The organism is Elusimicrobiota bacterium, from assembly GCA_041660185.1.
Taxonomy (GTDB): domain Bacteria; phylum Elusimicrobiota; class Elusimicrobia; order 2-01-FULL-59-12; family 2-01-FULL-59-12; genus JBAZWU01.
In genome coordinates, this window is the sequence record JBAZWU010000001.1 from 1 (window position 1) to 115343 (window position 115343).

Below are 115343 nucleotides of genomic sequence, written 5' to 3' on the forward strand. Positions count from 1 at the left end.
CGGGATTGAGCCGGAGGACATGAACCGGTTGTTTAACGCGTATTTCAGCACCAAAGGAACAACCGGGACTGGGATGGGGTTATTTCTGGCGCAGGAAGTGATCAAAGCGCACGGGGGGACCATCCACGTCGAGAGCGAAGTCGGGAAAGGAACCACTTTTACCATCCGTTTGCCGATTCGTTAGGAAAATACCAACCCATTGATTGTTTCAGCCTGACGGGCAGGGGTCCCTTTGGTATAGTTTGATTGCGCTATGCCTCCTGCCAGATTTATTGAAGTTGTTTTCCCTCTACCGCTCAACCGGGCGTTTCATTACCGGGTTCCAGCCAACGGTCCGGCGGATCCCGGCTTGGGCGCGCGCGTGCTGGCGCCGTTTGGGAAAAAGAAGAATCTTGTCGGATACGTTATCGGGAAAACCAATGAAACGCCTCCCTTCCCGACGAAAGAAATACTCACCTGCCTGGATCCGGAACCTTTCATCGATGAAACGCTGATTGAACTGGCGCGCTGGTTGTCCGAGCGTTACCTGTGTTCCCTGGGAGAGGCGCTGGCCTGCCTGGTTCCGCCGCATCTGTCGCCGCCCAAACGGCCGCCACGCGAATCCGCTGCCGATTCCATGCCCGGGCGGCCAGCCGGCCGCCCCTCCGATGCATTTCATCTGAGCGCCGAACAACAGCATGCGCTCAACACGTTGGAAGCCGCGGTGGATTCGAAGCAGTTCCACCCTTTTTTGCTCCGCGGCATCACCGATTCCGGTAAGACCGAGATCTACGTCCGCACGATCGAGCGGGCCTTGAAGCAGGGACGGCAGGCGATTTTCCTTCTGCCGGAGATCGCCTTGACACCGCCTTTTATTGAGAAACTTCAGGCGCGCTTTCCCGGTCAGGGTGTTGCTCTGTGGCACAGCGGGATTACCGCTTCCGAGCGCTACCGGATCTGGTGTGGTGTGCGGCAGGGAGTGGTTCACGTGCTCCTGGGCGCGCGCTCCGCGGTATTTGCTCCCTTCCCGAAGCTGGGGGTGATCGTGATGGACGAGGAGCATGAACCGACCTATAAGCAAGAGGACCGGCCCCGCTATCATACGCGCGAGGTGGCGCTGGAGCGCGCGCGCCGGACGCAATCCGTCCTGATTATGGGCAGCGCCACGCCGAGTTTGGAGTCTTATTGGAGCGCGAAGCAGGGTGTCTATCAGCTGTTGGAGCTCACCTCACGGGTGGAAGAGCGTTCGTTGCCGCCGGTCACACTGATCGATCGGCGAACGGCTCCTGTTGAGCCGGGCAAGTCTCGCCCACGTCGCGGCACTCTGGATTTTTCGATTTTTTCGGAACCCTTAAAGCTGGCCATTGAGCAACGCCTCGCCAAACGCGAACAGGTGATGCTCTTCGTCAACCGCCGGGGGTACACGCCCTTTCTGCGCTGCTCGGTCTGCGGCTGGGTGGCGCGCTGTCCCCGGTGCAGCACGACCTTGGCGCTTCATATCAAAGATGAAAAGTTACAAGTTGCAAGTTCCAAGTTGGATGATGGACTTGAAACTCGCAACTTGAAACAAAGAACTATTGTTCCGGCCGATGGCTTTTTGCAATGCCATTCCTGTTGGCATAAGGAAGCCGTGCCGATCCAGTGCGCTTCCTGCAAAGGCCTGCGCCTGCGGCATTACGGGATCGGGACCCAGCGCGTTGAGCAGGAACTCCGGAAGCTTTTTCCGTTCGTGAAAGTGTCCCGACTGGACCGCGATATCGCCTCCTCCCGCCATGCCTACGAGCGGATCTATCAGAATTTCGCGAAGGGAGAGGTCGATGTCCTTGTCGGGACGCAGATGATCGCCAAGGGGTTTGATTTTCAAAACGTCACGCTTGTCGGTGTGGTGGATGCAGATGTGTCTCTGCATCTGCCGGATTTCCGTTCGGCCGAGCGGACGTTTCAGCTGATTGCCCAGGTGGCCGGTCGCACCGGCCGGGGGGAAGCCGGCGGGAAAGTGTTGGTTCAAACGCACCACCCCGATCACTACGCGCTGCAGGCGGCCCGGGCCCATGATTATTTGACCTTCTATGAGCAGGAAATCAAACACCGCGAGTTGTTGCGCTACCCGCCGTTTTGCCGGCTGATCCATATCCTGATTCGCGGAACCAAGGAGCCGGTGGTTCTGAAAATGGCGGAGAACCTTTATGAGAAATTAGAAGCCATTCGAAACCCATTCGTCGGTGATAAGGCGTCATCCCCGAGTGTCTCTGTCGGGGATCCATCCTGCTACTCGACGACTTGTTTGGATTCCCCGCCAGCAACCGCGGGGAATGACGAGAGAAGAGTCCAAATAGATATATTAGGGCCGGCGCCTGCTCCCTACAGCCGGCTGCGCAACCAATTCCGCTACCAGATCCTCTTGAAAGGAACCGACGAAGCCTTCGCTCCCTATGTGGGTTTCCTGCGCGCCTACCGTTCTCCAAAAGCCTTTGTCAGCGTCGACATCGACCCCGCTGATCTTCTCTGAGGAGTGAGGCGAGGGGGTAACTTGATTTAAGGAGAGAATGATGATAAAAGCAGATAGGATCAATATGAAAAGACGAATGTTTATCGGGTTATTGTTGGGGTTGAGCGGGCTTGTCGCCGGCCTGTGCCCGGATGCTTTTGCGCGTGTGCTGGCGCCGGCGTCTGCGGAGGAAATCATCAGCGCGCTGGGGCCGGACGCGCAGGGGTTGAAGATCTCCCAGGACAAGCTGCCGGATCTTTTTACGCTGACCGCCAGCCGGCTCGAAGAAGATCCCCAACAGTTTATTGTGGAGCAACGATATAAATCCGGCCGCTGGAAAGGCGGGAAAGCGGTCATCGAGTATGCCCGCGATCTGTCGTATACCCGGGTCAGTGTCTATGACAAGCAGGGGAATCGCCAACGGATCTATTCGGTTTCCGCTGTTTATCAGGCTGACGTCCGCCAGCCCGTGAAGGCCGCTTCGTCTGACGAGACCGGCTCGCCGGTTTTTGAGTCCAGGCGTATTGTCGAAAAGACGGTTGGCGCGGTATCGTTTGACGAACCTCCTCCGTCCCGGGAGGTCGCGTCCAAGTCTTTAGGTCAGCAGACAAAGACGGAGAAAGAGCCGGAAACGGAGACGGAGGTTGTTGCACAGGGGCCGTCCGCTTTTGTGTGGGATGATTCCAAAGGAGAATATGTTCCAGTGAAAGGATTGAGAGAGCCGGTGAGCCCTCCATCCGAGGAATCGAAATCCGCTCCGAAGACCGAACGCCGTCAAAAACGCGCGGAACCCGTTGCTGAAAAGGCGCAGGGTGTCGCTCTCGGGGCGTCCGCTCTTGTGTGGGATAACGTCAAAGGGGAATACGTTTCAGTGAAAGGCGTGAGCGAGTCAGCGGCGAAGCCCGAACGCCGTCAAAAACGCGCGGAACCCGCTGCTGAAAAAGCAACGGATGTCGCGCCGGAGTCCAACGCTTTTGTGTGGGATGACGCCAAAGGGGAATATGTTCAGGGTAAAGGCGTGAGCGAGCCGGTGAGCGCTCCGTCCAAGGAATCGAAATCCGCTCCGAAGCAGGAACCTCCTCGCCAGAAGCGCGCGGAACCTGTTGTTGAAAAGGCGCCGGTGGTCGCGGCTCTCCCCACTCCGGCTGTGCCGGTGCCTCCGACAGCACCCCAGAGAGCGACTTTCCCGGAAAGTCTTGCGGCGATTGCGCCGACCGAAGAGGATATCCCGACGACTGAAGAATTACTGGGGGCTCCTGCCGAGCAACCATCCGAAAATCAAGCTCAGAATGAAACGTTGATGAGAAAAATCGCTTTTGCGAAAAAAGTGGAGAAGCCAGCTAAGGTGGTTGTTCCGCCGGTGAATGAGCCGAAGCCGGCACCTTCTGCAAAAGTTCCGGCTACACAAGAATCGTCATACACGGTAGCTCCCTTTTCGTCATCCCCCGCGGGTTCTGGCGGGGGATCCAAGCATACCGATGACGGCAAGATAGATTCCCCCCCAGTGACCGGGGGGAATGACATGAAGGAAGCTCCTGCTGAGGATGCGGCACTGGCCTTAGCTAAGCAAAAGTTTGAGAAACCCGCCAAGTCGCCGGTTGTTCCAGAGCTGTCATCCCCCGCGGTTGGTGGCGGGGGATCCAAGCATACCGTTGACGGCAAGATGGATTCCCCCCCAGTGACCGGGGGGAATGACGGCAAAATAGGTCCGGATACTTCGGAAGGGGATAAATGGGTTCCCAAGGAAGTCCCTAAGCCTGTTGTGAAAGAACCGGAACCTCCCGAGGCGGCCTCAGCCCCCAAGGTGGCGATGATCCCCTCAAAACCCGTTGATAACTCGATTGAAGCCCTTCTGTCGAAGGCGTCGGAAAGCAAGAAGGAAGTGCCGAACGAGGGTGACGCGTGGGTTCCCAAGACAGCCAAAGGGGAAAAACCGGACGCGGCCATTCAGGCCGAGCTGGCCCGTGTACGACAGGAAAAAGTTAAAAAAAGCGCTCCTGTGCCGCCACCCGTCAGGCGCGATATCAACAATCCCGAGGAAGGGGTGCTACCGGTCAGCCAGTTTGAAAAAGTGTCCGGTCCTCGATACGGCCGGCATCGGGAATATGAGCGCCGTTTCTTCGTAAAAAAACGTTTGAAAGCGCCGGTCAAGGATTACGATTTCTATGTGGATGAAGTGGACCGGAAAAAAGAGATCCACAACGTTTATTACTACAAGCGGGACAAAAATGTTCCCAAACTGATAGCCGTTGAACGCCATGAGAACGTGACGTTCTTGAGCAATTATGACGTTGACAAAGAAGATAAGGGGAAGGTCATAACCTATTAGCAACAGGTTGCCGAAACATTCTCCTGATGCCGTCATTGCGGGGAGCGGAGCGACGAAGCAATCTCGTCGTTCGGCGTTTAGCGTCGAGATTGCTTTGGCAATACAGAGTGCCTCGCAATGACGGCTTCTCGTATCCTTTCATCGGTTCTTTTTCTGATGGCCTTCGCGTTTTACCTCAGCGGTCTCTGCGGAACCATCCCTGCCTATCGCGACTCCGGTGATCTGATCGCTTCCATCCATACGCTTGGAATTGCGCATCCTCCGGGGTATGCGTTGTATATCCTTCTCGGGAAATGTCTCAGCGGGCTTATCCCGTTTAGTCAGCCCGCCTATCGAGCGAATCTTCTGAGCGCTTTGGCCGGCGCCGGGGCGGTGGCTCTGGGGGGAGTGGTGATTCTTGTTTTCTACCGGCGGGTCGCGTCAGACGCCAGCCGATGGGGAATCGCCCTTTGCGCCGTAGTCGCCGCGCTTCTTTTTGGCAGTACGCCGGCGATGGTTGAACTGGCCCGCGTGTCGGAGATGTATGCCGTCGTGGCCCTGTTTGCCGCCGGGATTCTGGGCGGCCTCCTGGCGGGCACCCCGGAAGCCTACCGGGTCTCCTGGTTTTTGTTGGGTTTGGGTTTAGCCATCCATCCGGTTCTGATTTTCCTGTTGCCGGTATTCTTTTTACTCCCGGGTACCTTGGCTGTCATTGCGAGGAGCGAAGCGACGAAGCAATCTGTCTTGAGTGACAGATCGCCACGGTCGCCAAAAAACTGGCGACCTCGCGATGACGGCAATGGTCTTTTCCTGTTGAGCCTCCTTGGATTTCTCCTCGGGGCATCGGTTTTTCTTTTCCTGCCCATTCGTTCGGCGCAGTCCCCCTGGATGAATTGGGGCGATCCTTCCACGTGGCGGAATTTCTGGCGCGTTCTCCTGCGGGCGGATTATGGCGGGTTAAAACTGCATCCGGAGCAAAGCATTTTGTCCTGGACACCGGAAACTCTGGCCACGCAGATCCTGTATTTTGTGCGGCTGTTTCGTCAGGAGTGGGGAATCTCCGGTCTTCTTGCCGGGGTTCTGGGAGGACTCGCGGCGCTGCGCCCTTGTCCTGGACGTCGCCCTCTGGCGATGCTTTCTCTGGCCTGGCTGTTGAGCGGGCCCTGTTTCTTTGTCCTGTCGAACCTTCCGGTTCAGGAACCCACCACCCCGGCGATTCTTCAGCCGTATCTCGTCATCCCCAATCTTGTCTGGGCGTTTCTGGTGACCGGCGGATGTCTTGTTTTCCTTCGCCGAAACCGCTGGGTCGCGGCGCTTGCGGTTCTGTGTCTGGTCAGCGAGTCGGCTTTCACGTTAACCCGGGTATCGCACCGCTCTGATTTTTATACCTATGACTATGGCCTGGATGTGATGCGCTCCTTGCCGCTTGGAGCGGTGGTGTTTGATCCGGATGATCCCACGTCGTTTACCCTTCATGCCCTTCAAACCACGGAAGGCCGCCGCCGGGATCTGGTGCTCTTGAATTTTTTCAGGACCCGGTGGGGTTATGAGCAAATCCGCCGGCGATGGCCGGAGCTGCTTCCCGGGGTGCCCATCGACAATGCGCAAGACCTGCAACGCATTTTCTGGGAGTATTCCATCCGTCAACGCCCGTTTTTTGTGGAACTTCCACAAAAACTGGGGGGTCTGCCATACGAGGCACAGGGGCTCGTCTATGCCGTCAAACCCTCGGCCCCTGCGGCGGTTCGCTCACGCGGGGAGGCTCTGCTGCATCTTTACCGTCGTCGCGGGGATTTTAAGACCGTTCATCACCCGGATTTCTATACCCGGCACCTCCTGGGATACTATGCGGCGGCTTACAGTAATCTGGGGATAGCCAATGCCGGGGCCGGGCGTTTGGCTGACGCTGTTGCGCATTACAAGGTTGCCCTCTGGATCGATCCGGAGCTGGCCGCGGCCTACAATAACTGGGCGGTTGTCGCGCATGGCCGCCGGGATTTCGCCCGTGCGATTGACCTCTATCAAAAGGCCATCGAGCTGGAGCCCGCCAACGCTTCCTTCCGCCGCAACCTGGAATTGGTGCCCCGCCAGTCAAATTGACTCGTCGGTAGAAAACTCATTTAATGGGGCATCTCCATGTCTCTCCTCACAATTGTCAAATATGGCGACCCTGTCCTTCGCAAGAAGACGGAGCTTGTTCCTCAGCTGGATGAGAAACTCCGTCAGACCCTTGAAGACATGTTCCGCACCATGTATGTGGCCCCGGGGATTGGTCTGGCCGCCAATCAGGTCGGGATTTCCCGGTGCTTTGCCGTGATCGATCTTCACGCGGATGGCACACACCGGCCTCTGGTGATTATTAACCCCGTGATCGAGGAGCGTTCCGGGACGTTGTGTGAAGAGGAAGGGTGTCTGTCGGTCCCCGGTTTTTCCGCCCGCGTGAAGCGCGCGGCCAAAGTGCGGGTTCGCGCGTTGAACGAGCACGGCCTGCCCGTAGTGATCGAAGGCGAAGGGCTCTTGGCCCGCTGTCTTCAGCATGAGATCGACCACCTTCATGGCAAACTCTATATCGACCACCTGCCGCTGGTTTCGCGGCTCCGCCTCAAACACGCCATCCAAAAACGTTCGAAGCAAGGCCTGTTCTAATCCTTCAAAAGCCTGAATATTTCCCTGACTTTTGACTCTAAGCAGTCAAAGGTGATCCCGCCAGCGGCGGAATCTTAGCACTCTATTGGATCGACAACGGTATATATAACTGTTATATTACTATGCAACCACTCTTTGAGTATGATCTCGATAAAAGCAGGGCGAATGCGGTTCGTCATGGAGTCGATTTTGAACAGGCGCAGGCCCTGTGGGTTGCTCCCCATGTTATCTTTCATGCCCGTCAGGTTTACGGTGAGGGACGTTATCTTATCGTGGGGAAAATAGACGGCCGTATTTATCTGGCCATTTTTACCTATCGGGGGATTGCGGTTCGTTTGATCAGCTGTCACAGGGCTGATACCCGGTGGAAGAGAAGATACGAGAGGTTCTTGCATGAAACAGAAAAAAGTCAAAGCGATTAGTTCGGCGGAATTTGATCAGAAGTTTGATCAGGGGGTGGACATATCCCCTTATGTGGATTTCGATCAGGCCATCATTGTTAAACGGGTTAATGTTGATTTCCCGGATTGGATGATCAAGCGGCTGGACCGGGAAGCGGCGAAACTGAATATCTCCCGGCAAGCGGTGATCAAGATGTGGATCTCCGACCGTCTTTCTCATCCTCCTCGAGCGGCCTGATGAAAACTCTTTTCCTGGGAACGCCAGCGATCGCTGTCCCCTTTCTCGAGAGGCTCCATCAACAGACCTCGATCCAGTCCGTGATCACCAATCCCGATCAGCCGGCCGGGCGCGGCTACGAGGTGAAATCTTCTCCGGTTAAGGAAGCGGCGCTGCGCCTGGGGTTACCGTTGCTTCAGCCGGAGAAAGCCGGAGAGCCTGGATTCCAGAATGCGGTGCGTCAGATGTCCCCTGATTTCGGCCTGGCAGTGGCCTACGGGAAACTCCTGCCGAAAAGCCTGCTGGAAATCCCGAAGCATGGTTTTCTGAACGTCCACTTTTCGCTCCTCCCGGCTTATCGCGGGGCGGCTCCCATCCAGTGGGCGCTGATTAACGGTGAAACCAAAACCGGTGTAACGCTTTTCTGGCTGGATGAAGGAATGGACACCGGGCCGGTTTTTCTTCAGAGGGAACTTCCGATCCTTCCAGAGGACGATGCGGAATCCCTGCGCGAGAAGCTGGTCGCTCTGGGGTTGGACGTTCTCGATGAGGCCATCCGGGAATTAAGCCTGGGCCGCCAAACCGCTGTGCCCCAGGCCGGCCCGGCATCGAAAGCCCCGATGCTCAAAAAAGAGGATGGGCGTATCGATTGGTCTCGCCCGGCTCAGGCGATCCTGAACCAGTTGCGAGGCATGACCCCCTGGCCTGGGATCTATGCGACGGTTGATCAGGGCGGACGTTCGATTCGACTGAAGGTCCTGAAGGGGGAGAGGGTTCAAGCCGGCGAAGAAGGGCCGGTTGGGGCGGTCACCCGCCTTGATAGTGGAGAGGGCTTCGTTATAAAATGTAATGGAGGTTCCTTGAAGGTTTTGCACGTCCAGCCCGAAGGTAAAAAATCAATGTCCGCATGGGATTTCTGGCAGGGCGCGCGTCTAAAAGTCGGCGATCATTTCAGGTGAATTTATGAACGCATTAAAAACATTCTTGTTGTTGAGCGGGCTGATGGCGCTCTTTCTATTCATTGGACAGGCTGTCGGGGGCCGCGCCGGCATGCAGTATGCCTTTCTTCTGGCGTGCGCGATGAATATCTTCTCTTACTGGTTTTCCGACAAGATGGTTCTGGCCATGTATCGCGCCAAGCCGGTGACCGAGACCGAGGCGCCGGAGCTGCTCCGGATTGTCCGGGGATTGGCTCAAAAGGCCAATATCCCGATGCCGCGGGTCTATCTGATCGATTCTCCTGTTCCCAATGCGTTTGCCACGGGGCGCAACCCGGCGCACGCCGCGGTGGCGGCCACGACCGGCATTCTGGAACGGCTGAATGAGCGTGAGCTGGCGGGCGTGATCGGGCATGAGCTCTCCCATGTTTTCCATCGCGATATCCTTATCTCGACGATCGCGGCGACGATCGCCGGCGCCATCATGATGCTGTCGAACATGGTTCGCTGGGGGATGATGTTCGGCGGTTACGGCGGCCGTGACCGTCAAGAGCGCGGGGGCGGACTCGAGATGCTGGTGGTGGTTCTGCTGGCGCCCCTGGCCGCGACGTTGATCCAATTGGCGGTGTCGCGCAGCCGCGAATATGACGCGGACCGCGGGGGAGCTGATCTCACGCAGGACCCCCTCTCCCTGGCCAGCGCCCTGCAGAAAATTGCGTCGGATAACACCAATGCCCGGGTTCCGCTCACCACAAGCCCCGCGACCGCGCATTTGTGGATCGCCAACCCGCTGCGCGGCGGAGGATTGATGTCTCTCTTTTCCACACATCCCCCGACGGCGGAGCGCGTTCGCCGGCTGGAAGCGATGGCGTCAACAGCGTCCTCTCAGAAAGTTCCTCGCGTAATCTATTGAAAACCCCCAAAACGTTTCTGGACGTTCCCTCTGATGATTTCCTGGATTTTCTGAAGAAACATCAGGCGCCTCTCTTTCGCGGGAAGCAGGTGTATGAGTGGTTTTTTAAAAAGCGGGCGGCCAGTTTCCAGGAGATGTCCGACCTGCCCGCGGCCCTGCGCGGCCTTCTTGAAGAGAATTACCGCCTGCATCCCCTGGTTTTACGGCGGAAAGACGAATCGCGGCTGGATGGGACCATCCGTTATTTCTTCCGTGGACACGATGGGGCGGAGATTTCAACGGTTTATCTGCAGGAAAAAGACCGTCTTTCACTTTGTCTTTCCTCGCAGGTGGGATGTTCTTACCGGTGTTCTTTTTGCGCTACCGGGCAGGTCCCATTCAAACGGCAGTTAAGCGCCGCCGAGATCCTTGACCAGATCCTGCTCATTGAACGCGATCAAAACCGGAAACCGACGAATCTGCTGTTCATGGGAATGGGAGAACCGCTGGCTAATTTTGTGCAGGTCGTTCAGGCCATCCGCTGGATCACGTCTCCGGCCGGACTGGCGATGAGTCCTTCCCGTATCACGCTCTCGACGACGGGCCTCGCTCCCCAGATTGTCCGCCTGGCGGATGAAGGGATCAAGGTCCAATTGGCCATTTCCCTGCACGCGGTTCGGGATGATCTGCGCGTCAAGCTGATGCCGATTTCCGGGAAGATCGGGGTGCGCTCCGTGATCAAGGCCGCCAGGTACTATGCGTATAAAACCCGTGCGGATGTGACGTTTGAGTACATTCTCCTGGAGGGGGTCAATGACCGATTGATCGATGCGGTGCGGCTGTCATACCTCACCAAAAAATTTGAAAATAAAGTGAACCTGATCCCCTGCAATCCCGTGCCCGGCCTTCCGTATGAAAAGCCATCGACTGAATCGGTGATGCGGTTCCAAAGCTGGCTTCGCGAGCGGGGGGTTCCTGTTTTTGTCCGCAAGCCCAAGGGGCTCGATGTCGGATCCGCCTGCGGCCAGCTCGGCCCGGCGTCCTGACATTGTTATAATACCCATCGTGTCGTCATCCCCCGCGGGTTCTGGCGGCCCCGACCTCCTGTTGATGACGGGGCCGCACCGACTGTTTAGTTCAACAGGAGGACGGTGCGGGGGATCTAAATGTCGATGATGGATCCCCGACAGAGGCACTCGGGGATGACGGAGAAAAATGTTTAGAGGAATCCTGCAAAGACCGATCGTTAAATTCTTCCTTCCTTGGATGACTCTGGGGTTGGTACTGGGAATGGCCTACATCACGTTTGACTGGGCGGTGGGGGCTGTGATTCATTACCGGCGGGTGGTGATGACGCCGGACCTTTCCGGGAAAAGTGTGATGGAATCGCTGAACCTGCTGGGGCCTTCGCATCTGGGGCTGACCAAGGAAGGCGAACAGTTTGATAAACGCTATCCCGCCGGGACCATTGTCCGGCAAAATCCGCCCCCGGGAACGATGGTGCGCGAAGGGCGCCTGATTCATATCATGCTCAGCCAAGGGGGGGAAACGTTGTTTGTTCCCGATCTCCTTGGACAACCGCTTCGCAACGCGCAGACCACTTTGCAGAATGTGGGCTTGAGTCTTGGCGAAGTCGAACACCGTCCGTCGCTTCGTTTTGAAAAAGACCAGGTCATGTCGTCGGACCCGCCGTCCGGAACCGTCGTCTCCAAGAATGCCCTGGTCAGCTTTGTGGTTTCCGACGGATCTCCAGCCGGGGATGTCCTGTTGATGCCGGATTTTGCGGGGAAAAATGTCGCGGAAGCCCGGCAGTGGGCTTCGGCGAGGCAGATCGGGTTCTCGATGCGGGAAGAGAGCGATTTAGGGCGTGCTCCCGGCGAAATTACGATGCAGGCGCCGGCCGCGGATTCGCCGATTCGTCCCGGGGATACCCTGACTGTTGTGGTGAATTCAGCGACTAGCGCGGTTGGCGCGAACGGGTCTCCGATCTATTTTGAAGTTCCACAGGGTTCCAGCGACCGAGATATCAAAATATTTGTCATCGATGAAACGGGGGAACACGAAGTTTTCCGGCGGGCCCAGGCCCCGGGTTCCCGAATTGACCTGACCGTCCAGCCCCAAGGCCGCGCCAAAGCCCGGATCTTTGTGAACGGGATCATGGTCGAAGAGCAGGAGCTGCATTAATGGCGAAACCGCCCTCATCGCTCCCGTGTCATATCGTCCCATCGGTTCTTTCGGCTGATTTTGCGCATCTGTCCCGGGATGTCCGGAGGATCCAGCAAGCCGGAGCTCAATCCGTGCAAATTGACGTCATGGACGGTCATTTTGTGCCGAACATTACGGTTGGGCCGCTGGTTGTGGAAGCCTTGAAACGGGAAACATCCATTTTCCTGGATGTCCATCTGATGATTGAGAATCCCCTTCAATATATTGGCGTGTTTGCCAAAGCGGGTGCTGATCTTTTGACGGTCCATTGGGAAGCCTGTCCGGAGCCTCGCGACGTGATCCGCGAGATCAAGAAACTGGGTGTCCAGGCGGGCCTGGCGATCCGGCCCAAGACATCCGCCGACGTTCTGGTTCCCTTGCTGAGTGATTTGGATTTAGTCCTGGTCATGACGGTGGAGCCGGGGTTTGGCGGCCAGGTGTTTATGCCGGAGATGCTGGAGAAGGTGCGGCTGCTTCGCCGGTTGATTGGTTTTGACCGTCCCCGCTGCCAGATTCAAGTCGACGGGGGAATCGGGCCGAAGACCGCGCGTTTAGCGGCTGAAGCCGGGGCCACGTCGCTCGTAGCCGGGAACGCCATTTTTGGAGCGTCGGATGCGGCGGTCGCCTTCAAAGAATTGCAGCGCTTGGTTGACTTATCGTCTCAAACGCAGGTAAAATAGCACATTCCAAATCGCGAGAAAAGGTCCGGCGACCTGGTTCGGCGGACCTGTTCTTTTTTATTGTTAAAAACTAAAGTGAGGTCTTATGGTTCGAATACGCTTTCAAAGAGAAGGTAAACCCGGCCAGGCTTATTACCGGCTCGTGGCTGTTGACCGCCGGGCCAAACGGGACGGACGTCCGATCGAGACGATCGGCACTTACAACCCCCGTCTTGAAAAAGACAAACTGACGGTAAATGAAGAACGCTTGAAATATTGGCATCAGAAGGGCGCGTTGCCGAGTGAAACCGTAAAAAATCTTCTGGTGGCGTCGGGGGCCTGGAAGCGTTTATCCGCTTAACGGTCTAACTCCGGGGGACACGTGTCTGTTTTTAAGGTTCAGGATCTGGCCCAGTGTCAGGTCTTTACCATGCAGGGCGAGTGCCTGGGAAGGGTCGTGGATGTCCTGCCCTCGGGCGGCAATGACATTTTTGTGGTGCAGCACGAAACGCGCGAGATTCTAATCCCGGCCCTCAAAAGCGTGGTGCGTGTCGTGGACCTGGACCGCAAGCGGATCGAGGTAGAGTTGCCTGCGGGCTTGCGCGAAATCTATGAAAGCAAAGCAACACCGCCGGCTTGATATTTTGACACTTTTCCCGTCGATGTTTGACGGGCCGCTGACGGAAAGCCTGATGGGACGTGCGCGCGCCAATGGCCTGATCGATTTGAGGATCCATGACCTGCGGGTTTTTTCGACGGACCCGCGCCATTTCAAAGTGGATGATCGGCCTTACGGTGGCGGCGCTGGAATGGTTCTTCAAGCGGAACCTATTTATCGGGCGCTGAAACGTGTTCGAGCTTCCGCCGGCAGAGGCCGCAAGCGTCCAAAGCCCTACGTCGTTTATCTGTCGCCGCAAGGGCGGGTGCTCAACCAGAAAGTGGCGCACGCCTTGAGCCGCCGGTCGTGGATCGTGCTCTTGTGCGGGCATTACGAAGGGGTTGATGAGCGGATCCTGCGCTGGGTTGACGAAGAGATTTCCATCGGCGACTATGTTTTGACCGGCGGCGAGTTGCCCGCCATGGTGCTGGCCGATACCGTTCTCCGGCTTGTTCCCGGGGTAGTCAAAGAACGCGAGTCTATCCAGAAGGATTCTTTTCAGGATGGGTTGTTGGATTACCCGCACTTTACACGACCGGCTCTTTGGAGAGGTCAGAAAGTCCCGGCGGTGTTGCTCTCCGGCCATCATGAGGAGATCCAACGGTGGCGAAAGAAGCAGGCGTTAGCGGTCACGTCGCGCAAGCGGCCCGATTTAGTACCTAAATAATTGAGGACCTGCGGCGGATGAGTTGATCGCCGCAGGTCCCGTCGAAGAGGAATAACGAACGGGAGACGTTTATGAAAATCACGACCGATATGATTGAAGCCGAACAGATCAATAAATCCATCACGCCCTTCCGTGTGGGCGACCAGGTTCGCGTGCTCCTGCGGATTATCGAGGGGGAGTCGGAACGTCTTCAGGCTTTTGAGGGAACGGTGATCCGCCGGCGCGGGCATGGCCTTTCCAGCATGTTTACCGTGCGCAAGATTTCCTTCGGCATCGGAGTGGAACGGACGCTGCCGCTGCATTCCCCGCGTATTGAAAAGATCGAAGTGATGCGCTCGGGACATGTCCGTCGAGCCAAACTGTACTTCCTGCGCGAGCGATCCGGCCGTGCGGCCCGATTGGACGAAAAAGCCGAACGCCAGGATGTCGCTGCGGCTCCGGGCGAGACGGCGCCCGCTCCGAAATAACGGATGGGCAAACGCCGGCGATCGCGGCGTTCCGTTTCGTGGCTTCTCTTTAAATTCGATCGACCCTACCTGCAGCGCTACGGTCTCATCGCTGGTGTGGATGAAGCCGGCCGGGGTCCTCTGGCCGGGCCTGTGGTGGCCGCCGCGGTGATTCTCCCTCCGAACAGCCGGATTCCCTATCTCAACGACAGCAAGCAACTCACCGCTGAAAAGCGTCTGACGTTATACCAGCAGATTCATCAATCCGCTCAAGCGATCGGTGTCGGCATTGTGGAGCATGACGAGATCGACCGGCTGAACATCTACCACGCCAGTTTTGCGGCCATGCGTCAAGCGCTCGATCGCCTGACCGTTCGGCCCCGCCATGTCCTTGTCGATGGCTACCGGATCCCGCGGGGTCCGGAGTCTCAAACCGGCGTCATCGGGGGGGATGCCAAAAGCGCCTGCATCGCGGCCGCGTCCATCATCGCTAAAGTGACGCGCGATCGCCTGATGAAAGCCCTGGACCGCCACTATCCGGGGTATGGATTTAAACAGCACAAAGGGTATGGAACGCCGGCCCATTTGGATTCTCTCAGGGCTTTGGGACCCTGCCCCATCCATCGGCGGACGTTCGCTCCGGTTCGCCGGAGTCTGGCGGGGGTTTCCCGATGAACCCGGAGTCATCCCTCGGCGCGCAGGGGGAGTCGGAAGCGGCCCGCTATCTCGAAAAGAACGGATTGCGGGTCATCAGTCGACACTTCCAAACACGTTGGGGAGAAATCGATCTCATTTGCCGCGACCAGGACCTGCTGGTCTTTGTGGAAGTTAAAACGCGCACCCTGGCTTCCCATCCCTCGGCGGCGGAGGCTATTACCCCCGCCAAACAGAAGCGCTTCCTGAACGCGGCGCTTTCCTATATAAAGAAGCACCGCCTGGAAGGTTGCGCCCTGCGTTTTGATGTGGTCCTCATCGAAGCCGGTCGCGTCGAATGGATCCCCTCCGCCTTCGAAGCCCCCAACTACTACACTCTCTAAACCTTTTTCCCGACCGTCATTCCCCGCAGTCACTGGCGGGGAATCTATTGGCCATCTGCTTTTTCCAGACGAATCTTTGGATCCCCCGCCAACAACCGCGGGGGATGACGATGTGCATGTGTGTGAATATTTTGGACGGTTTTGCCTCTAAAGAGGTAGACCATGATTGCCAAAGTGGATAGCGCTTGTTTGATGGGGCTGGAAGCGGCCCGCATTCAAGTCGAAGTCAATCTCGCCAAAGGCCTGCCGTCGTTTACCATCGTCGGGCTGCCGGATGCGTCGGTCCGCGAGGCCCGGGACCGCGTCATCGCGGCCATCCGCAATACTGGTTTTGATATTCCCTCCCGGCGGGTCACCGTCAACCTGGCTCCGGCGGAACTCCGAAAAGAGGGGGCTGCTTTTGATTTAGCGATCGCGCTTGGCATTCTTCTGGCCGGGGAGTCGATCCTCCCGCCGCAGTGGCCGTGCTGTATCTGGCTGGGGGAGCTGGCGCTGGATGGAACGTTGAGGCCGGTCCGCGGCGCGCTGCCAATGGTGCGTTCGCTGGCGGAGAAAGGGTATCGTCGGTTCGTGATCCCGGAAGCCAACAGCCGGGCGGTTTCCTTTTTGTCGGATGTCGAGATCCTGCCTTTCCAGAATTTAAAAGAAGTCATCGCCTGGTTGAATGGGGAAAGAATGAAGAAACCCATTGTGCCTTCCACTTTCAAGGCGCCTCCGGCCGCGGTCCGCATCGATATGAAGGATATCAAAGGACATGCTTTTGCCAAGCGTGCCCTTGAGGTTGCCGCCTCCGGATTTCACAACATCCTTTTCGTCGGATGCCCGGGCACCGGGAAATCCATGCTGGCCCACGCGCTGCCTTCGATTATGCATGAGTGGTCATCGGAAGAGGCTCTGGAAGCGACCCAGATCCATTCCCTGGTGAGCTTCGGTCCGGAAGGATTAATGTCGGCGCGTCCTTTTCGCCGGCCGCATCATTCCGCGTCATCGGCCGCGCTTGTCGGAGGCGGCGAAACGCCGATGCCCGGTGAAATTTCCCTGGCGCACCGCGGCGTGCTGTTCCTGGACGAGCTGGCGGAGTTCCACCGGGATGCGCTGGAAGCGTTGCGGCAGCCGCTCGAAGAAGGCCGGGTTCATATCCAACGTTGCCGGGGACGCGCCACGTTCCCGGCGGATTTCTTGCTGATTGCGGCGATGAATCCCTGCCCTTGCGGCAACCGGGGCCACCCGGTCAAAGAGTGCGTCTGTACGGAAACCCGCATTCGAAAATATCTGGGCCGCATCTCCGCCCCGCTTCTGGATCGGATTGATCTGCACGTGGATTTACCGATGCTCAAAGTGGATGAGCTCTTCGATGAAAAAGGTCAGGCCGAGCCGTCCGAGCGGGTCCGGGCCCGCGTGGAAGGCGCGCGCCAGAGGCAGCGGGAACGTTTTTCTCCTCGAAGCCTCGTCCCCAATGCGCGGTTGTGCGGCGCGGATCTTCGCCGCTATTGCCGTCTGGACTCGGCGAGCCAGGATTTGCTGAAAGCGTCGGTGGAACGGCTTGGGCTTTCCGCGCGCGCGTTCGATCGCATTCGGCGGGTGGCGCGCACCATCGCCGATATGGCGGGAAGCGAAACGATCCAAGCGTCCCATATTGCCGAGGCCATCCAGTACCGCGGATTGGACCGTCCGATCGCCTGTCTTCCTTAATAAAGGTTGACAAAAAACTATAGATGGATTAAGAATGATGACCGTTGAGCGATTTTTCTGGATCTTTCTCAATCAAGTCCCTTTCTTAGGTCCGTTGCGCTTCCATCGGTTGTTGCATGCGGCGGGTTCTGCGGAAGCCATCCTGGCGATGCCGGCTCAAGGTCTGATGGCTGCCGAAGTTGATGAAGCGCTGGCGGTTCACTGGCAGGAAGCGTTTCGGGATCCTCGCCTCTTGCGACAGGCGGAAGCGGAGCAGCGCCGGGCGGATCAAGGGGATTGTCGGATCGTTACGGAGCTGGATCCGGATTACCCGGCTTCCTTACGCGAGTTGATCGGCCGGCCTCCGGTGATTTATGTGCAGGGCGCATGGCCCTTGCCGGAGGGTTTGGCGCTGGGGATGGTGGGGACCCGCCAATCCACTTCCGAAGGGGAAGCGATTACCGAACGATTCACCGCTCAGTTGGCGGAACGGGGTGTGCTTCTCGTCAGTGGATTGGCCGCCGGAATCGACACGGTTGTTCACCGGACGGCACTGGATGCGCAAGGAAAAACAGCGGCTGTTTTGGGACATGGATTTGAATATGTTTTTCCGCGGGAGAACGCGGCTCTTTATAAAAGGATGAAGGCCAAAGGAACTTTGATTACGGAATTCCCATGGAGTATGCCGCCGCAGGCTTCGAATTTTCCCCGGCGCAACCGGATTATTTCGGGGCTTTCACGAGGGGTGGTTGTCCTGGAGGCGCCCAGGCGTTCCGGGGCTCTGATCACCGCCCGCTATGCGGCCGAGCAGGGCCGGGATGTATTTGCTGTTCCGGGGCCTGTGCGTCAGGGGTTTTCGGCCGGGTGTCACCGGCTGATTCAGCAAGGCGCCAAGCTCGTGGAAACCATTGAGGATATTTTGGACGAATACCCCGGGAGGGCTCCTCAACAGGCAGCGGTTCCCCCAGCGATGCCGTGTCCGCCGAAAAAGGAACCGCATCAATTTGCTGGATTGGAACGAGACGTGATGAATCAACTGTCAAATCAGCCCATTTCCGTCGAGGATCTGGTCGGGAGACTCGCCTGTCCGGTTGACCAGTTGGCAAGCGCCCTGCTATCTTTGGAACTGAAAGGCTGTATTTGTCATTATCCGGGACAACACTATGCCATCAAAAACGACTAAAAAAACGAAGCCGGTCGGCAAAAAACAAAAAGAGGCCCCCTTGAGCCAGCTCGGCAGTAGCGGGCGCTCTCTGGTTATTGTGGAGTCACCTACCAAACAAAAGACCATCGCTAAATTTCTGGGAGACAACTTTACGATTGTGGCGACCCTGGGTCATATCCGCGATCTGCCCTCCCGGACGCTGGGTGTCGATGAGGCCAATAATTTTGAACCGCAGTATGTGATCCTTCCGAAGGCCAAGAAAGTTCTGCCTTCTTTAAGGGAAGCTATTCGGAAGGTTGAGCGCGTTTATCTGGCGACGGACTTTGACCGGGAAGGCGAAGCGATCGCCTGGCATGTGGCGGAAGCGCTGAAAGTGCCGCCGGAGCGGATGGCCCGCATCACGTTTCATGAGATTACGCCTGAGGCGATCAAAGAGTCGCTGGAACATCCCCGTCAGATTGATTTGAAGCTCGTCCACGCCCAGCAGGCGCGGCGCATCCTGGATCGCCTGGTCGGTTATAAGCTCTCTCCTCTGCTCTGGGCCAAGGTTCGCAAAGGCCTGTCCGCTGGACGGGTGCAATCGGTGGCCTTGCGTCTGCTGGTTGAACGGGAAATCGAGATTGAGGCGTTTAGATCGCAGGGTTACTGGACGATCATGGCCGAGCTGCAAAAAGAAGGGGAAACGCCCTTTGAAGCCGCTCTGGTGGAGATCAACGGAAAGAAAATCGAGCAAACCACCGTTCTGAAGCTTTTTGCCGATGATTATCACGTGACGACCACATCCTTGACCGAACAGCCGGCGGTTGACGGTCTTTTGGAGCGCCTCAAGAAGGCCCAGTATCACGTCAGCGAAGTCGTGCGGAAAGAAACGCGGCGTTCTCCGGCGCCGCCGTTTATGACCGCCACGCTGCAGCAGGATGCGTCCCGGCGTCTGGGATTTTCCGCGGTGAAAACGATGGTTGTGGCCCAACAGCTCTACGAAGGTGTCGATCTGGGGTCTTCCGGTATGGTGGGTTTAATCACCTACATGCGTACCGATTCGTTGAATGTCGCGGCCAGCGCCCAAGAGGAAGCGCGTCAATTCATCCAATCCCGTTACGGCGAGGGATTCCTGCCGGAGGCTCCGCGCGTTTACAAGACCAAATCCAAGGCTGCCCAGGAAGCGCATGAGGCAATTCGTCCGACCTCAGTCACTCGGACACCGGAGTCCCTCAAAGAATTCTTATCGCCTGAACAGGGACGGTTGTACGACTTAATCTGGCGGCGATTCATGGCCAGTCAGATGGAAGACGCTGTTTTTGATACCGTCGGAGTGGATATCACCGCCCGGGTGGCGGAGGAGACGACCTCCTTTTTGTTCCACGCGAGCGGCCGGACAATTAAAGCGCCTGGTTATCTGAAAGTGTATACCGAGGTGGAAGATAAAGAGACGGCTGAAAAAATGGAAGGGCAGAAGCTCCCTCTTCTGGCGGAAAAAGACCTTCTCCAACTCGTTAAAATCATTTCGGAAGATCATAAGACGGAGCCGCCTCCCCGCTTCAACGAAGCCAGCCTTATCAAAATGCTGGAACGTCACGGCATCGGCCGGCCTTCGACGTATGCCCCGATTCTGCAGACAATCATCGGACGGGGGTATGCGCGGGAAGAAAACCGCCGGCTTTATCCGGCGGATCTCGGCCGGTACGTGACCGAGCTTCTCAAGGCCCATTTCAAGGAGATCGTTGACCTGAACTTTACCGCCCGGGTGGAAGAGCGCCTGGATGAAATTGCCCAGGGTGATGTCCGCTGGCCCGAGGTCATCAAAGATTTTTACGACCCGTTCATGAACGATCTTCAGGTGGCCCAGACCGCCATCACGACCAAGCCCTATGAGCCGAAGGAGTCCGGGGAGTTATGCGAGAAGTGCGGAGCCCCCATGCTTATTCGCGAAAGCCGTTTCGGACGTTACATGTCTTGCAAAACCTACCCGGTCTGCAAGAATAAAATCTCGCTGGATTCCCAGGGCAAAAAAATCATGCCGGAAGTGACGGATAAAAAATGCGAGAAATGCCAGAAACCGCTCGTGAAACGCTTCGGCCGCCGCGGACCCTTCCTGGCGTGTTCCGGCTACCCCGACTGTAAGACGACCTATTCCATTGATAAGGAAGGCAACATCGTCATCAAGCCGCCCCCTGAGATGACAGACAAGAAATGCGAGAAGTGCGGCAAGCCCATGCTGCGCCGCATCGGAAAGCGGGGGCCCTTCCTGACCTGTTCCGGATTCCCGCGCTGCCGTAATCTGAAAAAAGACGCCTAATTTTCAGGGCTTCGAGGTATAGTAGTGAAGAGCCCTGATGAAAAAATGGATCCAACAGTATCTGCTGTACTTGCGGGCCGAACGAAACGCTTCCCCCCACACGCTTCGCGCGTATCAGCATGATTTAAGCGAGTATCTGGCCTTCCTCCAAACCAAGTACCCCGGGTTGTCGCTTGAGCGCAATCAGCGGTTGGTCATTCGTGATTACCTCTCCGAACTTTACGGCCGGCACCAGCAGCGCGCCACGGTCCTGCGAGCCATGGCGGTTTTGCGCGCTTTCTATAAATACCTTGTCAGGGAAGAAGTCCTGGCGCAGACGCCTTTTGTCGCTTTACCCCTGCCGAAACGGGAGAAACGCCTGCCTCGTTTTCTGACGGAAGAAGACATGCGGAAGCTTCTGGAAATGCCGATGCGGGCCAAACATCCATTTTCTCTCCGGGACACCGCCTTGCTGGAGTTGTTGTATTCCAGCGGGCTCCGAATCCAGGAAGCGTGTCAATTGAACGTCGAAGATGTTGACTTGTTGGGGGGGATGGTGCGGGTTTTTGGAAAGGGGAGCCGCGAACGTTTGATACCGGTCGGGGCGACGGCTCAACGCATGCTGCACGCCTATATCGAAAGCCGGGCCGCGGCAATCCGCCGGGCCGCGCCTCTTTTTTTGAATCGTCACGGAGGACGGCTTTCGGACCGGGGCGTCCGAAACATGGTCACCAAATGGGTGATCGAAACCGCCCTTCATCAGAGCATCTCCCCGCATGCTTTCCGGCATTCCTTTGCCACGCACATGTTGACACGCGGTTGCGACTTGCGGACAGTCCAGGAACTTCTCGGGCACCGGAGTTTAACCACCACGCAGACCTACACGCACGTCACTCCCGACCATTTGAAGAAGGTGTATGAACAGACCCATCCGAGGGCGTAAAAGGGGCGTTTTCCGTATTAGTTAACATTCGTAAAGAAATACTAAAAAGCATTGACAATTCAAAGGGTCCCCGTTAGACTTAGCCCAGCCAAAGGAGGTCGAAAGGCAACCCATGAAGAATCGCATTGTTTTAATTGAAGACGATCCCGCGCTTCGAAAAATGCTCAAAGAAGCTCTTCCTGAGAGCATCTTTACCACCGAAATCGCCGAGACTGGCCATCAGGGTCTGGAGTTGGTGGTCAAACGCAAACCGGATCTGGTGCTTTTGGACTGGAGCTTGCCTGATCTCAATGGGCTGGAGGTGTGTCGGCTCATCAAGCAAAACAAGGATTGCGCGCATATCCCCATTATCATGGTGACGGCTTATGCGGAACTCAACCGCAAAGTGTCGGCACTGGAGGGCGGCGCGGACGATTACGTCACCAAGCCTTTTGAGATTGAAGAACTGATCGCCCGTATCAAAGCGGTGCTGCGTCGGCGCGTCAGCGGCGGGACACCTGAGGAAATTATTCAGAAGGAAGGCATCACCATCAATTTGACGACGTACTCCGTGGATGTCGAGAAGCGTCCTCTGACGTTGACGGCCAAAGAATTTGACCTGCTTTACGTCCTGATGAAAAACGCCGGGCGGATTCTGAACCGCGAGTTTCTTCTGGAGCGCATCTGGGGGTATGCGGTGGACGTGTCGACCCGCACGGTGGATGTGCATATCCGGCGGCTCCGAAAAAAGCTGGGGAACAAATGTGCGCAGCTGATCCAGACCTTCCGGGGCGTAGGTTACAAATTTAAAGAGGACAATCGTCGATAAGTTGGCGGCTCGAACGGTAACCTGATGGACAACGAATCAAAACTCCGCGCGAGTATCCTTGTCGTCGACGATGAAAAGGATATTCTTCGCATGCTGCAGGAAGCGCTCGGCTTGGCTTCGTATGACGTCCGGACCGCCTTCAACGGGGAAGAAGCGATCGAAGAAATCCGGCGCGCGGCTCCGGATCTGGTGCTGATGGATATCCAGATGCCGAAGATCGATGGTTTGGAAGTCTGCCGGCTTGTCAAATCCGATGTTTGTTTGCGCCATATCCCGATTCTCCTGCTGACCGCACAAAATACGACGCGCTCCAAAGTCCGCGGCCTCCAATACGGCGCGGATGACTACCTGACCAAACCGTTTGAAATGGACGAACTGTTGGCCCGTGTCCAGATGCTACTGCGGCGCAGCCGGATTGATCTGGAAGCCAACCCCCTCACCCGGCTTCCGGGGAACATCGCCATTGAAAACGAAATTATGACGCACATCCGCGAGAAAACCCCCTTTGCCGTCCTCTATCTCGATTTGAATGACTTCAAAGCCTTTAACGATGTGTATGGTTTTGTGAAAGGGGATGAGGTCATCCAGGAAACCGCTCAGGTGATCCGGGAGGTGGCGGAAACAGAGAACGCCTTTGTCGGTCATATCGGCGGAGACGATTTCATTGTGATCACAAGACCCGACCGATTTGAAAATATTTGTCGGAAAATTATCGAAGTCTTCGACGAAAAAGTGCCCCAGTTTTACAATCCGAAAGACCGGACTCGCGGTTATATCATGACCAAAGACCGCCGGGGGCAGGAGACCCGCTTCGCGCTGCTTTCTGTTGCGATCGGCGTGGTGACCAACCAGTACCGGAGCCTGAGCTCACTCGGAGAGATCAGTACTATCGGGGCGGAAATGAAGCACTTTGCGAAGGAGAACAAGGGAAAAGGATCCCAATACGCCGTCGACCGCCGGCGCGAATAACTCGATGAAATACAAGATTCTGATCGTTGAAGACGGCAAAGAGGATGCGACGCATCTGACGAATGCCTGCCATCAGGGAGGATACCAGACGTCCCTGGCTGACAGCGGCGAAAAAGCGCTCGAGATGGTGTGGACCTGGAAACCGGACATGCTGCTGCTGGATTTGACGCTGCCCGGGATCGGCGGCAAGGAAGTCTGCCGGATTCTCAGGGAAGATGAGCGCGGTCGCGCGATTCCGGTCCTGATGGTGACGCAGGCCAAAGAGCGTGCCGATATTCTGAATGGTTTTGCCGCCGGAGCGGATGACTACCTGATTAAACCTATTGAGCCGCAGGAGCTGGTGGCCCGCATGAATGCCGTGCTGCGCCGGTATCACAAGAAGAGCGGCGAAAGCGAAGTGCTGCAGGTCGGGAAAGTCATGCTGGACTTCTCCAAGCATCGTGTGGAAGTGGATGGACAGCCCGTGAAATTGACCGGTAAGGAGTTTGGCCTCTTGGAAGTATTGATGAAAAAATCAGGCCGTGTTCTCTCGCGGCAATTCCTCCTCGAATACGTTTGGGGATACGAGGAAGAAGTCCTCACCCGAACGATCGACATGCACATCGCCCGTCTTCGCCAGAAGCTCGGGGATGAAGGCCGCGAACGCATCCAGACCGTTGAACGCTTCGGTTATCGTTTCTCCGACGAGTAATCTAAAACGCATCTACAAATCAACCTGTCTGGATTTACAAATCTTTTACAAGACCATAACACACCTGTGACAGATCCCGGTTACACTCAGTGTGACGGAAGAGTAGAAGTCCGATTTTAAGGAGAGACCATGGATAGACGCCTATTAATGATTGACGACGACATCGCCCTCGGGAAACTCGTTCAGGAGTTCCTGACCAGTGAGGGATGGAGTTGCTACTGGGTGGATAACGGGGAAGAAGGCTATCAGGAAGCGCTGGCTCTCAAGCCGGATGTTATTCTGCTTGATCTCAACCTGCCCGGCATCGGTGGCATGGAACTGTGCCATCGAATGAAAGGGGATCCCCGATTGTCTCACATTCCGATTGTCATTTTGACGGGGGCCTATAAAGAAGTTCGGGACCGGGTGCGGGGGCTTGAGCGTGGGGCGGACGACTACATCTTGAAACCTTTTGATCTGGATATCCTGTTAGCGCGCTTGAATTCCATCTCACGGGTCAAGGGCAAAGTCGCCTAATCAAAAAGATTCCAAAATCAATAAAAACCCTGGGAAACCAGGGTTTTTTATTGCGCAAAAAATAGAATAGTTATTGATATCGAAGTGTTTTCGTAACCTTTCTGTAATAATAAGAGGATACAATTGACTAGTTATATAGGTCGATAGGCCAAACAAAAGCTTGTAAGAACAGAGCATCTTGGATACTCTAAAATTAGGTAGAAAGACCCATGGGCGATAAACAAAACCAGAAGAAACTTCTCCAAGAAAACAAGTGTTTGCGGCGGGATCTTAAGAAAGCCCAGGAAGCCATGGGCCGCTTTGAGTTTCTCAAGGCCCGGATGCTGAAAATCATTTCCCACGATCTTCGCACGCCCTTGTCCTGTATCCGGGGTTATTCCGAACTATTGAGATCCGGCATCAAAGGGCCCATTACCGATGCGCAGAAGAAGATGCTCGACATCACCGTTCAGGAAGCTGACCATTTGAACGGTCTGATCGGGGATGTTCTGGATATGTCTCTTCTGGACGCCGGCCAGCTCAATCTCGATACACAACCGGTTCCGTTTCATGAGCTCATTCAGAAGGCGCTTCCCCGTCTGCAGCTGGCCTCTGAACTGAAGGAAATCCCGTTGGAAAATCGTCTGGATCTCCCGCTCCCCGTGGTTGAGGCGGACGTCACGCGTATGGTGCAGGTCATTGTGAATATCCTGAGAGGGTTGCTCAAATATGCGCCCAAGGGCGGGCGGGTCATTTTAAGTGCGGTACAAACAGGCCGGATGCTGGAATTGCGTCTGTCTCAGGACGGGCGCGGAGTGGCCTCGGAACAGTTGGAAAAACTATTTAAAGCGGCGGAAGCGTCTCCCACGGGGAAAACAGTGCAGGATGGGCTGCAGATTGCTCTGGCGCTGGCGCTGGCGATCGTCAAGCTGCATAACGGAAAAATGGGCATGGAAAGCGGGCGTCAGAGTAACGTGACAACCTTCTGGATCCGACTGCCGATCCTGAAGGAGACGTCCAATACGTGAGGAAATAGCCATGTTATGGAAGCGTTTAAAAGTTCTGTGGTGGGATCATAAATTTTGGTTCGCCGTGGCCCTCGTCGTCGGGGCCCTGGTTTGTTTCAGCATCGTGGGGCTGGGTTCTCTGGATTCATTTTTTCTGCAGCAAATTTTAGGAACCCTGCCGCTCGAGCTGCTCAAAGCCATCGTCTGGTCGATTCTGGGAGCCTATTTCTTTGTTGTTCTGATTTACCGGGTGGGGATGCCGATGAGCGGGAGCAGCGGCTCCACGATCCGGGGTTCCGACAGCCAGGTGAGCTTCAAGGATGTCATCGGCCTGACCGAAGCCAAGCGGGAAGCCATGGAAGTGGTGGCGCTGATTAAGGACCGCGCGAAAGTGCGCAAGATCGGCGGGAAAGTGATTCGGGGGCTTCTGATGGTGGGTCCTCCGGGATGCGGTAAGACCTATCTGGCCAAGGCCATCGCGAATGAGGCCGGCGTGCCCTTTTTTTCCATTGCCGGCAGTGAGTTTGTCGAGGTATTTGTCGGTGTCGGTCCGGGTCGGGTCCGGAAGATTTTTAAGAAGGCCAAATCAGCGGCTTTCCTGCATGGTGCCGCCATCCTGTTTATCGACGAGCTGGATGCGATCGGCCAGGGCCGCAAATTCTCCATGTTCGGCAGCTCCGAGTCCGACAACACGCTCAACCAGCTGCTGGTCAATATGGACGGGCTGGCGCGGGAAGAAGGCGGCAATGTGATTGTGATCGGCGCGACCAATGCGGCCGAAGGCATACTGGATCCCGCGTTGTTGCGCCCCGGGCGTTTTGACCGCCGGATTAATATTTCCAAACCGAACCTCCGGGATCGCGAGGAGCTGTTTCGCTATTACCTCCAGAAGGTCAAGGCGGATGCTTCCATCGACGTGACCCGGCTGGCCCACAAGACCGTTGGAAAGTCGCCGGCGGAAGTGGAAAATGTCGTGAAAGAGGCGGCCTTGATTTCGCTGCGGAACCAGCGGGACTATGTCACGCTCAAGGACATGGCCGAGGCGATCGAGCGGATTGATCTGGGGCTGGAAACGCATCTGGAGCTCACCCCCCGGGAACGCGAGCGCACCGCCTATCATGAGTCCGGTCATCTGCTGGTCCTCTACCGGCAGCATCCCACCGACGATGTTTTTAAAGCCTCCATCAAGACACGCGGAGGCGCGTTAGGCGTGGTCTATCATCATCCGCGCGAAGAGCTTTACACGGAAACACGCGATGAGATTATGGCCGACATCAAAACCGCTCTGGCCGGGTATACCGCGGAAAAGATTAAGTACAAGGAAACGTCCACGGGGGTGTTCAGCGATTTCAAGCACGCCATGGCTCTGGCCCACCGGATGGTCTGGAGTTACGGGATGGGAACCAACGGGTTTGTCGGCGACTTCACCGTGATCCCGGAGAATCAGATCTCCGACGATATGAAAGACCGGCTCAATCAGGAGGTTCAGACCATTCTGCATCAGGCGGCGCAAGAAGTGGAAGCGTTTCTGCGCAGCGAGTGGGCCCTAGTGGACATTTTCGCCAAGGCCCTGTTGGAGAAAAATGAGCTGGATTACGACGATATTGAAACGGTATTTAAAGCGCATGGAAAAGAGCGGGTGTCCCTCTGATGCGTCGCTCCGTTCAAGGATTAATGGCGGCTGGCCTGGCGGCGGGGTTTGTTTTCACCGCCGGTCACTTTCATTGGTTTTCGGGCTGGCATCTGAAGCCCACTTATGCGTCGGCGCAGGTTTCCGAGAGCCTCAAGCGGATGTGCTTAAAAAATTATCACTTGTCTGTGCAGGTCCATCGGCAAGGGGATACCCTTCAGGTTTTTTTCTGGAAAATAGGGCTTCTGAAACCGAAGTCTTTTGAAATGCGGGCGGAGACGGCGGAGTCTCTGGAGAAAGTCCTTTTGTGCGCCACCCGCGTGGCACTGAGCACCGACGCTCCTTTGAAATTTATCGAAGTCAAAGCGGCGGATGTCCTGAGCGGAGCCTCCATTACCCTTTGGCGCTATGTTCCTGATATCCGGGATTCCATGTTTACCCGTTTCGGCGATGAAGAATTTATGAACCGTTTGGTCATGGACATCACGACGGAAAGAGAACGTGACGAAATGGGGGCTGAGCATTCATGGAGGCCTCCCATCACCCTGGCCACGTTTCTGGCCAAACAGGTGATTTTGCGGGCCCGCCGTCAATGCCAGGTCGTGTTTGTGGCTCATGAAGATTTATCCCAGCGCGCGACGCTCGCCGTGGTGGTGGACAACTGGTCAACGATTGCTAAACGCACCCCGCGTGAGAAAGCCGCGTTGACAGATGTGATCGAAAAAACAGCAAAGACGGTTCTGCATGGATACCGGTTCAGCGGTTTTCATGGCGTCGTGCTGAAAGATGGACAGGGAGTTGCTTTAAGAAGCTGGACGCTTTAGTTGGCTCGAATCTGCACACGGGAGGGGGAAGGAGACCGTGTATGGATGCGAATGGAAAAGTTAGGTTGTTGCTGGCCGACGAACATGCTCTGTTCCGGGCTGGTTTAAAAGACCTCCTGAATGGTGCCAGTCGTTTCGTGATTGTTGGAGAGGCCTCTTCCGGGCCGGAAGCCCTGGAGATGGTCGAGAAAAGTAAGCCGGATGTGGTCCTCCTGGATATCGGCTTGCCTGGGATGGACGGCATCGCTTGTACGCGGCAGATCAAACAGAAACATCCAGGGGTGATGGTGTTGGTCCTGTCAACCTACGACGACGAGCTGCATGTCATGGAAGCCCTTGAAGCCGGCGCCAATGGGTACCTGTCCAAACGGTTCTCGGCTCAGGACCTTCTGCAGTCGGTCGAGGCGGTTCACCAGGATTGTTATCTCATCCCGACCAACCTCATGGCCCGGTTAACAGGCGCCGATCATAAGCTGCAAGTGTCAACCCAGGAAGATTCCAGCGGAGCGGTAACCCGGTGCGAAATGCGGGTTCTGTTTTCATTAGCCCATGGATATTCCAATAAGCAGATTGCCGAGGAGATCTTCGTTTCCGAGAAAACGGTGAAAAATCACCTCAATCATCTGTTTAAGAAGCTGGGTGTCAAAAACCGCACCGAAGCAGTTCTTCGGGCGATGGAGCGCGGTTTAGTCGCCATGCTGTAAGAGTTTTTAACAGTCTCCTTCGAATACAAAGGGTATCCGTTCTCTTGCTGAGAGCGGATACCCTTGTTTTATCAAGGACTATCGTCATTCCCCGCGGGTTCTGGCGGGGAATCTATGCCTGAAGACAAGTTAGATCCCCTGCCAGTGGCCGCAGGGGATGACGGCATGGATTTTCAGGGCAAAAAAATGCCCGAAAGCGGGAGGGGGTTGCTTCCGGGCAAATTTTTAAGACTGGAGGGACATCCTCAGGTGGTTCTTGGCACCCTCATTGATTCCCCACTTGAGTGTAGCCCCTGCCTATTTCGACGATATTGCGGTCTTGTTAATTCGGTGTTACGTCGACGGAAAAGAGTTAACGCCGGCGGGAAGGTTTCTTGGAAATTTGCTTGAGCAGATCCCAGTTCGCCAGGACATCCTTGGATGTTTTCAGGGAGCGGCCTTTGAGGTGCTGCCGGTGATCCGCCTGATAACCAAAAACATGCGGATGGCGGAGGGTCAGTTTGCGGATCAGCGTACGGATGACATCGTCCATGGTAAAGCGGCCTTTTTCCTTGGCGATCTGCGCATGGAAAACGACCTGCAGCAGAAGATCCCCGAGTTCTTCTTCCATGTTGGGATAATCCCGTTTCCGGACGGACGCTTTGAACTCGTGGGCTTCTTCAAAGAGGTAGCGGAGCAGGCTTTGGTGGCTCTGTTTCCGGTCCCAGGGACATCCGCCGGGGCCGCGCAAGCGCTCCATGATGTCAAGCAATCGTTGGTAGGGGGTTATTCTCATGGTGGACTGGGCGGGACTTGCCCGACACACAACAGTCGGGCAGGCGCCTGTCGTGTGGCGCCTGAACCCGCAACCCGAAAGCTCGCGATAGTTCGTAATAGGTCTTGGTGAGCGACTATTCTCATGGTGGACTGGGCGGGACTTGAACCCGCAATCCTTTCGGAATACGGTCCTGAGCCGTACGCGTATGCCATTCCGCCACCAGTCCACGATGAGAACACGCAAGAGGACGTTGGCAAGAACACGATTTTATATAATTCCGGCACCGAATGAAAAAAGATAAGGCCAAAGCCCCGCCGCCGGCCATCTCCAACCGTAAGGCCCGTTACGATTATGAGATTCTTGAGACCCTCGAGACCGGCATCGTTCTCCTCGGTCCGGAGGTCAAATCCATCCGGGCCGGGAAGGCCAATCTTCAGGACAGTTTCGCCCGGGTGGAAAAGGACGAAGTTTTTCTGTATCAGATGCACGTCTCCCCTTACGCCTACACCCACCATCAGGATTTAAGCCCGACCCGCACGCGCAAGCTGCTGCTGCACCGGCAGGAAATCCGGAAACTCCTGGGGCGTGTCCAGGAAAAGGGATTGACCCTGGTCCCTCTGGAACTGTTTTTCAACAAGAAGGGGATCGCCAAGCTTGTCCTCGCCGTGGCGAAGGGGAAAAAAGGTCCGGACCGGCGCGAAGACATTAAGAAACGCGACCTTGAGCGGGATGCCCAAAGGGAATTTCGGGTCAAGACGAAGTTTTAAGTAGAATAAGACGACCATTTTGGAGAGGTGACCGAGTGGTTGAAGGTACCGCTCTCGAAAAGCGGCAGGGGTGAAAGCTCCTCGTGGGTTCGAATCCCACCCTCTCCGTATTTTTTATGAAGAAATTCTTTAAAATTCTCGCCGGTCTGCTCGTCATCTTGGTTAGTGTCGCCGTTGTGGGCAGTGTGTTACTCCGCATCTTTCTTCCTCCGGAAAAGGCCAAGGCGCTGGTCCTCAAACAGCTCACGACCCAGCTTCACCGGGAGGTGCGTCTGGGAACGGTGTCGGTCAGCCTGTTGTCGGGTCTTTCCGTTTCGGATCTGAAAGTCTCCGAATATCCGGATTTTTCCAAGGGGACTTTTCTCTCCAGCGACCAGTTTTCGATTCGTCTGTCGCTGCCTCCGCTGCTCTTCCGCAAAATCATCGTCCGGCAGCTGGCGCTCCGCCATCCGGTGATCACGATCGTCCGTTATCCGGACGGTAAAACGTATAACTTTTCCAGTTTGATCAAACCTTCCACCGCGCCGGTTTCCGCGGCCGCCGCTCCTGCCGCGTCCGCTCCAGCCAAAAAGCCCGCGCCCGCCACTCCTGAACCGTCGCTGGCGCTTCTGGTTTCGAACGCGAGCCTTGATAACGGGGTGGTGCATTTCGTGGACCATTCTCGGGCGGCTCAAAGCATGGATATCGACTCCATCAACGTGAAACTCGGTAACGTCAGCCTGGTGTCCCCGATCAGCCTGCAGATGTCTTTGAAAGTGAAAGCCAAACAGAAGACCGACGTGGCCTTGCAGCTGGCCGCCGAAGCCAATGTGTTGAAAGGCTCTCTAAAGATTAAGAACGGTTCGATCACCAGCGCGGGGACCCGGCTGACGCTGGCGGGCCAGGCCACCGCTTTGCGTTCCCCTAAACCGACGGTGGATCTGGTTCTGAATATCCAAGAGTTGAACCTTTCGACATTGAAGCCTTTTGTGGCGTTGCCTCCGGAGTTGCGCGTCGTCGGTCCTTTGACCGGTCAACTCCGTGTTAAAGGGGACCAGACCGCGATGGATTTTGAAACCACAGCGGATCTGTCCAATGCGGGCGTCGGTTATGGCGCGCTATTTCAAAAACCGGCCAAGACCGCGCTGACCGTTGCCGCAAAAGGGAATCTGGTGAATTTTCAGCAAGTGACCGTCAAGGATATGAAAATGTCTTTGGAAACGCTGCAGGTGTCGGGATTCGGGAACGTTCAAGGCCTTGCGGCCGCGCAACCAACGGTGGCTTTCCATCTCGAAACCAATCCTTTCCGAATTGAAGAGGTCTCACGTTATCTGCCGGGTCTTCTGCCGAAAGACGTGAGCCTGAAGGGGCCGACCTGGCTGGCCATGGACCTCTCGGGGACCACGAGCCTGATGCATGTGGCGGCCAAATGGCGCGGAACGGATCTGGCGATCGCGAAGATGAACCAGTTTGATAAACCGGCCGGTGTTCTCCTGGAAGCGTCACTGATCGGCGATCTCGCCAATCAGCAGACCCTGACGATGAGTAGCGTGGTGGCCCGGCTCGCTTCCCTGGAAGCGAAAGGCGATGGGTCCTACCGAATAGCGGGTGCCGGAAGTTTTGTGCTGTCCCTGAAAACAAACGCCTGGAAGATCCAGGATCTGGCCGCTCTGGTTCCGTCGCTGGAGCCTTATCAGGCCGCTGGCGTGGCTTCGGTGGACCTGCGCGCCTCCGGATCCCCCACCGCACCGGCCGTGAACGGAGTGTTGACGCTGCAGAATGTGTCCGCGCGATATGAGCGCAGCGCGTTGACGCATATCGCCGGCTCCATCACGTTTACGCAGCAGGATGCGGCCACGCCGCGGCTCACCGGCCAGCTGAATGGATCGGATTTCACGCTGAAGTTGATAGGGCATCGCTTGACCACTCAGCCGGACCTCAACGTGGACGCCACCGTGTCGGCGCTGGATCTCGATAAGCTCTTGCCGCCGGTCAAGAACACCCCGACTGCTTCAGGCCCCCGTGCCGTCATTGCGAGCGAAGCGAAGCAATCTGTTGTAGCCCCCGAGATGACAGATCGCCACGGCCCCCTCGTCTGTTCATGGGAAAAGGTTGGGGGCCTCGCGATGACGTTTTCGGCATTTGCTTTTGTGGCGCCTGCTTACGCGGCGGCTCCGCCGACATCCGCCTCTGCTCTGGGCCCCATGAAAATTCTCGCGCACCTGGCCGTTGGAAATATCAAGCACGAATTCTATCAGGCCCAGAATTTGGATTTTCACTGCAATCTGACGGATGTCACGCCGGATCTTTCACGGGTGAGCGGGACAGCGGATCTGAAACAGGGGGCGGGAAAACTGCAGAATCTGGAAAAGCTGGCCGCGCTCTCCAAAGGCGCGCGCATCGCCCTTCTGCCGCTGACCACGCTTCAAAAGATCGATAAACAAGGCCTGTTGAAAAGTGTTGGTCTGCCGTCGCTCCAATCGCTTACGTTCAGCGGCATACGGGGGGATTACACGCTTCGATCCGGAACGATGGATGTTCAGAATTTTGAGCTTCTCGGACAGCAGTTGTACCTGCAAGCCAAAGGCACCGTCGGCCTGGCGGGCGCGCAACCGCTGGCGATGCGCGTCACCATGAAACTGGTCGCGGGTTTGATCGGCGGGAGTCTGGGGCAAATCATGCGGGACGAAAGCGGCCGCGCCACGCTCGATTACTCGGTCACCGGTTCGGTTTCCGATCCGCATGTCCGCCTGGAGATGCAGGACGTGGGCCGCCGGGCGGTCCAGCAGCTCGGAAGCGAACTGCTCAAAGGGCTCGGCGTCGGTCGGCCTCAACAGCCCTCCAATGCCAACCCCCAGCCGGACAATGCCGCGCCTCCTCCGCCGGCTCCCAACCCGATCAGCGATCTCCAGAATCAACTGAAAAATATCTTCCATTAACTTATAATCATTCGGCCATCGGTTTGTCTCACCGCCGGAGGGATGCAAGAGTGGTTGAATTGGCTTCCCTGGAAAGGAAGTAGGGGCGCAAGCTCCTCGTGGGTTCGAATCCCACTCCCTCCGGTGGTGAGATAATAGATCGGACGGTGCTGGTAAGAGAGCAGGGGCGCAAGCTCCTCGTGGGCCTGCGCACTACGTTGAGCGCAGGTCCCATTCCCTCCGCCAACAAGCCTGTTTTTCCCTTCCCCGTGTTACATGGAATTAACATCCGCGTAATCTAGATGCGATTTGGCCTTGTTATAACCAAGATATGACTCACCGAATGATCTCAGGTGTCTTGTTGATGGCGGCTTGTCTGTTGGCAGCCCCGGTTTGGGGGGAGACGGGTCACCTGGAACAAGCGCGCGAGTTGATGGCCAAGAAGCAGTGGTCTCAAGCGTTAGACCATCTTAAGGCGGCTACAACGCAGTCCCCTGAATCCGTTGAAGCCTGGGACAGAACCCTGGAATGCGCGGGCCGGCTGAGCCGGTCATTCGATCAGATGGAAGCAGCGCAGAAGCTCCTCCAATGGCGGCCAGCGGATATCGTCCTCTATAACACGATTCATGCCCTCTATGGCCGGCAAGGCCAGCTTGAGCGCGGGCTCTGGTACGGCGAGCAGGCCGTTCGCATCGCCCCGAAACAGGCGGAGCTGCACTACAATCTGGGTGTGACCTATAGTCGGTTAGAACGCAACTCCAAAGCCATCGCCGCTTACCAGGAAGCGGTTCGTCTGGATACTGAATACCTTGAGGCCCGTTTAAATCTCGCTGATTTGTATAGGAAAATTGGTCATTCGGACGAAGCATTGGCGACAATTGAACGAGTTCTTGGGCTGAATCCTGACCATTATACGGCCCGGTTGAGCCGTGGAGCGATTTTGGAAGATCTTCATCGTTTCTCGGAGGCGGTGGCCGATTATCAGGTCGCTATCCAAAGCCGTCCTGATCAGGCTGATGGTTACCGCTTTTTGGGGTTGGCCTATCATGTCTGGGGCCGTAACGAGGACGCGTTGAGCGCCTGCCAGGATGGCTTGACACGCTTTCCGAAAGACATCCGCCTTCACGCCTGCGTGGCGGTGGTCCACCAGAGCCTGGGCAACCGGCAAACAGCGGAATCCGAGGTAGCCACCATTCGCAAACTGGATCCAGCCTTCGCCGCACGGTTCACGACGTCTTCCCGCCGCGATAGTTCCATTCGTTAAGACAACAAAAAACCCACGATGGTCATTCGTGGGTTCTGTTTGAATTACTGGAGGTGACCGGGATCCCCGCCACACCCCGGGCGGGCCCGCCTGACGTGTGGCGGGGAACCGGCGACCTGTCGCCAGCCGTCTGGTGACCGCTCTCTTATAAAGGGAGCGCGTTGCTGGAGGTGACCGGGATCGAACCGGCGACCTCATCGTTGCGAACGATGCGCTCTCCCAGCTGAGCTACACCCCCAGCAACGCGCCTGCCTAAACCAGCTGAGCTACACCCCCAAATCGACGGTATTATAACATGTATAATCTTTTTCAAGTCGTCATCCCCCGCGGTTGTTGGCGGGGGATCTAAATATTGATGATGGATCCCCGGCCAGTGGCTGCCGGGGATGACAGAGGTAAAAATGAGTTACCAAGTTCTCGCCCGGAAGTATCGCCCCCAGCTATTTGAAGAGATCGTCGGACAAGAGCATGTCGCGACGACGCTCATGAACGCCCTTCGCCAGAAGAAAGTGGCGCACGCGTACCTTTTTTCCGGACCGCGCGGGGTGGGAAAAACAACCACCGCCCGCATCCTGGCCAAGGCGCTCAACTGTGAAAAAGGCCCGACGCCGACGCCCTGCAACACCTGCGATTCCTGCCAGCGGATTGCGCAAGGCCAGGAGATGGTGGATGTGCTGGAAATCGACGCGGCCTCGAATCGCGGGATCGAGGAGATCCGGGAATTGCGCGACAATGTGCGTTACGCCCCGGCCCGCGGCCGTTACAAAATTTATATTGTCGACGAAGCGCACCAGATCACCCATGATGCCTTCAATGCCTTTCTGAAAACGCTTGAAGAACCGCCGGAACACGCAATTTTCGTACTGGCCACAACCGAGCACCAGAAAATTCCGGCCACCATCCTTTCCCGTTGTCAATTGTTTCGTTTCCGCCGTGTTTCTTCGGAAAACATCGCGACTCAGCTTAAGAAAATTCTTAAACAAGAGAAACTGGAAGTCGAACCCGAAGCGCTGCAGCGCCTGGCGCGCGCGGCCGGCGGATCGGTTCGTGATGCCTTGAGTTTGATGGACCAGGCCCTGGCCTATACCACAGGGACATTGACCTCTAGACAAGTGGAGCTTCTCCTGGGTTTCCTGCCGGATGAATTCCTGCAGGGATTCGCCTCGGCGCTCCTGGAGCGGAAACCCGAGGGGGTTTTGCAGTGGATCCGGCAGTTGGCTGAAGAGGGATGGGATTTGCCCCAGTTCGTGCGTGATTTCCGGGAATTCCTGCGCCAGACCCTGAGCGAGCAGGTTACGGCCGGTGTCAAAACAGAAGCCTTGATCATCGCCGGCCGCAAAACATCTCTTCCGGAAGTGCTGCACATGATTAAGGTCATGGGGCTATGTCTCGACGAGATGCGGTGGAATGATAGCCCCCAGTTGGTTTTGGAACTCTACAGCCTGCGCTTAACGCAGCCCTTCGTGGATGCCGGGGCCTTGCTCAAACGAATTGAGGAGCTTGAAAAAACGCCCGGCGGGCCCCCCAGCACCGTCCCCGTTTTTAAGCCGCAGCCTCTCGCTCATAAACCGTCGACCCCCGGGGAGACTCCTCTGTCATCCTCGGCAAGTTCCCCTTCGTCATCCCCGGGGGTTGTTTTACCGTCATTCCCCGCGGCCACAGGCGGGGAATCCATCGTGCCGTCATCAAAATGTTTGGATCCCCGGCCAGTGGCTGCCGGGGATGACAAAGGAGGACCTGCGGGGAATGACGAAAAAACTCCGCCCTCCGGCGAAGCGCGGGAACAGCTGACCGTGCAGTGGAAACGCCTGATCACGGAACTTTGGAAAAAACCGGCGGTGGCCTCCCATATGGAGCGAGCCCGTCTGAAAAGCGCGACCGAATCCGAATGGGTGATCGCGCTGGGGGATAAATTTGCGTTGGACTCGATCCAGCGTTCGATCAGCTTGGTCGCCGATACATTGGCTGGAATTCTGGGCCGTTCCGTCTCCGTACGGCTTGTCCAGGAAACCTCAGTTCCCGATGAAGAGGGGGCGAATGTGATGGTCCGGCCGGAGCAGGAAGAGCGTCTGGCGGCGGTTGTCAAAGACGTGAAAGTGAAGAAGATCCTGGATATGTTTAACGGAAGAATCCGGACCCCCGAGGAAAATCCGTGATCGCCCAGGCCCCCTCCCTCGAGCAGCTTCGTCAGAGGATGGCACTCCTGCCCGGGGTGGGCCCGAAAATGGCCGAACGGCTGGCCCTGCATATGCTCCGTATTCCGGAACATGAAGCGCAGAACCTGATCCGGGCGATCGAAGACGCCCGCCGCCAGGTGATGTACTGCCCCATCTGTTTTATGCTCACCGAAGAGACTCCCTGTCGTATTTGTGCGGATGCCGCGCGCGATCCGAAGCTGATCTGTGTCGTGGAGAACCCGCCGGACGTCGATGCGATCGAACGGACAAAGGTTTTCCGCGGTCGTTATCATGTGCTGCACGGTTCGCTGTCCCCTCTGGACGGCATCGGCCCGCAGGAGCTGAAGGTTTCGGAGCTTCTCACGCGTGTTCAGGAGGACCATATCCGAGAAGTCATTATTTCGACGGACCCCACCTTGGCGGGAGAGACGACCGCGACGTATCTGGCGGAAAAGCTTCATGCCTTCGGTGTTCGTGTCACCCGGATCGGTTATGGAATCCCCATGGGCGGCGACATCGAATATACGGATGAACTGACGTTAACGCGCGCTCTGGAGGGACGTCGGGAAATTTAGGCGGGTGTTAGATTCGCTGGATGAAGCCGTCTGCAACGGTCACCGGCGTCAGCTTTGGAGGTTGTTCAGCGTTGATGGGAGTGTTCCGCGGTACCGCGGCCAGGTCAGCCCCTCCGAAACGAATCACCGAAACTTGAGGCCACCCCAGCGTCGCACGATTTTTTGTTTCCAACCCCAAATCCAGGATTTCGCCTTTTTCAAAGGTCATCAATCCCCGGTCTTCTGAATCAAATTGATACCCCTGTGTCTGGAGGTAGTTCCAATCCTGATGGGTCGCTCCCATGCCATGAAGAATTTCATGCATCAGGGTCATGGGCTGGAATTTGCTGGCGGACAAAAAGATGATCCCGTCTCCCATATAAGAGGCTTCGCCGGTAGATTGTTCCCGGTAGTCGACCAGGATGACAAACGCTTCACCGGACAGACGATAGAGTTCCGGGATCGAGTGGGCATAGACGCGGGAGGTCAGGAGATGCCCGCCCGATGCGGTGGGGTCCATGTCCCCTTCCCGGACATACAAGGTGCGCAATCCGCCAAAGGAAAGGGAAAATTCGCCGCCGCTTAAGTAGTCGAAACCGCGGTTCATCTCGGACACTTTATCTTCGAAGAAAGAATCAATTTCATGGCGGCCGGGAAGCACAGGTTCATACATTTGCCCCGCGGGATGAGCCGGGATCAACTTGACAAAATAGATCGGAATGTTGCGCTGATGGCTCCACTGTTGATGGCTGTCCGGAACAGACGCTGTAAAAAGCGCTTTCCCGGTTTGCCCATTGAGCCGTTCGAGTGTTTTTAAGTGGCGGTGCAAATACTGAATGCTGCGAACGTCGCCTTCAAAACGGCTGCCTTCAATACCGTCCGCCGCGTATAGAGACAGCCAATTCTCGACGTTTTCCCGGGCGTTGCCGTATTGCCCGGTCGCCAGCAAAGCCTGGACACGCAGTTCCAGAAGACGTTTATCCCGCAGAAAATCGCGAACGGGGTTTAGGGCTACGGCTGTATTCTGAAGCACTTCGTTGTAGCGACCAGTCTTGAGAAGGCACTCCAACAAGGTAAAATCTATAGGAGCGGATGTATCGGGTGCCGGGGCATATTGACGGTATTCCAGCAAAGCCTCCTCATACCGATTGCTGCCGGCGAGTAAGGAGACCAGATGGTCTCTGGCGATTTTGGCCAGTTCGTCCGAAGGGAAGGCCTGAATCAGTTGTTTCAGGTAAGTGATTTTGTCATTGATGGAAATCTGGGTTTTTGCTGTTTCCAGCAGGTGCTGCGGGATATTGGTGCTGCTGTTGCTATAGGGAGAAAGGCCCAGGAAGGCGGCGGCATATAAACATCGGAATTGGGAGCGTTTCATCGTGCACAGGGTTTAACCCCCTCCGACGGTGAACTCAAGTAACTTCCTTGTAAATTTAAAAGCAGCCGATTTATAGATGTAAATATCAGGCGATGTCCGACGGGAAGAGCATATGGTTCCATCCATACGAATTTGGGCTGATATTTTTGAGCATGATCGTTCGATTTGCCGTTTTACAGTCGATCGGTCCGTGCATAAGGGTTTTGCCCGTTTCTCTTCAAAGGAGGCGGCCCTCGGATCTCCATTGATCGAGCGCCTCTATGCCATCGAGGGGGTTACGGCGGTTCTGGTGCGGAACCAGGAAGTGACCGTGACCAAAACGCCGCCGGTGGATTGGCAAGCCACTGGCCCGATCATCGGTGCAGCCATCCGGGCCCATATCCAGTCAGGCAAACCCGCCATTTCGCCGGAGGCGGCCCTTCAACTGTCTCCGGAAGATCAGTTGCGTCAGAAGGTACAGGACATTCTGGACACACAGATTAACCCGGCCATCGCCTCTCATGGCGGCTATATAGGGCTTCTGGATGTTAAAGGTACGACACTCCTTATTCAGATGGGCGGAGGCTGCCAGGGATGCGGTATGGCCAATGCTACGCTTCGAGACGGGGTGGAAAAGGTGCTTCGCCAGCAAATCCCTGAAATAACCGCGGTTTATGATGTAACCGATCACGCCGGTGGCGAAAATCCATATTGCAAATAATCGATAACACATCTAAATGTAGGCAAATATTAAATCTTGATAGAATTAGTCATGTATTGATATAATTACCCTGTGTCAAACGAAATAATTCGAGATCTAACCAAACAGGACTACAAATGGGGTTTTACTTCCCCCATTGATGCGGATACCTTTCCGCCTGGTCTAAATGAAGAAGTCATTCGGGCGATTTCGGCAAAGAAACAAGAGCCGGAATGGCTGCTGGAGTGGCGGCTCAAGGCGTATCGTCACTGGGTTGAACTTGTCGAGCCCCATTGGGCGAATGTCGTTTATCCTCCCATCGATTACCAGGCGATTCGCTATTACTCGGCGCCGAAAGCCAAACCCAAACTCAAAAGCCTGGATGAGGTGGATCCGGAGATTCGGAAAACGTTCGATAAGCTCGGTATTTCACTCCAGGAGCAGGAGCGCCTTTCGGGAGTGGCTGTTGATGCGGTGCTGGACAGCGTATCAGTCGCCACTACTTTTAAGGAAAAACTCAAGGAACTTGGAATTATTTTCGGCTCCTTCTCGGAAGCCGTCCGGGAACATCCGGATCTGGTCCGGACGTATCTGGGGACGGTGGTCCCTCCCGGGGATAATTTTTTTGCGGCACTGAACTCGGCGGTTTTCAGCGACGGCTCCTTCTGTTTTATTCCGAAGGGGGTTCGCTGCCCGATGGAGCTATCCACCTATTTTCGGATTAACGCGTCCATGACGGGCCAGTTCGAGCGCACCCTCATCGTGGCTGAGGAAGGCGCTTCCGTGAGCTACCTGGAAGGCTGCACCGCTCCCATGCGCGATGAAAACCAGCTGCATGCCGCGGTGGTGGAGTTGATCGCGCTCGATCACGCGCAGATCAAATACTCGACGATTCAGAACTGGTATCCGGGTGACAAGGACGGCAAGGGCGGCATCTACAATTTCGTTACCAAACGCGGGTTGTGCAAAGGCGCCCACTCGAAGATTTCCTGGACCCAGGTGGAAACCGGTTCGGCCATCACGTGGAAGTATCCCAGCTGCATCTTGCAGGGGGATGATTCGGTGGGCGAGTTCTACTCAGTGGCCCTGACCAATCATTATCAGCAGGCGGACACCGGCACCAAGATGATCCATGTGGGGAAGAATACCCGCAGCACGATCATCTCCAAGGGGATTTCCGCTGGCCACGGGCAGAATAGCTACCGCGGCATGGTCCGGATCTTGTCCGGGGCCAGCCATGCGCGGAATTATTCCCAATGCGACTCGTTGCTCATGAGCGAGACCTGCGGTGCGCATACCTTCCCCAGCATCGAAGTCAAAGAACCGAATGCCCAGATGGAGCATGAGGCCACCACGTCCAAAATCAGCGAGGACCAGCTTTTTTACTGCCGGCAGCGCGGCATCTCCGCCGAGGAAGCGGTCGGGATGATTGTCAACGGTTTCTGCCGGCAGGTCTTCCAGGAACTGCCGATGGAGTTCGCGGTGGAAGCCCGGAAGCTGCTCACGATGAGCCTCGAAGGAACTGTCGGGTAGCGCCAAGCCGTCATTGCGAGGAGGTCGCCAGACGTCTAGCGACCGACGTGGCAATCTTGCAGTGACCAGCGTCTACAACAGATTGCCACGCGCGGAATTCTAGTGGATCAGCGGATTCCGCGCTCGCAATGACAGCACGGAGGAGTTTGAAATGCTTGAAATTAAGAATCTTCATGCCGGTGTCGGAGAAAAACCTATTTTGAGGGGGATTAACCTGACCGTCAAAAAAGGCGAAGTTCACGCCATCATGGGCCCGAACGGCTCCGGCAAAAGCACGCTGGCTAATGTGCTTGCCGGGCGGGACGGTTACGTTTTGACGGAGGGCTCGGTCTCCTACGAGGGGAAAAGCCTGCTGGCGATGCTCCCCGAGCAACGGGCCGCGGAAGGCCTTTTCCTGGCTTTTCAGTACCCCGTCGAGATCCCGGGCGTGACCAACAACTACTTTTTAAAGACGGCGCTCAATGCCATTCGGAAAGTCCGGGGTGAACAAGAGCTGGATGCGATGGATTTTCTGAAACTGATCAAAGAGAAGGCGAAGTTGGTCGAAATGGATTCAGCGCTCCTGTCGCGTTTTGTGAATGACGGATTTTCAGGCGGGGAGAAAAAACGCAATGAAATCCTGCAGATGGCGGTGCTTGAGCCGCGCCTGGCGATCCTGGATGAAACGGACTCGGGGCTCGACATTGACGCGCTCCAGATCGTTGCGAGCGGAATTAACGCGCTTCGTAGCCCGGAGCGGTCCATGATCGTGGTGACCCACTACCAGCGGCTCTTGAATTACATTACGCCGGATTATGTGCACGTGTTGGCCGGCGGCCGCATCCTGAAATCCGGCGGCAAGGAACTGGCGTTGGAGCTGGAGAAAAAGGGATATGGCTGGATCGAAGACACGACACCAGGAGCGGCCACGGCGCGATGACAACCTCGACAGAAACGCTTCAGTTATCCGTTCTTCCGACCGATGCGCCGGTTCAAATCCATCGGGAGGGGAAAGAGATCCGTATTCAGGTTCCGCCGGACTGTCAGGCGGCTCTGTTCGAGAACTACGAGAGTCAGCAGGCGGAAGCCTATTACACGGAGACGACGCTGCGGGCGACGCTCGAGGAGAACGCGCGGTTGACGCATTACAAGGTCGTGCAAGAAGGGGTTCAGTCGGATCATCACTCTTTTCTGGAGGTTCTGGTCGGAAGGTCCGCGTCCTTCCAGTCGCATGTATTCCTCCTGGGAGGGAGCCGGATCAGCCAAACCATTCAGGTCCGGATAAATGGAGAGGGGGCGGAGTGTATTTTGAACGGCCTTTATCTCGGCACCGGCGAACAGGTTCTGGAAACGCATACATTGATTGACCATCTCCAGTCGCACGGGACTAGCCGTGAGCTTTATAAAGGCATTCTGGATCAAAAGTCGCAGGGGCTTTTCGACGGGCTGATCATCGTCCAAAAGAATGCTCAGAAAACGGATTCCATTCAAACGAATAAAAATCTTCTTCTGTCATCGACCGCCCGGGCGAAATCCAACCCGGAGCTCAAGATTCTGGCGAACGACGTCAAGTGCAAACACGGCTCCACGATCGGACAGATTGATCCCGCGCAGCTCTTTTACCTGCAATCGCGCGGGATCGGGCAGAGCGAAGCGCGCCGCCTGCTGATCTATGCTTTTGCCGGGGAGATGATCGCGCGGGTGGAGTGGGCGCCCTTGCGCGAGAAGCTGGACACGTTGCTCTTATCTCAATTCCATTCCTAGGATCTGACTATGTCTGAACTGAGCGATTTATATCAGGACGTCATCCTCGACCACAGCCGCCATCCGCATAACTACCACGCGATGCCGGACGCCACGCAAAAAGCGGAAGGATTCAACCCTCTCTGCGGCGATCGCGTGACCCTCTACCTGAAGCTGAAGGGCGATGTTGTGGAAGATATTAGCTTTGAAGGGAATGGGTGCGCGATCTCGAAATCCTCCACCTCTATTATGACGGATGTGCTCAAAGGAAAGACCAGGGCTGAGGTCAAAGCGTTGTTTGACCGCTTCCATCATCTCGTCACGGAAGGCGGCGCGATTGAGGAAAACGATAAATTGGCTGTATTCTCCGGCGTCTCCGCGTTCCCTATGCGCGTCAAATGTGCGGTGCTGGCCTGGCACACGCTTCGGTCCGCGCTGGAGGGAAAACCGGATCGGGTGTCAACGGAGTAACCATGCAAATCGGCGAATCCACCTCATTGGTTCGTGACTGCGACGTGGTGCAGATTCCGGAAGGGTTTCAAGTCCGGCTGGCCCGCGGAACGAATGTCCGGCTGCTCCAGGCGCTGGGGGACACCTTCTCGGTGATGACGGAGTACGGCACGCTGGTTCGTATTCTCGGAAAAGATGCCGACGCCATCGGGATGCCGCCGCCGGTTGAAGGGGATGCGGTTGCGCCAACAGCGATCCCCTCCACCGCTGAGGAGTTAAAGGAGCGCGTCTGGACAGCCCTCCGGTACGTCTATGACCCCGAGATTCCGATCAATGTGGTCGAGCTGGGCTTGATTTATAAAAATGAGGTCACCCCGCTGGCGAGCGGATATAAGGTGGAGGTGGATATGACACTGACCGCCCCGGGTTGCGGCATGGGGCAGGTGTTGAAAGAAGATGCCGAGCGCCGCATTCGTATCCTTCCTGGTGTTCAGACGGTCAGCGTCCAGATTATCTTCGACCCGCCCTGGGATCAAACCCGGATGTCCGAAGCCGCCAAACTCGAGTTAGGCCTGGCCTAGTTAGGGGGTAGCCGTTTCGTTTAGTGGGGAAGCGTTTTTAGAGCAGTCTGGACAGCGTCCACCAGTTCATTCGGGATGATGGGTTTGTGGACAAACCCGACTCCGGTCTTAAGGAACTCTTCGATTCGGGCGGGATTGGATTCACAGGAGGCAAAAATGAACGCGGTCCGGGCGATGGCGGGGTTCTTTCGAACCTGTTCCAGAAGGTCCAAGCCGTTCATCCCCGGCATTCCAATGTCGACAATGGCCAGATCCAGCCCGCCACCCTCCAGCAAGCGTAGTGCGGCTTTCCCATCTTCCGCCTCCTGGAAAGACTCAATCGGCAGTCCGGCCATTTTCAAGTAACGCATAATGAGCGCCCGCATCGCCGCGCTGTCATCCGCAATTAGTACATGAGCACCCATCGCACAATCCTCCTATGAAAACGATTCCGAAGTTTACTTCCCATTTTCATCCATTTCAAGTCTTTCGCGTTCCCATATTCCGGAAATAATCATCCATATACTCTTGGGCCCGTTTAAATTGCGCCCGGATTTCGACAAGCAAAGCGTCAGAACCCGTCAGATCTTTAGCCTTGGCTCGTTTCTCGATCCCGCGCAAAAGCGGAACAACCGCGCTGACCCCATAGCTGGCGCTGGTGCCGATTAGACCGTGAGCCACCGCAGCCGCCGCAGTTGCATCAGCGCTTCTGAGGGTAGACTCCAACCCCTGGAGCCTTTCCGTTATTTCGTCCCAAAAAATGCGGAAGAGCGTTTGCAGCTCGGCCGGATTATTCCCCATGCTTTCCAGCAGGTCCGCCAGGTCCACCCATTTTTCGGGCGGCTCCTCCGTAATCTTATCCTGTTTACAGGAGCGATCCGGAGACAACCAGCGCTTAACCAGTTCCTTTAGATCGTTAAACCGAACGGGCTTGGCTAGGTAGTCGTCCATTCCGACTTGACGACAGTTCTGCTCCTCTCCCCCCAAAGCATTGGCCGTAATCGCAACAATCGGAGTATGCCGGCCTTGCGCTGTTTCCCGACGGCGGATCTCCGCGGTGGTCTGATAGCCGTTAAGCCCGGGCATCTGACAATCCATCAAAACCAGATCATAGGGGTGCTTTGCCATGGCTTCCAAAGCCTGATGGCCGTCAGAGACGATGTCCGCACGGAAACCCAGATTCTTCAACTGACAAGAAAACAATACTTGGTTGGCTGCATTATCTTCGACGACCAGGATTTGGACGGGGTGCGTTTCCCCCTTTGAAGCAGTAATCGGTATGAGCACCTCCGGTGTTCCCGGTGCAAAATGCTTGGACGGAGCCGGGGGGACGTGTCCAGGATCAAAGGAAAGGGCGGCCACCAGGCCTTCATATAAGTGGGTTTTTAAAATGGGCTTGTATACACAACTTTCCAACCCTCTTCGTCGCATCTCATCGAAGTCCAGCCGATGGTTCGGGGGAGATAAGAGCACCACACGGGTGGCGGCCAGGCGCGAATCCTGCCTGAGGTGGTCCAAGAGGGACAACCCATCGAAATCCGGAGTGCCGTGGTCCAGTAAGACAACGTTCCAGGGCGTTCCTTCAAAAAGACCTAGCCGTAACCAGGCCAAAGCCTCTCGGCTGTCTTTAACCGCATCGGACTTCAGCCCCCAGTCAATCAACTGCTGTCTTAAAATCCGCCTCAGGTTATCCGCCGGACTGACGATCAAAACGGACATTCCTTTAAAAGCGTTCACATCAAAAGAAGCTTCAGAGGTGGTTTCGGATCCTTTCTGAAGCTGGACTCTGAACCAGAAGGTGGAGCCATGCCCCGGTGTGCTCTGAAATCCGATGGCGCCGCCCATCAACTCCACCACCTGCTTCGAAATAGCCAATCCCAATCCTGTCCCGCCGAACTTCCTCGTTATAGAAGAATCCGCTTGTGTAAAGGGATGGAACAACTGCTGTTGGTGTTCCGGGTTGATGCCAATACCGGTGTCCGTCACAATGAAGCACAAGCTGAGGGAAGCCTCGGTTTCTGTTTCCTTGAAGATGCGGAAAAACACTTCGCCCTTTTGGGTAAATTTAACGGCATTGCCCAACAGGTTTGTCACCACTTGTCGTATACGTCCGGGATCGCCGCGCAGGTGTCGGGGGATGTCGTCAGGAATCTCCACAATCAGTTCGAGGCCCTTGGTATAGGCTGGATACGAAAGCACTGCAAACACGTTATCGATCATCCCATGCAGATTAAAATCGATCGTTTCAAGGATCAGGTTTCCTGACTCGATCTTCGAGAAATCGAGAACATCGTTGATCAATTCCAAGAGTTGGTTCGCGGAAGACAGGAGGGTGTTGGTGTATGTCTGCTGATCCAAGGTGAGGGGGGTCTGTAGCAGCAATTCGGTCATGCCGATGACGGTATTCATCGGAGTCCGAATTTCGTGGCTCATATTGGCGGTAAATTCGGATTTGAATCGGACCATTTCCAGAGCCATGACGTTCGCTTTTTTCAGCTCTTTTTCCATCATCTTCCGTTCGGTAATATCATGGACCGACTCGATGGCGCCAATCCGCTGACCTTTGGAGTTATACAGCGGCGCGGCCACGGCCACGACGTACGCCTCCCCGCGCCGGGCATTGTGTACGAACGTTTCTCCGACGACCGTTTCGCCCTCCATGGAGAACTGAACGTAGGATTCCTGGATCTTCTCTGATGGATGAAGCACCCTGTCGATCAGGATGGGACGGCGTTGCCCATAAAAAGGAAGGCTGTACTCATAGTTTCCCTTGCCCAGCATGTCCGCTGCTTTCAGGCCTGTAAATTCCTCTGCGGTTCTGTTCCAGATTAATAGGCGTCCCTCATTGTCCGTCACAAAGGTTGCGACAGGAATCGCATTGAGGATGGATTCGTAAAGCACTTTGGCGTCCCGGATAGCTTCTTCAGCTTTCTGGATTTCGGTGATATCCTGGTTAACTCCCCGATACCCAAGAAGAGATCCTTGCACGCTCAGTATCGGGGTGCCGCTGGCGGAAATCCAGCGCACGCTGCCGTCCTTGTGCAGATAGCAGCTGACAAAACGATTGGCGGGTGACTTTTGAGAGAACGCTTTCAGCGCCCCCTGCCTCAACGCGTCACGTTCCGTTGGAGAAAAGAAATCGAAGAAATGCTTTTTCCCGATCACTTCGTCCAGCGAGTACCCCAGAACCTTTTCGATAATCGGGCTCGCATAGGTGCACAGGCCTTTGGCGTCGGTTTCCCAGACCCACTCTCCGGCGTTCTCCACTACCTGCTGAAATCGTTCTTCGCTCTCTTTCAGGGCGGCTTCAGCCCACTGACGTTCCCTGAGATCCTTGGCCACCAGAATAGCTCCAGCGGGGGTTCCATCAGGATTTCGAAAATCAGAACCCGACAAAAGGACGGGGATTTTTTCTTTTTGATGATTCGAGAGAACCGTCTCCTGATTTACGAGAGGAGTCCCTTTCAATATCTGTTCGACTCCTGCGATCCATCTTTCGGATGACGCTTCGCCCTGGAGCTCGGTCACGGACCGTCCCAGAAGGTCCTCATCGGTATAACCCAGAAGATCACAGGTCGAACGGTTCACCATTCGAATAAGACTTGCCGAGTCAATCACGACCAGGGCATCCGGCATCTGAGTAACCACCCCCATCACAAAGTCCTTCGACACCGTGGTTTTGGCCAGATCCCGGCTCATTTCATTAAAGCTTCGGGAAAGGTTCCCCAATTCGTCCGAGGAGCCTTCCGGAACATTAATCCCCAACTCCCCATGCCGCATGCGATCCGTGGCTAGCAGGAGTTGGTGGATCGGAGCGAAGAGCCTGTGCAGTCCCAAAAGAATAAAAGAGACCATCAAGCCGGCAAATCCCAAGAGGATAACCCCTACGGTTTGGGAGATTTGTCGGGCGGTCCTGAGAATATTCTCGAGTGGCAGAGCCAGGCGCAGGGTTCCGAGACGGCGCTGGCGAGAGTTGGGTTGGGGTTCGCCCCAGAACACGCTGTCAGATTGTTTTTCTACCTCGCTATACCAGATGGGATAGAACACCTCGACAATTCGCCGGCCTTGATAGGTTCCCGGTTGGGATTGGGGGTGGCTTGTCTGAAGAGCGGCCCGTGTAAATGGATCCCGGTAAATTCGGCCTCGTTCCATGACGTTGGTGTGGGCCAACACACGTCCGTCCGGATCCAAGACGAACGCATACGGCATATTATCGCGATCCGCCAGAGAGCGGAGGATCGAAAGAAAAGCGGTTTCACCCCGGGTTTGAAACGCATTTGAAAGCGCCGCCGTTTGTTCTTTGACTTCCGCCATCTTCGAGGAAACCGCTTTATCGGTCATGATCTGGCGGACGGTTTTCTCCGTCAGGTACAACACCCCAATTGTGGACAACGTCGCGAAGGGCAAGAGCAGCACCAGCATTTGGTTTTGAAGCTTCACGGAAGGACCTGTTCAGCACCGCGCAAGACATTCTCCGGGATCTCCAATCCTGAGCGCTCCGCCACGCTTCGGTTCACAACAAAACTCGTTTTCTCAGGATAAATGATGGCTGGCAGGGACTCTCCCTCCAGTGCCTGCTTGGCGACCCATGCGGTCGTGCGCCCGATTTCTGCATAGGAACAGGAGACGACAGCAGCCGCTCCTTTCCCTACCAAACCCGCTGTGGGTAAATACAGCGGCAGTTTATTCTGTTCCGAAAAATTCTTTAGGGTAAACAGTGTTTCATTTGTAATGAAGAAAGGATCCGGAGGAATCCACAGAGCGTCAACCCGGCCGGGAAGTGAACGAAGCGTTGACGGCAAATCCGTTAGATGCTTCTGTGGGAGTGACACAATGGTTATTCCCAGAGAGGCCGACGCCGATTTTAAGTCGTCAATATACCGTTCGATCGGCTGAGATAACCCCAGGATAGCCAGCCGGCGCAGAGAAGGCTGAAGAACTTTCAGATTGACCAAAAGCGCCGAAGCAGAAGGCACCATGGCAATTTGCGTCACCGCCGCCGGGGGTCGAGCCGAATCGATACGAATGCCGGGGGCCATGGCGCAAATCAATATGGTTCCGGCGGGATAGTGTGCCAGAGCCGCCTTACTGCCAAAAGCAACGACGATTTGAACGTCTTTGGGCACCTCCATTGAGTTAGGGGTCAAGTGTAGGACGGAAATGGGTTCCGTGAAATGAGTCCGGAAGGAATCGAAGGCTTGTCGATAGGGAGCCAGATCGGAACTCAGGACAACGGCCACGCGAGCTCCTGATGCCGCCTGAGCGTTGGTCGCAGCCACCCCCATGGCGAACAGGATCCCGCCAAGCGCGAACCGGATGCGGTGGCTTAGGTGGAGTTTAGCGACGCGGCGCACCGAAGGCGACCTCCAATCCGAGCGTGAAATTGCGGCCATTTTGCTCAAGGGCATCCTGGCGATGCTCTTCAGCTCCGGAGACGCTGTAGCGTGCGTCCAGCACGTTGTAGACCCCGGCATACACCCGAGCCTGTTTTGTGAGTTTCAGTGACGTGATCAGATTGACGGTGGCATAGGCCGGTAGCATCGTATTTTGAAGTGTTCGGGTGGGGCTGACAACCACCATATCGGCGGCCACTGAAATTCTTTCGTGGATAGACCCTCGCAGACCGACCGTCCCAATTTGAGCCGGTGAGTTGGTTAGTGTTCCCAAACCTGATTCATAACTTTTCTGTACAAGGTACCCCAAGCGGCCGGACAGGTTTCTGGAAAAGGCGCTCTTGGCGGTGATTTCAAGACCCTGAGAGATGACCTTTTCTTTATTCTGATATTGAATGAGTCCGTCGTCCGGATCAGTCACCTGGCTGATCAAGTCGGAAATCGTATTGTGGTAAAGACTGACACTCAAAGAATTGGGCCTTCCAAATTCTTGCAGCCACACGAGTTCGCTGGAACGAATCTTCTCCGGACGAAGTAAGGGGTTGGATTTGTTGCCGATGACGTTATAGAACATCTCAAAGGCAGAGGGTGAACGGAAGGCCGATCCATACATGAGTTTAAATACGCTGGATTCTAGGGGTCGATAGACGAGAGCCAGGCGTGGGTTGAGCGTATTTCCAAAGGACTCGTAGTGATCTAGGCGCAAGCCCAGAGTGAACTGAAGCTGGGTGAAGGGCGCATACTCCTGTTGGAGAAAAAATGCCCACCGACTGAGTCGTTGGTCGTTATCCAGCAGCAACTCATAGGGGTCCTCGTTGAAGTTTTTCTGATGGGTCTTCAAGTTTTTCTCGAATTCTTGACCGAGTATGAGGGTGTTGGGTTTTCCCCAAGGTGTCAGGAGGAGCCTGTTCTCTTCCCCATACCAATTCGCCTTGGCGTAATCCCGGTTAAGGACGGCAGGGGTCTGTGGTGGGTCCTCCTGGGCGTAGCGGGCGTCGTATTCATACCAGTCGTAGTAGAGCCGGGCTGTCCAGTGGATGAAATCGGTCCAGTCCTTCTCCACTTGAGTTTCAATGAAATCCCTGGAATCCGTTGTTTCGGTGTGAGAATCATTGAAGCGTGCATCGAAGGCTCCCGTGGGGACCCGCTTGGTACGCTGGCCAGAGGCCCCTTGGAAAGAGAAGAGGGATCCCATGTAACGGGTATAAGCGTTGTAGCTTCGTTCGCGGTCAGAGTTTGTAGCGATTCCTTCGTTGATCGAGGCGTATTCCTTGTAGAACAGGTCCTGTCCTCCCATGGAACGGTAGGATCCCGAAGCGTACCAGCCGTTCTTCTCCTGAGAGACTCCGCTGGCGGAAACAAAAGCCTTGCCGGTTTGGTAACTGCCGTATTCGATTGCCGTTTCGACGGGTGCGGTTTCGGCAGGGGTCTTGGTGAGAACGTTGATCACCGCAAAAAACGCGCTATCTCCGTATAATGCCGATCCCGGTCCTTTGATGACTTCGATCTGTTGGATAGACTTAATATCGACAGGCAGTTCATTGGCAACATAGGCTGCCCCATACACATTCTCATTAATGCGGTGGCCGTTGATCAGGAGCAGGACCCGGGTGTTGTAATCCCCAGGACGGCCAAAACCCCGAACGCCAACGTAGTTGTAATTTCGGTCGTCACTGATATAGAAACCCGGGACCTGCTGTAACGCTTCAGCGAGAGTCCGGTAACCGTATTGCTCGATCTCGGCCGCGGAAATGACATAGGCGGACGCCGGCGCCCAGGAGGTGGACTGGGCATGTTTGGTCGCAGCATGGACGATTTCGGCTTCCTGGGCAAAGAACAGGACGTCCTCATTGTCCGCCCCCTCCGCAGAGGACGCTGGTGCCCCCAGCAACGACGCAACAAAAAGAAATAAGAAAATCTTTCGAGAAATCATAAATACGGTCTCTCCTTAAATAGGTAGATACAAGTTTTAACACTCCAAAGGGGTGTCACACTTTGACCTGTTCTGCAAGTAAATTAGATGTAAAAAGACTAATGACTCTAGCTGACTTGGTTGACGGTTGGGGGTGGGGAAAAGGTAAGCTCTGTTCGTGATCCGACGTTTGATTCGCAAGTTATCCGCCATCCCGGAATCGCCCCAGCGCATCGCCCTGGCGTTTGCAGCGGGGGTTTTTCTGGGAGTGATGCCCGGGGTGGGCCCGGCCGCCGCGCTTCTGGTTGCATTTCTTTTTCATCTCAGCAAAGTCGCCACAGTGCTGGGTGTCCTGGCGACCAACAGCTGGACTACAGCACTTCTCTATACCCTGAGCTACCGGTTCGGCCTTTGGTCCGGGCAACTTGAAAAACCCCTTGAGTGGCGACTGGTGCTCTCCTTTGAAGAAGGTTGGCACGAAGAACTGGCGCGTGTCGCCCCAACGGTGATTTTCGGGGGCATGCTGGCGGCCCTGGTGCTGGCGGGGGTGTCCTATCTGGTAGCCCGCGTGGCGGTGACTCATTACAAAGAGATCCGGCTCCACCGTCAGAAGTAAGCGAGCGCCACGCTCGAAGGAGTAATATCTATTCATGATAAGGTCCATAATTCGTCATCCCCGGCGGTCGCTGGCCGCGCTCTGGCTGGCCAATCATTCTCTGAACATGATGAGTATGATCGGGATCCTTCTCTTGATGGGTATCGTGAAGAAAAACTCGATTCTGCTGGTCGACTTTACCAACGCCCGCCGGCTCGCCGGGCTGAAGACGCACGAGGCGCTTTTAGAAGCCTGCCCTCTGCGCCTGCGGCCCATCCTGATGACGTCGCTCGCCATTATCGCCGGAGCCATTCCCAGCGCGCTGACGCTGGGCCCGGGATCCGAACTCCGCGCTCCGATGGGAACAGCGGTTATCGGCGGAACCCTGGTGTCAACGCTGCTGACCCTCTTCGTTGTTCCATGCGCCTACAGTCTCATGGCCCGTTTCGAATCCAAGCTCAAGGGAGCGCACATGGCCGAGGTGATGCAAACCCTCGGCGAATCCCCGAAATAATCATTGTGGGCGCACAGCGGTGCGCCCCTACAAATCCAACGTTACCCAACCGATAGGTACCGCACCCGAATGGACCGTCATTCCGGATCATTTTTGTGCGATACGGTTCGTTCATGCCATGTGAGCTGTATGACCACCCTGGTGTCAGTCACCGGGGAAGCTGATCTAATTCAATCCGCAGGACGTGTCGTTTTTGTTGAGGTATGTATCTTTGACCTGATTTACGAAATTCAATTCATCCGGCGCAATCCCTCTTTTGGATTTACTTAAACCGGGTCCACCTCGAGCAACTCGATCGAAACCCTTCTACAGATAAGCTGAAATCATTGCCCTCAGTCGGTGACTGTCACCAAGGTGTTAAAGATTATTCTCCAGTATCCTGCGTCATGCCGCGGCGGCCGCCGCCCATGCCCTGGCGTCCCTGAACGGGCGTGGCGCCATGGGCCTTGAGTAGAGCAATAATCTCGGAGTTCTGTCTGGACATGGCCATCATCATGGGCGTAACACCCTTATCCGTCTGTGCATTGGCATCCGCCCCATGCTCGAGAAGTATTTTTGCAGTCTCAATATGGCCGGGTTTTCGTCCTTTAAACGAAGCAAAATGCAAAGGGGTCGAGCCGTTTTTGGTCCGCGCGTCAACGGTGAACCCACGAGCAATGAGTATTTTGGCGGCCTCTGGCTGCGCCTGAGAAGCGGCGACATGCAAAGGGGTGCCTTCATTGTCATTCCGGACGTCGACCTTGACGTGATACTCATCAAGGAGCACTTTCATGGCCGCTATCTGTCCTCTGCCGACGGTCCAATGCAAGGGGGTCTTCCCCACTTCATCCTTGGAGTATAAGAGCGCCGGATCCTTATCGAGAAGACTTTTTAGTTTGACGATGTCGCCGCTTTTGGCGGCCTCGTGAATCTCTCCCGCAAAGACGGGTAGCGTCAGGAAACACATCGCCGCGAATAAACATAATAGTCCTGAGATTTTCTTGATCATAAATATCCTTTCAGTTTAGAAGGTTGCAGAAACAACACTTTTATAGAAAATTAGGTTAAGAATTCATACAGAATAAACACCCTGGTGTCAGTCACCGAGTCCAATGATCAAATTCAATTTGCATGGGCGTGTCGTTTTTGTTGAGGTGTGTATTTCTGTCCCGATTTACGAAGCCTAATCCATTCGGCGCACTTCCTTCTGAGATTCATATAAACCGGGTCCACTTTGAGTAACTCAATCGAAACCCCTCTGCCAACAAGCTAAAGTCACTGCCCCTGCTCGGTGACTGTCACCAAGGTGTAAAAGGGCGGTTGACAGTCGACGAACGCTACTGTAGAATCTTGTCCATGGTCCTCGATACAGAACACTCCCAGGAACGCCGGCTCCTCAAACGCGTCACCATCAAGCTTCCCGTCAAAGTCGAAGGCATCGGCATTACGCCTTTTACTTGCGAGACGCTGAATCTGCATGAGCAGGGCATGGCCGCCACCTCCACCACCTTTTTGACGGAGGGAACGAAAGTCTCGGTGACCATCGCTTTTCCCCGCTCCGCAATTACCATCGATGCCATGGTGGCCTGGTCAACGGCCTTGAATATCATGGCGCTCAAACCGACGCGCTGCGCCCTTGGATTCAAGTTCGGCCACACGTCTTCCAAGGACATCTCCGCGATCAAGCGGTTTGTCCGCAATCACCGCGATTAATCGGCTCTCCCATTCTTTCCGTTTAGCTGTTTCGGTTGTTGCCCTGGCAGGGTGCCATCGTGCGCCTGAGCCGGCGGATGCCCCTGTCGTGACCTTCCTTTGCTACCACACCTTTGACAGCGCCAAACCCTCTCCTTACACGGTGGACAGCCGGCAGTTTGAGGAGCAAATGCGTTTTCTGGCGGTTCAGCACATTCCGGTGATCCCGTTGTCCGATTATCTCTCGCATTTAGAGCATCAGACGCCGCTCCCGCCCCGATCGGTCGTGATCACGATGGACGATGGTTATCGCGCGGTCCGCACAAAAGCCTGGCCGGTGCTCAAACGGCATGGTTTTCCTTTCACGTTGTTTGTCTACCCGCAGGCGATCGGTCGGCATGCGTCGGCCTTGACGTGGCCGGAACTCCGCAGGATGTCCCGGGCCGGAGTGGATATTCAGAGCCATTCGCTGACGCATCCGTTGTTGACGCATCCTCCCCAGGCCATGAGTCCCGAGGAGTATCGCGACTGGGTGGATAACGAGTTGCGCCAATCGAAGGAGGAGATCGAAACGCAGCTCCATAAGCCGGTCACGGCATTGGCCTATCCTTTTGGCGGCTATGATGAGTTTATCGTCGAGCGGGTCCGTGCGGCGGGATATCGAATGGCGCTCACCTGCGACGACGGAGATGTGAGCCGCCGCTCGGACCCCTGGCACCTCCACCGCCGGCTGGTTTACCGGCGGAACAGCGTCAAACGCTATGTGAAGTTCTTTATGGGAAAACCGCTGGTCCTGGCAGATCTTTCTCCGCGCGATGGCGAACGGATTAGAGGGCCGGTTCGCGAGATTCAAGCGCGTGTCGTCAATGTAAAAGAAATTCTCCCGGAAACGGCCAAAATCATTGTTGATAAACTGGGAAATAGCCCTCAGCCGGCTCCGATCGATGCCAAAACAGGCCAACTGCGCTTCCCTCTTCCAGTAGAGACCAAGCGCGGCTACTATTTTGTTAGTCTAATGGCCAGGGATCGCGCTTCCCCTGATCTTTGGAGAGAGACATCGTGGCTTTTTATCATTAGTAGAAACACATCTAAAAATAGATGATATCAATATAGTTGATCGAATAGGTCATATATGGTAGGCTAGGGCTATCCAATGATGCAAGTAAGCTCAAAAACGGAATACGGGATTCGCTGTCTGCTCCATCTGGCCAAGCAGGGGGAAAAGGCTGTTTCCATTTCTCAAATTGCTGCGCAGGAGCAGATCCCACGGCATTTTGCTCACCAGATTTTTCTTCAACTGCGGCGCGCGGGAATCGTGAAAAGCCTTCGCGGCACGCAAGGCGGCTTCGCCCTGGCTTCCGAGCCTTCGAAAATCTCTGTTGGGTCAATTGTCCGCCTCTTGGAAGGGGTTCCGCTTCAGGACACCTGCGACCACTTTAACCGGCGCACATCCTGCGGCCATCTGGGGGGCTGCAGCATCCGTCCGATTTGGCAATCGATCAGCCAACGGTTGTGGGAGGCGCTGGACCGGATCAATCTCCAGCATCTGTTGACCGATGAAAAAAGCGTCGGGCATACCCTGGCGGTCGAACTTCCCATATTGACGGCTCCGATTGTGACCATCGTCCCGCCTCCGACCTTATAAGGAGTTGATTATGTTTGATTCCAATGTGATCCGCCGAGATTTCCCCATCCTGCAGCGGGAGGTGCATGGGAAGCCGCTGGTTTATCTCGATAATGCGGCCACCACGCAGAAACCCCTCTCCGTCATTGAAGCGGAGTCGGCGTACTACCGCCAAAGCAATGCCAATATTCATCGCGGGATTCACACCCTCAGCGAAGAAGCCACGGCTCAGTATGAAGCGGTTCGTGAGAAAGTGGCCAAATTGATCGGTTCCGGGACACCGGAATGCGTTATTTTTACCCGCAACGCCACCGAGGCCATCAATCTGGTGTCTTACAGCTGGGCCCGTAAGAATCTGAAAGAAGGGGATGAGATTCTATTAACGACGGTGGAACATCATTCCAACCTGATTCCCTGGCAGATGGCGGCAGAAGCAACAGGAGCCAAACTTCGTTTTATCCCATTAACGCCAGGAGGCGAACTGGATTTAACCTCTTTGGACACTCTTTTGAACAAAAAGACGAAGCTGGTGGCGATGACCCAAATGTCCAACGTTCTGGGGACGATCATGCCGGTGCGTGAAATCGCCAAAAAGGCGCATCGGCATGGCGCCAAAATCCTTGTCGATGGGGCTCAGTCGGTGCCGCACATGCCGGTCAAAGTGTCGGATCTTCTGTGCGATTTTCTGGTTTTTTCCGCTCACAAAATGCTGGGGCCTACCGGCATCGGCGTTCTGTGGGGAAAACCGGATTTGCTTCAGGCCATGGATCCTTTTTTAGGCGGTGGTGACATGATCCTGGAAGTCTGGCTGGACCGGGCCACCTGGAACGAGCTGCCCTGGAAATTCGAAGCCGGAACCCCGAATATCGCCGGGGTGATGGCTTTTGGCGCGGCCATCGATTATCTGAACAAGCTAGGCATGGACGCCATTCGTCAGCATGAGAAAGAGCTGACCGCTTACGCCTTGGAACAGCTCAAGACCATTCCTCAGATTAAGATCTATGGCCCCCTCGATGTGGAAAAACGCGGCGGGGTGATTTCGTTCAACTTCGGGGATGTCCATCCGCATGATATCGGCACACTCCTCGACCAGGAGGGAGTGGCCATCCGCGCCGGACATCACTGTTGCCAGCCGCTCATGCGCGACTATGACATCAGCGGGACCGCCCGTGCCAGTTTCTACATTTACAACACCCGCGAGGATGTTGATGTGCTGGTGAAAGCGCTGGGCAAGGCGGCCACCCTTTTTGCGAACGTTTCAGCCTGAGGGTCGTTCGATGATGAAAGAAAAAACCATCTCCGTCTGGGTGGGAGGCGCGGCAGGCGATGGGATCGCTTCCGTGGGCGAATCCCTGGCGAAGATCTTCGCCCGTAACGGCCTGCAGGTTTACGCCTACAACAGCTATCAATCCGTGATCCGCGGCGGGCACGTCTGGTGGCAGATGACCGCGGGAGCGGAGAAAGTCTACACTCAGTCGGAAACGTGCCACCTGTTGATCGCGCTCAATCAGGAGTCGATCGACCGGCACGCGGACCGGGTCGACAAAAGCGGCGGCATTCTCTTCAATTCGGACCGCCTGCAGGTGCGGGCGGAGCACTTGCGCAACGGGGCGCAGTCGTTCGGGCTTCCCGTCGCCAAACTGGCCAAGCTTCCCATCGTGCAGAACACCGTGGCCACCGGCGCTTTTGTTTATCTGACGGATCTCCCTCTGGAATCGTACGAAAAGGCTCTCCGGGAACGCTTCGCCAAAAAGAAGGCGGATGTGGTGCAGGCCAATATTGACGCGGCGCGAGCCGGTTACGCCTACGCCAAAGAGAATTGGAAATCGCTGGGCCTTGGCTTGGAGCTTTCCAATCAGCAGCGTCTGGTGATGACGGGGAATCAGGCGATCGCCGTCGGGGCTCTGGCCGCCAACTGCCGGTTTTATTCCGCTTATCCGATGACACCGGCGTCCAGTATCATGCATTTTCTGGCATCCCACGGCCCGGCGAACGGCCTTTGCTTCAAACAGTGTGAAGACGAAATCGCGGCCATCAATATGGCGATCGGCGCCAGCCAGACCGGGGCGCGCGCGATGACGGGCACATCGGGGGGCGGATTTTCGCTGATGACGGAAGCGGTGGGGCTGGCGGGCATGCTGGAGACGCCGGTGGTCATTGCCAATGTCCAGCGTGGAGGGCCTTCGACGGGTCTGCCCACCAAAACCGAACAAGGCGATCTCTTCCAGGTTCTGGGGGCCAGTCAGGGGGAGTATCCCCGCATTATTCTGGCTCCGCATACGATCCCGGATGCGTTCCGCGTGACAACGGAAGCGTTTAACCTGGCCGACAAATACCAGTGCCCGGTCCTCCTGATTTCCGATTTATTGCTTTCCGAACACACGGAGACGGTGGAGTCGCTCGATCTCAAGATCCGGTTCGACCGCGGCGAGACCCTCACCGAATGGAAGGGCGACGGGTACCTGCGGTACCGGGACACTCCGAGCGGTATTTCGCCTCGCGTGCTGCCCGGGACCCCCGGTGTGCTTTATGTCAGCGCGAGCGACGAACACAATGAAAAAGGTGACGTGATCTCGGACGTCTTCACGGATCCGTTGACCCGGAAGAAAATGGTTGAGAAGCGCATGCGGAAGATGGTTCTGGCGAAACAGGAGCTGGCCAAGCTCTTTCCGGTCGCGCTCGAAGGGCCGGCGGCTGCCGATGTGACGCTCGTTGGCTGGGGGTCCACCTACAATGTGATTCAAGCGCTGATCCGGCGTCTGGAAGAGGACGGAATCAAGGCCAATGTTCTGATGATCAAGGTCGTGGCGCCTTTCTTGTCAGAGGGTGTCACTTCGGTTCTGTCCAAGTGCAAGCGCCTGGTCATGATTGAGAATAACTTTTCCTCGCAGATGGCCCGGTTGATCCGTATGGAGACCGGGATCCACATCACGGATCGCATTTTGAAATATGACGGCGAACCCTTTCTGCTGAGTGACGTGTATGAGCCGCTTAAGAAAATACTGGGGAAATCCAATGGCTGAGACGGTCACTTTTAAATCGGACGTTAAACCGGATTGGTGCCCCGGGTGCGGGGATTACGGCGTCCTGAGCGCACTCGAGAAGGCCTGCGCCGACCTCCATCTGGATCCCAAAGATATTATGGTGGTCTCCGGGATCGGATGCTCCTCCAACTTGCCCGGTTTCTTTCGTTCCTACGGGATGCATACGCTGCATGGCCGCGGGGTAGCAGTGGCCAACGGGGTGAAGCTGGGAAACCACGATTTGACGGTGATCGCGGTGGGGGGTGACGGGGATGGCTATGGGATCGGCGTCGGCCACTTTATCCATTCGCTGCGCCGCAATCTGGATATCACGTACATCGTCATGGACAATCAAATTTATGGGCTGACGACCGGACAGACGTCGCCGACCACGGAAATGAGCGTCAAAACCAAGTCCGCGCCGGAGGGAAACATCGAGCAACCGGTTAACCCGATCGCGCTGGCCCTGGCCGGCGGCGCGTCGTTCGTGGCCCGCGGATTCTCCGGCGAGCCGGCCCAGCTGGCGGAGTTGTACAAAAAGGCGATCACCCATAAAGGGTTTGCGCTGGTGGATGTGTTCAGCCCGTGCGTGACCTTTAACAAGATCAACACCTATCCGTGGTTCAAGGAGCGCGTTTATAAATTGGAAGACGAAAAACACGACGTGACGAATTTTGAAACGGCGATGAAGAAAGTGCAGGAATGGGGGCCTCGGATCCCCCTCGGCGTCTTTTATGCCAAAGAGCGGCCGACCTATGAAACCATGGAGCCGGCGCTCCGGAACGGCCCCCTGGCCAAACAGCCCTTCAAACCGTTGGACCCCGCAATCTTGCTGGAATTCGTGTAAAATTTATTACAGGAACAAACCGGATGATTACATTGACGGCTGAAGCTGTTTTGGAAATTAAGCGGTTGCTGGCACAGGAAAACAAACCGGAGTTGTGTCTTCGGATCGGCCTGCGCGGTGACGGCGGCTGCGGGGGGGCTCATCAGCTCGGTTTTGATACCGCGCGTCCGGAGGATACGGCCCAGGACGTCGAAGGGATCAAAATCCTGATCGATCCCCGAAGTGCGCTGTATCTGGATGGGGCCCGCTTGGAGTATGTCGATTCTCCGCAGGGACGGGGATTCATGTTTCAGTCCGCCAAGCCGTTGCCGTGCCCCGGCGCGGATTCATTTGAAGTCTAAAGAGGATTGGCATGATTAGTGAACAGGATGTTCTGAATGCGTTGAGCAAAGTCCAGGAACCGGAACTTCATCAGGATCTGGCGGCGCTCCATATGATCCGTGACATTGCGATCGACGGAGATCATGTTCGGTTCACCATCATGCTAACGACGCCCGCCTGCCCGCTCAAAGGCCGGATCGAAGAGGAAGCGCGCCAGGCTGTCCTGGCTCTCCCAGGGGTGAAGGATGTTCAGATCAAACTGGATGCCGAGGTGAACAAGGACGCGCGGCTTGTGGAGAATAAGGTCCTTCCGGCGGGCATCAAAAATGTTATCGCCGTGGCCAGCGGCAAGGGCGGGGTCGGCAAAAGTACGACGGCGGTCAATCTGGCGGTGGCCCTGCAGCGCGACGGCGCCAAAGTGGGATTATTGGACGCGGATATCTACGGTCCAAATATCCCCATGATGATGGGAATCGCGGAAAGCGAGCGGCCTGTGGTAACGGCCGATCAGCGCATGACTCCCCTGGAAGGGCATGGGGTGAAAGTCATTTCCATCGGTTTTCTGGTGGACAAAGACAAAGCCCTGATCTGGCGGGGGCCCATGCTCAATGGGGTCATTCGCCAGTTTCTGATGAGCGTGGAGTGGGGGGATCTCGATTACCTGGTCGTGGACCTGCCGCCGGGGACCGGGGATGCGTCCTTGACGCTCGTGCAGAGCGTGCCGCTGACCGGTGTGGTCATCGTGACAACGCCGCAGCAGGTGGCGCTGTCGGACGTGCGCCGTTCCATCGCCATGTTCAATGAGGTCCGCGTGCCGATTTTGGGGATTATTGAAAATATGAGCGGACTGGAGTGTCCGCACTGCCGGCACGCCATCCAGCTTTTTGAAGGGCACGGAGGAGAGGCCTTGAGCCGGGAGTTCGACATTCCTCTGGTCGGCCAGATCCCGTTTGATCCGGCGGTGGGAGAAACGGGCGATCACGGGGTTCCGGTGGTGATCGCGAAGCCGGAGTCCGTGCAGGCCAAGGTGTTTCAGAAGGCCGCCGAACTCGTGGCCGCGCGAATCAGCGTTTTTCAGAGAGAGGTTTTATGACGCAACGTGAGTCAGCCCGACAGGGACAAATTACCCCCGAGATGAAGCGGGTGGCGGAGAAGGAACACGTGACGCCGGAACTGATTCGCGACGAGCTCGCGGCCGGCCGGCTGATCATCCCGGCGAACGTGAACCATCTGGCGCACCGGCTCGATCCCATCGGCATCGGGATCGCGGTGAGCTGCAAAATCAACGCCAATATCGGGAACTCTGCGACCACGTCCAATGTCGAGCAGGAGCTGGAAAAACTCCACCTGGCGGTTCATTACGGCTCCGATACGGTGATGGATCTTTCGACCGGCGGGGATCTCGACCAGATCCGCACCGCCATGATTCAGGCCAGCACCGTTCCCATCGGAACCGTTCCCATCTATGAAGCGCTGAAACAGGTGGACAAAATCGAAGACCTTTCCTGGCTGCTCCTGCGCGACGTCCTTGAAAAACAGGCCAAACAGGGGGTCGATTACTTTACGATCCACGCCGGTCTGCGCCAGGCGCATATCCCCTTGACCCGGAACCGGATTACCGGGATTGTCAGCCGCGGTGGGGCCATCCTGGCGGAGTGGTGTCTGGTCCATAATGAAGAGAATTTCCTGTATACCCACTTTGACGAGATGTCCGAGATCCTGCGCGCCTATGACGTCAGCTACAGCCTGGGCGATGGCCTGCGTCCGGGTTGCTTGTCGGACGCGTCGGATACCGCGCAGTTCGCGGAGCTCGATACGCTGGGCGACTTAACGCAACGGGCCTGGAAGTCGGGTGTTCAAGTCATGGTGGAAGGCCCAGGCCATGTTCCCATGCATCAGGTGGCGATGAACGTGGAACGCCAGCAGAAGGTGTGCCAGGGCGCGCCCTTTTATGTGCTGGGGCCGCTCGTGACGGATATCGCTCCAGGTTATGACCATATCACCTCAGCGATCGGCGCAGCGCTGGCCGGGTGGGCAGGGGCTTCGCTCTTGTGCTATGTGACGCCGGCCGAACATTTGTCCCTGCCGAACATGGAAGACGTCCGCCAGGGTGTGATCGCTTATAAAATAGCGGCGCACGCGGCCGATATCGCGAGGCAGCGGGTCGGCGCGCGGGACCGCGATGACGAGTTGTCCCGGGCCCGTTTCAATTTTGACTGGAACCGTCAGTTTGCCTTGTCCATGGATCCGGAAGCCGCGCGGGCCAAGCACGATTCCACGCTGCCTCAGGAGAATTTTAAAGAGACGCCCTACTGTTCGATGTGCGGCCCGAAGTTCTGCGCGATGAAAATCACCCAGGATGTCCGCTGCCTCGAAGCCAAAAAACTGACGGAAACTCCCGCTGTCCGGTGACTTCAATGCCGATGACTCCTGCTGAGACCTTGCGAGATCGTATCCAGACGCTCAAAAAAGAGCGCCGCGCTGTTATTCTGGCGCACAACTACCAGCTCCCGGAAGTCCAGGACATCGCCGACTATGTTGGGGATTCGCTGGGGCTTTCCCAGCAGGCGGCCAAGACGCCGGCGGACGTCATTGTTTTCTGCGGGGTGCACTTCATGGCGGAAACCGCCAGCATCCTCTCCCCGGAGAAGACCATCCTGCTCCCGGATCTGGAAGCCGGTTGTTCGATGGCCGACATGATTACCGCTGAAGCTCTTCGAAAATGGAAAGCCGAACACCCCAGGGCGGTCGTGGTATCCTATGTGAATACGACGGCCGCGGTGAAGGCGGAAAGCGATTACTGCTGTACATCCTCGAATGCGGTGAAGGTGGTAGAATCAATTCCGGCGGACCGGGAGATCCTGTTTGTCCCGGATATGTATCTGGGCCGGTATGTTCGAGAGAAAACAGGCCGGACGATTCACACCTGGCCGGGGTACTGCGGAGTTCATTCCAGTATCACCCCCTCACAGGTGCTTCAGGCCAAACAAGCGCATCCGCAGGCGGAATTTCTGATTCATCCCGAGTGCGGATGCACGACGCCCCAGATGATGCAGGCGGATCAGATCCTGTCGACGGAAGGAATGATGAACCGCCCGGCGGTGTCACCGGCTAAAGAGTTTATCGTGGTCACGGAAACCGGAATCCTGCACCGGATGCGAAAGCAGTACCCTGACCGGAAATTCATCCCGATTTCCGAAGACGCGATCTGCGGCTACATGAAGCATATCTCGTTAGAAAAAGTACTATGGTCGTTGGAAGAAATGAAGTTCGAGGTGAAGGTCCCGGTTGAAATCGCGGCGCGAGCCAAACAGGCCATCGACCGCATGATGACGGTGGTATAAACCTATGAAAATTACCGTTTCGAATTGGAAAAACTGGAAAGACTCCAGCGCTACGCTGGCGGTTCTGGCTTTTCAGGAAGAGACGCCCAGACTGCTGGGGCTTGGGAAAGAGGCTTCGTCCATTGCGTTGCTCGCTAAAGCGGACGGCTTCAAGGCCAAGGAACGTGAAACGTTCCTCCTTCATCCCGTGGGTTCTCTGCCCGCCGCACGAGTCCTGCTGATCGGGCTCGGGAAGAAGACGGATTTCAATAACGAGGTGTTGCGGCAGACGGTGCCCCAGGTCCTTCGCCGGGTGGAAGACCTCGGACTCAAGCAGATCGCGCTTCGCGCCCCGCAAGTGTCGCGCACTCCCAAAGGGATGGACGCCGAACTTCAGACGATTGCCGAAGGGTTGTGGCTGGCGTCGTATCGTTTTGATAAGCATCGCAAGGTGGAAGAGCCGCCGGTCCCCGTCGAAGACGTGACCTTGTGGCTGGACAGCACCAATGCCGTTGCTCAAAAGGCGGTGGAACGCGGTCGTCTCTATGCGCAGGCTACGATGCGGGCGCGCGATTTGATTAATGAGCCGCCCAGCCGGATGAACCCGGAGCGTCTGGCCGAAGAAGCTTTGTTGCTGAACAAAGCGCCGGTTTCCGTTCGCGTCTTTGATAAGAAGGAACTTGAGAAAATGGGAATGGGCGCACTCCTCGGGGTCGGTGCCGGCGGAGCGGTTCCTCCGCGGCTGGTCGAGATGATTTACAAGCCGGCGAAGAAAGCGCGGAAAATTGTGGCGCTTGTCGGCAAAGGGATTACCTTTGATTCCGGCGGTCTGTCCTTGAAGCCGGCGCAGTCCATGGAAACCATGAAGGATGACATGTCCGGAGCGGCTGCGGTGCTCGGTGTGTTCAATGCTTTGGCGGAACTCAAACCATCGGTGGAGGTTCGCGGCTACCTGGCGCTGGCCGAAAATATGCCGGGCGGACGGGCGCTGAAGCCGGGCGATGTCCTGAAAACGCATAAGGGAAAGACCATCGAAGTGCTCAATACCGACGCGGAAGGGCGTCTTGTGCTGGCGGACGCGCTGTCGTATGCCAGCGCACAGAAACCGGACATCCTGATCGATATCGCGACCCTGACCGGTGCTTGCACGGTCGCCCTGGGTCATCGGATCTCCGCGATCATGACCGAAACCCCTGCTTTGGCGCGTTCACTGGCTTCCGCAGGCACGGCCGCCGGCGAGAAGTTCTGGGAACTGCCGCTTGAGAAGGAATACAAGAAGGATATTAAAAGCAAAATCGCGGATGTGAAAAACATCGGCTCGCGGCGCGGGGAAGCCGGGACGATTATCGGCGGCCTCTTCCTGCAGGAGTTTGTTGAGTGTCCCTCATGGGCGCACATCGATATCGCGGGCCCTTCGTGGACCGATAGCGATCAGCCGTATTGCCCGACCGGAGGCACCGGCCATCCGGTGCGGACGTTGCTGCACTATTTAGAAAATATCTAATACCAAAATTAGAAAGGAAATGACCATGACCGAAATGACAGGCGCTCAAATCGTGTGCGAAGTCCTCAAACGCGAGGGCGTCGAGGTTGTATTCGGTATCCCTGGGGGATCGAATCTCCCGCTCAACGATGCGTTGGGCTTGTCGGGACTTCGTTTTGTGTTGACCCGTCATGAGCAGGGGGCTTCCCATATGGCGGATGGTTATGCCCGTGCCACCGGCAAAGTGGGGGTGTGTTTTGCGACGTCCGGTCCGGGGGCGACGAACTTGGTGACGGGACTCGCCACGGCCAATATGGATTCCATCCCGATGGTCGCGATTACAGGCCAGGTCCGCACGGACGTCATCGGTTCGGATGCCTTTCAGGAGGCCGATATCACCGGCATCACCCGGCCGATTACCAAGCACAACTTTCTGGTCAAGGACGTCCGGCACCTGCGCCGGGCGCTGCAGGAAGCGTTCCTGATCGCCCGCACGGGCCGTCCAGGTCCCGTGCTCGTGGATATTCCGGCGGACATTCAGCGCGCCAAGACTGAGTTTGACTGGGAAGACAAAATCGAAATCCGCTCGTATAAGCCGACAACGAAAGGACACGCCCTTCAGATCCAGAAAGCGGTGGAGCTGATCAAAGGCGCCAAGCGGCCCCTGCTGTATATCGGAGGCGGTATCCTCCGTGCGGCCGCGTGGGACGAGCTGTTCGCTTTGGCGGAGAAAGCCCACATCCCGGTGACGTGGACGCTGATGGCCAACGGCGCTTTTCCGCCGGACCACGTGCTGGCTATGGGCCCGTTGGGGATGCACGGCAAGTACAGCACGAACATCGCGATGCAGAAGTGCGACCTGCTGATCGCCGCGGGTTCGCGCTTTGATGACCGGGTGACGGGGAAGCTGGATGCTTTTTCGCCTCACTCCAAGAAGATTCATATTGATATCGATCCGTCGAACATTTCCAAAACCGTGTATGCCCATTGCCCGGTGGTCGGAGATCTTAAGAACGTCCTGGGCGAAATTGCCGGAGCCGTCCCGAAACTGGACCACAGCGAATGGTTGAAGGAAATCCAGGCGTTGGACAAACAAAATCCGTTGTCGTACAAGCAGGACGGAAACGGGATTCGTCCCCAATACCTGATTCAGGAGATTCACCGGTTGACCAAAGGGGAAGCCATCGTGGCCACCGGGGTCGGCCAGCATCAGATGTGGGCCATGCAGTGGTATCCCTGCGCCAAGCCGCGCCACTTCCTGTCGTCCGGCGGGTTGGGAACGATGGGGTATGGGTTCCCGGCGGCGCTCGGCGCGAAGTTCGCTTGTCCGGACCAGACGGTGGTTTGTATCGAGGGAGACGGCTCCTTCCAGATGACCGCTTGTGAATTGACGACCTCCACTTTGGAGAAGCAGCCGGTCCTGGTGCTGGTCCTCAATAATTATTTCCTGGGAATGGTCCGTCAATGGCAGGAGCTTTTCTACGAGAAGCGCTTCGCGGCGACCTGCCTAGTGACCCCGGGAGGGAAGGTCAAGCTGGAAGACTTTCCGGATCAGTCGAAGGTTCCATATATCCCGGATTTCATTAAACTCGCGGAAGCGCACGGAGCCATCGGGATGCGGATTACGACCAAGGATCAGGTGACACCCGCCCTGGAGCAGGCGCTGAAGGACGTGAAGCACCGCACGGTGGTCATGGATATCGTCATTGATCCGCTCGAGAAGGTTTTCCCGATGGTGCCGGTCGGCAAAAGCCTGGACGACATTATCATCGACATGGCATAACACCCTGGTGACAGTCACCGAAAATAAATGTTGTTTTCCGCTTGTCTGTGGAAGGTGTTTTGATTGTGTTAAGTAAAATGGACCTAATTCCAGAAGAAGACAATGCGGAAAGTTGGTCGAAAATGTTATGAGCAAGAAAAATGATTTGTCTAATATGATGAATTTAAGTGTCAGTTTCGGTGACTGTCACCAGGGTGTTTTGTGATGGAAAACGTTTACGACATCGTTATCGTCGGAGCCGGGCCGGGCGGACTGACAGCCGGTCTGTATGGCTCCCGAGCCAAACTGAAAGTGGTTATTCTGGAAAAAGAGCTGCCGGGCGGCCAGATCAATAAAACGGGGATTATCGAGGATTACCCGGGTTTCATCAGCATCGATGCCCGGGAGCTGGCCCAGAAAATGACGGATCATGCCAAGGCGTTCGGAGCGGAAATCCGTTCCATAACCGCCAGCGCTGTGCGTAAAAGCAACGATCTTTTCCATGTGGAAACGCCGGAAGGCGTTCTGAAGGGCAAAAGCGTGATTCTGGCCACCGGCGGCAGCCCCAACGCGCTCGGCTGCAAAGGGGAAAAAGAATTCCTGAACAAGGGTGTCAGCTACTGCGCCATCTGCGACGGCCCGCTGCCGATTTTCCGGAACAAGCCGATGGTGGTGATCGGCGGCGGCGACTCCGCTGTCGAAGAGGGCCTTTACCTGACGAAATTCGCCTCCCGCGTTTTTCTGGTCCACCGCCGCAACGAACTTCGCGCGTCCCAGATCGTGCAGGCCTGCGCCAAAGCGGATCCCAAAATGGAGCTGGTGCTGGAGTCTGTTGTGGAGGAAATCGGGGGCAAGGATCTGGTCGAGTGGGTCAAAATCAAGAACGTCAAGACGAATCAATCCCGGACGATTCCGGCCGCCGGTGTGTTTATTTACGTCGGGTTTTCGCCGAATAACGGCATCGTCAAAGATCCGGTCCGGAAAGACGGCCAGGGATATCTCCTCACCAATCCAAACATGGAAACCTCGATTCCCGGGCTTTTTGCGATCGGGGATGTCCGCCAGCAGCTGACCCGGCAAATCACCACCGCTGTCGGGGATGGGACCACCGCCGCGGTGGCGGCGGAAAAGTTTATCCAGGGGATTTTGAAACGGTGAAAGATATTCTGGTTCGCATCGGCGGCGACGGCGGCGAAGGCATCATCAGCAGCGGTGATCTGCTCACCATGGCGCTGGCCCGCTCCAATTATGAAGTTTTCACGTTCCGCACGTTTCCGGCGGAGATTAAGGGCGGGCCCGCGATGTTCCAGGTCCGCTTCGGAGACCAGACCATCCTGTCTCAAGGCCATCAGGCCGATATCCTCGTCACGCTGAACGAAGAAGCTTTTCGATTGCACCACGCCGCCCTGAAGCCGGACGGTCTGCTGGTGTATGAGCCGGCGCATTACAAACCGGAAGGATCCTTCGAAGCGTACGCGGTGCCGCTGGACGAGATCGCTTCGCACGGCGTGAAATCCGCGATCACGAAAAACATGGTAGCGCTGGGGGTTGTGGCCCGGGTCCTGGACCTGTCCTTCGAGACGCTCGAGCAGCTGATCCGCGAACGTTTTGGTAAAAAAGGCGATGCGGTGGTCGCTAAAAATCTGGAAGCGTTGAAAGCCGGCTCCGAATTTGTCGCGCAGCACCCCGTCAAGAAACAGCTGCCCGTTTTCGCTCCTCTGGAGTCCTCCCATAAGCATGTCGTCATGTCAGGGAATGAGGCGCTCACCGTAGGAGCCATTTCAGCCGGGTGCCGCTACTTCGGCGGTTACCCGATCACCCCGGCTTCCGATATCCTTGAATTGATGGAACGGGAATTGCCGAAGTTCGGCGGCGCGGTGGTCCAGACGGAGGATGAGATCGCCGCGATCGCCTCGGTCATCGGCGCTTCATTCGCCGGCAAAAAGGCGATGACCGCCACCTCCGGCCCCGGCCTGGCGCTGATGGTGGAGGAGCTGGGGCTGGCGACGATGGCCGAGATCCCCTGCGTGGTGGTGGATGCCCAGCGCGGCGGGCCCAGCACCGGGTTGCCGACCAAGATGGAACAGGGGGATCTGAACCTGGCGGTTTACGGCGCGCACGGTGACGCCCCACGGATCGTCCTGGCCCCCGGTGACGTCGAAGAGTGCCTTTATTACATGATTCAGGCGTTCAATCTGGCGGAAAAATACCAGACGCCCGTCATTTTTCTCACCGATCAATCCCTGGCGCACCGGACCCAGACGTATGTGTGGCCTGACTTCAGCCGGGTGCCGGTGATCAACCGGCTCCTGCCGTCGGAAGCGGAGCTGAAGGAGTATGACCGCTACAAAATCACGCCGGACGGGATTTCGCCGATGGCGATTCCCGGGATGAAAGGCGGTTGTTACGCGGCGACAGGCCTGGAGCACACGGAAGAGGGATTCCCGAGTTTCGTGCCGAAAACCCATACGATCATGTCGGCCAAGCGCGCCCAGAAAATCGAAGAAGTTTCCCGGGAGAAAGGTTTCACGGCCCGCTTCGGGGAGAAACAGGCGAAAATCGGCGTGATCGGGTGGGGGTCGACGCAAGGCGCCATTCGTGAAGCGGTGGAAATGGCCATTCAGCAGGGCCTGTCGGTGGCGCAGCTGCAGCTGAAGATGGTTTACCCGCTTCCGGAAGCCGACCTCCTGGAGTTCCTCCAGTCCGTGGAGCAGGTCCTGATCGCGGAACTCAACTATATGGGGCAGTTGAATCAGCTTTTCCAGTCCAAATTTCTCATCCCGACACAAACACTGACCAAGTGCGAGGGACTGCCCTTTTTTGCGGAGGAGATCCTGGCTAAATTGAAAGAAATGAGCGGCAGCGCCAAAGCAGCGGCCCAGGGAGAACGTCTTGCCACGCACAACCGCTGAATATAAGTCCGAGGTGAAGCCGACCTGGTGTCCCGGGTGCGGGGATTTCGCGGTTCTCAACGCCCTCTACCAGGCGTTGGCGGCGCTGGATCTGGATCCGAAGAACGTGGTGGTTGTCTCCGGGATCGGTTGTTCCGGGCGGTTACCCATTTTTGTAAACTCCTACGGATTTCACGGGGTACACGGGCGGGTGTTGCCGACGGCTATGGGCGTTAAGATCGGCAATCCCAAACTGACGGTGATCGCGGTGGGAGGGGACGGCGACGGGCTGGCCATCGGCGGCGGGCACTTTCCGCATGCGGCGCGGCGCAACATCGATATCACGTACATCATGCTCGACAACAATATTTATGGTTTGACGAAAGGCCAGGCTTCCCCGACCACCCTGCAGAGCTTTCAGGGGAAATCGAGCCCCTACGGCGTGGCGGAAGAAAACCTGAATCCCATCGCGCTGGCCCTGGCCTACGACGTGTCCTTTGTCGCGCGCGGCTATGCGGGCCAGATCAAACATTTGACGGATCTGATGATTGAAGGCATTAATCACAAGGGCTTTTCGTTTATCCATGCCCTGTCGCCTTGCGTGGTTTTCAATGACACCTACCCCTATTACGGAAAGAAAGTGACCCCCATCGCTCCTTACGAAAATCCCTCCAACAAAATGCGCGCCCTTGAACTGTGGCAGGATAAACATCACATTTTTCTGGGGACTTTTTATAAGGATGAGACGCGGCAGACGTTTAATGAACGGATCCGCGACATTATCGGGCAGTTTCCCCGGGATGATGAAAAATACTTCAAAGAACTTCTAAACAGGTACGCCTAATGAGAACTTTATCCATCCGTTTTATGCGGTGCATGATCCTGATGTTTTTGGCCGGGTTGCTGCCGGCCCGCCCGGCCGTCGCGGCTTCCGACCGAGCCGTCATTATCCTGGCTCAGGGAGGATCTCCCCTGTGGACCCGCGCGGTCAAACGGGTGGTGAAAGCGGCCAAACTCCCCTGTCCCCACGTGATCTTCTTCGGCCTGGGCGACACGATGGTGGAGCGGACGGAACTTCAGGAAGACGTCCTCGCGATGGAGGGAAAAGGCGCCCACACGATCATCGTGGTCCCGCTCCTCGTCTCCCCGTTTTCCAAGGCGGCCCGGCAGTGGAAGTATCTTTTTGGTGTGGATGTTCAACCCGGATTCATCAATATCCCGCTTTTCCCTCTGGAGAAACATGCGACCATCCAGTTCTCCGATCCGCTGAATGACTCGGCGGCGGCGATGGAGATCCTTCTCGACAGGGCCCATGAAATCAGTTCTCAGCCCGCCAAGGAGTCGGTGGTGATTGTGGCCAATGGACCGAATGATGAGTCGGATAACCGGCGCTGGGGCCGTATCCTGCAAAGTCTTTCGGAAGGGGTCCAGAAACGCGGCGGATACGCGACGGTGGAAGGAGTGACCCTGCGCGAGGATGCCCCTTCAGTGATTCGACGCCAATCGATCCAGGCCCTGCGCGATCGGGTCGAGGCGATTGACCGTGAAGGGCGGCAGACGCTGATCGTGCTCAATACGCTGACCAGCGACGGCCTTGAGAATCGGGTGGATCTGGAGCTGCGGGGCCTTAATTTTGCGCTCAATACCAAGGCGCTCATGCCTGATTCCAGGCTTTCCGAATGGATCCGGAGCCAGGTGCCCTGATGACCGGGTATTTCCGATCGGTCTGGGCGAACTCCGTCAACCTGTTGAAAGGATTGGCGCTGACCTTCCGTTATCTGTTTGAGCGGAAAGTCACCCTCCAGTATCCGAAGGAAAAGGCCGCCCTCCCGGAGCGGTTCCGGGGGATGCTGACCTTTCATATTGAGGAATGCATCGCCTGCGATTTGTGCGTGCGGGCATGCCCTTCCGCCTGCATTTCACTGAAGAGCGAACGCAACGCAGCAGGCAAAAAGATCATCCAGACCTACACCATCGATTTTGGCAAGTGTAACTGGTGTCGTCTCTGTGAAGAAGCCTGTCCCACCAACCCCAAATCCGTTCATCACACCCTGGAGTACGAGCGGATGTTTCATTCGCGGGATGATTTCAAGATCACTTGGAACAAAGTTTAGGTAGGCTAGGGGACGCTGTTTAGTTTTGTAGTTGTTTGTCGCGTACGTCTTCGATCCGTTTGAGCATCACTAAGTCCACTATCTCCCTGGAAAATTTCACATTCTGACAAACAACTACAAAACTAAACAACGTCCCCTCTTTTCTCTTGGGGATAGCCGTCAATCTTGACACGTCTGTGTGAATACGGTACAACTTGGGTCGACGTGGCACTTGCGTCCATGGAGGCTCTTGATGGATGATTCTTCCAGCCCCGCGCCTTCGCTTCATCTCGGCACCATACAATCTCTCTCCCTTCACGCGATTTATACGTCTCCCCATCAGATGCGCCGGCAGTTTGATGATGCTTCGTTGAGCCATTTGGCGCAATCCATGAAACAGGAAGGCTTGATTCAGCCCATCACCGTGCGGCCGGTCGGTAATGCTTATGAGCTGGTCGCCGGCGAACGGCGCCTGCGGGCGGCGGAGTTGCTGGGATGGGAAACCATTCTGGCGCGGGTGATTGAGGTCAATGATGAGGATGCGGCTTTCAAAGGGCTGATCGAAAACCTCCAACGGACCAATCTGAACCCTCTGGAGGAAGCCAGGGGATTCAAGCAGCTGATAGAGCCTCCTTATAATCTGACTCAGGAGACCATCGCCGAGCGTGTGGGCAAAAGTCAGGGAACCGTGGCGCGCTGTCTGGCTCTTCTGGAGCTGCCGGTTGAAATACAAGAACTGATTCCCGCCGGCCAGGTGACCGAGAGCCATACCCGCGTTTTGCGCAAAATCACCGACATCGTGCAGCAAATCGCCATGGCCCGGCAGATCCACCAAGAGGGATTAAGCGTGAAAGAGACGGAGCGCTTGGTACGGGAGTGGCTTAAGCAGGCCGGGCAACTGGAAGGCCGCACCGGCAACGACCGCCGCAAGTCCGCTTCACGCCGGCTGGCTGATGGTAAGAAAGTGGATCCTCTGGAAGACCTCTGGCCGCAGCTTTCATTCTCTCCGAACGGGGGCCCTCCCGGCAGCTGGAACGTTCGTTACGAGGGAAAAGGCCAATGGACCTTTGAGGTCCAGACCGAGGGGAAAGATCCCAAGGCGACCCTGGGTGATTTCTTTATTCGTCTTGGGAACGCGTTAAACGATCAAAAACCCGGCGACTCTCTGGGTTAGGGGACGCTGTTTAGTTTTGTAGTTGTTTGCCGCGTACGTATTCGATTCATTTGAGCATCACTACCCCCATTATCTCCCTAGAACATTCCACATTCCGACAAACAACTACAAAACTAAACAGCGTCCCCTGCCCCCTCTCGCCAGGCGAGCCAATGTCCGGAGGGCTGTTCGAAGAACCGCTGGTTTCTCCATCCCGCTCAAAACGAAGTAACTTCCTTCCAATTCGTAGAAAAACCCCGGATGAATCAATAACCCATGCCGGTGAAGCGCTTCATAAGCGAAGCGTTCATCGTCCAGGCCGTTCGTGAGCCGGACCGCCAGGTAAAAGCCGCCTTCCGGCGGGATCACGTCGAAGACCGGGTAACGCGAGAGTTCCCGTGTTGCCAGGCGCATGCGGCGGCGCACCTCCGTTTGAAAACGGTTTAAGAAGGGACGGCCCCTTTGAAAGAGGAGCGGTACAGCGGCTTGTGCCGCCTCGTGAACCGGCAGGAAGGTATCGGAGATCATCTCGAGTGTTTTCAGTGCCTGCTGAACACGCGGCGCCGGTCCGGTGACAGCCATCCAGCCGATTTTAGAACCCGGCAGGGCGAACATCTTAGAGAATCCATTCAGCGTCAGGACCAGGGGGGTGGCGTGCGACGCCGGTCTCGGCAGGGGTCCCTTCGCGAAAACGAACGGGCTGAAGACTTCATCCGAAATAATCGCCAGGTCTTTCTCAGCGGCCAAGTGGCATAAACGATCGACTTCTTCCGGAGAGGCGACCGCTCCGGTGGGGTTGTGGGGAGAAATCAAGACAATGGCCCGGCTCCGGTCCGTTATAGCGGCGGAGAGGCCCTCCCAATCAATGACCCAGCGGCGTCCTTCGGGACGCAACGGATAGGGCCTCAGCTGAATATCCGCCAGGGTGGCGATCGAGTCAAACAGCGGGTAAGTGGGACGCGGGCAGAGAAACTCGTCGCCGGGATTGCCGAGCAGTTTGAAAGCATAAAGGTAAGAGAGACTCGTGCCCGGGGTCAGGATCAGCTGTTCCGGAGGGATGGATAGCCCTTCGGTGCGGTAGAAGCGGCTGATGCCTTCACGGGCTTTCTTCTGTCCCCGCGGGTCAGGCCGGTAGGATCGCGATAACCGGAGCCCGGTGTCCATCGCTTTCCGGAGAGAATCGGCGGGAAAGTGAATCCCTTGGTCATGGACATTCCCGGAGACCAGGTCTAGGACTGGTAGTCCGGAAGCCCTCCGCCGCTCCCGTTCCTGATACAGGCGGTTCTGCGGCTGGTCGAAATGCTGGCCGATCGAAGAAAACACGACCTATTCTACCATCGGTAACGTAGGGGCGGACCGCTGTCCGCCCGGGCACCGCGTGCCGGTGGTTGTCCGTTCACTCCGGTGCGGTCTCCGGGCGCTCGGCGGTCCGTCTTCTCGGCCCTCCAAAACAGCGGTCGGGACCTCGAGGGCGAGCCGTCCCGCCTCGCTGAGCCCACAGGTCGTTCACGTGCCAACCACCGGCACGCAATGCAATTGGAAATGTAGGCACGGGCGGCTGCCCACCCTAGAATCCTCGTAACCCGTTCAATATAGGTTAACAGGGAACATTTTTGCGTTGTCATTTGCCCCCACGAATTTGTAGCATACAAATCAGTAGAAGTCAGACCTCACATGGAGGTGTAATATGTTGAACCTACCACGTTTTCGCAACAGCCTTACCAATCTGCTCCAGAAACAAGATCAAGACCGCGTTAAACCACTGAGGGCTCTTCTGAGTGCTCTGATGATTACGTTGGGGTTAGCACCCGTTGCTCAGGCAATAATTTCAGATAATACTGACAAGGCTGAGAGGATGTCTCCGTCTGTAAGCATACAACCCGCAACTAGCATCCGGCCTGATCGGTTTAGTCGGATGATTTTTAACCGAATGGGTAATGCTGTCAAGCTTGCTTTGAATCATTATTCTCACTATTCACATGGTTCACATGGCTCACATGGTTCACATGGCTCGCATTATTCCCATTACTCGAGTCGTTACTAAGTTACCCACAATACCATCACTTCGGAAATAAACATGCCTCCAACGAGTAGGCCGGAAGGTGTTGTCACCGACATCGGTGATAAGGTCTTCCGGTTTTTTATTGATCCCTCTCTATATTTAGAACAAGTTGTTTTTAAGACATGCTATGTCTTCATTGATCGCTGTTATATTCATTTAGCCCATGACGAACGAGGGCAGATACTCGTAACTATCCAACTGAAGGATGTGAACCACCGAGACTCAGATGTCGCCGGGGAGTTCCTTAACGAGTTGATAAATCAGCGTCTGAGGAGAGATATCAATAGCGAAGTGGGAGTTGTAAGGCAATTGCTGGTGGCCGCCGCATTTGATGAAGGAAATCTTGGGGATAACTCGAGCCAAGAGGCCGATTATCTGAAAGACCCTGTGGGGATCAATGCTACGAAAACCTCAACCCAACCAGAATGAGTTTTTTTAATGGTGAGACATTCCTTCTGGATGATTTGATATATCAAGAAAAGGCCTTAAAAGAAGCGTCTGATTTATTCTTCTCATTCTGTCACGTAGACTTCTTCCACCGGGGAAAATCCTACCACGTAACTATTGTTGTCAAGAATCAGCATTTAGCGGATAGCCAGCAGGTGAAAGGCGAGTTTCTAAACCTGGCCCTTGGGCAGTCCCTGAAAATGCTTGAGGATAAATAGCTAATGATGCCTGCAAATACTCTTTATGCAACCGCGTATAAAGGTAATGGTCATCCATATAAACTGCTGCCTTTTCGTTTCGTAGAAATGCCCAATCAGGAAATATGTCTAGTAAATGAGGTGGGCGAGTACAGCTTTATAACGAAAGGTGATCTTGCTTCGCTTGTGAGCCATGCGATGCCCGTAGAGTCAGACATATATAAAGATCTCCGATCGATGCATTTTGTCGTAGACAATGTTACTCAGCATTTGCTCCCAGCTCTTGTTACGAAATATAGGACCAAAAAAAGTTTTATTTTTGGGTTTACCAAGCTCCACATGGTGGTCCCAACACTACGATGCAACCATTCCTGCCAGTATTGTCAGGTCTCACGTGTTGGAGAAGGAGAGAAGTCCTATGACATGACAAGAGATACTGCTACGAAAGTCGTGGATGTGATTATGGCGGGGCCCGCACCATCAATCACAATAGAATTTCAGGGGGGTGAACCTCTCCTAAACTACCCTGTTGTCGAGTACATTGTGGAATACGCAAGCAATAAAGCCGCTGGAATAGGGAAGTCTATCGATTTTGTGGTGGCAACAAATCTGTCTGTTATCACTGATGGTCAATTGGAGTTCTTCAGGAAATATAAAGTCAATATATCTACTTCCTTAGACGGGCCGGAGTGGTTGCATAATGAAAATCGACCAATCCGCGGGGGAAATGGCTACAGGAACCTTATAAACAATCTGGCGCGAGTGAGATCCTCTCTGGGGATTGGACGCGTCTCCGCATTGCTTACCATCACGAATAAAAGTCTTGGATTCGCACGAGAGATAGTTGATGAGTATTTGAAATGTGGCTTCCGAAATGTATTTCTGCGGCCATTAAACCCATATGGCTACGCTCTCAAGGCGCGAGATAAGATCGGATACCACCCTGCGCAATTTATGGAGTTCTATCAAAAATGTTTGGAATACATTATCAGCATCAATTTAGAGGGAACATTCTTCTCTGAATCATATGCATGCATGATCCTTACACGGATACTTACACCCTTCCCAATCGGCTTCGTTGATTTGCAATCCCCGGCTGGAGCCGGTATTGCGGGAGTAATTTACAACCACAACGGCAATGTGTATCCAGCAGATGAAGCGCGAATGCTAGCAGAGCAAGGAGATGATGCGTTTCTCATGGGAAATGTAAACCTCAATACGTACCAGCAGATATTTGGAGGCGAGGTGATGCGCTTACTGGGCACCGCCTCATGCCTGGAAGCGTTGCCCGGTTGCGCAGATTGTGCATTCCAGCCTTACTGCGGTGCGGACCCCATTAACAACTACGCTACGCAGGGCAATATTTTCGGGCAGCAACCCACATCCGAACGATGCAAAATTAAATTTGCAATGATCCAACACCTCATGGGATTGCTCAGGAGTGGGGGTGATCGAACTCAAAAGGTATTGTGGTCTTGGATCAATGAGCGAGATGAAGCACCGTGTTCCGATGAGGATAAATCTTGAGGCTATCTACTATTGGAAAGCCTATTAACTTTGATACATCGATAATGGCGAGATGTACCAAGAATCTCGGCCATCCAGTGGATGATCGTTCGAAATATTTATATGTGTGCGATACGCTAGCGGACATGAATGATGTCGATGGATTTTTGGGTGTAATTACGCGCTCATGCCTGGATGAGTATGTGCGAGATAATGATGCTCGAACAATACCAATTGTTCACTCTGTTGGTCATGTGGATCATTTGGTGGATGATGACATCGTTGCGATAAATTCTCGGTCGGGCATGGTCAGAACACTATTTAGGCCCCAATCTAACAATAACGCACTGTTCTTGACTGAGCGATGTAACAATAATTGTCTGATGTGTTCTCAGCCCCCACGAAACGATCGCGATGAGGAGTTTCTCGGTATGGCTCTCAGGTTGGTCGGAATGATCCCGCAAGATACCGCGAACATAGCCATTACTGGTGGAGAACCCACTCTCCTTGGGAATGGGTTGTTGGATGTCATTAGTGACTGCAAAACTCAGTTGCCAAATACAAATATTACGATCCTTACAAACGGAAGAATGTTTTATTACAGATCGTATGTGAAGCGACTGAGCGATATTGAACATCCCCATTTAATGTTAGCGATCCCCCTCTATTCGGATGTTCCAGAACAACACAATCAGATAGTCCGATCAGAAGAGGCATTTCAACAGTCGGTTCTCGGTATTTATAACTTGGGAGCGCATAATCAAGATATTGAGGTGCGAATCGTCTTGCATGCCTTGAACTTTAAACGTCTCCCTCATCTCTGTGAATTCATCTATCGCAACCTGCCTTTTATCTCGCATGTGGCTATTATGGGGATGGAGGTTACTGGATATGCCAGAAAGAACCTTGGCCAGTTGTGGATCGAACCATATGACTATTCTGGGCAGTTGGTCGAAGGTGTTGAGTTCCTGGCTACGAGGGGAATGAACGTGTCCATTTACAATACGCCGCTCTGCATATTGCCAGAGCCTGTATGGAAATATGCGCGCCAGTCAATATCGGATTGGAAAACAATATATCTAGAGGAATGTAGTAAATGCCAAGTCAAAGACAAGTGCGGTGGGCTGTTTCAGACGTCAGGCCAAAAGTATAGTCAACATATCCACGCTGTTCTATCTTAAGAAGTACGCGGCGAAAAGGAGATTGACCCTAGCAGTGCGTTATATTTGTTCGTTGGCCACACCCCTGACCGCCAACGGGGGGAAGGTCATGGGTAAGAAGGGGGGCAAAGGGGGAGCAACGTTGCGCAAACAGCAATGAAAACGAATATTCGATTCCCAAGGTTTAGCCAAAAATATAGTCAGCCACAGAAACGACTATCACCTCTTTACAGATTAGTGCCCTTGCGTAGCTTTGACCGTTCGATATTCACTGATAAAGATCCTCCGATGCAGGAGGTATGCAATTTTGTTTTGGCTTTAGCTCTCTTTTACAACGACTTTAAAGACATCATTTATGCATTCATCCTGCACCAAGACCAACGGGAGAAGGTTGTTCAAGGGATCAATCCGGATTGGGGCCAGTGGTCCGGCATTCGAGAACATCAAGTACGCATCCTATTGGGAACTTTATGGGAATTCCTAGAACTTGTGAGAGTAAATCGACCAGCTTGGAAACACCCATATTTTTCAGATTTTATCCCAAGATTGCCTGATGAAGCCTTTCGTGCATGGTCTGAAATTCAGGATGTAGTGGATAATGGTTCTACGAAGCATGCAATTTGGAGAAAAGTAATGTTGTTTCGTCAAAATGTAGCATTCCATTATGCAACCAAATGCATTGCCCAGGGATACGATCATCATTTTTATAAATCGGGGAAGGATAACTCAGTCCCGTATTGGTCTGAAGGGTCATCTATGGAGGAAAATCGGTTTTACTTCGCAGATGCTGCAGCTCAATCATTTGTTGAGAAGGAGTTGGGAAGTAAAACTAAGGAATTTTGGATCGAAGTCGACCGATTTTATAAACAACTTAATTCTGCTGTTGGGAACATCGTGCGGCAATTTATAAGGAAGCGTGGAGGGTAAGTCGCGGAAAAGGGTTCTGGCTGACGCTTTCTGAGAGAACGCGAGAATGACGGAGGTTAACACATGAGCACTGTCCCACCCACACCGAACACAATGCCGAGCGCGGGAGCGATGGCGGCTCTAGCTCAATTGAACGCCGGGCGGGTGCTGCGGCCGCTGGTCAACCTGTTTACCGCTGTAGCGTTTTACTTCCATCTGCGGCAATTCCTCTCGACCACGTTCGTGCTTCGCTACGATCCGAATATCGCATATATTGCGCTCTTGACCGCGTACGCGGGGCACCGGGAACTGCGGCGCTGGGTGGCGGATCCGGAGATCATTTCGGAGCGGGCGCGGCGGGGGGAACTTTTCGTTGTTTTCTGGTGGGCTTTCTACATCGTGGCGTTAACGGCAGCCAATCATATCGCTTCCTGCCGGGTGCCGGAGGGGCTCCTGTCCCTGTGCATGCAGATCACCGCCATCTTCTTCGGGACGTTGACCTCTCAGCAGTTTTTTAAGCGCAAGACCGTTTCAGCGATGAGTGCCGTAGATAAGGTTTCGCTTCAAGAGCGCATTTTGAAAACCCTGGGTGAAGCCCAGTCGCCGATGAGCACGGGCGACCTGGCTCTTGCGCTGGGAGCGTCCAAAGCCACTGTCTGGAGGGCGGTCAAGGGTCTTGAGGACCAGAGCAAGGTGGAATGGTCCGGCCGCTCCGACAGCGATCCGGATGGCGGCATTCGTCTCAAAAAATAGAACCGTTTCAAATGAAACAGTTTCAAAATATTGAAACGGTCGTGAAACGGCTAAATGAAACGGTTCCTCTGGGTTGTTCCTTCCGGTGTTGGCCTCTGCGATGCAACTAATGTATAACCTGCGTAATGGTGAATAAAGAGCGGATACTTTTGGAGACTTCCGATGATTGATAAGGAAATGATGCCACCGGCTATTCGTAAGTCGTGGGTGGCCGGGTTTTATGTCTCGTATGTATTGTTGGTCCACGTCCTTCTTTGGATGTTCCTGATCATAAAGGGAGTCCCGAGCTTGGTTCAGGGGCATCCTCTCTTGTTTGTCGGCTGGGTCATTGAAACCACCTGGCTGGCGGCACTCATCGGCGGGGGGCTCTTAATGGGGGTGACCATTTTCCTGGTGCGCTGCACGAACTGTTTTCACCATCCGTATGATTTTGGGCGTTGTTTCTCTCTGGGAGCGATCGTCGGATCACTGGCCCAGGCACTCGGGATTACGCTTCAATTTCTTCTCCAGTTCCACCAACTTCCTACTGGATTTCGCGTTGGGGGTGCGTTTTTGTCAGGTTGTCTGGCCGGAGGATTGGTTGTCGCCTTTTTCCTGTGGCGGCTGTCCTTGAAGAAGGATTGAAATTGCATGGGATCTAAAACAGAGCGGCTGCTTTCTTTGGATGTTTTTCGTGGAATCACCATCGCGGGGATGGTTTTGGTCAACAGCCCCGGCAATGAGACGGCTTACGCGCCGCTGGATCATTCCGCCTGGAATGGCTGTACGCCGACAGACCTCGTTTTCCCTTTCTTTATTTTTATCGTCGGTCTTTCGCTGGTTTATTCGTTTTCCAGCCGGCTGGCCCAGGGCAAGTCCCGATCGGAGTTGCTCGCCCAGGTCCTGCGGCGGACGGTGATCCTTTTCGCGTTGGGACTTCTGATGAATGGGTTTCCCCATTACAACCTGTCCTTGATTCGAATTCCGGGGGTCCTGCAGCGCATCGCGCTCTGTTATTTCTTCGCCTCACTGGCCTTCCTCTACACGTCGACCGTTTTTGAAATTGTCGGGATCGTCGCGGCATTAACCGGCTACTGGTGGATGATGACCCACGTTGGCGTACCGGGATTTGGCGCCGGCAACCTGACGCCGGAGGGGAATTTGGCGGCCTGCGTTGACCGGATGCTCCTGGGAAAACACCTCTACCGGCCGGTGTATGACCCGGAGGGAATCTTGAGCACGATCCCGGCGGTTGCCACCGCCCTTCTCGGGAATCTGGCCGGAAGATGGTTGCGTTCCGTGGGGGCTCAGGCCCATAAGATCACCGGTCTTCTCGAAGCGGGCGGTGTCCTGTTATTGATCGGCTGGAAGTGGGACAGGATTTTCCCGATCAACAAAGCTCTCTGGACCAGTTCCTATGTTTGCTGGACAGCCGGTTGGGCGCTGCTGCTTCTGGCGTTCTGCTACTGGGCGCTGGAAATGAAGGGTTGGCGCCGCTGGTCCAGGCCTTTTGAAGTTTTTGGGGTCAATGCCATCGCCGTTTATGTTCTGCATATTTTCTTCCTGAAACTCCAGAATCTCTGGCACATCCCCCAACTCGATGGCAGCCCCGGTAACCTCCGGATCTTTATTTCGGAACACCTCTTCGGCTGGATGTCCCGCCTCGATCCGTCGGCCGCCTATGCGGCGAGTTATACCCTGCTCTGGATGGCCTTTGCGTGGGTCCTCTGGCGGAAAAAGATCTTCATCAAGATATGAGAGCGTCCCTGGATTTTCTGCAGGTCAAGAAGGGCCGGATTGTTGATCAACAGGACCGGCCGGTCGCCTTGCGCGGGGTGAATCTGGGAAGTTGGCTCTTGATTGAGGGCTATATTCTCGGCGGACCCAATAAGCCGGAGCAAACCATCCGGCGGAGCCTGGTTGGAACCATCGGCCGGACACGCGCTCGAGCCTTTTTCAACCGCTATCAGGATGTTTTCGTTCAAGCCGCTGATCTGCGCCGGATACGGGAGTGGGGATTCAATCTGGTGCGCGTGCCGTTTAATTACCGCCTGTTTCTCCCGTCGCCGCAGGGAAATCTCTACGAACGCAACGGTTTTGAGCGCCTGGATTGGCTGGTGCGCCAGTGCCGGAGCCTGGGCCTGTACTGCGTGCTGGACCTGCATGCCGCCCCCGGTTCACAGAATGCGGATTGGCACTCCGACAGCTCGGGCCAGGCCGGACTCTGGACCTCTAAATCGAACCAGGAGGCCACCGTGCGCCTCTGGCGAACGATCGCGGAACACTTCCGCGATGAGCCGGTGGTCGCCGGGTATGATTTGCTTAATGAACCGAATACGGATAATAAACCCCTGCTTCAGGCGCTCTACTGCCGTTGTGTGGAGGCGATCCGGTCTGCGGGCGACCGGCATATTGTCTTTCTTGAAGGGACCGTCTGGTCCAGCGGCTTCGATCGGATCGATCATTTAACGGATGACCAGATCGCGTACGCCCCGCACTTCTATAACCCGTTTCAGTATGTGTTCAATCTGGAACTCGGCGCGTGCTACCCGGGTGTGGTCAACGGGAAGCGCTGGACAAAGGACAGCCTACGGCGCGATCTGCGGCGTTATGCGGCTTGGGCTGCCCGGAAGAAACGCCCGGTGCTGATCGGCGAATTCGGCGTGAACAGCCGTTGCCCAAGCTGTCACGCGGAAGCCCGGTGGGTCCGGGATGCGGTTGACCTTTTCAAATCGTTCGGGTTTCACTGGACCTACTGGACGTACAAGACATTGGCCGGGCACCTCTTCCCCAACGGCCTGCTCCAGTTCCCGCCCAATCCAACCTGGCTCCGCCGTGAGGGGCCGCTGCTCGGCTGGGAAAACTGGCCGACTCACCCGCAAAAAGAGATCCTGCGCGCCTTGGATTCCCGTCACTTCAGGCCTGATCTCTCGATCCTTCGCGAGCTGCAGCGCGGCCTGACTAAAACAATCTAGATTATCCGCCCGGGGACCCCCCCATGAGAATGCACTTGAAAGAAAAAAAATCTCATTCAATACTTGTTACATGACGGGAAGGAACATCATCGGGTTCACGCTGTTGTTTTTGGCGATGAGCTGTGCCGCGGAAGAAACCCCAAACCAGATCCGAAAGCGATTAGGGATCCCGCTGGGAGAACCCATTCCTGAAGAGGCGCTGCGGCCGAAGGCCACGACGGCTCCAGCCAAGGCGCATCCTGTGCGGCGTCGAAAAAAATCGGACAAAGAATTGGATGCGGCGGTCTCCCTGGTTTTGTCTTTTTTCCGACATTACAACAAGGGAGAGGCGGAGGACGCCTGGAAGTTACTTTCCCCCGAAATTCGGAAACGAAAAGATTATCAGGAATTCTGCAAGCGAAGCCTCAGCCGTTACGTGGCGGTACAGTCATCCAAGGAAGAGCCGTCGGCTGATGTGGCGGCGGTGGTCGGGCCAAAAAGCAGCCGTGTGATTGAGGGAAAGCTTCCAGAGGACAAGATTGAAGCCATGCAACAATGGAACTGGCTTAATCATTCGGTCATGGTTTATATCAATCCAATCAAGCCGGTCTCTGCAACTGAGCCTGAGATGTTTGTCGTTAAGTCGATCGATGACCAGCTGAAAATCGTCAGCCTTCCAAACTACTAACCCGAGCCGTCATCCCCCCCTGCAGTAATCCGATGGAGACAAAACCCTCACCCGCGGCTCTCCCTTTGGTCGGCCTTGCCCTTTCCCTCAGCAGGGAGAGGGGAGAATGTTCCCATTCGGGAATATAAATCTCCCTCCCCCTGATGAGGGGGAGGGTTGGGGTGAGGGTCTAGTCTGATGACTAATTGAAAATGGAATGGTTCTGACTGGTGGCGGCGAGCATCGCCGGTTCGGGCAGCCGTTCGAGGGTCGTGCCGGGATAGTAATGGTCTAATATTTCTTGATAGGTGTAACCTTCGCGTGCCATTTCAATGGCCCCCCACTGGCAGAGTCCCACCCCATGGCCCCAGCCCCGCCCGTTAAACTCGTAGCCATCCTTGGTTTTGGAGATCGTAAAAAAGGTGCTTTTCAACACTTCCCCATGAAAGTGCCGGTTGATGACCTGGCGGAATTCTTTGGCTGGGACCCAGCGGGGTTGGTTGGACTGAATCAGAACCTGATGAGCGCGGTGCGACGAGTTCCTGCGGATGACGCGCAGGGTATCCAAAGCGTCCAATCCCACGATCCAGCCGGCGCGGAGGAAACACATCCGGAGCTGTTGCCCCGGAGCTTCGAAATGCCACTCGGCTCGCGGCGCGCTCTGGCAGAAAGTATCCGTTCCGTTCGTGTCGGAGACGCTCTGGAGATAAGGGACGGTCGGACATTTCCAGACATCTTGTACCGCGGCGGTGATTCCGCCGCAGTTATCATGATAGAACGCGGCGATCGGTTTTCCTTTGTAGGACAAATACTGCCCGCGTGAAATCTGCATCGCGAGTTTAAAATTCGACCGGATGGACGACGTGCCTCCGAAGGCCTGGCAATGCGGGGTGTCGCAGAAATTGTACCCCTCCTTGCGGTGACGCCATCGGGAAGCCAGGACGTAGCTCCGGCTGGCGACGATTTGGGCTTTGAGGCTTTCCGGATTAAAATCGAGAGATCCCAGCTCGGCTTCCGTAATGCCGAGGACATAGGTTTCGAGCGGCAGGACGTTGATGATTTGCAGCTTGCCGTTGCGCGCGCTGATCTGCAGCCATCCGACGGTGCGGCGCGGCGCTTTTTTCGGCCGTTGGATTTCGATCCATCGGCCCGCCCGGGAGGCCAGATTCGCGACCGGTTGAATGATTTTGGGCCCATGGGCATCGCGGATATCCAACTGGTTGTCGCAGGCCGTCACAACGACTTCATCCTTGGCGCGTTCAGCGGATATGCGCAGCCCGCCGTAGGCTTGAAGCGTAATCTGGGAAATCGTTTCGTTGGCCAGTAGACGAACCCGGACCGTGGAAATCGCGGTATCTTGGGCGCAAACCCTACTAATTAGGACGGTGGAGGCCACCGCCATCCAGGTGAAGAGAGTTGAACGTCTGATAAACTAAATCCTTAAAATTTTATTTACGATGCAACCGTTTGCTGTAAACAACAAATCAGTTGTGTTTAAATACCAAATTGCATGTCACCTGACAAGAACTATTTGTAATGGTCCTTCGATAAATGGGCGACGGCCAGGGTGTGATAAAATGAAATCGTATGACACTGACATCTGAAGAAGTAATTCGGTACGCCCGGCATCTGATTTTGCCGGAGGTGGGTGTTGAAGGGCAGGAAAAACTCAAACGGGCGAGCCTGTTGCTGGTCGGCTGCGGCGGTTTAGGCTCGCCGCTCGGGATGTATCTGGCGGCCGCCGGTGTCGGCCGGCTGGGGCTGGTGGATTTTGACCGGGCGGAGGCGTCTAACCTTCAGCGCCAGGTGGCCTTCGGTACGCCGGATATCGGGCGGCCCAAAGTCGAAGCCGCCCGTGACCGCGTCCTTTCCATTAATCCGAACGTGCAGGTCTCCCTGTATCCGGTCAAACTCACCGCTGGCAATGTCATGGACCTTTTCCGGGGCTATGACCTGATCCTGGATGGGACCGACAACTTCCCGACCCGCTACCTGATCAATGACACCTGCGTTCTTCTGCGCAAGCCGAATGTTTACGGCAGTATTTTCCGATTTGAAGGGCAGGCCTCTATCTTTGGCACCGTCCAGGGGCCCTGTTACCGGTGTCTTTTCCCGGAACCGCCGCCTCCCGGTACGGTTCCCTCCTGCGCGGAAGCGGGTGTGCTGGGCATCCTGCCGGGGGTCATCGGGCTGATCCAGGCGACCGAGGCGGTTAAGCTGATTCTTGGAAAAGGAAAGCCGCTCATCGGGAGACTCCTTCTTTATAACGCGTTGGATATGAAATTCCGCGAGGTCCCGATCCAGAAGGATCCGGAGTGCCTGGTTTGTGGAACAAAATAGGTGATATGATGCAGCGAGAAAGAGTTTGAGAGAATGATAATCAAAAAACATTTCACGCCACGCGATATCGAGCAACTGATCCCGAAGCTCGAAAAGATTTTTGAACACATCGATTCCTGCCGCCGCCGCGTGGGGATTTTGGTGACTCCGGTCGAACCCTTGAAGGCTCCCGCGGACCCGGTCGAAAGGGTGTCCCCCCCGTTGATCCGTTCACAGGTGGAGTTTCTGTTGGAGGCTGTCCAGGACAACGTGGATCACATTTCGACTCTGGGGGGTATCGCCAAAGACCTGGATACCGGGTTGGTGGATTTTCCGGGGCGGGTTGAAGGGGAAGAGGTGTGGTTGAGCTGGAAAAGAGGCGAGAAAAAAGTCCGCTACTGGCATCTCCAGGATCAGGGCATTGAAGAGTTGCAGACGCTCCCTCAGAGCAGTTCAACGATGTCTCATTAAGTTTTTCCGAAGAGTCTCTTTCCCGAAGGGCACTCATGCTCACGTTATATAGAGTCCTTAAATTTATATTTCGATACCTGATTCCCGATTCCCTGCGGTACGTCTTCGCTCGGACGATTGCCTGGGGGATTTGTTTTTTTAACGCGCCCAGGCGCGGGGTGATTATTTCCAACCTGACGCCGCTGGTCGGGGAGGTTCGGGCGAAGGCGATGGCGCCGAAGCTGATGGGCAACTTCCTGATGACCGCCGTTGATTTTTTCTGCGCGCACCGCGATTTGGCGGCCTCCATCCCGTTTGAGAACTGGTCAGCGGTGGATAAGGCTTACCGAAAAACCAAACGGGTGATCCTGGTGACCGCGCATCTGGGGCATTGGGAAGTAGGGATCAGCTGTCTGGTGGAGAAAGGGTTTTCCATGGCCGGGGTTTACGCGCCGTACCGGGAGGACGCCATTGTGCAGTGGATTCTGCGTCATCGGCAATCGGAAGCGGAATGGATCCCCGCCTCACGCGGCGCGGCCCTGGCCTGCATCAACGCTCTGGAGCGCGGTCGTGTGCTCGGCATGGTGGCGGATATTCCGTTTGGCGAGAAGGGACGCCGCGTTAAAATTGCCGGGGCCTACGCCCACCTCCCCCTAGGTCCCTGGGCGATTGCGGTATGGGCGAAAGCAACGGTTATCCCGGTCTTTATTATCCGCGAGTCTCCCGGCCGGTATCGCGGCGTCATGCTGGATCCCATCACGCCTCCGGAAGGTTCTTTCCGTCATCAGATGGAGGCGATGCAGGACGTTTACCGGGCCCACCTCGAATCCTATCTGCAGCGCTATCCCGAACAGTGGGGCGTGCTGCAGCGCTTCTGGGATCCCAAACAAGCCGCCCAATGAAACGGATCAAGCGACCAAAGCACCTCCTGGCCGCCATCATCATTTTCTTCGCGGTGGCGCTGATCCTCTCTTCAGCTGTCCTGATCTATCAAGGCCAGCGGACGCTGACGATCCTGTCCCACCCCCAGGGTGTTCGTTCCCTGACGATTTACAGCCGTTGGCTGATTCTGGATCCCGTTCGCTATTCCTCTTCGACGGGACCTGCGGCGATGAACTCATCCGCCGCAGGTCCTGCCGGGAACATCACCCGTTCCCAGGTGCAGGCCTGGCTGGCAGCGCTGTCTTACGAATCAACGCTTTTTCCTCCGGAGAAGCCGGGCCAATACCAGGAGACCGCTGACCTGGTCATCCTGGCGCGTCCCTTTCAATATCCGGATCAAACCCTTCCCTTACAGCCCATCCGTTTGCGGTTCAGCGGGGATCGCCTGCAATCGATCGAAGGATCGAACGGCCAGGCACTCGCGCAGTGGCGGTTGGAACCCAGGGTGCTGGCGCAATGGGTGTCCGAACGAGGTTTTGAGCGGCCGCAGGTTCGTTTGGAAGAGCTGCCGCCGCATGTGCCGGCCGCCATTCTGGCGGTGGAAGACAAGCGCTTCTATCGGCACGGGGCTTTTGACCCGGTAGGGATCGCCCGTGCGCTCTGGGTCGATATTCGCCATGCCCAGTGGCGGCAGGGGGCGAGCACCATCAGCCAGCAGCTGGCCCGCTCGATTTTTCTGGATGTTAACCGCAGTTGGCGTCGCAAAGTCCTGGAAGCGACCTTGGCTTTTTATCTCGAACTGCGCTACCGAAAGCCGCAGCTTCTCGAAATGTACCTGAATCAGGTCTATTGGGGGCAGGACGGATCCGAAGCGCTGCTCGGGATTGAATCCTCCAGCCGTTCTTATTTTGGGAAACCGGCGGCTCAGCTGACGGTTGCTGAGAGCGCTCTCCTGGCTGGTATCCTGCAGTCTCCGAACCGGCTGTCGCCACGTACCGCGCCCGAGCCGGCGCTGGATCGAAGGAACCGTGTCCTTCAGCTGATGTCTGAGCAGGGACTGATCTCCTCGGATGTTTATGCTCTGGCGGTTCAGGAACCGTTACGTTTGGCGCCTGCCGTGCACAAGGCGAATGATTCAGCGTATTTCCTAGCCATGCTCAGGGACCAGTTGTCTGATCGTTACTCCCTGCCGCTTTTAATGAGCCAGGGCTGGAAAGTTTTCACCACGCTCGATCCAACGCTGCAGCCCTTGGCCATGCAGGCGGTTCGCACTCTCGTGTTGAAGGCTTCGGAGCATCCGGAAGGGGCTTTGATCGCGCTTGTTCCTCAAACCGGAGCGGTGCTGGCCTGGGTGGGGGGAACGAATTTTGCCACGAGCCCTTTCGACCGTGCTGTTCTGGCGCGCCGCCAGCCGGGTTCGGCTTTTAAACCCTTTGTGATGCTGGCGGCGCTGGAAAGCCGCCGGGTGACCACCGCCACGCTGTTGGACGATAAGCCGCTGACCATTAAGAATGCTACCGGAAACTGGGTCCCTCGGAACTATGACCGCCGGTTCAGGGGGCGGGTATCCGTTTGGGATGCGCTCGTGCATTCCTTGAACGTTCCGACGGTGCGCTTGGCGATGCTGGCGGGATTGCCGCAAGTGGTTGAGGCGGCCCATCGCGCCGGGATCGGGAGCGCTTTGCAGCCGGTTCCTTCCATCGCTCTGGGGACATCCGAGGTGTCCGCCCTGGAGTTAACCAGCGCCTACGGCACGTTGGCCAACGAAGGAGTTTATGTCTCGCCCTACACGATCGAGGGCATTTTGAACGGTCAGGGGGACGTGGTGGAAACGCATCGCACGGAAACAAGGCGTGCTTTCGAGCCGGAACCGGCTTATCTGGTTACGCAGATGCTTCAGGCGGTATTCCTGGATGGAACCGCGCGCCAGGCGCGTGAGTTGGGGTTCCACTGGGCGGCCGCCGGTAAAACAGGAACTTCCGAAAACTACCGGGACGCGTGGTTCCTCGGCTACTCGCCGGATCTGGTGTGCGGCGTCTGGGTGGGGTACGATCGCCCACGCAACCTGGGTCATGCCGCGGCCGGCATCGCACTACCCGTCTGGATACGGTTTATGGATAAAGCCTTGGCCATAGAAGGGGCCCGAAGTTTCGCTGCGCCTAAGAACATCATCTGGAAGACCATTGATACGGACACCGGGCTTCTGGTTCGGACCGGCTGCGTCCATCGCCGCAACGCCGCTTTCCTGAGCGGCACCGAACCCGCTAAATTTTGCGATCTCCATCCTGGCGGCCTGGTCGGTTTTTTCCGCCGCCTGAGAAGTTCCAAGGAATGATGTTCATTCGTCCGTTCCCTTCGCGTTTAGCCGGGATGTTTCTTGTGGCCGGCATTCTGGGATATGCGCCGGTGGAGTCGGATGCCAAAGAAACGGCAATCAAACCATTGTACAACGTTGGTTATCAGGTGATCGATTTCAGGTACCGGAAGGATGGGCAGGATCAGCTGCTCACGGTGGCCGTCTGGTACCCAACGGCGGCTCAGCCGAAGCCGTACAACTACGGAGGGCCGACAAGCGGCAACGTTGCCGTCGATGCCGCACCCCTTGCCGAAGGCGGACCGTATCCTTTGATGGTTTTTTCGCACGGGTATGGAGGCGGCGGACTCAGCGCGGTGTTTTTTACTGAAGCCTTGGCCGCGCGCGGCTGGGTCGTAGCCTGTCCGGACCATCATGACAAGTATTCGGTCGTCCGCATACGCACCGGCCAGACGAAGCACTTCGACCATCGTGGTTTTCTGCGGGATGCCCATGGGATAGCTGCTTCCGATCCCGGCGACCGAGACAAGTACCTTTACCGGCTGGATGAGACGCGGCTCGTGCTGGACGACATGCTGGTTTCAGGTCCCTTTGGGAAATTAATCGACGCCGATCGCATCGCCGTCGGAGGGCACTCTCTTGGAGGATTCACGGCGCTGGGGCTCTGCGGGCCTGTCAAGGAGCGCCGGGATCCCCGTATCAAGGCGGTGTTGTTGTTTTCGACCGGGGCCGGCGGTTATCTGTTCAGGGAAGATGAGCTTGCCGCCGTGCGAATCCCGACCATGCTGTTCGTGGGGGAACGGGAAGAAGACCAGTTGCGCGGGTCCCAAACGATGGCGGAACTTTCGGCCAAGATTTACCGAAACGTATCAGCGCTCAAGTATTTCCTGGAGGTCAAAAGGGCCGGCCATTTTTCGTTCAACAACCGTTTCACGGACAATTTCATGTCGTGGTTATTGAGCGGTGACGAGAAGCAATTTGAGCTTGTTCGACGCTACTCGATCGCTTTTCTGGAGAAGTCCGTTGCGGGAAAGAAAGACTCCGAGCGCGTCCTGGAGCGGAGGGATCCGCTGCTGAAGCGCTATGTCATGGAACCGCTCCCGGACAGGCCATCCGAGCCAGAACATCCCCGCTAATGACGGCTGGTGTAGAAGTAGATCGTTAAACCCGTTGCCGCGGCAAAACTCGCGGAGTAGCCGTATGTCATGTCTCGGGAAGCAAAAGCCGCTCCGGCCGCGATCAGAACCACAGCGATCGGGAGTTCCCAGGAGTTGCGTTTATCCAGCCGGCGGTCTTCTTCGTCCCATTGTTTAAGACGTTCTTGATCCCGTAGCGTGCGTTCCCTGATCGGGTCGTTCGACGAAGGGGGTTCCTGAGCGCTGAGCCTGTTGAGCGGAAGGCTGGTTAGAAGACTCAGCAGAATGAGAAGACGCAAGCGCTGCATATCCATATTATAATCCGAACAAGGGCCATGCACCGCCGATACTTTTTCGTTGGACTTCTGTTCGCTCTGGCGTTTCCCTGCACGCTCACGCCTTCTTCCGGAGCGGAAGAAACAGGGAGCTTGCGGCAGCAGATCATTGAACACATTCGTCAATCCCGGCAATCCGTCGATATCGTGGTTTATCAGGTGGGTTCGACGGAAGTCTCCGATGCCTTGATCGAAGCCCATCAGCGGGGAATCCGTGTCCGGGTCATTGTCGACGATTGGCGATCCAGCGCGTCGTCCCCGTCGCAACAGGCGATGGAAGATGACGACATTCCCATCCGCTGGATCCGCGGTCGGTCAACGGAAATGATGCACGACAAGTTTGTTATTTTTGATCGGGCCATTGCGCTGACGCCAAGTTATAACAGGTCCAAACGGTCTTTGCAGGGTGCCGGCAACAATGCTTTCAGCGATGATCCTGGGTTAGTTAAGGAGTTGCAGGCGGAGTTTGAAAATCTCTGGAAGCGTTCCCAGACCCAGAAGGAATGATCCCCTCACTCCTGCCTGTCGGCAGGCCCTCCCCCTCCGCAGGGGGAGGGAACGTTAGACTTTTTGCAGATATCACCCCCTCTCCCTGCTGAGGGAGACCACGAGGCTTCCGCAATTTCCTATAGCGCCTCGAGTCCCGCGTCGTGGCGGGAGGGTTAGGGTGAGGGTAATAAATTAATCCCCGGACTTGAAGGCGTTGGCCAGGTAACGGCGGGCTTCTGGGTGGGATCCCCAGAAGTTCGGGCGCGAGCCCACCTGACGATAATCCTGAAGCGCTTCCTCGCGTTGCCCGCGGAGATCGAAAATCTGGCCGCGGCGCAAAAGAGCAAACGTGACCCACCGGCTGGAATCCATTCCCTGAGCCAGAATCTCATTAAAGCACCGGAGCGCGCCGTCGAGGTCGTTTTTGCCCCACAGCAATCCCACCCCGATACAGTAAAGGGCCGGCTGGACTCCCTGGCGCTGGTACCAGGGCGTTTCGGTCTCTGATTTTTTAAGATAGTCCTTCGCCTCTTGCGTCATCGGTCCCCAGCGCTTCATCTCGTAGAGAACCATGATTTTGGCCAGGTGCATCGCCGGGCTTGCAGGAAACTCCTGGTAAAGGGCTTGGGCTAAAGACAACGCCTGCTCCGACTGGTTCTCTTCGGTGTAGATCTCCATCAGGAAAAACATGGCTTCGACGCGGGCGTGCCGGCTTTTGTCGATGGCCAGTTGGAGCTCCCGCATGCCCCGTGTCTTATCCCCGTGAATGAGAAGCGCCGAAAGCGCGCCGACAAGCCCGCCGAATGTATCCGTGTAGTAATCGTAAATTCCGAGACCCAGATAGGCGTCATAGAGGGTCGGATCGTAAGCCAGGGATCGTTTCAGAAGCGAAGCCCCGTGTTTGCCGGAAAAATAAGCTTTCACCCATTGTTTTTGGGTCACCTGCCAGCGGCCTTTCAGGCCTTCAGCGCCGCCCCAATAAAGGCAGGCGTATCCTTTTTCAGCGGGGGTCCTGGCTGTTTCCAGGTAGGCGCGGCTCACGCGGGCCGTGTCCTGATAATCGTCTTCCAGACGGCGCTCGATTTCCGGAAGCTTGTAATCGAATTGTTGGGCCAGCTGCCACCAATCCGTGGCTGTTTTGTAGAAGTAGCCGGCAGGATCCTGTGGATACGTTCTGCAATAGCCGTCAAAGAGTTGGCGGGCTCGTTCGTACTGGAGTTGATAGAGCCACCAGAGCCCTTGTGAAAGGGGATCGCCCGGTGGAGGAGCGGTTTGAGAAGACCCGTTCAACGGAGACAGAGGAGCATCGGAGAGGGCCTGAAGCGGAAAGACGATCAGAATTGCTAAAGCGGTGCCCAACCATTGTCTCATAGGTAGAGTTTACTGAAACTATTTTTATTCTCGCAACTGATTGGCCGGTGTCCCATGCCTTTTTCGCCTTTTTCGTCAGCTTGACGGAAATGTTGTAAACAAGGATAATACTACACGAATCGCTAAGGCTTCTTGCTTTAGCGTTCTTTTTTGCCCCTATTTTTAAAGAGGAGTCTCATGTGATTCACGAGGTAACCCTTATTCCGGGCGATGGCACAGGGCCGGAGCTTTGTGAAGTCGTCAAAAAGGTCTTAGCCGCGACCGGGGTCCAGATCAAGTGGGATCAGGTCGAGGCGGGTGTCGATGCCATGAAGAAGACCGGCACCCCTCTGCCGGACAATGTGTTGGTGTCCTGCCGGCGAACCAACGTCGCCCTAAAAGGGCCCATCACGACGCCGGTTGGAACGGGTTTTCGCAGCGTCAATGTGACGCTTCGTAAGGAATTGGATCTTTACGCCTGCATCCGGCCTTGCCGCACCTATCCCGGCATCAAGTCCCGTTATTCTAACGTGGATCTCGTCTTGGTTCGGGAAAACACCGAGGACCTCTATGCCGGGGTGGAATTCCCGGCTGATTCCGAAGAGTCCAAACGCATTATTGAAATGGCTCAAGGGAAAATCCGGCCCGATGCCGCGATTTCCATCAAGCCCATTTCCCGTACCGCAACCGAACGGATTGTTCAGCGCGCTTTTAGCTATGCGGTAGAGCATAGACGCAAAAAGGTGACAGCGGTCAGCAAGGCCAATATCATGAAGTTTACCGACGGTCTCTTCTTGACGGTGGCCCGTGAAGTCGCCAAGCGTTATGAGGGCCGGATTGACTATGAAGAGCGTCTAGTTGATAACATGTGTATGCAGCTGGTGCAGAAGCCCGAGATTTACGATGTTCTCGTTCTTCCAAACCTGTACGGCGATATCCTCTCTGATTTGTGCGCCGGCCTTGTCGGCGGCCTGGGTGTGGCGCCGGGAGCTAACCTGGGCGACCAGGGGGCTCTCTTTGAAGCGGTTCACGGATCCGCGCCGAAATATGCGGGTCTTAACAAGGTCAACCCGACCGCCCTTCTCTTGTCTGCGAAGCTCATGCTGGAGCATCTGAAAGAGACGGACGCGGCTCGCCGGATGGAACAGGCGATCATCGATGTCATCCGCGAGGGGAAAACGGTCACGTACGATCTGGGCGGAAACGCCGGGACACGCGAAATGGGTGATGCGATCGTCGGAAAACTGGCGAAGCCGGCGGTGTCCCGGTAATGGAGCGAACCCTTGTACTGGTCAAACCCGACGGCGTTTGCAAGAATTTGATCGGAACGGTCACGCCTCGTTTTGAACAGGTGGGGTTGAAACTGGTTGGTTTGAAGATGTTACGCTTAGAGAGGCCCCAGGCGGCTGATTTTTACAAGGAGCATCAAGGACAGCTTTTTTACGAGCCGCTGTTGTCTTTTATGACGTCGGCGCCGATTCTGGCGATGGTCTGGGAGGGTGAGGACGCCATCAAAACAGCGCGTTCGTTGATGGGATCGACCGATTCCCGAGAGGCTCAGCCCGGGACGCTTCGGCGGCAGTACGGGACCGACAACCGCCGGAACCTGACGCACGGATCGGATTCGCCCGCGTCAGCGGAACGCGAGATCGCTTTCTTTTTCAAGCCGGACGAGTTGTTTTCCTATGGTGCAAGCGACTGGGATTTGGAAGGGACGCGGGCCCCTGGCGCCTGAACAACGCCACTTTAATAAACAGGGCCTGGGGTAATTAACCCGGGCCACAAAAGGAATTCTGCCATGGCTAATCCAAAGAAACATCATACCGCTGCGCGCCGCGATAAACGGCGCGCGAACTGGAAACGTCTGACCCTGCCGGGAATGTCCAAATGCCCGCAGTGCGGCACGTCGCACGTTCCGCATCGCGTCTGCCCGGGTTGCGGTTTTTACAACGGACAACTCGTGGTCGCCAAGAAGGAAAAGAAGACCGAAGAGGGAAAAGGATAAGCCCTTGGCGGGAAAAGCTCGCATCGCCATTGACGCCATGGGGGGAGATTTCGGAGCGCTTCCCAACGTGGAAGGCGCGATCCAGGCCGTTCAGCGGTTCAACTGCGAGATCACGCTCGTCGGGAACTCGGCGCTGTTGACGCACGAAATCGAGCGGTTGGGGGCCACGCGCCTGCCGTTGCGCGTCGAACACAGCGAGACGGTTGTTGAAATGCACGAGAGTCCCGCCCAGGCCTGCCGCCAGAAACCCCGCTCTTCCATTATGGTGGCCGCTCAATGCGTGGCTGAAAACCGGGCGGATGCCGTCGTGTCCGCCGGCAACTCCGGCGCCACCATGGCCGCGGCGCTCTGGCACATGCGGCGGCTCCCGGGCGTTTCCCGGCCGGCCATTACCACCCTTCTTCCGACGCTCAAAGGAGTTGTATCGCTCACCGACGCCGGCGCCAACGTCGATTGTAAACCCAAACACCTTCTGCAGTTTGCCATTATGGGAAGCCAATATATTAAGCATGTATTTAACCGTCCAAACCCGAAGGTCGGTTTGCTTTCCATCGGGGAAGAAGAGACCAAAGGAAATGAGCTGACCCTGGCGGCCGCCGAACTTTTCAAGCGGTATGTCCCGAATTTTATCGGCAATGTGGAAGGCGGGGACATCCCGAAAGGAGAGGTGGATGTCGTGATCTGCGACGGGTTTGTCGGGAATATCGTTTTAAAATTTGCGGAAGGCCTTTCGGAGGCGTTGGTTTCCCTTATCAAGGAGCAAGTTCACGCCCATCCGATTACGAAACTGGCAGGGTTATTTTTGCGCCCCTCTTTCCGGGAAGTTAAAAAGAAGACCGACTACGCGGAATACGGCGGGGCGCCGTTGTTGGGGGTCAATGGGGTCTGCATCATCTGCCACGGAAAATCCAACTCCAAGGCGATTTACAACGCGGTCCGGCAAGCGGTGGAGTCGATTCAGACTCAGACCAACCAGAAGATCCGGGAAGAACTTCACAGGCTGCAGATCGCCAGCGAATCCCCTGAGCCTCCCCGGAAAATGCCTCTGATCGCCTAAGCCTCCCATGCTAACCAACAAACAACATGTCCATATTATAGGGACGGGTGCTTATGTCCCGGCGCACGTTCTGACCAACCATGATCTGGAACGGATGGTGGATACCTCCGATGAATGGATCACGACACGGACCGGGATCAAGGAGCGTCATATTGCCGGTAAACATGAGGCCTCCTCGGATCTGGCGGTCAAAGCGGCGGAGCGGGCGCTGAAGGACGCGGGGCTTAAAGCCGACGCCATCGATTTGATCGTGGTCGCCACCTCAACGCCGGATATGTTCTTTCCTTCCACCGCTTGTTTTGTGCAAAAAAAACTGGGGATTAAAGAGACGGTCAGTTTTGACGTCTCCGCCGCCTGCAGCGGGTTTCTTTACGCTCTGGAAAGCGCGCGGGCCCTGCTCGAAAGCGGTCTTTACAAGACAGCGCTCGTGATCGGCGCCGAGAAGTTTTCTTCCATTATGAATTGGCAGGACCGGTCCACCTGTGTTCTTTTTGGCGACGGGGCGGGAGCCGCTGTTCTGCAATGCCGGCCGGGGCCGGGCGGGATTTTATCAACCTATCTTCGTTCAGATGCCTCCTACACGGATATTCTGAGCGTTCCCGCGGGCGGTTCGCGCCATCCGGCGGATGAGGACGTCGTGAAGAGAAAACTGAATACCATTCACATGGAAGGGAAGGAAGTCTTTAAGCTGGCCGTCCATAAAATGATTTCAGCGGCCCATGCGGCGCTGAAGCTGGCCAACAAGAAGGAAAAAGATTTAGCGCTGTTGATTCCTCACCAGGCCAACCTTCGGATTATCGAAGCCATCGCCCAACGGGTCGACATCCCGCGCGAGCGGGTTTATGTCAATGTGGATAAATACGGTAATATGTCCGCGGCCACGACAATCGTTGCGCTGGATGATGCGCGCCGGGAGGGACGGGTACGCAAAGGGGATCTGGTCGAACTGATCGCTTTTGGCGCCGGATTGACGTGGGGTGCCGCGGTGATTCAATTTTAATGGAGTCGATTGCTTTTATCTTCCCGGGGCAGGGATCCCAGACCCCCGGCATGGGAAGCGCGGTGGCGGAGCGCTATCCGGAGGCCCGCCGTTGTTTTGAAGAGGCCTCTGAACTCCTGGGCTGGGACCTTCTGCAGGCCTGCCAACAGGGCCCGGAGGAACGATTACGGCAGACCGATGTGGCTCAGCCCGCGTTGTATGTGACCGGGTATGCCGCGGCAACAGTGCTTCGGTCTCTGGCGGTTGAGCCGGGTGCGGTGGCGGGGCACAGTATCGGCGAATATGCGGCCCTGGCTTTCGCGGGTGTATTCGATTTTAAGGAAGGGCTCCGCTTGGTCCGCGAACGAGGACGTCTGATGCAGGAAGCGGGCCAGGCCCATCCCGGCGCGATGGCCGCGATTCTGGGGCTGGCTGTTGAGAAACTTCAGGCTTGTTGTGAGGCGGCCCGGGGGGAGGGCATTTGTGTGCCGGTGAACTTCAACAGCCCGGAACAGATTGTTATTGCCGGTGAAAAATCCGCCGTCGAAAAGGTTTCTTTGCTGGCTTCCGAGCAGGGGGCCAAGCGGGTCATCGCTTTAAACGTTTCCGGGGCTTTCCATTCTCCTTTAATGACGGAGGCGGCCCAGGCGATGCGGTTTCTTTTGCAAAAAGTCGCTTTCCGAGATGCCGCCGTGCCTCTGGTGATGAATGCGGACGGTCAATCCCATCAGCGGGCGGACGAAATTCGGGAAACACTGGCTCGCCAGTTGGACAATGCCGTACAATGGGTAAAAACAATGGAAACGATGCGCCAGGAAGGAAACACCCGTTTTGTAGAATGTGGTTCCGGACGGGTCCTGAGCGGGCTTGTCAAGAAATTCGACCGGCAACTGCAGGCCTATTCAACCGAAACAACGGAGGCTCTTGCGCAAGCCGCAGAAGCGCTGGGCGCCGCGAGGAAGGGGATCCCATGAAGCTGAAAGATAAGGTGGCTGTCATTACGGGTGGCGCGCAAGGGATCGGGCGTTCGATCGCTCTTCTGTTGGCTGGTGAAGGGGCGGCTCTGGTGCTTTGTGATGTGGATGAGGTCAAGGTTCTGGCCACCGCGGCTGAAATCGCACAGGAAAAGAAGGTTCAAGTCTTTGGTGTTAAAGGGAATGTCGCGCAAATTTCCGACTGCGAAAAGCTCGTCGAAGCCTCGCTTGACAAGTTTGGACGAATTGATATACTCATCAACAACGCGGGAATTACGCGCGATAATTTAGTGATGCGCATGAGCGATGACGAGTGGGATGCAGTCATCGCTGTTAATTTGAAAGGCGTCTTTAACTGCACCAAGGCGGCCATCCGTCCCATGATGAAGCAGCGTCAGGGATGTATTGTGAATATCGCTTCGGTTGTGGGACAGATGGGGAATGCGGGCCAGGCCAACTACGCCGCTTCCAAAGGCGGCGTGATCGCCCTGACCAAAACCTGCGCCCGGGAGTTCTCCTCACGAAATATCCGGGTCAATGCGGTGGCTCCTGGTTTTATCCGGACGCGCATGACGGACGCGCTAACGGAAGAGCAGAAGAAAAAATTGCTGGATTTGATCCCGCTGGGTCGTCTCGGAGAGGCGGAGGATGTCGCGAAAGTGGTTCTTTTTCTGAGTTCAGATGAGTCTTCCTATATTACGGGGCAAGTTATTCCGGTCAATGGCGGGATGTATATTTAGAACCTATTGAAGGAGGCTAGCAATGGCACAAACACAAGATGTGGAACAGCGCGTTAAAGAGATTATTGTTGAGCAGTTGGGCGTGGATGCATCCGAAGTGACGCCGCAGGCGTCTTTTGTGAACGATTTGGGTGCCGATTCGCTCGACACGGTAGAGCTCGTCATGGCTCTGGAAGAGGAATTCGATATTGAGATTCCCGACGAGGAAGCTGAGAAAATCCAGTCGGTCAGCCAGGCGGTTGACTATATCAAAGCCCACATGAAGAAGTAAGCCGTTTTAACCCCCTTCACCTCACTTCTTAGGGTCACTTGGGATATCCGAACGGCAGGATATCCCGTCCCATAGTGGAATATAAATTGATGAAACGTCGCGTGGTGATAACCGGTTTGGGAGTCGTTACTCCCATCGGCATTGGTAAAAATGATTTCTGGGACTCTCTTCGGAACGGTCGTTCCGGAGCGAGTCGTTTGACGTCTTTTGATGCCAGCCAGTACACCAGTCAGATCGCGGCCGAGATCAAAAACTTCCAGCCGGAAGACTTTATCGAAAAGAAAAACATCAAGCGGATGGACCGTTTTACCCAGTTCGCCTGCGCCGCGGCCGATCTGGCCATCCGGGATGCCGGATTGGATAAGGCGAAACTCGATATGGACCGCGTGGGGTCTATCGTCGGGTCAGGGATTGGCGGGATTGCCACCATCGAGGAAGAATATACCGTGTTGCGCGAGCGGGGTCCCCGCCGAGTGAGTCCTTTTCTGATTCCACGGCTGATCATCAATATGGCTCCTGGTGAAATAGCCATCCGCTGGGGGTTTACGGGTCCGAATTATGCTGTTTCGAGCGCCTGCGCGTCCGCCAGTCATGCTATCGGTGATGCCATGCGTCTTTTGCGTTACGGAGATGCCGATGTAATGGTTGCCGGCGGTTCGGAAGCCTCCGTGACTCCTTTGAGTTTTGCCGGTTTCTGCTCGGCCCGGGCGCTCTCCACCCGGAATGATGCGCCGGAGAAAGCCTCTCGACCTTTTGACAAGGACCGGGACGGTTTTGTGATGGGAGAAGGTTCCGGTATTGTGGTGCTCGAAACGCTGGAACATGCCCAGGCTCGGGGTGCTCATGTTTATGCTGAACTCGTCGGGTACGGCGCCACCGATGATGCCTATCACATCACCTCCCCGGATCCGGAAGGCACGTCGGCGGTCAAGGCCATGCGACTGGCGCTCCAGGATGCGGAAACGCCGCTGACGGATGTGCAATACGTGAATGCGCATGGCACGTCAACCTCTTTGAACGATAAGACGGAGACCAAAGCCTTGAAAGCGCTTTTCGGAGATCATGCCCGCAAACTGGCCATTTCGTCCACCAAATCCATGACCGGGCACTTGTTGGGAGCCGCCGGTGCCGTCGAACTGGCCGCCACGGTTCTCAGTATTCAAAATAAACTCATTCACCCGACGGTCAATTATGAAACGCCTGATCCGGAGTGCGATCTGGATTACGTTCCGAACAAAGCACGTCCCATGGACCTTCGCTGTGCCCTTTCCAATTCTCTTGGGTTTGGGGGACACAATGCGGCCCTGGTGGTGAAGAGATATGCGGCGTGAAGCGACCTCGTCGCCTCCCGGAACCGGTTCTTCTACAGTAAAATTAGAACGAGTCCTTGGGCTGCGCTTTAAGAATAGAGCTCTTTTAGAAGAAGCCCTGACGCACAAGTCCTATGCGATGGAGCGCGGCGGAGGCCTTCCCTTTAACGAGCGCCTGGAGTTTCTGGGAGACAGCGTTCTGTCGGCGGCTGTGGCTCATTATTTGTTCAGCCGTTACCCGGATGTGGACGAGGGGCGCCTGTCGCAACTGAAGTCGATGCTAGTGTCGCGGCCCAGCCTGACGGTCTGGGGAAGAAGCCTGGCGATCGGCCAATTCCTGCGTTTGAGCGAAGGGGAAAATGCGACCGGCGGCCGGGAACGGGACTCCATCGTCGGCAACGCCATGGAGGCCCTCATCGGGGCGATGTATCTGGAAGGCGGTTTCGACGTCGCCAAGACGTTTATCGATAAAATATTGGTTAAGCGAAAGCGCTTGGTGACGGTGGATTATAAAAGCCGTTTGCAGGAGTGGGCTCAACGGAAGTACAAGGTTCCGCCGGATTATATCGTGCGGCGCAGTTTTGGCCCAGATCATGCCAAGATGTTTGAAATTGAAGTCGCTGTCACCCATGAGCTATTGGGTTCTGGGACGGGCAAAAGTAAAAAGGAAGCCGAGCAGGCCGCTGCGCGAGACGCGTTGAGGCGGATTAAAGGCGCCTGAATCGGCGAGTCACTCACGGAGGAACGCTATGGATTACAACTTAACAGAAGAACAACAGGCAATTGTCGAGACCGCCCGGGAAATCGCCCAGAAAAAAATTAAGAAAGTCCGTGAGCATTACGATAAAACCGAGGAATATCCTTGGGAAATCGTCGAGGAAATGCGTAAAGCCGATCTCTTCGGGGTCTACATTCCTCAGGAGTACGGTGGGCTCGGCGGCGGTGTTTTTGAGTTGGTTCTGGCCATGGAAGAAATTTCAAAGGCCTGCGCCGGAATGGCGCTGGCCATCGCGGGCACCGCGTTAGGGACCTACCCCATCATGCTTTATGGTAACGACGCGCAGAAGAAGAAATATCTGCCGGATCTGGCCAGCGGCAAGCGCATGGGTGCTTTTACCATTACGGAACCGGATGCCGGGAGCGACGCGACCGCAACGAAAGCCACCGCCCGTTTGGAAGGAAATCATTATGTGTTGAATGGCACCAAAGTCTTCTGCACCAACGGAAAAGCGGCTGAGATTTATGCCCTGTTTTTCTCCACGAACCCGGCGCGCGGCGCTCGCGGTATTTCGGCGTTTATCGTTGAGAAGGGGACCCCTGGATTTGAATTTGGTCGCAAAGAAGAAAAGATGGGGATTCGTGCTTCTCCCACGTATGCCCTTGAGTTTAATAACTGCAAAATCCCGAAAGAAAATCTGTTGGGTCGGGAAGGCGGCGGTCTCATGGTGGCCCAGGCCACATTTGACGTATCGCGTCCCGGTGTCGCGGCGCAGGCGTTGGGCATCGCACAAGGCGCCATGGATGAAGCCTTTGCCTATGCGCGCCAGCGTCGTCAGTTCGGCCAGCCCGTCATCAGTTTCCAGGCCATGCAGCACAAGCTGGCCAATATGGCGATGGAGATCGAAGCCGCTCGAGCGCTTCTGTATCAAGTGGCCCGCGCCATCGATAAAGGCGGAGATAAACGCTTCACCAAAGAATCGGCTATGGTGAAGTGTTTTTGTTCAGACGTGGCGATGCGTGTGTCGATTGAAGCGGTGCAGATGTGCGGCGGCATCGGGTATATGCGGGACTTTCCGGTTGAGAAGTACATGCGGGACGCCAAAATCACGCAGATCTATGAAGGAACCAACGAAATCCAGCGCAACGAGATCGCTATGATGATGATCAAGGAAGCGGCTCGCGAAGGTCTCGGAAAGAAATAAAATATAGCGAGAGGCTTTTCATGCACATTATTGTCTGTATTAAACAAACGCCGGCCACAACGAATGTTCAAATCAACCCCAAGACGGGTACGCTCAATCGGGAGGGGATGGCGGCCGCCATTAATCCTTTCGATGAGTTTGCCATTGAAGAAGCGGTCCGCATCAAGGAGCGCATTCCCGGATCCACCGTCTCGGTGGTGACGATGGGACCTCCTCAAGCCGAAGAGGCGCTTCGCGATGCCATTGCCCGCGGCTGCGATGACGCCTACCATGTGACCGACAGGGCCTTTGCTGGAGCGGATACGTGGGCGACGTCTTATACGTTGCAAATGGCGATTCGTAAATTCGGTGAAATCAAAAAACCATACGACCTGATTATTTGCGGCAAGCAAACCAACGATGGGGATACCGGCCATGTCGGACCCGGGATTGCCGCCTGGTTGGGGATTCCCAATGCGGCGTACATCGGCAAAGTGGAAGACGTGATGGAAGGCGGTCCGATTCGTGTCCGACGCATGATGGAAGACGGCTACGATGTTCTCGAGATGTCCTTTCCTTGTTTAATCGCGGTGGTGAAAGAAATTAATACCCCGCGGGTGGCTTCCCTTAAAGGGAAGCTGGCGGCCAAGAAGGCCGTTATCCCGAAGTGGGATGCGGCCGCGATCAACGCGGACAAAGCAAAGATCGGTCTGGGGGGATCGCCGACCATTGTTTCCAAGAGTTTTAATCCGCCACCGCGTAAGGGAGGCGATAAAATCCTCGGCACCACATCCGAGGAGAAAGCCAGGAATCTGGTGTTGAAGTTGAAAGAACTGAAGTTAATTTAAAAAGATATCCCAAGGGTAATTATCATGCCGAATCGTATTTCTGTCATCCAGGATAAATGCACAGGTTGTACGGCCTGTGTCAAAGTCTGCCCGGTCAACTGCATCGACATGATCCCTCGTCCGGAAGAAGACAAAGCCAAAGGGGTCAAGTGGCCCAAGCTGGCGGTTATCGATGAGGTGAAATGCGTCTTCTGTGGGGCTTGTGTGGATATCTGCAATCAAATGGGAGAGCGGGCCAAAAAGACGGATATCTTTTATGCCATCGTGATGGAAAAAGAGATCGTTGCCGGAGCTGGTCCCGCTCTGGATCCGACCGCCTATAAGGGTGTTTGGTGTTATGCGGAACAGCGTCATGGACAAATTCAGCCGACGATTTACGAACTCCTGCACGTGGGCCGCCAGCTGGCCGCGACGTTAAAGGAAGATCTCTGCGCTGTTCTGATCGGGCACAATGTTGAAAGTGCGGCTCAGGATCTCATCGACCATGGGGCGGATCGGGTCTATGTTCTGGATGATCCGATGTTTGCCCAATTCGTCGATGAAAGGTATTCGGAAGCCCTAACGCAACTGATTAAACAGGAAAAACCGAACAAGCTCCTTTTGCCGGCTTCCACGATCGGGCGTTCATTCGCCTCCCGCGTCGCCATCATGGCCAATACGGGTATTACGGCGGACGCCACGGGATTGGAGATTGATCCGAAGACAGGGCTGCTTCATGCCACCCGGCCGTCTTTCGGCGGAAACCTGATGGCCACGATTCTCTGTGAAAAACATCGGCCTGAAATGGTGACGGTTCGTCCCATGTCTTTCCCGCGAGCTCCCCGTGTCGCGGGCCGGCAGGGCCAAGTGATTAAAGCGAAGGTGGATTCCTCCAAATGGGCTATTCGGACCAAATTCGTGGAGTATGTTCCGGAAGAGTCCAAGCAACAGGACATCACCGCCGCTGAACTCATTGTCTCTGGCGGCAACGGCCTGGGTAAGGCCGAAGGTTTTAAGCTCATTGAAGAGCTGGCCAAGTTATTAAATGGCGCGGTTGGCGCGAGCCGAGCGGTCGTTGACAAAGGCTGGATTTCTTACCGCCATCAGGTGGGGCTAACGGGACGAACCGTTCGACCGAAGCTGTATCTGGCCTGCGGCATTTCCGGGGCAATTCAGCACCTGGCCGGCATGGGTTCCTCTGAATTTATCGTGGCCATCAATAAGGATCCGCAAGCCCCGATGATGCAATTGGCCAATCTGGCCGTGGAAGGCGATGTCTATGAAATCCTTCCGGCTGTGATTAAAGAAATTCAAACCCTTAAAAATTAACCCTCCCCATTTCTGGCTGACTTGTTTTGCAGAGGAAGCCGGATTCTGAAGGTCGTTCCCTGATCGATCTCGCTTTCAAAGGAGATCGCTCCCCCGTGTTTTTTCACGATCTCGTAAACGATACTGAGCCCGAGTCCAGTCCCCTTGCCGACATCCTTGGTTGTGAAAAAAGGATCAAAGATATGATTACGCGCCGCCAGGGGAATTCCCATCCCGGTATCCGTGATACCGATTTCGGCTGAGTCACCCTCCAGCTTCAAACGGATCAGGAGTGTCCCGCCTTTGGGCATCGCATCCAGGGCGTTGGTACAGAGGTTCATGATCACTTGCTGGATCTGCTGGCGATCGAGGTAAATCCGTGGTACGTTGTCATCGAAATGACGTTTCATCGCAACATTTCGAAGACGAGCCTGTGGTTCGACCAACGAGAGGGATCCCTCAATGGTTTCAGCGAGGTCTTCCGTGATCAGTTTGGAATTTTTCTGACGAGAAAACACTAATAAATTCTGGACGAGATTACGGCACCGGAGGGCTTCCCGCTCGATGGATTTCAGAGGATGGAAATCCGAATCCCCTGCCGGTTTCCGGTCCAGCAGGCTTTGCGAAAACCCTAGAATCACCGCCAGGGGATTGTTGAGTTCATGGGCAATCCCGGCGGCCAGCCGCCCAACAGCCGCAATTTTTTCGGATTGATAGTAGGCGTCCTCCAAATTCTTGCGTTCCGTAATATCCCGCAACATCATAAGGACTCCGACAGTTTCTCCTCTGAAATTGAGATGAGGGCTATAAATCGATGTCACCCACACGGTTTTCCCTGACGGAGGAACGTATGGAAAATCACCCGAATTCACGGGTTCTCCTGCGAGCGCTCGATCTAAAAGCTTGTCGATCCCTTGTTTTTTTAGATGGGGAAAAAGATCCACTGCTTTCTGGCCGATCACGTCCGAGGCCAGGCGTTCGGTGAGACGTTCCATAAAGGGATTCCAAGCCACATACCGGAGGTCTTGGTCATAAACCACAATGCCGATCGGGGCGCTGGAGAAAATTTCTTGGTAAAGCAAGTTGTTTTGGGAGTTTTCCCTTTGGGCTTGTCGTACAGTTGTTATGTCAGTGGCCAGACAACACGTTCTCAAAAATCGTCCTTCGGCATCCTTCACCGGCATCGAAATCACAGAGAGATCGGCGACGTGCCCGTCCTTGCAGATGACCCGGAATTCCTGTTGGAATCCCGTGGAACTGGTCATGATTTTGGACAGATTCTGGACGACTTGAGGCAGGTCCTCCGGATGGACGAATCGGCTCATGGATTGGCCGATCAGTTCCTTCCGGGTGTAGCCGGTGGCTTCTAGTAACCGATGATTGCAGTCGACAATAATTCCATTCGCATTAACTGAATTAATCAGGCAGGGAGCGGAGTCCAAAAAGGTGCGTAAATCCGTCACTTCTTTGGAGAGAGAGTCAATCGTTTTGATGGGGGTGGCCATAACGGGGTCTATAAACAATTAGAGCACAGCTGAATGCTAGCTCTTGGGGAGGATCCCTACAAGGAAAATATTTAGGATTTTACGTTGACAAAAACGTCGAGACAATCATAATAGAGGGCCATGGCGGAAATCCTGGTGATTGATGATTCGGTTGTGATTCGGAATGCCTTGCGCGCGGAGCTGATTCGTGCCGGGCACGTGGTCCATGAAGCGGTGGATGGAGTAGAAGGGATTCGTCAGGCGCAGAATCTCAAACCCGATCTCATTATTTTGGACGTGGTGATGCCCGCCATGGACGGCATGAAAGTTCATGCGCAACTGCGGCGTTCATCCCAGACACTTCCCATCGTGTTTCTGTCAGCCATGGCGTCGCAGACATATAAGAACCCTGAATTTTGCCCGAGTCCCGATGTCTTCCTACCGAAACCCCCGGATATGGATCGTTTGCTCAAGGTCATCACTCTCCTCCTGAAACAGTATCCTCAACCGAAGCGGTAGCTCCCAGGCTGGGGGGCTCAACCCGTTGTACCCGATCAGGCAAAACCGCTATATATGGTGGTTTAATTTGCATTTTTTTTAATGAATTGATAGGCTACTCCCGATAAAGGGGGGCTTGTGCGACTAAAACGTCTGGAGATGGTTGGGTTTAAGTCGTTCGCCGATAAAACCCGCGTGGAGTTTGAGCCCGGTATTACCGCCATTGTCGGTCCGAACGGCTGCGGCAAATCCAATATTGCCGATGCCATTCGCTGGTCGTTGGGTGAAATGTCTGCCAAAACCCTGCGAAGCCAGCAGATGATGGATGTCATTTTTAACGGCACGGCGAACCGTCCCTCGCAAGGCTTGTCGGAAGTGGCGCTGACGTTTGATAACGCCTCCCACCAGATCCCGCTGGACTACTCCGAAGTGACCGTGGCCCGCCGGTTGTTCCGTTCCGGCGAATCCGAATACTCCATCAATAAAACGCAATGCCGTCTCCGTGACGTGCGCGAACTTTTTCTGGATACCGGCATCGGCAACGAAGGCTACTACGTCATGGCGCAGGGCAAGATCGAATTTATTCTCAGTTCAAGGCCGGAGGAACGCCGCGAGCTTTTTGAAGAAGCGGCCGGGGTGGCCAAGTACAAGGCCCGGCGGGACGAGGCGCTGCGCAAGCTGAATAAGGTCGAGCAGGACATGCTCCGGCTGAACGATTCACTGGCGATTTATAAGCAGCAGATGGACAGCTTGGAGTCGGCCGTCCGCAAAGCGCGCCAGCATCAAAAACTCCAGGAAGAGCTGCGCACGCTGGAGATCTCTTCGTTCGTGCACGGATTTCAAAAGGCGCAGACGGATTGGGAGAGTGTCCACACCCGTCAGCAGGAAGAGCAGGAGCGCTTGAGCCGGCTTCAGGAGGATGTGACGGTCCGCGAGACGCGTCTGTCTGAGGCGCGCACGCTTTCCGAGCAGCTCGAACTCGACGTGCTCGAACGTCAGAAAACCGTGGCCCAGATGGAAAGCGACTGGGCGAAGACCGAAGCCGAGCGTCACGCCGCGCAGGAGCGTCAGGGGGAGTTGGAGCAGGCGCAGAAGCGTCTGGAACAGGAAAGCGTCCAGCTTCAGTCTTCCGTCGAGGAATGGCGTCAGACCCAGGCCGCTCTCCAGCAGGACGTGGCGGCTTTGCGGGGCCAGTTTCACGAACGGAACGAAAAATTTAAACATGAAAATGAACGTGGCCGGGTCGAGCAGCAGGGCGCTCACCAGAAGCAGAAGGAACTGGAACAGACCAAAGCCCGCCTGCTGGAACTGGCGCGCCTCGTCGGGCACCACCGCAATGAAACCGTCCGCTTAACCTCGCTGTCCATCCGGCACGAGGAATCCTCCAAAGCCAAACAACGCGAGCTCGAAAAAGTGCAGACGCGCCGTTCTGGGTTAGAGGAGCAGCTGCAGCAGCAGGGACAACTGGCCCAATCCACCCAGGACCGTCTGAGGAGTGCGCAGAGCCGGCTCTCGGAACTGGACGCGCAGCAGCAGAAGGACCGGGACGCGCTGGCGGACGTTGAGAAAAATATTCAAGAATTGCGGGAACGTCTGGCGCGCCTCGGCGCCGAGAAAATCGCTCTGGAGCGGTGGCTCCAACAGGATCCCGTGGCGTTGGCCGCGTCCGCTCTCCGCCAGGCCTCCTTGCCGGGGATTCATGGTCCGGTGTCGGACCTGCTGCGCACCTCCAATCCCTATCAGCGGCTTCTGGACCGCGCGCTCGGCGACCGTGCCCATTATTTTGTCGCCGAATCCCTGAATGACGCTCAGGCCGCCGTCCGTTTCCTTTCCGACGAGCATAAGGGCTGGGCGACCTTTCTGATCCTGGACCGTTTGATGCAGAGCCAGGACCTGCCGCCCCTCGATGAGCATTTCGGCAGCCGTTCCCTGGCGGTCCAGGTGGATTGTGACCTGATGTTTAATCCTGTCAAACAATTTCTCTTGAGCAAAACCTACTACGTGGGCGTCACGCTTTTTGAGGAGAGCATTCTTCAGGGCGGCGCCGACCCCGAGGGCGTCAGCTTTCAGGCCACTCCCGCGGATCTCAGCCGGCTGCAGCAGGAGCTGACGCAGGATCAACAGTCGCTGGGGCAGTTCGAAACGCAGCGGCAGGGGCTGCACGAAGCGGTTTCTCAGCGCGAGACGGAACGCGGCCCCATCCAGGCGGAGCTCAGCCAGATCCAGGTCGTCGTCCAGGTCCAGCAGGAGACGCTGAACCGTCTTCGGGAAGACCTGCAGATGATCGGCACGGAAGAGCGGCTGCTCGAGCGCGAGCGCCAGGAAGCCCTGCAGGCCATCGCGCAGGCCCAGAAGGCGCTGCAGCAGGAAGAGATTTTACTGACGACGCTGGAAGAAGAGGATAAAACCCTCCAGCAGACCCTTCAGAGCCAGGACAGCGCGCTTCACGAACTGCGGCAGAAGATTCAATCCCAGCAATCCGCCATCGCGCAGCTTCGCGTGGAAGCCGAAACCATGCGGGAGCGTTTGCTCGGCAAGGAAAAGGAAGAAGAAAACGCCCGCGGGCGTCTGGGGACGGTGGAGCACCGGATCGGGCAGATTCAGGAGGAGCAGGCCCAGAATGCCGAACGGTTAAGCCAGGTGATCGCGACCCAGACGGAAAAAACCCAGGCGCTAGAATCGCTGCAAACGGTCCGTCAGTCGCAAGGCGCTTCACTGACGGAACTTCTGTCCCAGCGGGAAGGCCTTCAGGGCCAGCTCCATCAGCAGGAACAGGATCTCTCCGCCGCCCGTCAGGCGCTGGCCCAAGCCCAGACCCAGGCGCAGGAAGCCGAGTTCCAGGTCCGCACCCTCGATCAAGAGCGCACCCGTTTGGAGCAGATCCTCAGAGACACCTATCAGCTCTCATTAGAAGAGGCCAGGTCCTCCCATGGCGAGATCCAGCCTAATCCAGAGGAACTGACGCGCATTCGCCGCCGTTTGGAAAGCCTTGGCGCGGTGAATCTCGCGGCGCCGGAAGAACACGCTCAGTTGGAGGAGCGCTATCATTTTCTGCTCACGCAGCAGCAGGATCTCTTGAAAGCCAAGGAAGATCTGCATCAGGCCATCTCCAAAATTAACGCCACGACCCGGGAGCATTTCCGGACAACCTTCGACCAGGTCCGGGCCCATTTCCAGACCCTTTACCAGACGCTTTTCCAGGGCGGGGAAGCCGATCTGATCCTCACCGACGAGCACAACCTGCTCGAAACCGGAATTGAGATCATGGCCCAGCCGCCGGGGAAGAAACTACAGAATATCACGCTGCTCTCCGGCGGCGAGAAAGCGCTGACCGCTATCGCTCTTTTATTCGCCTTCTTCATGGTCAAACCGAGCCCCTTCTGTCTCCTGGACGAAGTCGATGCGCCTCTGGATGAAGCCAACGTGGGCCGCTTCCTGCGCATGGTCAAGTCCTTCTCGGAAAAGACCCAGTTTATTGTCATCACCCACAATAAGCGGACCATGGAAATGGCCGATGTCCTCTATGGCGTCACCATGGCCGAGCTGGGAGTCTCCAGCCTCATCTCCGTTAAACTGCAAGAGCGAAAGCCCGCCGACGTTGTGGCCGCTTAGGGCTCGACCGGCGTCCTTCCACATCCTCGGTTCGCGCGTGGACCGGGTCGGTTTTTCCGACGCTCTCAACATCATGCTGTCTCTGGTTGAAGAACCTTCCTTTCATCAGGTCGTGACGGTCAATACCTTGATGCTTCTAGCCGCTGAGCAGGATCCTGTGCTTCGCCAGTTGTTGTCAGACGCGGCATTGGCGGTACCGGAATCCTGGGGGATCGGCTGGGCCGGTCGCCGGCTCCGAGTGCCTCTTCCCCATTTTGTCCCCGGCATTGATTTGATGGAAGCGCTTTGCGAACAGGCCGGTCGCCGCGGACAAAGCATTTTTCTTCTAGGTTCCCGGCCCGGGGTTGCCGAAGCCGCGGTGCAAGCGCTGGTCCGGCGTTACCCTGGCCTTCGCGTCGCCGGGACTCACCACGGTTACTTCTCCAGGGCGCAGGAACCCGAAATCATTGAGGCCATCCGGGCGGCAGCCCCCACCTATCTGTTTGTGGGCCTGTCGATGCCGGATCAGGAGAAATGGATTTACCGGTACCGGGCTTCGCTGGCCGCACGCGTGGCCATGGGCGTGGGCGGAAGTTTTGATGTCTTGTCCGGACAGCTTCACCGCGCGCCGTTTTGGATGCGCCGCCTGGGAATCGAATGGGTGTACCGGTTGATGCAGGAGCCGTGGCGCTGGCGGCGGATCGCGCAGCTGCCGGTGTTTATGCGGAAGGTTTGGCTAAGCCGCTAGTTGGTCGACGGCAGGGGAAACCGGAACCTCGGCTGTCATCCGGGCGGCTGGCAGCCGGATCACGAACGTTGTCCCCTTATTCAACTCGGATTGGACCTCGATCAGCCCGTGGTAATTTCGGACGATGTCTCTGACAATACTGAGTCCGAGGCCGGTCCCTTTACCGGACGGCTTGGTCGTGAAGAAGGGGTCAAAGATTTTTTTGCGAAGATCTTCCGGGATGCCGATGCCGGTGTCCCGCACTTCCACCACCATCCAGTCCTGACTGCCGAACAGTTGACGGCGCGTCCGTACCGTGACGGTTCCGCCGGCCGGCAGCGCGTCCATGGCATTGCTGCAGAGGTTTAAAACGATCTGCTGGATTTCTCCCGGCCGTCCGACCATCCAAAGATCGCACTGAAATTCCGTCAAAATCTGAACCCCCAGCGCTTTCTTCCCGATTCGAACCAGCTCGAGAGCATCGGTGACGACACTGTTCAGCTGGAACCGTTCTTCGCCTTGAGGCAGGCGGGAGAACCGCAGGAGATTTTCCACGAGTTCGTTGCAGCGGTTGGCGCACCGCTCGACGATCGCCAGGAATTTTTGCGCCGGCTCCGCTTCCGGCAGCAGCGTGCGCAATTCACTGACGTAACCAATGATCACGCACAGCGGGTTCCGGATCTCATGGGCCAGGGCTCCGGCCATATGGCCCATGGCGGATAATTTCTCCGCCTGGACCAGCTGCGCTTGTTTGCGGTCCAGCTCCCGCATGACCGAGTCCCGTTCTTTTTCGAGCTCATGGATCCGCCGGCGGCTTTTTTCAGTCTCTTCGGAAAGGTATGTGGAGAAGAAGGCCAGAATAAAGAAGAACGGAAACCGCAGCAAGATATGCGGGTCCAGGAGGTCGATGTCAGGTTTTTGATGAATGAGAAGAGCCGAATAAATCATCCCGGCGACGACGGCCAGCGGGATCGCATCCTTGATGCGGCGGCTTAAGGAAGCCAGATAGACGATCAAAAAACAAATCAGGTAGAGATCGGCATCCAACCCTGCCGACGAATAGAGCGCGGACCCGATCAGGCCAACGTCCATGAGGAATAGAACCGACGGGCCCCGTCCGGAAAGCAGCGGCGAGTTTTTCCAGAATCCGAGAGCCACATTGGACGTTCCGTAGAGCAGGCAGATCGAAAGGGGCAGCCAGGCGTACGTGAGAGATTTCCCTTCCGTACAGTTGTAGGCGGACAACAGCAAAAGGCCCAGGAAAACCAGCCACCGCAGGACCACCAGAGTGCCCTGGTCCGACAGGTGGAATTGGCGTTTTTGCCACGAGGTGCCGTCTTTAAAGATGTGTGCAAGGAGTTTCATCATTTTAAAATTAAGTCAAGGGACGCTCCGCCGCAAGGAAACAAAATGTTGCCGCGGCTTCTTTGGATTTGTTAAGGGGCCCGTCAGCGCGGACCGTCGGGAATTTGGGAAAATGATTTACAATTACGGGAAGGTTCGGGTGCCATTCTGAAATCTCTTCATTTAAACATCGTTTCAGGGGTCGTCTTGCTGGGGTTTTTGAGCGCGCCGGCGTTTGCCTTTAATTCATCCTTGAAGCTCAAGGTCTATGAGCGCCGCTCCGGCGATGAGCCTGACCGAGTTTTGGGATTTACCCCGGCGCGCACGGACAAACCCATCTCTGTGCCGCCGGAACGGATCTGGTACGTCCGGCCGATCGGAGCCTTGACCGAGCCAGCGCTTCAGCAATTGGCCCGGGAGATCCAGCAGAAGCACATCCCAGGGCTGGATTTATCGGATCACTGGGAACTCGCCGACAAGGGATTTTCTCACTTTGACAACTTGACCGTCTTGCGGTTTCTGGATATTTCCCGGACGCGCTTGACGGATGCCAGCATGCCGGTGGTGCATTCGTTGACGTGCTTGACCATCCTGATGCTGCCTCCGAAAGTTACGGATCAGGGATTGGCGGCCGTGCAGGGGCTCTCCCAGCTGACCGAGTTGACGCTGGACCGGTCGGAGGTCAGCTCCGCCGGGTTAAAGAGCCTGGCGGCTTTTTCGCATCTTGGGAGCCTGGACATCAGCGACACGATGCTCCGGGATTCCGATCTGGCTGAACTCCGCAATCTTCCGCGGCTGCGCCGGATCGTTTTGAACGGTTTGATCACGGATGCCGGCGCGGTTCAGCTTGCCCAGATTCAGACGCTTGAGGAGATTGATCTCAGCCAGTCGCAGATCGGCGATCAGGGCATCCCGGCGCTGGCCGGGCTGCCGCATCTGAGAGTGCTTTATGCCAATAAAAAAATGGATGATGCCGGGCTCCGGTCGCTGGCCAAAAACCGTTCGTTGCAGAGCCTGGATTTATCTGGCGCCTCCGTGACGGACAAAGGCATGGAATCCCTGTCGACGATGAACTCATTGAAAGAACTGGCGCTCAGCCAGACCGCGGTGGGAAACAAAAGCCTTCCCTTCCTGGCGCAGCTGCCGCAGTTGAGAGTTCTTGAATTAAGTGATACGCAGGTGAGCCGGGCCGGGTTGGCCCCGCTCGTGAGGGCCAGGTCTTTGAAGGTTCTTTCACTCTCCTGGGACACGTTGTCCCGGGAGGATCTCGCGGGCATGGCGAAGCTGGTTCAGTTAAGGACCATCATCCTGAACGGAGTTCCGCTGTCGGAAACGACGATGGCCAAACTTCGCCAGCTGAATCGCGAGGTCTGGGCGCCGGTCAATAGTATTGAAGGGGCACGTCTCAAACTGGTCCTTGCGGAAGACTCCATCGAGGCGCGCGCGCTGGCTGCCCCCGTGGCCTCGCCTCGAGCCGGCATCCCAACGGTGCGCGCGATCCCTGAAGCGCCGGCCGGCTACACCTCACCCAAAGTTCTCTCTGAATCTTTGCCGGCGCATCCGCTGGTTTCAGGCGAGACCCAGACCCCGCTGAAGATCGCCTCTATCCCCAAAACAGGACTTCCCATCCAGCGGCCTGTTGCAGGACCGGCGGACAACCTGAGTTTGCAGACCCAGCCGCTGGAACGCGCGAAGGTTGAACGGGTGTTGCCCTCAACGTCTTCGGTTCTTCACGTCAAACCGCTTCAGCCGGCGAAATCAAAAGCGCGCGGGCTGGAAACGCCGGGAGTTCCATCGTCCAATCAACCGGTGGAAGGAAGCGTCCGCAAACCCGTGCTTCCCGCTGATCTGAAACAGACGGAAGATGATTTATTGAAAGTGATTGCGCTCAAGTCGCGTCCGTCCCGCCGGAGTTTTTCCGGCCTGGCGGAGATGCGCGAGCTGTGTGATGCGAAGGGAGACGCTCTCTCCGATATCGCCCTGGAAAAAGAACAGGGCGCGATCAAGATGCGCGAAGACCGGCCTGAAAACTCTTTGGGAGAAATCGAGATCAATGCGACGAGCAGCCGGTCCCGGAGCCGTCGCGGTAATCGGAAATGAACTCAGCGGAGAAATTCATGAAGAGCGCGCTGGCTCTGGCGGTCCGGGGGCGCGGACGCGTGCACCCGAACCCGATGGTGGGCGCGGTTCTGGTCCGGAACAACCGTGAAGTCGGCGCCGGCTTTCACCGGTTTTTTGGCGGACCGCATGCGGAAGCGGAAGCGCTTCGAGCGGCCGGAGCGCGCGCCAGAGGCGCTACGCTGTATATCAATCTGGAGCCCTGTTCCCACTGGGGCAAAACGCCTCCGTGTGCGGAAGCGCTTGCGGCCGCGGGGGTCCGTGAAGTGGTGGCCGCCATGCGCGACCCGAATCCTCTGGTCGCCGGCCGCGGGTTTGCCTTTCTTCGCCGGCACGGCATCCGGGTGAAAACCGGTGTCCTGGAGGCCAGCGCTCAGCGGTTGAATCGAGCATTTGTCAGCTGGGTGGTCCGGAAAAAACCCTATGTGACGTTGAAAGTGGCCTCCTCTCTGGATGGCCGGATCGCTACCGCCGGCGGAGAGTCGCGGTGGATCACATCCGCGGCCGCGCGATCCTCCGGTCACCATCTGCGGGCCGAGGCGGATGCGATCGCGGTCGGTATTCATACTGTTTTAAGAGATAATCCGTCCCTTCTGGCGCATGGACGCGGCCGCGATCCGCAGAGCGTGATTTTTGACAGCCGTCTGAGAATCTCCCCGTGCGCGAAAGTGCTTCAGGGCCCGTCCCCGGCATGGATTCTCTCTACCGTGCGCGCTCCCCGGCGGAAACGAGCGATTCTGGAAGCCCAAGGCGTTCACGTGGAGATCCTCCCTTCCAGTCTGGGTGGACGTGTGAATGTGAAAGCCGCGCTGGTCTGGCTGGCGAAAAAAGGCATCGCGCATCTGCTGGTCGAAGGCGGCGGTGAACTGCACGCGTCATTTTTAGAAGAGAAGGCTGCTGACGAAGTCATCTGGTTTATAGCACCTAAAATTCTCGGGGGACTTCAGGCCAAACCCGCCATCGGGGGTCGGGGAGTCCGGCGATTAAAAGACGCATGGCCGCTCAAAGGCATGTCCATGACGTCTGTTGGAAAGGACTGGTGCATCCGAGGGAATCTGAGGGATTAAGGCTATGTTTACCGGAATCATTGAGACGATTGGAAAAGTAGTAAAATACGAACGAAATGCTGCGTGGATACAGCTCCCGTTCCGCCGCCTGTCGCTGGGTGAAAGTGTCTGTGTGGACGGGGTCTGTCTGACCGCTTCTTCCATTCGAGGATCAACGGCTCGTTTCGATATCGGTCCTGAAACCGCCCGCATCACCACGTTAGGCTCCCTGAAGCCCGGTTCCTGCGTTAATCTGGAACGGGCGCTAAGGATCGGCGACCGGCTGGGCGGGCATTGGGTTACGGGTCACGTCGAAGACCGCGGACGGATCGTCAAGATTGAAGACGCCGGAGACAGCTGCTTTCTGTCGTTGAAAGTCCCCGCGGCGCTGACGCGCTACATTATCGCCAAGGGAAGCCTGACCATCGACGGGATCAGCCTCACGATCGTTTCCCGGCGAAAGCGCCAAGTTAAAATTATGCTGATTCCGCACACGCTGTCACACACCACGCTGGGCCACAAGCGACCGGGCGATTGGGTGAATCTGGAAACGGACATTCTGGCGAAGTACGCCCAAGCGACCTCTTAAAATTATGTCTTTTTCCTCTATCCCTGATGCTATCCGTGATATCCGAAACGGCCGGATGATTATCGTTGTCGATGACCCTTCCAGGGAAAACGAAGGCGATCTCGTCTGCGCGGCCTCGAAAGCCACGCCTGAGTTGATTAATTTCATGGCGAAGTTCGGACGGGGATTGGTCTGCCTTCCCATTCTAGGCGAGCGTCTGGACCAGCTGCGGATCGCTCCCATGGTCGAGCATAACCAGGAGCTGCGCGACGCCGCGTTCACCGTTTCCGTGGATGCCCGCCAGGGCGTGACCACCGGTATTTCCGCAGGGGACCGCTCACGGACCGTCCGGGCGATTCTGGCGCCCAAAACCAAACCGGAAGATCTGTCGCGGCCTGGCCATATTTTCCCGCTTCGCTACCGCGAAGGAGGCGTGCTGGTGCGCGCCGGTCATACCGAAGCCGCGGTGGATCTGGCGAAGATGGCCCGGCTTTATCCCGCCGGCGTCATCTGCGAAATTATGAATGAAGACGGTACCATGGCGCGGATGCCTGAGCTCAAGCGCTTTGCCCGCCGGCATCATCTCAGAATGATTACGATCGAAGAGCTCATTGAATACCGGCGCA

Annotated in this window: 108 protein-coding genes, 4 tRNA genes and 1 pseudogene (1 of these 113 running past the window's edge); 98 read left to right on the plus strand and 15 right to left on the minus strand. The window is 56.0% G+C overall.

The features are described 5' to 3' along the window. The 29 genes from WC859_00005 to WC859_00145 all read left to right on the plus strand — a co-directional run. Positions 1–184 (plus strand): ATP-binding protein (locus tag WC859_00005; protein ID MFA5974536.1); only part of this gene is annotated, 184 nt, incomplete at its 5' end. 69 nt (positions 185–253) lie between these two features. After that, the gene (gene priA, locus WC859_00010; protein ID MFA5974537.1) at positions 254–2488 is read left to right on the plus strand and encodes a primosomal protein N'; all 2235 of its coding nucleotides are present in this window, start codon (positions 254–256) and stop codon (positions 2486–2488) included. Between the two features lie 64 nt (positions 2489–2552). Beyond that, complete coding sequence (locus tag WC859_00015) at positions 2553–4796, plus strand: hypothetical protein (protein MFA5974538.1); 2244 nt, start codon at positions 2553–2555, stop codon at positions 4794–4796. A gap of 117 nt (positions 4797–4913) precedes the next feature. Continuing rightward, positions 4914–6875: a DUF2723 domain-containing protein gene (locus tag WC859_00020; GenBank protein MFA5974539.1), complete on the plus strand. Its 1962-nt coding sequence runs from the start codon at positions 4914–4916 to the stop codon at positions 6873–6875. A gap of 36 nt (positions 6876–6911) precedes the next feature. Then, positions 6912–7421: a peptide deformylase gene (gene def, locus WC859_00025; GenBank protein ID MFA5974540.1), complete on the plus strand. Its 510-nt coding sequence runs from the start codon at positions 6912–6914 to the stop codon at positions 7419–7421. Between the two features lie 393 nt (positions 7422–7814). Continuing rightward, positions 7815–8060 (plus strand): CopG family transcriptional regulator, encoded by a 246-nt coding sequence (locus WC859_00030; protein ID MFA5974541.1) that lies wholly within the window; start codon positions 7815–7817, stop codon positions 8058–8060. Continuing rightward, the gene (gene fmt / locus WC859_00035) at positions 8060–8998 is read left to right on the plus strand and encodes a methionyl-tRNA formyltransferase (protein MFA5974542.1); all 939 of its coding nucleotides are present in this window, start codon (positions 8060–8062) and stop codon (positions 8996–8998) included. The genes WC859_00030 and fmt overlap by 1 nt, the downstream gene beginning before the upstream one ends. Positions 8999–9002: 4 nt before the next feature. Continuing rightward, a complete protein-coding gene (htpX, locus tag WC859_00040; protein MFA5974543.1) occupies positions 9003–9890 on the plus strand; it encodes a zinc metalloprotease HtpX in 888 nt (295 codons plus the stop codon). Next, on the plus strand, positions 9887–10915 hold the full coding sequence (rlmN, locus tag WC859_00045) for a 23S rRNA (adenine(2503)-C(2))-methyltransferase RlmN (protein ID MFA5974544.1): 1029 nt from the start codon (positions 9887–9889) through the stop codon (positions 10913–10915). The genes htpX and rlmN overlap by 4 nt, the downstream gene beginning before the upstream one ends. 169 nt (positions 10916–11084) lie before the next feature. Then, the gene (locus WC859_00050) at positions 11085–12053 is read left to right on the plus strand and encodes a PASTA domain-containing protein (GenBank protein ID MFA5974545.1); all 969 of its coding nucleotides are present in this window, start codon (positions 11085–11087) and stop codon (positions 12051–12053) included. After that, entirely contained in the window at positions 12053–12754 is a 702-nt protein-coding gene (gene rpe, locus WC859_00055; protein ID MFA5974546.1) for a ribulose-phosphate 3-epimerase, read from the plus strand. Before WC859_00050 ends, rpe begins: the two co-directional genes overlap by 1 nt. Positions 12755–12839: 85 nt before the next feature. Continuing rightward, complete coding sequence (gene rpsP, locus WC859_00060; protein ID MFA5974547.1) at positions 12840–13094, plus strand: 30S ribosomal protein S16; 255 nt, start codon at positions 12840–12842, stop codon at positions 13092–13094. 21 nt (positions 13095–13115) lie between these two features. Then, on the plus strand, positions 13116–13373 hold the full coding sequence (locus WC859_00065; GenBank protein MFA5974548.1) for a PRC-barrel domain-containing protein: 258 nt from the start codon (positions 13116–13118) through the stop codon (positions 13371–13373). Further along, complete coding sequence (gene trmD, locus WC859_00070; GenBank protein MFA5974549.1) at positions 13345–14058, plus strand: tRNA (guanosine(37)-N1)-methyltransferase TrmD; 714 nt, start codon at positions 13345–13347, stop codon at positions 14056–14058. The genes WC859_00065 and trmD overlap by 29 nt, the downstream gene beginning before the upstream one ends. A 71-nt stretch (positions 14059–14129) precedes the next feature. Then, on the plus strand, positions 14130–14525 hold the full coding sequence (gene rplS, locus WC859_00075; protein MFA5974550.1) for a 50S ribosomal protein L19: 396 nt from the start codon (positions 14130–14132) through the stop codon (positions 14523–14525). A 3-nt stretch (positions 14526–14528) separates the two neighbouring features. Further along, positions 14529–15179 carry a ribonuclease HII gene (locus tag WC859_00080; GenBank protein ID MFA5974551.1) on the plus strand — a complete coding sequence of 217 codons (651 nt, stop codon included), beginning with the start codon at positions 14529–14531 and terminating at the stop codon, positions 15177–15179. Further along, a complete protein-coding gene (locus tag WC859_00085) occupies positions 15176–15541 on the plus strand; it encodes a YraN family protein (GenBank protein ID MFA5974552.1) in 366 nt (121 codons plus the stop codon). Before WC859_00080 ends, WC859_00085 begins: the two co-directional genes overlap by 4 nt. A gap of 162 nt (positions 15542–15703) precedes the next feature. Next, positions 15704–17233, plus strand: coding sequence for a YifB family Mg chelatase-like AAA ATPase (locus WC859_00090; GenBank protein ID MFA5974553.1), 1530 nt, complete (start codon positions 15704–15706; stop codon positions 17231–17233). Positions 17234–17267: 34 nt separating this feature from the next. Next, positions 17268–18395 carry a DNA-processing protein DprA gene (dprA, locus tag WC859_00095; GenBank protein ID MFA5974554.1) on the plus strand — a complete coding sequence of 376 codons (1128 nt, stop codon included), beginning with the start codon at positions 17268–17270 and terminating at the stop codon, positions 18393–18395. After that, a complete protein-coding gene (topA, locus tag WC859_00100) occupies positions 18376–20673 on the plus strand; it encodes a type I DNA topoisomerase (GenBank protein MFA5974555.1) in 2298 nt (765 codons plus the stop codon). Before dprA ends, topA begins: the two co-directional genes overlap by 20 nt. Positions 20674–20710: 37 nt before the next feature. Continuing rightward, positions 20711–21595: a tyrosine recombinase XerC gene (gene xerC / locus WC859_00105; protein MFA5974556.1), complete on the plus strand. Its 885-nt coding sequence runs from the start codon at positions 20711–20713 to the stop codon at positions 21593–21595. Between the two features lie 112 nt (positions 21596–21707). After that, positions 21708–22403 (plus strand): response regulator transcription factor, encoded by a 696-nt coding sequence (locus WC859_00110; GenBank protein MFA5974557.1) that lies wholly within the window; start codon positions 21708–21710, stop codon positions 22401–22403. 24 nt (positions 22404–22427) lie between these two features. After that, positions 22428–23372 (plus strand): response regulator, encoded by a 945-nt coding sequence (locus WC859_00115; protein ID MFA5974558.1) that lies wholly within the window; start codon positions 22428–22430, stop codon positions 23370–23372. Between the two features lie 4 nt (positions 23373–23376). Continuing rightward, complete coding sequence (locus WC859_00120; GenBank protein ID MFA5974559.1) at positions 23377–24063, plus strand: response regulator transcription factor; 687 nt, start codon at positions 23377–23379, stop codon at positions 24061–24063. A 129-nt stretch (positions 24064–24192) separates the two neighbouring features. Further along, the gene (locus WC859_00125) at positions 24193–24579 is read left to right on the plus strand and encodes a response regulator (GenBank protein MFA5974560.1); all 387 of its coding nucleotides are present in this window, start codon (positions 24193–24195) and stop codon (positions 24577–24579) included. Between the two features lie 209 nt (positions 24580–24788). After that, positions 24789–25586, plus strand: coding sequence for a HAMP domain-containing sensor histidine kinase (locus tag WC859_00130; protein MFA5974561.1), 798 nt, complete (start codon positions 24789–24791; stop codon positions 25584–25586). A gap of 10 nt (positions 25587–25596) precedes the next feature. Beyond that, positions 25597–27216: an AAA family ATPase gene (locus tag WC859_00135; GenBank protein ID MFA5974562.1), complete on the plus strand. Its 1620-nt coding sequence runs from the start codon at positions 25597–25599 to the stop codon at positions 27214–27216. Beyond that, positions 27216–28019, plus strand: a complete 804-nt coding sequence (locus WC859_00140) for a hypothetical protein (GenBank protein ID MFA5974563.1) — start codon at positions 27216–27218, stop codon at positions 28017–28019. The genes WC859_00135 and WC859_00140 overlap by 1 nt, the downstream gene beginning before the upstream one ends. 41 nt (positions 28020–28060) lie before the next feature. Further along, positions 28061–28723 carry a response regulator transcription factor gene (locus WC859_00145; protein ID MFA5974564.1) on the plus strand — a complete coding sequence of 221 codons (663 nt, stop codon included), beginning with the start codon at positions 28061–28063 and terminating at the stop codon, positions 28721–28723. Positions 28724–29075: 352 nt separating this feature from the next. Here WC859_00145 and WC859_00150 read toward each other — a convergent pair whose 3' ends face one another. Both WC859_00150 and WC859_00155 read right to left on the minus strand, forming a co-directional pair. Further along, positions 29076–29498 carry a MazG nucleotide pyrophosphohydrolase domain-containing protein gene (locus tag WC859_00150; GenBank protein MFA5974565.1) on the minus strand — a complete coding sequence of 141 codons (423 nt, stop codon included), beginning with the start codon at positions 29496–29498 and terminating at the stop codon, positions 29076–29078. Positions 29499–29622: 124 nt separating this feature from the next. Beyond that, positions 29623–29706 (minus strand) — tRNA-Leu (locus WC859_00155). A 61-nt stretch (positions 29707–29767) separates the two neighbouring features. On the opposite strand from WC859_00155, the gene smpB reads away from it, so the two are divergent. From smpB to WC859_00180, 5 genes are all read left to right on the plus strand, one after another. Continuing rightward, entirely contained in the window at positions 29768–30247 is a 480-nt protein-coding gene (smpB, locus tag WC859_00160) for an SsrA-binding protein SmpB (GenBank protein MFA5974566.1), read from the plus strand. A gap of 21 nt (positions 30248–30268) precedes the next feature. After that, positions 30269–30355 (plus strand) — tRNA-Ser (locus tag WC859_00165). After that, on the plus strand, positions 30331–33165 hold the full coding sequence (locus tag WC859_00170; GenBank protein MFA5974567.1) for an AsmA-like C-terminal region-containing protein: 2835 nt from the start codon (positions 30331–30333) through the stop codon (positions 33163–33165). The genes WC859_00165 and WC859_00170 overlap by 25 nt, the downstream gene beginning before the upstream one ends. A gap of 36 nt (positions 33166–33201) precedes the next feature. Next, a tRNA-Ser gene (locus WC859_00175) sits at positions 33202–33288 on the plus strand. Between the two features lie 199 nt (positions 33289–33487). Beyond that, complete coding sequence (locus WC859_00180) at positions 33488–34408, plus strand: tetratricopeptide repeat protein (GenBank protein ID MFA5974568.1); 921 nt, start codon at positions 33488–33490, stop codon at positions 34406–34408. Positions 34409–34573: 165 nt separating this feature from the next. Here WC859_00180 and WC859_00185 read toward each other — a convergent pair. Then, positions 34574–34646: transfer RNA gene (locus WC859_00185), tRNA-Ala, on the minus strand. A gap of 163 nt (positions 34647–34809) precedes the next feature. Here WC859_00185 and dnaX point away from each other — a divergent pair. Further along, positions 34810–36564, plus strand: a complete 1755-nt coding sequence (gene dnaX / locus WC859_00190) for a DNA polymerase III subunit gamma/tau (GenBank protein ID MFA5974569.1) — start codon at positions 34810–34812, stop codon at positions 36562–36564. Beyond that, positions 36564–37160 (plus strand): recombination mediator RecR, encoded by a 597-nt coding sequence (gene recR / locus WC859_00195; protein MFA5974570.1) that lies wholly within the window; start codon positions 36564–36566, stop codon positions 37158–37160. The genes dnaX and recR overlap by 1 nt, the downstream gene beginning before the upstream one ends. 7 nt (positions 37161–37167) lie before the next feature. Here the strand turns inward: recR and WC859_00200 are convergent, their stop codons facing one another. After that, positions 37168–38514, minus strand: coding sequence for a hypothetical protein (locus tag WC859_00200; protein MFA5974571.1), 1347 nt, complete (start codon positions 38512–38514; stop codon positions 37168–37170). Between the two features lie 112 nt (positions 38515–38626). On the opposite strand from WC859_00200, the gene WC859_00205 reads away from it, so the two are divergent. The 6 genes from WC859_00205 to sufT all read left to right on the plus strand — a co-directional run bounded on the left by WC859_00205 (position 38627) and on the right by sufT (position 43479). After that, entirely contained in the window at positions 38627–39214 is a 588-nt protein-coding gene (locus WC859_00205) for a NifU family protein (protein MFA5974572.1), read from the plus strand. Positions 39215–39286: 72 nt separating this feature from the next. After that, positions 39287–40726 (plus strand): Fe-S cluster assembly protein SufB, encoded by a 1440-nt coding sequence (sufB, locus tag WC859_00210; GenBank protein ID MFA5974573.1) that lies wholly within the window; start codon positions 39287–39289, stop codon positions 40724–40726. 151 nt (positions 40727–40877) lie between these two features. Beyond that, a complete protein-coding gene (gene sufC, locus WC859_00215; protein MFA5974574.1) occupies positions 40878–41645 on the plus strand; it encodes a Fe-S cluster assembly ATPase SufC in 768 nt (255 codons plus the stop codon). Next, positions 41642–42469 (plus strand): Fe-S cluster assembly protein SufD, encoded by an 828-nt coding sequence (gene sufD, locus WC859_00220; protein ID MFA5974575.1) that lies wholly within the window; start codon positions 41642–41644, stop codon positions 42467–42469. The genes sufC and sufD overlap by 4 nt, the downstream gene beginning before the upstream one ends. 9 nt (positions 42470–42478) lie before the next feature. Then, the gene (locus WC859_00225; protein ID MFA5974576.1) at positions 42479–42919 is read left to right on the plus strand and encodes an SUF system NifU family Fe-S cluster assembly protein; all 441 of its coding nucleotides are present in this window, start codon (positions 42479–42481) and stop codon (positions 42917–42919) included. Positions 42920–42921: 2 nt separating this feature from the next. Continuing rightward, the gene (gene sufT, locus WC859_00230; GenBank protein ID MFA5974577.1) at positions 42922–43479 is read left to right on the plus strand and encodes a putative Fe-S cluster assembly protein SufT; all 558 of its coding nucleotides are present in this window, start codon (positions 42922–42924) and stop codon (positions 43477–43479) included. A gap of 20 nt (positions 43480–43499) precedes the next feature. Here the strand turns inward: sufT and WC859_00235 are convergent, their stop codons facing one another. From WC859_00235 to WC859_00250, 4 genes are read right to left on the minus strand one after another with little or no spacing between them, the layout of a single operon-like run. Beyond that, complete coding sequence (locus WC859_00235) at positions 43500–43883, minus strand: response regulator (protein MFA5974578.1); 384 nt, start codon at positions 43881–43883, stop codon at positions 43500–43502. Positions 43884–43938: 55 nt separating this feature from the next. Next, the gene (locus WC859_00240) at positions 43939–47898 is read right to left on the minus strand and encodes a PAS domain S-box protein (protein MFA5974579.1); all 3960 of its coding nucleotides are present in this window, start codon (positions 47896–47898) and stop codon (positions 43939–43941) included. Then, complete coding sequence (locus WC859_00245; protein ID MFA5974580.1) at positions 47895–48851, minus strand: ABC transporter substrate binding protein; 957 nt, start codon at positions 48849–48851, stop codon at positions 47895–47897. The genes WC859_00240 and WC859_00245 overlap by 4 nt, the downstream gene beginning before the upstream one ends. Then, entirely contained in the window at positions 48796–50784 is a 1989-nt protein-coding gene (locus WC859_00250) for a TonB-dependent receptor (GenBank protein MFA5974581.1), read from the minus strand. The genes WC859_00245 and WC859_00250 overlap by 56 nt, the downstream gene beginning before the upstream one ends. Before the next feature lie 157 nt (positions 50785–50941). Between WC859_00250 and WC859_00255 the strand changes: the two genes are divergently transcribed. Both WC859_00255 and WC859_00260 read left to right on the plus strand, forming a co-directional pair. Further along, entirely contained in the window at positions 50942–51379 is a 438-nt protein-coding gene (locus tag WC859_00255; protein MFA5974582.1) for a DUF2062 domain-containing protein, read from the plus strand. A 34-nt stretch (positions 51380–51413) separates the two neighbouring features. Next, positions 51414–51872 carry an efflux RND transporter permease subunit gene (locus WC859_00260; GenBank protein MFA5974583.1) on the plus strand — a complete coding sequence of 153 codons (459 nt, stop codon included), beginning with the start codon at positions 51414–51416 and terminating at the stop codon, positions 51870–51872. Between the two features lie 364 nt (positions 51873–52236). Here the strand turns inward: WC859_00260 and WC859_00265 are convergent, their stop codons facing one another. Continuing rightward, the gene (locus tag WC859_00265; GenBank protein MFA5974584.1) at positions 52237–52860 is read right to left on the minus strand and encodes an ankyrin repeat domain-containing protein; all 624 of its coding nucleotides are present in this window, start codon (positions 52858–52860) and stop codon (positions 52237–52239) included. Between the two features lie 347 nt (positions 52861–53207). Between WC859_00265 and WC859_00270 the strand changes: the two genes are divergently transcribed. The 18 genes from WC859_00270 to WC859_00355 all read left to right on the plus strand — a co-directional run bounded on the left by WC859_00270 (position 53208) and on the right by WC859_00355 (position 72084). Continuing rightward, entirely contained in the window at positions 53208–53564 is a 357-nt protein-coding gene (locus tag WC859_00270) for a PilZ domain-containing protein (GenBank protein MFA5974585.1), read from the plus strand. After that, positions 53542–54645 carry a polysaccharide deacetylase family protein gene (locus tag WC859_00275; GenBank protein ID MFA5974586.1) on the plus strand — a complete coding sequence of 368 codons (1104 nt, stop codon included), beginning with the start codon at positions 53542–53544 and terminating at the stop codon, positions 54643–54645. The genes WC859_00270 and WC859_00275 overlap by 23 nt, the downstream gene beginning before the upstream one ends. 51 nt (positions 54646–54696) lie before the next feature. Beyond that, positions 54697–55188, plus strand: coding sequence for an Rrf2 family transcriptional regulator (locus WC859_00280; protein ID MFA5974587.1), 492 nt, complete (start codon positions 54697–54699; stop codon positions 55186–55188). A 10-nt stretch (positions 55189–55198) separates the two neighbouring features. Next, positions 55199–56434, plus strand: coding sequence for a cysteine desulfurase (locus WC859_00285; protein MFA5974588.1), 1236 nt, complete (start codon positions 55199–55201; stop codon positions 56432–56434). A gap of 10 nt (positions 56435–56444) precedes the next feature. Further along, a complete protein-coding gene (locus tag WC859_00290; protein MFA5974589.1) occupies positions 56445–58190 on the plus strand; it encodes a 2-oxoacid:acceptor oxidoreductase subunit alpha in 1746 nt (581 codons plus the stop codon). Next, positions 58183–59037 (plus strand): thiamine pyrophosphate-dependent enzyme, encoded by an 855-nt coding sequence (locus WC859_00295; GenBank protein MFA5974590.1) that lies wholly within the window; start codon positions 58183–58185, stop codon positions 59035–59037. Before WC859_00290 ends, WC859_00295 begins: the two co-directional genes overlap by 8 nt. 23 nt (positions 59038–59060) lie before the next feature. Beyond that, positions 59061–59378: an iron-sulfur cluster assembly accessory protein gene (locus WC859_00300; GenBank protein MFA5974591.1), complete on the plus strand. Its 318-nt coding sequence runs from the start codon at positions 59061–59063 to the stop codon at positions 59376–59378. Positions 59379–59389: 11 nt separating this feature from the next. Further along, positions 59390–60451: an Mrp/NBP35 family ATP-binding protein gene (locus WC859_00305; GenBank protein MFA5974592.1), complete on the plus strand. Its 1062-nt coding sequence runs from the start codon at positions 59390–59392 to the stop codon at positions 60449–60451. Continuing rightward, positions 60448–61770: a phosphomethylpyrimidine synthase ThiC gene (thiC, locus tag WC859_00310; protein ID MFA5974593.1), complete on the plus strand. Its 1323-nt coding sequence runs from the start codon at positions 60448–60450 to the stop codon at positions 61768–61770. The genes WC859_00305 and thiC overlap by 4 nt, the downstream gene beginning before the upstream one ends. An 11-nt stretch (positions 61771–61781) precedes the next feature. Next, on the plus strand, positions 61782–62702 hold the full coding sequence (nadA, locus tag WC859_00315) for a quinolinate synthase NadA (GenBank protein MFA5974594.1): 921 nt from the start codon (positions 61782–61784) through the stop codon (positions 62700–62702). 4 nt (positions 62703–62706) lie between these two features. Next, on the plus strand, positions 62707–64185 hold the full coding sequence (locus WC859_00320; GenBank protein ID MFA5974595.1) for a leucyl aminopeptidase: 1479 nt from the start codon (positions 62707–62709) through the stop codon (positions 64183–64185). Positions 64186–64210: 25 nt separating this feature from the next. After that, positions 64211–65947 (plus strand): biosynthetic-type acetolactate synthase large subunit, encoded by a 1737-nt coding sequence (gene ilvB / locus WC859_00325; GenBank protein ID MFA5974596.1) that lies wholly within the window; start codon positions 64211–64213, stop codon positions 65945–65947. Positions 65948–66151: 204 nt separating this feature from the next. Next, positions 66152–67084, plus strand: a complete 933-nt coding sequence (gene trxB / locus WC859_00330; protein ID MFA5974597.1) for a thioredoxin-disulfide reductase — start codon at positions 66152–66154, stop codon at positions 67082–67084. After that, the gene (locus WC859_00335) at positions 67081–68838 is read left to right on the plus strand and encodes a 2-oxoacid:acceptor oxidoreductase subunit alpha (protein ID MFA5974598.1); all 1758 of its coding nucleotides are present in this window, start codon (positions 67081–67083) and stop codon (positions 68836–68838) included. The genes trxB and WC859_00335 overlap by 4 nt, the downstream gene beginning before the upstream one ends. Before the next feature lie 13 nt (positions 68839–68851). Continuing rightward, the gene (locus WC859_00340) at positions 68852–69661 is read left to right on the plus strand and encodes a 2-oxoacid:ferredoxin oxidoreductase subunit beta (protein ID MFA5974599.1); all 810 of its coding nucleotides are present in this window, start codon (positions 68852–68854) and stop codon (positions 69659–69661) included. Beyond that, positions 69661–70521, plus strand: coding sequence for a hypothetical protein (locus WC859_00345; protein ID MFA5974600.1), 861 nt, complete (start codon positions 69661–69663; stop codon positions 70519–70521). The genes WC859_00340 and WC859_00345 overlap by 1 nt, the downstream gene beginning before the upstream one ends. After that, complete coding sequence (locus tag WC859_00350; GenBank protein ID MFA5974601.1) at positions 70497–70931, plus strand: NADH-quinone oxidoreductase subunit I; 435 nt, start codon at positions 70497–70499, stop codon at positions 70929–70931. Before WC859_00345 ends, WC859_00350 begins: the two co-directional genes overlap by 25 nt. Positions 70932–71163: 232 nt before the next feature. Continuing rightward, the gene (locus WC859_00355) at positions 71164–72084 is read left to right on the plus strand and encodes a ParB/RepB/Spo0J family partition protein (protein MFA5974602.1); all 921 of its coding nucleotides are present in this window, start codon (positions 71164–71166) and stop codon (positions 72082–72084) included. Between the two features lie 105 nt (positions 72085–72189). Here the strand turns inward: WC859_00355 and WC859_00360 are convergent, their stop codons facing one another. Then, positions 72190–73386 (minus strand): pyridoxal phosphate-dependent aminotransferase, encoded by a 1197-nt coding sequence (locus WC859_00360; GenBank protein ID MFA5974603.1) that lies wholly within the window; start codon positions 73384–73386, stop codon positions 72190–72192. Between the two features lie 754 nt (positions 73387–74140). Here WC859_00360 and hxsD point away from each other — a divergent pair. The 10 genes from hxsD (at position 74141) to WC859_00410 (ending at position 82715) form a co-directional block, all read left to right on the plus strand. Continuing rightward, entirely contained in the window at positions 74141–74554 is a 414-nt protein-coding gene (gene hxsD, locus WC859_00365; GenBank protein ID MFA5974604.1) for a His-Xaa-Ser system protein HxsD, read from the plus strand. Next, positions 74551–74790, plus strand: coding sequence for a hypothetical protein (locus tag WC859_00370; protein MFA5974605.1), 240 nt, complete (start codon positions 74551–74553; stop codon positions 74788–74790). The genes hxsD and WC859_00370 overlap by 4 nt, the downstream gene beginning before the upstream one ends. 3 nt (positions 74791–74793) lie before the next feature. Continuing rightward, positions 74794–76296: a His-Xaa-Ser system radical SAM maturase HxsB gene (gene hxsB / locus WC859_00375; GenBank protein MFA5974606.1), complete on the plus strand. Its 1503-nt coding sequence runs from the start codon at positions 74794–74796 to the stop codon at positions 76294–76296. 77 nt (positions 76297–76373) lie between these two features. Next, entirely contained in the window at positions 76374–77456 is a 1083-nt protein-coding gene (hxsC, locus tag WC859_00380) for a His-Xaa-Ser system radical SAM maturase HxsC (protein MFA5974607.1), read from the plus strand. Between the two features lie 135 nt (positions 77457–77591). Then, a complete protein-coding gene (locus tag WC859_00385) occupies positions 77592–78362 on the plus strand; it encodes a hypothetical protein (GenBank protein MFA5974608.1) in 771 nt (256 codons plus the stop codon). 63 nt (positions 78363–78425) lie between these two features. Next, positions 78426–79094 carry an HTH domain-containing protein gene (locus WC859_00390; protein MFA5974609.1) on the plus strand — a complete coding sequence of 223 codons (669 nt, stop codon included), beginning with the start codon at positions 78426–78428 and terminating at the stop codon, positions 79092–79094. A 162-nt stretch (positions 79095–79256) separates the two neighbouring features. Further along, positions 79257–79718 carry a hypothetical protein gene (locus tag WC859_00395; GenBank protein ID MFA5974610.1) on the plus strand — a complete coding sequence of 154 codons (462 nt, stop codon included), beginning with the start codon at positions 79257–79259 and terminating at the stop codon, positions 79716–79718. Between the two features lie 6 nt (positions 79719–79724). Beyond that, the gene (locus tag WC859_00400) at positions 79725–80831 is read left to right on the plus strand and encodes a DUF5009 domain-containing protein (protein ID MFA5974611.1); all 1107 of its coding nucleotides are present in this window, start codon (positions 79725–79727) and stop codon (positions 80829–80831) included. Beyond that, entirely contained in the window at positions 80828–82048 is a 1221-nt protein-coding gene (locus tag WC859_00405) for a glycoside hydrolase family 5 protein (GenBank protein MFA5974612.1), read from the plus strand. The genes WC859_00400 and WC859_00405 overlap by 4 nt, the downstream gene beginning before the upstream one ends. Before the next feature lie 70 nt (positions 82049–82118). Then, complete coding sequence (locus tag WC859_00410; GenBank protein ID MFA5974613.1) at positions 82119–82715, plus strand: hypothetical protein; 597 nt, start codon at positions 82119–82121, stop codon at positions 82713–82715. Positions 82716–82896: 181 nt separating this feature from the next. Here WC859_00410 and WC859_00415 read toward each other — a convergent pair whose 3' ends face one another. Continuing rightward, positions 82897–84090: a SpoIID/LytB domain-containing protein gene (locus tag WC859_00415; GenBank protein MFA5974614.1), complete on the minus strand. Its 1194-nt coding sequence runs from the start codon at positions 84088–84090 to the stop codon at positions 82897–82899. A gap of 191 nt (positions 84091–84281) precedes the next feature. On the opposite strand from WC859_00415, the pseudogene moeB reads away from it, so the two are divergent. From moeB to WC859_00440, 5 genes and pseudogenes are all read left to right on the plus strand, one after another. Further along, a pseudogene (gene moeB / locus WC859_00420) lies at positions 84282–85025 on the plus strand (molybdopterin-synthase adenylyltransferase MoeB). Between the two features lie 42 nt (positions 85026–85067). After that, entirely contained in the window at positions 85068–85484 is a 417-nt protein-coding gene (locus WC859_00425; protein ID MFA5974615.1) for a DUF2203 domain-containing protein, read from the plus strand. Positions 85485–85519: 35 nt separating this feature from the next. Next, positions 85520–86365 carry a lysophospholipid acyltransferase family protein gene (locus WC859_00430; GenBank protein ID MFA5974616.1) on the plus strand — a complete coding sequence of 282 codons (846 nt, stop codon included), beginning with the start codon at positions 85520–85522 and terminating at the stop codon, positions 86363–86365. Further along, entirely contained in the window at positions 86362–88680 is a 2319-nt protein-coding gene (locus WC859_00435; protein ID MFA5974617.1) for a PBP1A family penicillin-binding protein, read from the plus strand. Before WC859_00430 ends, WC859_00435 begins: the two co-directional genes overlap by 4 nt. Then, complete coding sequence (locus WC859_00440) at positions 88677–89795, plus strand: hypothetical protein (GenBank protein MFA5974618.1); 1119 nt, start codon at positions 88677–88679, stop codon at positions 89793–89795. The genes WC859_00435 and WC859_00440 overlap by 4 nt, the downstream gene beginning before the upstream one ends. Here the strand turns inward: WC859_00440 and WC859_00445 are convergent. Next, on the minus strand, positions 89792–90103 hold the full coding sequence (locus WC859_00445) for a hypothetical protein (GenBank protein ID MFA5974619.1): 312 nt from the start codon (positions 90101–90103) through the stop codon (positions 89792–89794). The genes WC859_00440 and WC859_00445 overlap by 4 nt on opposite strands. Before the next feature lie 27 nt (positions 90104–90130). On the opposite strand from WC859_00445, the gene WC859_00450 reads away from it, so the two are divergent. After that, entirely contained in the window at positions 90131–90637 is a 507-nt protein-coding gene (locus WC859_00450) for a phospholipase D-like domain-containing protein (GenBank protein MFA5974620.1), read from the plus strand. A 174-nt stretch (positions 90638–90811) separates the two neighbouring features. On the opposite strand, the gene WC859_00455 is transcribed toward WC859_00450, so the two are convergent. Further along, positions 90812–91990 (minus strand): tetratricopeptide repeat protein, encoded by a 1179-nt coding sequence (locus WC859_00455; GenBank protein ID MFA5974621.1) that lies wholly within the window; start codon positions 91988–91990, stop codon positions 90812–90814. A gap of 179 nt (positions 91991–92169) precedes the next feature. Between WC859_00455 and WC859_00460 the strand changes: the two genes are divergently transcribed. The 13 genes from WC859_00460 to WC859_00520 all read left to right on the plus strand — a co-directional run bounded on the left by WC859_00460 (position 92170) and on the right by WC859_00520 (position 103362). Continuing rightward, positions 92170–93240 carry an isocitrate/isopropylmalate dehydrogenase family protein gene (locus WC859_00460; protein MFA5974622.1) on the plus strand — a complete coding sequence of 357 codons (1071 nt, stop codon included), beginning with the start codon at positions 92170–92172 and terminating at the stop codon, positions 93238–93240. Further along, a complete protein-coding gene (ndk, locus tag WC859_00465) occupies positions 93240–93704 on the plus strand; it encodes a nucleoside-diphosphate kinase (protein ID MFA5974623.1) in 465 nt (154 codons plus the stop codon). Before WC859_00460 ends, ndk begins: the two co-directional genes overlap by 1 nt. 63 nt (positions 93705–93767) lie before the next feature. Further along, positions 93768–93974, plus strand: a complete 207-nt coding sequence (gene rpmF / locus WC859_00470; GenBank protein MFA5974624.1) for a 50S ribosomal protein L32 — start codon at positions 93768–93770, stop codon at positions 93972–93974. Between the two features lie 4 nt (positions 93975–93978). Then, entirely contained in the window at positions 93979–95031 is a 1053-nt protein-coding gene (gene plsX, locus WC859_00475) for a phosphate acyltransferase PlsX (GenBank protein ID MFA5974625.1), read from the plus strand. A gap of 7 nt (positions 95032–95038) precedes the next feature. Then, entirely contained in the window at positions 95039–96031 is a 993-nt protein-coding gene (locus WC859_00480; protein MFA5974626.1) for a beta-ketoacyl-ACP synthase III, read from the plus strand. Continuing rightward, a complete protein-coding gene (gene fabD / locus WC859_00485) occupies positions 96031–96984 on the plus strand; it encodes an ACP S-malonyltransferase (protein MFA5974627.1) in 954 nt (317 codons plus the stop codon). Before WC859_00480 ends, fabD begins: the two co-directional genes overlap by 1 nt. Continuing rightward, a complete protein-coding gene (fabG, locus tag WC859_00490) occupies positions 96981–97724 on the plus strand; it encodes a 3-oxoacyl-[acyl-carrier-protein] reductase (GenBank protein ID MFA5974628.1) in 744 nt (247 codons plus the stop codon). The genes fabD and fabG overlap by 4 nt, the downstream gene beginning before the upstream one ends. Positions 97725–97746: 22 nt before the next feature. After that, positions 97747–97995 (plus strand): acyl carrier protein, encoded by a 249-nt coding sequence (acpP, locus tag WC859_00495; GenBank protein ID MFA5974629.1) that lies wholly within the window; start codon positions 97747–97749, stop codon positions 97993–97995. An 89-nt stretch (positions 97996–98084) separates the two neighbouring features. Then, on the plus strand, positions 98085–99326 hold the full coding sequence (gene fabF, locus WC859_00500; GenBank protein ID MFA5974630.1) for a beta-ketoacyl-ACP synthase II: 1242 nt from the start codon (positions 98085–98087) through the stop codon (positions 99324–99326). Continuing rightward, the gene (rnc, locus tag WC859_00505; GenBank protein ID MFA5974631.1) at positions 99316–100026 is read left to right on the plus strand and encodes a ribonuclease III; all 711 of its coding nucleotides are present in this window, start codon (positions 99316–99318) and stop codon (positions 100024–100026) included. Before fabF ends, rnc begins: the two co-directional genes overlap by 11 nt. A gap of 28 nt (positions 100027–100054) precedes the next feature. Further along, entirely contained in the window at positions 100055–101227 is a 1173-nt protein-coding gene (locus WC859_00510; GenBank protein MFA5974632.1) for an acyl-CoA dehydrogenase family protein, read from the plus strand. Positions 101228–101247: 20 nt separating this feature from the next. Continuing rightward, on the plus strand, positions 101248–102054 hold the full coding sequence (locus WC859_00515; GenBank protein MFA5974633.1) for an electron transfer flavoprotein subunit beta/FixA family protein: 807 nt from the start codon (positions 101248–101250) through the stop codon (positions 102052–102054). 24 nt (positions 102055–102078) lie between these two features. Then, complete coding sequence (locus WC859_00520; GenBank protein MFA5974634.1) at positions 102079–103362, plus strand: FAD-binding protein; 1284 nt, start codon at positions 102079–102081, stop codon at positions 103360–103362. On the opposite strand, the gene WC859_00525 is transcribed toward WC859_00520, so the two are convergent. After that, entirely contained in the window at positions 103359–104846 is a 1488-nt protein-coding gene (locus WC859_00525; protein ID MFA5974635.1) for a PAS domain S-box protein, read from the minus strand. The genes WC859_00520 and WC859_00525 overlap by 4 nt on opposite strands. Positions 104847–104966: 120 nt before the next feature. Here WC859_00525 and WC859_00530 point away from each other — a divergent pair, with 120 nt between their 5' ends. The 3 genes from WC859_00530 (at position 104967) to WC859_00540 (ending at position 109662) form a co-directional block, all read left to right on the plus strand. Then, entirely contained in the window at positions 104967–105344 is a 378-nt protein-coding gene (locus tag WC859_00530; protein MFA5974636.1) for a response regulator, read from the plus strand. A 117-nt stretch (positions 105345–105461) separates the two neighbouring features. After that, positions 105462–108935 (plus strand): AAA family ATPase, encoded by a 3474-nt coding sequence (locus WC859_00535; GenBank protein MFA5974637.1) that lies wholly within the window; start codon positions 105462–105464, stop codon positions 108933–108935. Then, entirely contained in the window at positions 108922–109662 is a 741-nt protein-coding gene (locus tag WC859_00540) for a WecB/TagA/CpsF family glycosyltransferase (GenBank protein ID MFA5974638.1), read from the plus strand. Before WC859_00535 ends, WC859_00540 begins: the two co-directional genes overlap by 14 nt. Here WC859_00540 and WC859_00545 read toward each other — a convergent pair. After that, positions 109651–111009 carry an ATP-binding protein gene (locus WC859_00545; GenBank protein MFA5974639.1) on the minus strand — a complete coding sequence of 453 codons (1359 nt, stop codon included), beginning with the start codon at positions 111007–111009 and terminating at the stop codon, positions 109651–109653. The two genes, WC859_00540 and WC859_00545, sit on opposite strands and share 12 nt — an antisense overlap. Before the next feature lie 195 nt (positions 111010–111204). Between WC859_00545 and WC859_00550 the strand changes: the two genes are divergently transcribed. The 4 genes in view from WC859_00550 to WC859_00565 are tightly spaced (at most 17 nt apart) and all read left to right on the plus strand, a layout consistent with a single transcriptional unit that may run on beyond the window. Then, positions 111205–113085: a hypothetical protein gene (locus WC859_00550; GenBank protein MFA5974640.1), complete on the plus strand. Its 1881-nt coding sequence runs from the start codon at positions 111205–111207 to the stop codon at positions 113083–113085. Positions 113086–113102: 17 nt separating this feature from the next. Beyond that, complete coding sequence (gene ribD, locus WC859_00555; protein MFA5974641.1) at positions 113103–114170, plus strand: bifunctional diaminohydroxyphosphoribosylaminopyrimidine deaminase/5-amino-6-(5-phosphoribosylamino)uracil reductase RibD; 1068 nt, start codon at positions 113103–113105, stop codon at positions 114168–114170. A 4-nt stretch (positions 114171–114174) separates the two neighbouring features. Continuing rightward, positions 114175–114738: a riboflavin synthase gene (locus WC859_00560; GenBank protein MFA5974642.1), complete on the plus strand. Its 564-nt coding sequence runs from the start codon at positions 114175–114177 to the stop codon at positions 114736–114738. Positions 114739–114742: 4 nt separating this feature from the next. Next, positions 114743–115343, plus strand: the 5' portion of a protein-coding gene (locus tag WC859_00565) for a bifunctional 3,4-dihydroxy-2-butanone-4-phosphate synthase/GTP cyclohydrolase II (protein ID MFA5974643.1). Its footprint extends 611 nt past the window's final position; 601 of the gene's 1212 nt are visible here — the first part of the coding sequence; it begins with the start codon at positions 114743–114745; its stop codon lies beyond the right edge, outside the window.

What these genes read in the sequence shown, in the direction of transcription:
- priA (MFA5974537.1), top strand. Translation starts at nt 254, where the DNA reads ATGCCTCCTGCCAGATTTATTGAAGTTGTTTTCCCTCTACCGCTCAAC.
- WC859_00015 (MFA5974538.1), top strand. Translation starts at nt 2,553, where the DNA reads ATGAAAAGACGAATGTTTATCGGGTTATTGTTGGGGTTGAGCGGGCTT.
- WC859_00020 (MFA5974539.1), top strand. Translation starts at nt 4,914, where the DNA reads ATGACGGCTTCTCGTATCCTTTCATCGGTTCTTTTTCTGATGGCCTTC.
- def (MFA5974540.1), top strand. Translation starts at nt 6,912, where the DNA reads ATGTCTCTCCTCACAATTGTCAAATATGGCGACCCTGTCCTTCGCAAG.
- WC859_00030 (MFA5974541.1), top strand. Translation starts at nt 7,815, where the DNA reads ATGAAACAGAAAAAAGTCAAAGCGATTAGTTCGGCGGAATTTGATCAG.
- fmt (MFA5974542.1), top strand. Translation starts at nt 8,060, where the DNA reads ATGAAAACTCTTTTCCTGGGAACGCCAGCGATCGCTGTCCCCTTTCTC.
- htpX (MFA5974543.1), top strand. Translation starts at nt 9,003, where the DNA reads ATGAACGCATTAAAAACATTCTTGTTGTTGAGCGGGCTGATGGCGCTC.
- WC859_00050 (MFA5974545.1), top strand. Translation starts at nt 11,085, where the DNA reads ATGTTTAGAGGAATCCTGCAAAGACCGATCGTTAAATTCTTCCTTCCT.
- rpe (MFA5974546.1), top strand. Translation starts at nt 12,053, where the DNA reads ATGGCGAAACCGCCCTCATCGCTCCCGTGTCATATCGTCCCATCGGTT.
- rpsP (MFA5974547.1), top strand. Translation starts at nt 12,840, where the DNA reads ATGGTTCGAATACGCTTTCAAAGAGAAGGTAAACCCGGCCAGGCTTAT.
- trmD (MFA5974549.1), top strand. Translation starts at nt 13,345, where the DNA reads ATGAAAGCAAAGCAACACCGCCGGCTTGATATTTTGACACTTTTCCCG.
- rplS (MFA5974550.1), top strand. Translation starts at nt 14,130, where the DNA reads ATGAAAATCACGACCGATATGATTGAAGCCGAACAGATCAATAAATCC.
- WC859_00080 (MFA5974551.1), top strand. Translation starts at nt 14,529, where the DNA reads ATGGGCAAACGCCGGCGATCGCGGCGTTCCGTTTCGTGGCTTCTCTTT.
- WC859_00085 (MFA5974552.1), top strand. Translation starts at nt 15,176, where the DNA reads ATGAACCCGGAGTCATCCCTCGGCGCGCAGGGGGAGTCGGAAGCGGCC.
- WC859_00090 (MFA5974553.1), top strand. Translation starts at nt 15,704, where the DNA reads ATGATTGCCAAAGTGGATAGCGCTTGTTTGATGGGGCTGGAAGCGGCC.
- dprA (MFA5974554.1), top strand. Translation starts at nt 17,268, where the DNA reads ATGATGACCGTTGAGCGATTTTTCTGGATCTTTCTCAATCAAGTCCCT.
- topA (MFA5974555.1), top strand. Translation starts at nt 18,376, where the DNA reads ATGCCATCAAAAACGACTAAAAAAACGAAGCCGGTCGGCAAAAAACAA.
- xerC (MFA5974556.1), top strand. Translation starts at nt 20,711, where the DNA reads ATGAAAAAATGGATCCAACAGTATCTGCTGTACTTGCGGGCCGAACGA.
- WC859_00110 (MFA5974557.1), top strand. Translation starts at nt 21,708, where the DNA reads ATGAAGAATCGCATTGTTTTAATTGAAGACGATCCCGCGCTTCGAAAA.
- WC859_00115 (MFA5974558.1), top strand. Translation starts at nt 22,428, where the DNA reads ATGGACAACGAATCAAAACTCCGCGCGAGTATCCTTGTCGTCGACGAT.
- WC859_00120 (MFA5974559.1), top strand. Translation starts at nt 23,377, where the DNA reads ATGAAATACAAGATTCTGATCGTTGAAGACGGCAAAGAGGATGCGACG.
- WC859_00125 (MFA5974560.1), top strand. Translation starts at nt 24,193, where the DNA reads ATGGATAGACGCCTATTAATGATTGACGACGACATCGCCCTCGGGAAA.
- WC859_00130 (MFA5974561.1), top strand. Translation starts at nt 24,789, where the DNA reads ATGGGCGATAAACAAAACCAGAAGAAACTTCTCCAAGAAAACAAGTGT.
- WC859_00135 (MFA5974562.1), top strand. Translation starts at nt 25,597, where the DNA reads ATGTTATGGAAGCGTTTAAAAGTTCTGTGGTGGGATCATAAATTTTGG.
- WC859_00140 (MFA5974563.1), top strand. Translation starts at nt 27,216, where the DNA reads ATGCGTCGCTCCGTTCAAGGATTAATGGCGGCTGGCCTGGCGGCGGGG.
- WC859_00145 (MFA5974564.1), top strand. Translation starts at nt 28,061, where the DNA reads ATGGATGCGAATGGAAAAGTTAGGTTGTTGCTGGCCGACGAACATGCT.
- WC859_00150 (MFA5974565.1), bottom strand. Translation starts at nt 29,498, where the DNA reads ATGAGAATAACCCCCTACCAACGATTGCTTGACATCATGGAGCGCTTG.
- smpB (MFA5974566.1), top strand. Translation starts at nt 29,768, where the DNA reads ATGAAAAAAGATAAGGCCAAAGCCCCGCCGCCGGCCATCTCCAACCGT.
- WC859_00180 (MFA5974568.1), top strand. Translation starts at nt 33,488, where the DNA reads ATGATCTCAGGTGTCTTGTTGATGGCGGCTTGTCTGTTGGCAGCCCCG.
- dnaX (MFA5974569.1), top strand. Translation starts at nt 34,810, where the DNA reads ATGAGTTACCAAGTTCTCGCCCGGAAGTATCGCCCCCAGCTATTTGAA.
- WC859_00200 (MFA5974571.1), bottom strand. Translation starts at nt 38,514, where the DNA reads ATGAAACGCTCCCAATTCCGATGTTTATATGCCGCCGCCTTCCTGGGC.
- WC859_00205 (MFA5974572.1), top strand. Translation starts at nt 38,627, where the DNA reads ATGGTTCCATCCATACGAATTTGGGCTGATATTTTTGAGCATGATCGT.
- sufC (MFA5974574.1), top strand. Translation starts at nt 40,878, where the DNA reads ATGCTTGAAATTAAGAATCTTCATGCCGGTGTCGGAGAAAAACCTATT.
- sufD (MFA5974575.1), top strand. Translation starts at nt 41,642, where the DNA reads ATGACAACCTCGACAGAAACGCTTCAGTTATCCGTTCTTCCGACCGAT.
- WC859_00225 (MFA5974576.1), top strand. Translation starts at nt 42,479, where the DNA reads ATGTCTGAACTGAGCGATTTATATCAGGACGTCATCCTCGACCACAGC.
- sufT (MFA5974577.1), top strand. Translation starts at nt 42,922, where the DNA reads ATGCAAATCGGCGAATCCACCTCATTGGTTCGTGACTGCGACGTGGTG.
- WC859_00235 (MFA5974578.1), bottom strand. Translation starts at nt 43,883, where the DNA reads ATGGGTGCTCATGTACTAATTGCGGATGACAGCGCGGCGATGCGGGCG.
- WC859_00245 (MFA5974580.1), bottom strand. Translation starts at nt 48,851, where the DNA reads ATGGCCGCAATTTCACGCTCGGATTGGAGGTCGCCTTCGGTGCGCCGC.
- WC859_00250 (MFA5974581.1), bottom strand. Translation starts at nt 50,784, where the DNA reads ATGATTTCTCGAAAGATTTTCTTATTTCTTTTTGTTGCGTCGTTGCTG.
- WC859_00260 (MFA5974583.1), top strand. Translation starts at nt 51,414, where the DNA reads ATGATAAGGTCCATAATTCGTCATCCCCGGCGGTCGCTGGCCGCGCTC.
- WC859_00265 (MFA5974584.1), bottom strand. Translation starts at nt 52,860, where the DNA reads ATGATCAAGAAAATCTCAGGACTATTATGTTTATTCGCGGCGATGTGT.
- WC859_00270 (MFA5974585.1), top strand. Translation starts at nt 53,208, where the DNA reads ATGGTCCTCGATACAGAACACTCCCAGGAACGCCGGCTCCTCAAACGC.
- WC859_00280 (MFA5974587.1), top strand. Translation starts at nt 54,697, where the DNA reads ATGATGCAAGTAAGCTCAAAAACGGAATACGGGATTCGCTGTCTGCTC.
- WC859_00285 (MFA5974588.1), top strand. Translation starts at nt 55,199, where the DNA reads ATGTTTGATTCCAATGTGATCCGCCGAGATTTCCCCATCCTGCAGCGG.
- WC859_00290 (MFA5974589.1), top strand. Translation starts at nt 56,445, where the DNA reads ATGATGAAAGAAAAAACCATCTCCGTCTGGGTGGGAGGCGCGGCAGGC.
- WC859_00295 (MFA5974590.1), top strand. Translation starts at nt 58,183, where the DNA reads ATGGCTGAGACGGTCACTTTTAAATCGGACGTTAAACCGGATTGGTGC.
- WC859_00300 (MFA5974591.1), top strand. Translation starts at nt 59,061, where the DNA reads ATGATTACATTGACGGCTGAAGCTGTTTTGGAAATTAAGCGGTTGCTG.
- WC859_00305 (MFA5974592.1), top strand. Translation starts at nt 59,390, where the DNA reads ATGATTAGTGAACAGGATGTTCTGAATGCGTTGAGCAAAGTCCAGGAA.
- thiC (MFA5974593.1), top strand. Translation starts at nt 60,448, where the DNA reads ATGACGCAACGTGAGTCAGCCCGACAGGGACAAATTACCCCCGAGATG.
- nadA (MFA5974594.1), top strand. Translation starts at nt 61,782, where the DNA reads ATGACTCCTGCTGAGACCTTGCGAGATCGTATCCAGACGCTCAAAAAA.
- WC859_00320 (MFA5974595.1), top strand. Translation starts at nt 62,707, where the DNA reads ATGAAAATTACCGTTTCGAATTGGAAAAACTGGAAAGACTCCAGCGCT.
- ilvB (MFA5974596.1), top strand. Translation starts at nt 64,211, where the DNA reads ATGACCGAAATGACAGGCGCTCAAATCGTGTGCGAAGTCCTCAAACGC.
- trxB (MFA5974597.1), top strand. Translation starts at nt 66,152, where the DNA reads ATGGAAAACGTTTACGACATCGTTATCGTCGGAGCCGGGCCGGGCGGA.
- WC859_00345 (MFA5974600.1), top strand. Translation starts at nt 69,661, where the DNA reads ATGAGAACTTTATCCATCCGTTTTATGCGGTGCATGATCCTGATGTTT.
- WC859_00350 (MFA5974601.1), top strand. Translation starts at nt 70,497, where the DNA reads ATGGATCCGGAGCCAGGTGCCCTGATGACCGGGTATTTCCGATCGGTC.
- WC859_00355 (MFA5974602.1), top strand. Translation starts at nt 71,164, where the DNA reads ATGGATGATTCTTCCAGCCCCGCGCCTTCGCTTCATCTCGGCACCATA.
- hxsD (MFA5974604.1), top strand. Translation starts at nt 74,141, where the DNA reads ATGCCTCCAACGAGTAGGCCGGAAGGTGTTGTCACCGACATCGGTGAT.
- WC859_00370 (MFA5974605.1), top strand. Translation starts at nt 74,551, where the DNA reads ATGAGTTTTTTTAATGGTGAGACATTCCTTCTGGATGATTTGATATAT.
- hxsB (MFA5974606.1), top strand. Translation starts at nt 74,794, where the DNA reads ATGATGCCTGCAAATACTCTTTATGCAACCGCGTATAAAGGTAATGGT.
- WC859_00385 (MFA5974608.1), top strand. Translation starts at nt 77,592, where the DNA reads ATGAAAACGAATATTCGATTCCCAAGGTTTAGCCAAAAATATAGTCAG.
- WC859_00390 (MFA5974609.1), top strand. Translation starts at nt 78,426, where the DNA reads ATGAGCACTGTCCCACCCACACCGAACACAATGCCGAGCGCGGGAGCG.
- WC859_00395 (MFA5974610.1), top strand. Translation starts at nt 79,257, where the DNA reads ATGATTGATAAGGAAATGATGCCACCGGCTATTCGTAAGTCGTGGGTG.
- WC859_00400 (MFA5974611.1), top strand. Translation starts at nt 79,725, where the DNA reads ATGGGATCTAAAACAGAGCGGCTGCTTTCTTTGGATGTTTTTCGTGGA.
- WC859_00405 (MFA5974612.1), top strand. Translation starts at nt 80,828, where the DNA reads ATGAGAGCGTCCCTGGATTTTCTGCAGGTCAAGAAGGGCCGGATTGTT.
- WC859_00410 (MFA5974613.1), top strand. Translation starts at nt 82,119, where the DNA reads ATGACGGGAAGGAACATCATCGGGTTCACGCTGTTGTTTTTGGCGATG.
- WC859_00425 (MFA5974615.1), top strand. Translation starts at nt 85,068, where the DNA reads ATGATAATCAAAAAACATTTCACGCCACGCGATATCGAGCAACTGATC.
- WC859_00430 (MFA5974616.1), top strand. Translation starts at nt 85,520, where the DNA reads ATGCTCACGTTATATAGAGTCCTTAAATTTATATTTCGATACCTGATT.
- WC859_00435 (MFA5974617.1), top strand. Translation starts at nt 86,362, where the DNA reads ATGAAACGGATCAAGCGACCAAAGCACCTCCTGGCCGCCATCATCATT.
- WC859_00440 (MFA5974618.1), top strand. Translation starts at nt 88,677, where the DNA reads ATGATGTTCATTCGTCCGTTCCCTTCGCGTTTAGCCGGGATGTTTCTT.
- WC859_00445 (MFA5974619.1), bottom strand. Translation starts at nt 90,103, where the DNA reads ATGCAGCGCTTGCGTCTTCTCATTCTGCTGAGTCTTCTAACCAGCCTT.
- WC859_00450 (MFA5974620.1), top strand. Translation starts at nt 90,131, where the DNA reads ATGCACCGCCGATACTTTTTCGTTGGACTTCTGTTCGCTCTGGCGTTT.
- WC859_00455 (MFA5974621.1), bottom strand. Translation starts at nt 91,990, where the DNA reads ATGAGACAATGGTTGGGCACCGCTTTAGCAATTCTGATCGTCTTTCCG.
- ndk (MFA5974623.1), top strand. Translation starts at nt 93,240, where the DNA reads ATGGAGCGAACCCTTGTACTGGTCAAACCCGACGGCGTTTGCAAGAAT.
- rpmF (MFA5974624.1), top strand. Translation starts at nt 93,768, where the DNA reads ATGGCTAATCCAAAGAAACATCATACCGCTGCGCGCCGCGATAAACGG.
- WC859_00480 (MFA5974626.1), top strand. Translation starts at nt 95,039, where the DNA reads ATGCTAACCAACAAACAACATGTCCATATTATAGGGACGGGTGCTTAT.
- fabD (MFA5974627.1), top strand. Translation starts at nt 96,031, where the DNA reads ATGGAGTCGATTGCTTTTATCTTCCCGGGGCAGGGATCCCAGACCCCC.
- fabG (MFA5974628.1), top strand. Translation starts at nt 96,981, where the DNA reads ATGAAGCTGAAAGATAAGGTGGCTGTCATTACGGGTGGCGCGCAAGGG.
- acpP (MFA5974629.1), top strand. Translation starts at nt 97,747, where the DNA reads ATGGCACAAACACAAGATGTGGAACAGCGCGTTAAAGAGATTATTGTT.
- fabF (MFA5974630.1), top strand. Translation starts at nt 98,085, where the DNA reads ATGAAACGTCGCGTGGTGATAACCGGTTTGGGAGTCGTTACTCCCATC.
- rnc (MFA5974631.1), top strand. Translation starts at nt 99,316, where the DNA reads ATGCGGCGTGAAGCGACCTCGTCGCCTCCCGGAACCGGTTCTTCTACA.
- WC859_00510 (MFA5974632.1), top strand. Translation starts at nt 100,055, where the DNA reads ATGGATTACAACTTAACAGAAGAACAACAGGCAATTGTCGAGACCGCC.
- WC859_00515 (MFA5974633.1), top strand. Translation starts at nt 101,248, where the DNA reads ATGCACATTATTGTCTGTATTAAACAAACGCCGGCCACAACGAATGTT.
- WC859_00520 (MFA5974634.1), top strand. Translation starts at nt 102,079, where the DNA reads ATGCCGAATCGTATTTCTGTCATCCAGGATAAATGCACAGGTTGTACG.
- WC859_00525 (MFA5974635.1), bottom strand. Translation starts at nt 104,846, where the DNA reads ATGGCCACCCCCATCAAAACGATTGACTCTCTCTCCAAAGAAGTGACG.
- WC859_00530 (MFA5974636.1), top strand. Translation starts at nt 104,967, where the DNA reads ATGGCGGAAATCCTGGTGATTGATGATTCGGTTGTGATTCGGAATGCC.
- WC859_00545 (MFA5974639.1), bottom strand. Translation starts at nt 111,009, where the DNA reads ATGATGAAACTCCTTGCACACATCTTTAAAGACGGCACCTCGTGGCAA.
- ribD (MFA5974641.1), top strand. Translation starts at nt 113,103, where the DNA reads ATGAAGAGCGCGCTGGCTCTGGCGGTCCGGGGGCGCGGACGCGTGCAC.
- WC859_00560 (MFA5974642.1), top strand. Translation starts at nt 114,175, where the DNA reads ATGTTTACCGGAATCATTGAGACGATTGGAAAAGTAGTAAAATACGAA.